The 115,343-nt window shown below is 54.3% G+C and carries 102 protein-coding genes and 1 pseudogene (2 of these 103 only partly in view); 64 read left to right on the forward strand and 39 right to left on the reverse strand.

Annotated features, from left to right (window positions below; translation table 11 throughout):
- Positions 1–91: the start of an RtcB family protein gene (locus ACQE32_RS11935; protein ID WP_427021836.1), read on the reverse strand. The gene continues 1,133 nt to the left of window position 1, outside the view; the window shows 91 of its 1,224 coding nt (coding positions 1–91); its start codon is at positions 89–91; its stop codon lies beyond the left edge, outside the window.
- A 145-nt stretch (positions 92–236) separates the two neighbouring features.
- Here ACQE32_RS11935 and ACQE32_RS11940 point away from each other — a divergent pair.
- Positions 237–407 (forward strand): annotated as a pseudogene (locus tag ACQE32_RS11940) (sigma 54-dependent transcriptional regulator); the annotation flags it as partial.
- A 4-nt stretch (positions 408–411) separates the two neighbouring features.
- The gene (gene rnz, locus ACQE32_RS11945; RefSeq protein WP_427021837.1) at positions 412–1,323 is read left to right on the forward strand and encodes a ribonuclease Z; all 912 of its coding nucleotides are present in this window, start codon (positions 412–414) and stop codon (positions 1,321–1,323) included.
- 97 nt (positions 1,324–1,420) lie between these two features.
- Here the strand turns inward: rnz and ACQE32_RS11950 are convergent, their stop codons facing one another.
- Both ACQE32_RS11950 and ACQE32_RS11955 read right to left on the reverse strand, forming a co-directional pair.
- The gene (locus ACQE32_RS11950; protein WP_250651435.1) at positions 1,421–2,263 is read right to left on the reverse strand and encodes a 23S rRNA (adenine(2030)-N(6))-methyltransferase RlmJ; all 843 of its coding nucleotides are present in this window, start codon (positions 2,261–2,263) and stop codon (positions 1,421–1,423) included.
- A 102-nt stretch (positions 2,264–2,365) separates the two neighbouring features.
- The gene (locus ACQE32_RS11955; RefSeq protein WP_427021838.1) at positions 2,366–3,181 is read right to left on the reverse strand and encodes a CPBP family intramembrane glutamic endopeptidase; all 816 of its coding nucleotides are present in this window, start codon (positions 3,179–3,181) and stop codon (positions 2,366–2,368) included.
- Positions 3,182–3,355: 174 nt separating this feature from the next.
- Between ACQE32_RS11955 and prlC the strand changes: the two genes are divergently transcribed.
- The gene (gene prlC, locus ACQE32_RS11960) at positions 3,356–5,398 is read left to right on the forward strand and encodes an oligopeptidase A (RefSeq protein WP_427021839.1); all 2,043 of its coding nucleotides are present in this window, start codon (positions 3,356–3,358) and stop codon (positions 5,396–5,398) included.
- Positions 5,399–5,406: 8 nt separating this feature from the next.
- Positions 5,407–6,159, forward strand: coding sequence for a 16S rRNA (guanine(1516)-N(2))-methyltransferase RsmJ (rsmJ, locus tag ACQE32_RS11965; RefSeq protein WP_426973959.1), 753 nt, complete (start codon positions 5,407–5,409; stop codon positions 6,157–6,159).
- A 323-nt stretch (positions 6,160–6,482) separates the two neighbouring features.
- Here the strand turns inward: rsmJ and uspA are convergent, their stop codons facing one another.
- Entirely contained in the window at positions 6,483–6,920 is a 438-nt protein-coding gene (gene uspA, locus ACQE32_RS11970; protein WP_426973960.1) for a universal stress protein UspA, read from the reverse strand.
- 316 nt (positions 6,921–7,236) lie between these two features.
- On the opposite strand from uspA, the gene uspB reads away from it, so the two are divergent.
- Complete coding sequence (uspB, locus tag ACQE32_RS11975; RefSeq protein WP_085068755.1) at positions 7,237–7,572, forward strand: universal stress protein UspB; 336 nt, start codon at positions 7,237–7,239, stop codon at positions 7,570–7,572.
- A gap of 47 nt (positions 7,573–7,619) precedes the next feature.
- On the opposite strand, the gene pitA is transcribed toward uspB, so the two are convergent.
- The gene (gene pitA, locus ACQE32_RS11980; RefSeq protein WP_426974077.1) at positions 7,620–9,119 is read right to left on the reverse strand and encodes an inorganic phosphate transporter PitA; all 1,500 of its coding nucleotides are present in this window, start codon (positions 9,117–9,119) and stop codon (positions 7,620–7,622) included.
- A 241-nt stretch (positions 9,120–9,360) separates the two neighbouring features.
- Between pitA and ACQE32_RS11985 the strand changes: the two genes are divergently transcribed.
- On the forward strand, positions 9,361–10,545 hold the full coding sequence (locus ACQE32_RS11985; RefSeq protein ID WP_427021840.1) for an NAD(P)/FAD-dependent oxidoreductase: 1,185 nt from the start codon (positions 9,361–9,363) through the stop codon (positions 10,543–10,545).
- 159 nt (positions 10,546–10,704) lie between these two features.
- Here the strand turns inward: ACQE32_RS11985 and ACQE32_RS11990 are convergent, their stop codons facing one another.
- From ACQE32_RS11990 to ACQE32_RS12000, 3 genes are all read right to left on the reverse strand, one after another.
- Complete coding sequence (locus ACQE32_RS11990; protein WP_426973962.1) at positions 10,705–10,869, reverse strand: YnfU family zinc-binding protein; 165 nt, start codon at positions 10,867–10,869, stop codon at positions 10,705–10,707.
- 419 nt (positions 10,870–11,288) lie between these two features.
- On the reverse strand, positions 11,289–11,753 hold the full coding sequence (locus tag ACQE32_RS11995; RefSeq protein ID WP_427021841.1) for a hypothetical protein: 465 nt from the start codon (positions 11,751–11,753) through the stop codon (positions 11,289–11,291).
- The gene (locus tag ACQE32_RS12000; RefSeq protein ID WP_426973964.1) at positions 11,750–12,496 is read right to left on the reverse strand and encodes a winged helix-turn-helix domain-containing protein; all 747 of its coding nucleotides are present in this window, start codon (positions 12,494–12,496) and stop codon (positions 11,750–11,752) included. The genes ACQE32_RS11995 and ACQE32_RS12000 overlap by 4 nt, the downstream gene beginning before the upstream one ends.
- A gap of 683 nt (positions 12,497–13,179) precedes the next feature.
- On the opposite strand from ACQE32_RS12000, the gene ACQE32_RS12005 reads away from it, so the two are divergent.
- Positions 13,180–13,791: a helix-turn-helix transcriptional regulator gene (locus ACQE32_RS12005; RefSeq protein ID WP_427021842.1), complete on the forward strand. Its 612-nt coding sequence runs from the start codon at positions 13,180–13,182 to the stop codon at positions 13,789–13,791.
- A 382-nt stretch (positions 13,792–14,173) separates the two neighbouring features.
- Positions 14,174–15,367 carry a zinc-dependent alcohol dehydrogenase gene (locus tag ACQE32_RS12010; RefSeq protein WP_250651445.1) on the forward strand — a complete coding sequence of 398 codons (1,194 nt, stop codon included), beginning with the start codon at positions 14,174–14,176 and terminating at the stop codon, positions 15,365–15,367.
- Positions 15,368–15,419: 52 nt separating this feature from the next.
- Here ACQE32_RS12010 and ACQE32_RS12015 read toward each other — a convergent pair whose 3' ends face one another.
- Positions 15,420–15,917 (reverse strand): CinA family protein, encoded by a 498-nt coding sequence (locus ACQE32_RS12015; RefSeq protein ID WP_085068741.1) that lies wholly within the window; start codon positions 15,915–15,917, stop codon positions 15,420–15,422.
- Positions 15,918–16,485: 568 nt separating this feature from the next.
- Between ACQE32_RS12015 and ACQE32_RS12020 the strand changes: the two genes are divergently transcribed.
- The 9 genes from ACQE32_RS12020 to pqqF all read left to right on the forward strand — a co-directional run bounded on the left by ACQE32_RS12020 (position 16,486) and on the right by pqqF (position 27,139).
- Positions 16,486–19,260, forward strand: coding sequence for an autotransporter outer membrane beta-barrel domain-containing protein (locus tag ACQE32_RS12020; RefSeq protein ID WP_426973967.1), 2,775 nt, complete (start codon positions 16,486–16,488; stop codon positions 19,258–19,260).
- Between the two features lie 127 nt (positions 19,261–19,387).
- A complete protein-coding gene (locus tag ACQE32_RS12025) occupies positions 19,388–20,386 on the forward strand; it encodes an alpha/beta fold hydrolase (protein WP_426973968.1) in 999 nt (332 codons plus the stop codon).
- Positions 20,383–21,423, forward strand: a complete 1,041-nt coding sequence (locus ACQE32_RS12030; RefSeq protein WP_426981306.1) for a dipeptidase — start codon at positions 20,383–20,385, stop codon at positions 21,421–21,423. The genes ACQE32_RS12025 and ACQE32_RS12030 overlap by 4 nt, the downstream gene beginning before the upstream one ends.
- Before the next feature lie 130 nt (positions 21,424–21,553).
- Positions 21,554–21,631, forward strand: coding sequence for a pyrroloquinoline quinone precursor peptide PqqA (gene pqqA / locus ACQE32_RS12035; protein ID WP_071883753.1), 78 nt, complete (start codon positions 21,554–21,556; stop codon positions 21,629–21,631).
- A 53-nt stretch (positions 21,632–21,684) separates the two neighbouring features.
- Positions 21,685–22,596 (forward strand): pyrroloquinoline quinone biosynthesis protein PqqB, encoded by a 912-nt coding sequence (gene pqqB, locus ACQE32_RS12040; RefSeq protein ID WP_426981305.1) that lies wholly within the window; start codon positions 21,685–21,687, stop codon positions 22,594–22,596.
- Between the two features lie 2 nt (positions 22,597–22,598).
- Positions 22,599–23,354, forward strand: a complete 756-nt coding sequence (pqqC, locus tag ACQE32_RS12045; RefSeq protein ID WP_426973970.1) for a pyrroloquinoline-quinone synthase PqqC — start codon at positions 22,599–22,601, stop codon at positions 23,352–23,354.
- Positions 23,354–23,632: a pyrroloquinoline quinone biosynthesis peptide chaperone PqqD gene (pqqD, locus tag ACQE32_RS12050; RefSeq protein ID WP_426973971.1), complete on the forward strand. Its 279-nt coding sequence runs from the start codon at positions 23,354–23,356 to the stop codon at positions 23,630–23,632. The genes pqqC and pqqD overlap by 1 nt, the downstream gene beginning before the upstream one ends.
- The gene (gene pqqE, locus ACQE32_RS12055; protein ID WP_426973972.1) at positions 23,601–24,764 is read left to right on the forward strand and encodes a pyrroloquinoline quinone biosynthesis protein PqqE; all 1,164 of its coding nucleotides are present in this window, start codon (positions 23,601–23,603) and stop codon (positions 24,762–24,764) included. Before pqqD ends, pqqE begins: the two co-directional genes overlap by 32 nt.
- Positions 24,764–27,139: a pyrroloquinoline quinone biosynthesis protein PqqF gene (gene pqqF / locus ACQE32_RS12060; RefSeq protein WP_427021843.1), complete on the forward strand. Its 2,376-nt coding sequence runs from the start codon at positions 24,764–24,766 to the stop codon at positions 27,137–27,139. Before pqqE ends, pqqF begins: the two co-directional genes overlap by 1 nt.
- Before the next feature lie 5 nt (positions 27,140–27,144).
- Here pqqF and ACQE32_RS12065 read toward each other — a convergent pair whose 3' ends face one another.
- Both ACQE32_RS12065 and hemB read right to left on the reverse strand, forming a co-directional pair.
- The gene (locus ACQE32_RS12065) at positions 27,145–28,113 is read right to left on the reverse strand and encodes a sensor domain-containing diguanylate cyclase (RefSeq protein WP_426981300.1); all 969 of its coding nucleotides are present in this window, start codon (positions 28,111–28,113) and stop codon (positions 27,145–27,147) included.
- 255 nt (positions 28,114–28,368) lie between these two features.
- Positions 28,369–29,346, reverse strand: coding sequence for a porphobilinogen synthase (gene hemB, locus ACQE32_RS12070; protein ID WP_426981298.1), 978 nt, complete (start codon positions 29,344–29,346; stop codon positions 28,369–28,371).
- 314 nt (positions 29,347–29,660) lie between these two features.
- On the opposite strand from hemB, the gene ACQE32_RS12075 reads away from it, so the two are divergent.
- Positions 29,661–30,134 (forward strand): Hsp20 family protein, encoded by a 474-nt coding sequence (locus ACQE32_RS12075; RefSeq protein WP_426973976.1) that lies wholly within the window; start codon positions 29,661–29,663, stop codon positions 30,132–30,134.
- 32 nt (positions 30,135–30,166) lie between these two features.
- Here the strand turns inward: ACQE32_RS12075 and ACQE32_RS12080 are convergent, their stop codons facing one another.
- The 3 genes from ACQE32_RS12080 to uxuA all read right to left on the reverse strand — a co-directional run bounded on the left by ACQE32_RS12080 (position 30,167) and on the right by uxuA (position 34,270).
- Entirely contained in the window at positions 30,167–30,997 is an 831-nt protein-coding gene (locus ACQE32_RS12080; RefSeq protein ID WP_426981296.1) for an MBL fold metallo-hydrolase, read from the reverse strand.
- A 173-nt stretch (positions 30,998–31,170) separates the two neighbouring features.
- The gene (proP, locus tag ACQE32_RS12085; protein WP_426973978.1) at positions 31,171–32,676 is read right to left on the reverse strand and encodes a glycine betaine/L-proline transporter ProP; all 1,506 of its coding nucleotides are present in this window, start codon (positions 32,674–32,676) and stop codon (positions 31,171–31,173) included.
- Between the two features lie 409 nt (positions 32,677–33,085).
- The gene (gene uxuA / locus ACQE32_RS12090) at positions 33,086–34,270 is read right to left on the reverse strand and encodes a mannonate dehydratase (protein WP_426973979.1); all 1,185 of its coding nucleotides are present in this window, start codon (positions 34,268–34,270) and stop codon (positions 33,086–33,088) included.
- A 229-nt stretch (positions 34,271–34,499) separates the two neighbouring features.
- Here uxuA and ACQE32_RS12095 point away from each other — a divergent pair, with 229 nt between their 5' ends.
- A complete protein-coding gene (locus ACQE32_RS12095; protein WP_426973980.1) occupies positions 34,500–35,183 on the forward strand; it encodes a FadR/GntR family transcriptional regulator in 684 nt (227 codons plus the stop codon).
- On the opposite strand, the gene ACQE32_RS12100 is transcribed toward ACQE32_RS12095, so the two are convergent.
- Positions 35,180–36,229: an AI-2E family transporter gene (locus ACQE32_RS12100; protein WP_426973981.1), complete on the reverse strand. Its 1,050-nt coding sequence runs from the start codon at positions 36,227–36,229 to the stop codon at positions 35,180–35,182. The two genes, ACQE32_RS12095 and ACQE32_RS12100, sit on opposite strands and share 4 nt — an antisense overlap.
- Before the next feature lie 131 nt (positions 36,230–36,360).
- Here ACQE32_RS12100 and ACQE32_RS12105 point away from each other — a divergent pair, with 131 nt between their 5' ends.
- Complete coding sequence (locus tag ACQE32_RS12105; protein WP_426981294.1) at positions 36,361–37,560, forward strand: MFS transporter; 1,200 nt, start codon at positions 36,361–36,363, stop codon at positions 37,558–37,560.
- Positions 37,561–37,655: 95 nt separating this feature from the next.
- Here ACQE32_RS12105 and ACQE32_RS12110 read toward each other — a convergent pair whose 3' ends face one another.
- Positions 37,656–38,471: a TIM barrel protein gene (locus tag ACQE32_RS12110; protein ID WP_426981292.1), complete on the reverse strand. Its 816-nt coding sequence runs from the start codon at positions 38,469–38,471 to the stop codon at positions 37,656–37,658.
- A 421-nt stretch (positions 38,472–38,892) separates the two neighbouring features.
- Between ACQE32_RS12110 and ACQE32_RS12115 the strand changes: the two genes are divergently transcribed.
- Positions 38,893–40,398, forward strand: a complete 1,506-nt coding sequence (locus ACQE32_RS12115; protein ID WP_427021844.1) for a CoA-acylating methylmalonate-semialdehyde dehydrogenase — start codon at positions 38,893–38,895, stop codon at positions 40,396–40,398.
- 21 nt (positions 40,399–40,419) lie between these two features.
- On the forward strand, positions 40,420–41,241 hold the full coding sequence (gene iolB / locus ACQE32_RS12120) for a 5-deoxy-glucuronate isomerase (protein ID WP_427021845.1): 822 nt from the start codon (positions 40,420–40,422) through the stop codon (positions 41,239–41,241).
- Positions 41,242–41,472: 231 nt separating this feature from the next.
- Here iolB and ACQE32_RS12125 read toward each other — a convergent pair whose 3' ends face one another.
- Positions 41,473–42,312, reverse strand: coding sequence for a MurR/RpiR family transcriptional regulator (locus ACQE32_RS12125; protein WP_250651464.1), 840 nt, complete (start codon positions 42,310–42,312; stop codon positions 41,473–41,475).
- Between the two features lie 252 nt (positions 42,313–42,564).
- On the reverse strand, positions 42,565–44,493 hold the full coding sequence (locus ACQE32_RS12130; protein ID WP_427021846.1) for a bifunctional 5-dehydro-2-deoxygluconokinase/5-dehydro-2-deoxyphosphogluconate aldolase: 1,929 nt from the start codon (positions 44,491–44,493) through the stop codon (positions 42,565–42,567).
- 554 nt (positions 44,494–45,047) lie between these two features.
- Between ACQE32_RS12130 and iolD the strand changes: the two genes are divergently transcribed.
- The 4 genes from iolD to iolE all read left to right on the forward strand — a co-directional run bounded on the left by iolD (position 45,048) and on the right by iolE (position 50,026).
- Positions 45,048–46,988 (forward strand): 3D-(3,5/4)-trihydroxycyclohexane-1,2-dione acylhydrolase (decyclizing), encoded by a 1,941-nt coding sequence (gene iolD, locus ACQE32_RS12135; protein ID WP_427021847.1) that lies wholly within the window; start codon positions 45,048–45,050, stop codon positions 46,986–46,988.
- Positions 46,989–47,090: 102 nt separating this feature from the next.
- Complete coding sequence (locus ACQE32_RS12140; RefSeq protein ID WP_426973988.1) at positions 47,091–48,107, forward strand: Gfo/Idh/MocA family protein; 1,017 nt, start codon at positions 47,091–47,093, stop codon at positions 48,105–48,107.
- A 68-nt stretch (positions 48,108–48,175) separates the two neighbouring features.
- Positions 48,176–49,060: a sugar phosphate isomerase/epimerase family protein gene (locus ACQE32_RS12145; RefSeq protein ID WP_250651468.1), complete on the forward strand. Its 885-nt coding sequence runs from the start codon at positions 48,176–48,178 to the stop codon at positions 49,058–49,060.
- A gap of 69 nt (positions 49,061–49,129) precedes the next feature.
- Entirely contained in the window at positions 49,130–50,026 is an 897-nt protein-coding gene (iolE, locus tag ACQE32_RS12150; protein WP_427021848.1) for a myo-inosose-2 dehydratase, read from the forward strand.
- Between the two features lie 89 nt (positions 50,027–50,115).
- Here iolE and ACQE32_RS12155 read toward each other — a convergent pair whose 3' ends face one another.
- Positions 50,116–50,670, reverse strand: a complete 555-nt coding sequence (locus ACQE32_RS12155; protein ID WP_250651470.1) for a DcrB family lipoprotein — start codon at positions 50,668–50,670, stop codon at positions 50,116–50,118.
- Between the two features lie 122 nt (positions 50,671–50,792).
- Positions 50,793–51,458, reverse strand: coding sequence for a 7-cyano-7-deazaguanine/7-aminomethyl-7-deazaguanine transporter (locus tag ACQE32_RS12160; protein WP_426973990.1), 666 nt, complete (start codon positions 51,456–51,458; stop codon positions 50,793–50,795).
- A 296-nt stretch (positions 51,459–51,754) separates the two neighbouring features.
- Here ACQE32_RS12160 and tusA point away from each other — a divergent pair, with 296 nt between their 5' ends.
- Positions 51,755–52,003: a sulfurtransferase TusA gene (gene tusA, locus ACQE32_RS12165; RefSeq protein ID WP_085068686.1), complete on the forward strand. Its 249-nt coding sequence runs from the start codon at positions 51,755–51,757 to the stop codon at positions 52,001–52,003.
- A gap of 3 nt (positions 52,004–52,006) precedes the next feature.
- Here the strand turns inward: tusA and trpC are convergent, their stop codons facing one another.
- The 3 genes from trpC to ACQE32_RS12180 all read right to left on the reverse strand — a co-directional run bounded on the left by trpC (position 52,007) and on the right by ACQE32_RS12180 (position 55,850).
- Positions 52,007–52,792 (reverse strand): indole-3-glycerol phosphate synthase TrpC, encoded by a 786-nt coding sequence (trpC, locus tag ACQE32_RS12170; protein ID WP_427021849.1) that lies wholly within the window; start codon positions 52,790–52,792, stop codon positions 52,007–52,009.
- A gap of 84 nt (positions 52,793–52,876) precedes the next feature.
- The gene (locus tag ACQE32_RS12175) at positions 52,877–55,135 is read right to left on the reverse strand and encodes a zinc/cadmium/mercury/lead-transporting ATPase (protein WP_427021850.1); all 2,259 of its coding nucleotides are present in this window, start codon (positions 55,133–55,135) and stop codon (positions 52,877–52,879) included.
- Positions 55,136–55,220: 85 nt separating this feature from the next.
- A complete protein-coding gene (locus ACQE32_RS12180; RefSeq protein WP_426973993.1) occupies positions 55,221–55,850 on the reverse strand; it encodes a lysoplasmalogenase in 630 nt (209 codons plus the stop codon).
- A 188-nt stretch (positions 55,851–56,038) separates the two neighbouring features.
- On the opposite strand from ACQE32_RS12180, the gene ACQE32_RS12185 reads away from it, so the two are divergent.
- Positions 56,039–56,398, forward strand: a complete 360-nt coding sequence (locus ACQE32_RS12185; RefSeq protein WP_427021851.1) for a DUF2500 domain-containing protein — start codon at positions 56,039–56,041, stop codon at positions 56,396–56,398.
- 4 nt (positions 56,399–56,402) lie between these two features.
- On the opposite strand, the gene ACQE32_RS12190 is transcribed toward ACQE32_RS12185, so the two are convergent.
- Both ACQE32_RS12190 and rsmD read right to left on the reverse strand, forming a co-directional pair.
- Positions 56,403–56,672 (reverse strand): DUF1145 family protein, encoded by a 270-nt coding sequence (locus tag ACQE32_RS12190; RefSeq protein WP_250651475.1) that lies wholly within the window; start codon positions 56,670–56,672, stop codon positions 56,403–56,405.
- On the reverse strand, positions 56,662–57,264 hold the full coding sequence (gene rsmD, locus ACQE32_RS12195; protein ID WP_427021852.1) for a 16S rRNA (guanine(966)-N(2))-methyltransferase: 603 nt from the start codon (positions 57,262–57,264) through the stop codon (positions 56,662–56,664). The genes ACQE32_RS12190 and rsmD overlap by 11 nt, the downstream gene beginning before the upstream one ends.
- A gap of 187 nt (positions 57,265–57,451) precedes the next feature.
- On the opposite strand from rsmD, the gene ftsY reads away from it, so the two are divergent.
- The 4 genes from ftsY to rpoH all read left to right on the forward strand — a co-directional run bounded on the left by ftsY (position 57,452) and on the right by rpoH (position 61,925).
- Complete coding sequence (gene ftsY / locus ACQE32_RS12200; RefSeq protein WP_427021853.1) at positions 57,452–59,158, forward strand: signal recognition particle-docking protein FtsY; 1,707 nt, start codon at positions 57,452–57,454, stop codon at positions 59,156–59,158.
- 5 nt (positions 59,159–59,163) lie between these two features.
- The gene (gene ftsE, locus ACQE32_RS12205) at positions 59,164–59,829 is read left to right on the forward strand and encodes a cell division ATP-binding protein FtsE (RefSeq protein ID WP_249893001.1); all 666 of its coding nucleotides are present in this window, start codon (positions 59,164–59,166) and stop codon (positions 59,827–59,829) included.
- Entirely contained in the window at positions 59,822–60,805 is a 984-nt protein-coding gene (gene ftsX / locus ACQE32_RS12210; RefSeq protein WP_427021854.1) for a permease-like cell division protein FtsX, read from the forward strand. The genes ftsE and ftsX overlap by 8 nt, the downstream gene beginning before the upstream one ends.
- Positions 60,806–61,067: 262 nt before the next feature.
- On the forward strand, positions 61,068–61,925 hold the full coding sequence (gene rpoH, locus ACQE32_RS12215; RefSeq protein ID WP_249893003.1) for an RNA polymerase sigma factor RpoH: 858 nt from the start codon (positions 61,068–61,070) through the stop codon (positions 61,923–61,925).
- Positions 61,926–62,016: 91 nt separating this feature from the next.
- Here rpoH and panM read toward each other — a convergent pair whose 3' ends face one another.
- On the reverse strand, positions 62,017–62,412 hold the full coding sequence (gene panM, locus ACQE32_RS12220; RefSeq protein ID WP_427021855.1) for an aspartate 1-decarboxylase autocleavage activator PanM: 396 nt from the start codon (positions 62,410–62,412) through the stop codon (positions 62,017–62,019).
- A gap of 404 nt (positions 62,413–62,816) precedes the next feature.
- Here panM and ACQE32_RS12225 point away from each other — a divergent pair, with 404 nt between their 5' ends.
- The 10 genes from ACQE32_RS12225 (at position 62,817) to ugpQ (ending at position 73,484) form a co-directional block, all read left to right on the forward strand.
- Positions 62,817–63,932 (forward strand): branched-chain amino acid ABC transporter substrate-binding protein, encoded by a 1,116-nt coding sequence (locus ACQE32_RS12225; RefSeq protein WP_426981269.1) that lies wholly within the window; start codon positions 62,817–62,819, stop codon positions 63,930–63,932.
- A 128-nt stretch (positions 63,933–64,060) separates the two neighbouring features.
- Positions 64,061–64,987: a high-affinity branched-chain amino acid ABC transporter permease LivH gene (livH, locus tag ACQE32_RS12230; RefSeq protein ID WP_427021856.1), complete on the forward strand. Its 927-nt coding sequence runs from the start codon at positions 64,061–64,063 to the stop codon at positions 64,985–64,987.
- Positions 64,984–66,258, forward strand: coding sequence for a high-affinity branched-chain amino acid ABC transporter permease LivM (locus ACQE32_RS12235; RefSeq protein ID WP_427021857.1), 1,275 nt, complete (start codon positions 64,984–64,986; stop codon positions 66,256–66,258). The genes livH and ACQE32_RS12235 overlap by 4 nt, the downstream gene beginning before the upstream one ends.
- Positions 66,255–67,022 (forward strand): high-affinity branched-chain amino acid ABC transporter ATP-binding protein LivG, encoded by a 768-nt coding sequence (gene livG, locus ACQE32_RS12240; protein ID WP_250651481.1) that lies wholly within the window; start codon positions 66,255–66,257, stop codon positions 67,020–67,022. The genes ACQE32_RS12235 and livG overlap by 4 nt, the downstream gene beginning before the upstream one ends.
- 1 nt (position 67,023) lies before the next feature.
- Positions 67,024–67,737, forward strand: coding sequence for a high-affinity branched-chain amino acid ABC transporter ATP-binding protein LivF (livF, locus tag ACQE32_RS12245; protein WP_250651482.1), 714 nt, complete (start codon positions 67,024–67,026; stop codon positions 67,735–67,737).
- Positions 67,738–68,539: 802 nt separating this feature from the next.
- Entirely contained in the window at positions 68,540–69,859 is a 1,320-nt protein-coding gene (gene ugpB, locus ACQE32_RS12250) for a sn-glycerol-3-phosphate ABC transporter substrate-binding protein UgpB (RefSeq protein WP_426974001.1), read from the forward strand.
- An 84-nt stretch (positions 69,860–69,943) separates the two neighbouring features.
- Complete coding sequence (ugpA, locus tag ACQE32_RS12255) at positions 69,944–70,831, forward strand: sn-glycerol-3-phosphate ABC transporter permease UgpA (protein ID WP_250651484.1); 888 nt, start codon at positions 69,944–69,946, stop codon at positions 70,829–70,831.
- The gene (ugpE, locus tag ACQE32_RS12260) at positions 70,828–71,673 is read left to right on the forward strand and encodes a sn-glycerol-3-phosphate ABC transporter permease UgpE (protein WP_250651485.1); all 846 of its coding nucleotides are present in this window, start codon (positions 70,828–70,830) and stop codon (positions 71,671–71,673) included. The genes ugpA and ugpE overlap by 4 nt, the downstream gene beginning before the upstream one ends.
- Positions 71,674–71,676: 3 nt before the next feature.
- Entirely contained in the window at positions 71,677–72,750 is a 1,074-nt protein-coding gene (locus ACQE32_RS12265) for a sn-glycerol-3-phosphate import ATP-binding protein UgpC (protein ID WP_426981267.1), read from the forward strand.
- Complete coding sequence (gene ugpQ, locus ACQE32_RS12270) at positions 72,747–73,484, forward strand: glycerophosphodiester phosphodiesterase (RefSeq protein WP_250651487.1); 738 nt, start codon at positions 72,747–72,749, stop codon at positions 73,482–73,484. The genes ACQE32_RS12265 and ugpQ overlap by 4 nt, the downstream gene beginning before the upstream one ends.
- Before the next feature lie 3 nt (positions 73,485–73,487).
- On the opposite strand, the gene ACQE32_RS12275 is transcribed toward ugpQ, so the two are convergent.
- A complete protein-coding gene (locus ACQE32_RS12275) occupies positions 73,488–73,784 on the reverse strand; it encodes a DUF2756 domain-containing protein (RefSeq protein WP_426974003.1) in 297 nt (98 codons plus the stop codon).
- A 202-nt stretch (positions 73,785–73,986) separates the two neighbouring features.
- Between ACQE32_RS12275 and ggt the strand changes: the two genes are divergently transcribed.
- On the forward strand, positions 73,987–75,735 hold the full coding sequence (ggt, locus tag ACQE32_RS12280) for a gamma-glutamyltransferase (RefSeq protein ID WP_427021858.1): 1,749 nt from the start codon (positions 73,987–73,989) through the stop codon (positions 75,733–75,735).
- A 146-nt stretch (positions 75,736–75,881) separates the two neighbouring features.
- Entirely contained in the window at positions 75,882–76,091 is a 210-nt protein-coding gene (locus ACQE32_RS12285; protein ID WP_426974005.1) for a type II toxin-antitoxin system Phd/YefM family antitoxin, read from the forward strand.
- A 170-nt stretch (positions 76,092–76,261) separates the two neighbouring features.
- Here the strand turns inward: ACQE32_RS12285 and ACQE32_RS12290 are convergent, their stop codons facing one another.
- The gene (locus ACQE32_RS12290; protein ID WP_426974006.1) at positions 76,262–76,759 is read right to left on the reverse strand and encodes a GNAT family N-acetyltransferase; all 498 of its coding nucleotides are present in this window, start codon (positions 76,757–76,759) and stop codon (positions 76,262–76,264) included.
- A gap of 457 nt (positions 76,760–77,216) precedes the next feature.
- Here ACQE32_RS12290 and ACQE32_RS12295 point away from each other — a divergent pair, with 457 nt between their 5' ends.
- From ACQE32_RS12295 to gntU, 6 genes are all read left to right on the forward strand, one after another.
- Complete coding sequence (locus ACQE32_RS12295) at positions 77,217–77,753, forward strand: type IV secretion protein Rhs (RefSeq protein ID WP_426974007.1); 537 nt, start codon at positions 77,217–77,219, stop codon at positions 77,751–77,753.
- Positions 77,754–77,755: 2 nt separating this feature from the next.
- Positions 77,756–78,235 carry a putative T6SS immunity periplasmic lipoprotein gene (locus ACQE32_RS12300; RefSeq protein WP_426974008.1) on the forward strand — a complete coding sequence of 160 codons (480 nt, stop codon included), beginning with the start codon at positions 77,756–77,758 and terminating at the stop codon, positions 78,233–78,235.
- A gap of 275 nt (positions 78,236–78,510) precedes the next feature.
- Positions 78,511–79,206: a pirin family protein gene (locus ACQE32_RS12305; protein ID WP_250651491.1), complete on the forward strand. Its 696-nt coding sequence runs from the start codon at positions 78,511–78,513 to the stop codon at positions 79,204–79,206.
- A gap of 157 nt (positions 79,207–79,363) precedes the next feature.
- Positions 79,364–80,359, forward strand: a complete 996-nt coding sequence (gene gntR, locus ACQE32_RS12310; protein ID WP_427021859.1) for a gluconate operon transcriptional repressor GntR — start codon at positions 79,364–79,366, stop codon at positions 80,357–80,359.
- Between the two features lie 139 nt (positions 80,360–80,498).
- Positions 80,499–81,035: a gluconokinase gene (gntK, locus tag ACQE32_RS12315; protein WP_427021860.1), complete on the forward strand. Its 537-nt coding sequence runs from the start codon at positions 80,499–80,501 to the stop codon at positions 81,033–81,035.
- A gap of 9 nt (positions 81,036–81,044) precedes the next feature.
- The gene (gene gntU / locus ACQE32_RS12320; RefSeq protein WP_250651493.1) at positions 81,045–82,385 is read left to right on the forward strand and encodes a gluconate transporter; all 1,341 of its coding nucleotides are present in this window, start codon (positions 81,045–81,047) and stop codon (positions 82,383–82,385) included.
- A gap of 59 nt (positions 82,386–82,444) precedes the next feature.
- Here the strand turns inward: gntU and ACQE32_RS12325 are convergent, their stop codons facing one another.
- Entirely contained in the window at positions 82,445–83,038 is a 594-nt protein-coding gene (locus ACQE32_RS12325) for a YhgN family NAAT transporter (RefSeq protein ID WP_085068632.1), read from the reverse strand.
- Between the two features lie 241 nt (positions 83,039–83,279).
- On the opposite strand from ACQE32_RS12325, the gene asd reads away from it, so the two are divergent.
- From asd to glgP, 6 genes are all read left to right on the forward strand, one after another.
- Positions 83,280–84,386, forward strand: a complete 1,107-nt coding sequence (asd, locus tag ACQE32_RS12330) for an aspartate-semialdehyde dehydrogenase (protein ID WP_426974011.1) — start codon at positions 83,280–83,282, stop codon at positions 84,384–84,386.
- Positions 84,387–84,765: 379 nt separating this feature from the next.
- Positions 84,766–86,952 carry a 1,4-alpha-glucan branching enzyme gene (glgB, locus tag ACQE32_RS12335; RefSeq protein ID WP_427021861.1) on the forward strand — a complete coding sequence of 729 codons (2,187 nt, stop codon included), beginning with the start codon at positions 84,766–84,768 and terminating at the stop codon, positions 86,950–86,952.
- Positions 86,949–88,934 carry a glycogen debranching protein GlgX gene (gene glgX / locus ACQE32_RS12340; RefSeq protein ID WP_427021862.1) on the forward strand — a complete coding sequence of 662 codons (1,986 nt, stop codon included), beginning with the start codon at positions 86,949–86,951 and terminating at the stop codon, positions 88,932–88,934. Before glgB ends, glgX begins: the two co-directional genes overlap by 4 nt.
- A gap of 10 nt (positions 88,935–88,944) precedes the next feature.
- Positions 88,945–90,237 (forward strand): glucose-1-phosphate adenylyltransferase, encoded by a 1,293-nt coding sequence (gene glgC / locus ACQE32_RS12345; RefSeq protein WP_250651497.1) that lies wholly within the window; start codon positions 88,945–88,947, stop codon positions 90,235–90,237.
- A 67-nt stretch (positions 90,238–90,304) separates the two neighbouring features.
- Positions 90,305–91,738, forward strand: coding sequence for a glycogen synthase GlgA (gene glgA / locus ACQE32_RS12350; protein ID WP_085068625.1), 1,434 nt, complete (start codon positions 90,305–90,307; stop codon positions 91,736–91,738).
- A gap of 20 nt (positions 91,739–91,758) precedes the next feature.
- Positions 91,759–94,206 (forward strand): glycogen phosphorylase, encoded by a 2,448-nt coding sequence (gene glgP / locus ACQE32_RS12355; RefSeq protein ID WP_426974014.1) that lies wholly within the window; start codon positions 91,759–91,761, stop codon positions 94,204–94,206.
- A gap of 78 nt (positions 94,207–94,284) precedes the next feature.
- Here glgP and glpD read toward each other — a convergent pair whose 3' ends face one another.
- Entirely contained in the window at positions 94,285–95,793 is a 1,509-nt protein-coding gene (gene glpD / locus ACQE32_RS12360; protein WP_426974015.1) for a glycerol-3-phosphate dehydrogenase, read from the reverse strand.
- Positions 95,794–96,073: 280 nt separating this feature from the next.
- Here glpD and glpE point away from each other — a divergent pair, with 280 nt between their 5' ends.
- The 3 genes from glpE (at position 96,074) to ACQE32_RS12375 (ending at position 98,110) form a co-directional block, all read left to right on the forward strand.
- Positions 96,074–96,403 (forward strand): thiosulfate sulfurtransferase GlpE, encoded by a 330-nt coding sequence (gene glpE, locus ACQE32_RS12365; protein ID WP_426974016.1) that lies wholly within the window; start codon positions 96,074–96,076, stop codon positions 96,401–96,403.
- Between the two features lie 38 nt (positions 96,404–96,441).
- Positions 96,442–97,266, forward strand: coding sequence for a rhomboid family intramembrane serine protease GlpG (glpG, locus tag ACQE32_RS12370; RefSeq protein ID WP_426974078.1), 825 nt, complete (start codon positions 96,442–96,444; stop codon positions 97,264–97,266).
- An 85-nt stretch (positions 97,267–97,351) separates the two neighbouring features.
- On the forward strand, positions 97,352–98,110 hold the full coding sequence (locus ACQE32_RS12375; RefSeq protein ID WP_085068617.1) for a DeoR/GlpR family transcriptional regulator: 759 nt from the start codon (positions 97,352–97,354) through the stop codon (positions 98,108–98,110).
- A gap of 29 nt (positions 98,111–98,139) precedes the next feature.
- Here the strand turns inward: ACQE32_RS12375 and malT are convergent, their stop codons facing one another.
- Positions 98,140–100,857: an HTH-type transcriptional regulator MalT gene (gene malT / locus ACQE32_RS12380; RefSeq protein WP_426974017.1), complete on the reverse strand. Its 2,718-nt coding sequence runs from the start codon at positions 100,855–100,857 to the stop codon at positions 98,140–98,142.
- A 371-nt stretch (positions 100,858–101,228) separates the two neighbouring features.
- On the opposite strand from malT, the gene malP reads away from it, so the two are divergent.
- Both malP and malQ read left to right on the forward strand, forming a co-directional pair.
- Entirely contained in the window at positions 101,229–103,634 is a 2,406-nt protein-coding gene (gene malP / locus ACQE32_RS12385; protein WP_427021863.1) for a maltodextrin phosphorylase, read from the forward strand.
- A 50-nt stretch (positions 103,635–103,684) separates the two neighbouring features.
- Positions 103,685–105,763 (forward strand): 4-alpha-glucanotransferase, encoded by a 2,079-nt coding sequence (gene malQ / locus ACQE32_RS12390; RefSeq protein WP_427021864.1) that lies wholly within the window; start codon positions 103,685–103,687, stop codon positions 105,761–105,763.
- A 121-nt stretch (positions 105,764–105,884) separates the two neighbouring features.
- On the opposite strand, the gene ACQE32_RS12395 is transcribed toward malQ, so the two are convergent.
- Complete coding sequence (locus ACQE32_RS12395) at positions 105,885–106,352, reverse strand: DUF943 family protein (RefSeq protein ID WP_427021865.1); 468 nt, start codon at positions 106,350–106,352, stop codon at positions 105,885–105,887.
- A complete protein-coding gene (locus ACQE32_RS12400; RefSeq protein WP_427021866.1) occupies positions 106,349–107,197 on the reverse strand; it encodes a DUF3289 family protein in 849 nt (282 codons plus the stop codon). The genes ACQE32_RS12395 and ACQE32_RS12400 overlap by 4 nt, the downstream gene beginning before the upstream one ends.
- Positions 107,198–107,386: 189 nt before the next feature.
- Here ACQE32_RS12400 and ACQE32_RS12405 point away from each other — a divergent pair, with 189 nt between their 5' ends.
- Positions 107,387–107,740 (forward strand): nitrogen fixation protein NifS, encoded by a 354-nt coding sequence (locus ACQE32_RS12405; RefSeq protein WP_427021867.1) that lies wholly within the window; start codon positions 107,387–107,389, stop codon positions 107,738–107,740.
- 150 nt (positions 107,741–107,890) lie between these two features.
- Here the strand turns inward: ACQE32_RS12405 and nfuA are convergent, their stop codons facing one another.
- On the reverse strand, positions 107,891–108,466 hold the full coding sequence (gene nfuA, locus ACQE32_RS12410; RefSeq protein ID WP_085068601.1) for a Fe-S biogenesis protein NfuA: 576 nt from the start codon (positions 108,464–108,466) through the stop codon (positions 107,891–107,893).
- A 58-nt stretch (positions 108,467–108,524) separates the two neighbouring features.
- Positions 108,525–109,208 carry a DNA utilization protein GntX gene (gene gntX, locus ACQE32_RS12415; RefSeq protein WP_250651507.1) on the reverse strand — a complete coding sequence of 228 codons (684 nt, stop codon included), beginning with the start codon at positions 109,206–109,208 and terminating at the stop codon, positions 108,525–108,527.
- Between the two features lie 39 nt (positions 109,209–109,247).
- On the opposite strand from gntX, the gene bioH reads away from it, so the two are divergent.
- Positions 109,248–110,021 carry a pimeloyl-ACP methyl ester esterase BioH gene (bioH, locus tag ACQE32_RS12420; protein WP_427021868.1) on the forward strand — a complete coding sequence of 258 codons (774 nt, stop codon included), beginning with the start codon at positions 109,248–109,250 and terminating at the stop codon, positions 110,019–110,021.
- A 174-nt stretch (positions 110,022–110,195) separates the two neighbouring features.
- On the forward strand, positions 110,196–110,465 hold the full coding sequence (locus ACQE32_RS12425; protein ID WP_085068596.1) for a DUF1471 domain-containing protein: 270 nt from the start codon (positions 110,196–110,198) through the stop codon (positions 110,463–110,465).
- A gap of 30 nt (positions 110,466–110,495) precedes the next feature.
- On the opposite strand, the gene ACQE32_RS12430 is transcribed toward ACQE32_RS12425, so the two are convergent.
- From ACQE32_RS12430 to ACQE32_RS12445, 4 genes are all read right to left on the reverse strand, one after another.
- Positions 110,496–112,184, reverse strand: a complete 1,689-nt coding sequence (locus ACQE32_RS12430; RefSeq protein ID WP_426981240.1) for an alpha-amylase family glycosyl hydrolase — start codon at positions 112,182–112,184, stop codon at positions 110,496–110,498.
- 141 nt (positions 112,185–112,325) lie between these two features.
- Positions 112,326–114,638, reverse strand: a complete 2,313-nt coding sequence (gene feoB, locus ACQE32_RS12435) for a Fe(2+) transporter permease subunit FeoB (protein WP_427021869.1) — start codon at positions 114,636–114,638, stop codon at positions 112,326–112,328.
- On the reverse strand, positions 114,635–114,868 hold the full coding sequence (gene feoA / locus ACQE32_RS12440) for a ferrous iron transporter A (protein ID WP_426974026.1): 234 nt from the start codon (positions 114,866–114,868) through the stop codon (positions 114,635–114,637). Before feoA ends, feoB begins: the two co-directional genes overlap by 4 nt.
- A 133-nt stretch (positions 114,869–115,001) precedes the next feature.
- Positions 115,002–115,343, reverse strand: the 3' portion of a protein-coding gene (locus ACQE32_RS12445; protein ID WP_426974027.1) for a Tex family protein. Its footprint extends 1,983 nt past the window's final position; 342 of the gene's 2,325 nt are visible here — the last part of the coding sequence; the start codon falls outside the window, past its right edge; it ends in the stop codon at positions 115,002–115,004.

Raw genomic sequence — 115,343 nt, forward strand, 5'->3', positions numbered from 1 at the left:
TACGCGCCTCCGGCTCTACCGGTACGCCATTGGTCCACATTTTTACCGGCGCGCTGTTGGGCGCTGATAACACCTGATATTGCGATTTCATTGTGCGTTTCCTTCTGGCTGCTGTTTCAGGCGTACGGAAGCGATGTGCTGGCGGCCTTAAACAGGGTTACATTTCTGGTTAACGGCAGGCTTGCGAATAAAGATTTATAAATAAGCATAAAGGATGCACAGAATAACGATCGGCGGAAACGGTGTTGACGATCTGCCAGCAATCCGCCAGCCTGTGAGAAGCGGGACGTAAGCCGTTTGCTGTTTCGCGCCAGCAAAAGAAGCAGCCGAACGATGCCGATCGGCTACGTAAATACCTGGCCCGCTTCGGGCTGAGCTGGGAAGCCATTCAACATCAACAAGGTTAATCCTATGCAACTGACTTTTCTTGGCACCGGTGCCGGAACGCCAAGCCTGCAGCGTAACGTTACCGCTATTGCCCTGACCTTATCGCGTCGGGGCGACTACTGGCTGTTTGACTGCGGCGAAGCGACGCAGCATCAGTTTATGCGCAGCGCGCTTAAGCCAGGCAAGCTGGATAAAATTTTTATTACCCACCTGCATGGCGACCATATTTTCGGTCTGCCCGGGCTGCTGACCAGCCGCTCCATGGGCGGCATCAGCGAGCCGCTGACGCTGTACGGCCCGGCGGGCCTGAAAACCTTCGTGGAGACCACGCTTAGCCTGAGCGGATCCTTTGTTACCTATCCGCTTGAGATCGTTGAGATCGAGGCGGGAGAGGTATTTGATAATGGCAAATTCAAAGTCACCGCTTATCCGTTAAATCATGTTCTGCCCTGTTTTGGCTATCGTATTGAAGAGCATGATAAACCGGGCTTTCTCGATGCTCAGCGGCTTAAGGCGGACAATGTGCCGCGCGGCCCCTGGTTTCAGCAGCTGAAACAGGGTGAGATCGTCACGCTTGAAGACGGGCGGGTAATTAACGGACGTGATTACCTTGGCCCCGCCACGCCGGGAAGAAAGCTGGCGATATTCGGCGATACCGCGCCGGTGGAAACCGCGCTGGCGCTGGCGGCTGAAGTGGACGTGATGGTGCACGAAGCCACGCTGGAGGCGGCGATGGAGGAAAAAGCCAATGGTCGGGGACACTCCACTACCGTGCAGGCAGCAACCGTGGCCAGAGACGCAGGCGCAAAGCGCTTTATCGCTACTCACTTTAGCTCACGCTATCGTTTTGAGGATATGCCCCGGCTACTGGCGGAGTGCCAGGCAATATTCCCCGCCACCGAGCTGGCGCGCGATTTTGCGGTATTTAATCTGTAGCGAAAGCGCTTTGTCCATCTGACGCGCGCGCCAGATGGACAGGCCGATGGTAAAAGGCGAAACGCGCTATTGATAGCGGCACCACCTGGCCCTGCGCTTATTCCGGGGTGATCCAGTTAACGCTGGTGTGGCCAGTGCCTGCCGGTACCAGCACGCGGTGCAGCCAGGGCAGCAGGTCGCGCATTTGCTGTTCCAGTTTCCACGGCGGGTTAACCACGATCATGCCGGATCCGGTCATGCCGAAGCGATCGCTGTCCGGGCGTACCGCCAGCTCAATCTGCAAAATACGGCGGATGCCGGTCGCTTCCAGATCATGCACCATGCGCTTGATCTGCTGACGCAGCACCACCGGATACCACAGGGCGAAAACGCCGGTACTGAAGCGACGGTAGCCTTCCTGAATCCCTTTCACCACCGCCTGATAATCGCTTTTCATCTCATAAGGCGGGTCAATCAGAATCAAACCACGGCGCGATGGCGGCGGCAGCTTGGCTTTAAGCTGCTGATAGCCATCGGCACGGGCCAGGCGGGCGCGACTGTCTTTCTGAAATTCGCTGCGCAGCAGAGGAAAATCGCTGGAATGCAGCTCCGTCAGCTCCAGCTTGTCATCTTCACGCAGCAGGTGGCGGGCAATCAGCGGCGAGCCAGGGTAATAGCGCAGGCCCGGCCCACGATTAAGCGCTTTTACGCAGCTGATATAAGGAGCCAGCTCTTCCGGCAGATCGTCCTGCTGCCAGACGCGGGCAATTCCTTCCAGATATTCACCGGTACGCTCCGCGTGTTCGCCGCTCAGCAAATAACGGCCAGCGCCAGCGTGCGTATCGAGATAAAGAAACGGTTTTTCTTTCTCTTTCAGCGCGGTGATGATCAGGCTTTGTACGGTGTGCTTCAGCACATCCGCATGGTTGCCAGCGTGAAAACTGTGACGGTAACTAAGCATATAAACAATGTATCCGGTGATGCCTGATGAAATGAGGCCGGAGCATGGACGCTCCGGCGGAAACTGTGGCTAGTATAGCTGGACGCCGATAAAAATACTCGGCTAGCGTTGCAGTACGGGGTAAGTAAACAGCAGCAGATGCGTCAGGTTAAAGGCAAAATGCACCAGTGTCGCGACCCATAGCCGGCCGCTCCATTGCCAGGCCAGACCGTAAACAATGCCAGCCAGCGTGGCGAAGAAAATCAGCAGCGGGCCGCCGGCAATATGCGCCAGGCCAAACAGCAGCGCGGCAATCAGCAAACCCGGCCAGCGGCCAATCCACTGGCTCAGTCGCTGCTGCAGCCAGGCGCGGAACAGCGCTTCCTCCGCCAGCGACACGAAAAACAGGTTTGCCAGCATAAATTCGCCAAGCCATGCGGGCGCGTGCGGTTCAATGCGCAACCCACCTGCCAGCGTAGCCAGTAACAGCAGAGCCGGAATAGCGGCGATCAGCGTAGGCCAGGCGAAACGCCAGCGCGGCGCGGACGCAGGCGCCTGCACCAGGGTAGGCAAACAGGCCAGCAAAATGAAGGGCACCAGCGCTTTATCGAGGTTGTAGTAAAATGTAAAAGGCGCGCTAAGCGGGCCTGCCTGCTGTTTCATGACGATGGGCGGATTATTGAAGCCGGGCACAAGATGAAGCGTTAGCGCCACGGCACCGGCGACCAGAATCGCCTCCAGTACCGGCATCAGACGCGAATGGTGCGCAAAGTTTTTGCGTATCAACGCCGTCAATGCCAGCCCAGCCAGCAGCAGCAGACCCGGCCACAGCAGCGTTTGTTGCCAAAAGGCCAGCGCCAGAGCAACCAGCAGCAAAGGTTTCACAGCGGGGCGGAAAAACAGAAGCGCCAGGAGCGCCGCCGCCAGTACATACCACATGATGTTCTCATCCTTAAGTATCAACAATCAACGGGAGAGAGACTATAACAAACTGACTAATTCAGATCAGTAACGCTAAAGCAGCGGGCGCGCCCATTGATTTTCGGGCGGCTTAACCGCATGTTAGTCATATTGCGCCCGTGCGCGCCCACATCAAACTTAAAGGACTGCGCGATGACCAATCCATTATTGACGCCATTTACTCTTCCCCCTTTCTCTGCCATACAGCCGGAACATGTCGTACCTGCCGTTGAGCAGGCGCTGGCGGCGTGCCGCGAAACGGTAGAAAAAGTGGTGGCTCAGGGAGCGCCCTACAGCTGGGAAAACCTGTGTCAGCCGCTGGCGGAGGTGGACGATCGTCTGGGCCGTATTTTCTCACCGGTAAGTCACCTTAACTCAGTCAAAAACAGCCCGGAGCTGCGTCAGGCTTACGAACAGACGCTGCCGCTGCTCTCTGAATACAGCACCTGGGTCGGTCAGCATGAAGGCCTGTATCAGGCGTATCGCAACCTGAAAGAGGGCGACAACTACGCGCCGCTAAGCCTGGAGCAGAAAAAAGCGGTGGATAATGCGCTGCGTGATTTCGAGCTGTCAGGTATTGGTCTGCCGAAAGAGAAGCAGCAGCGCTACGGTGAAATCGCTGCGCGTCTGTCGGAGCTTGGCTCCACTTACAGCAACAACGTGCTGGATGCGACCATGGGCTGGAGCAAACTGATCACCGACGAAAGCGAGCTGGCCGGAATGCCGGAAAGCGCGCTGGCGGCGGCCAAAGCGCAGGCGGAGGCCAAAGGGCAAGAAGGCTGGCTGCTGACGCTGGATATTCCCAGCTATCTGCCGGTGATGACCTATTGCGATAACCAGGCGCTGCGTGAAGAGATGTATCGCGCCTATGCGACGCGCGCTTCTGACCAGGGGCCGCACGCCGGTAAATGGGATAACGGCCCGATTATGGCGGAAGAGCTGGCGCTGCGTCACGAGCTGGCACAGCTGCTGGGCTTTGACTCTTACGCCCATAAATCGCTGGCGACCAAAATGGCGCAAAACCCATCACAGGTCATTGATTTCCTCAACGATCTGGCGCAGCGCGCGCGTCCGCAGGCGGAAAAAGAGCTGGAGCGCCTGCGCGCTTTTGCTAAACAGCAGCACGGTATTGATGAACTGCAGCCGTGGGATATTACTTATTACGGCGAGAAGCAGAAACAGCATCTGTACGCGATCAGCGATGAGCAACTGCGTCCTTACTTCCCGGAGGAGCGCGCGGTTAACGGCTTGTTTGAAGTGGTGAAACGCATCTACGGCATCAGCGCTAAAGAGCGTAAAGATGTGGATGTCTGGCATCCGGATGTGCGCTTCTTCGACCTGTTTGATGAAAGCGGCGAGCTGCGCGGCAGCTTCTATCTTGATCTCTATGCGCGTGAAAACAAGCGCGGCGGAGCCTGGATGGATGATTGCGTTGGTATGATGCGTAAAGCGGACGGCAGCCTGCAAAAGCCGGTCGCCTATCTGACCTGTAACTTCAATCGTCCGGTCAACGGTAAACCGGCGCTGTTCACGCATGATGAAGTCACCACGCTGTTCCATGAATTCGGTCACGGCCTGCATCATATGTTAACGCGAGTGGATGTCCCGGGCGTTTCCGGCATCAGCGGGGTACCGTGGGATGCTGTTGAGCTGCCGAGTCAGTTTATGGAAAACTGGTGCTGGGAGCCGGAAGCGCTGGCGTTTATCTCTGGTCACTATGAAACCGGCGAGCCGTTGCCGCAGGAACTGTTAGACAAAATGCTGGCGGCGAAAAACTATCAGGCGGCGCTGTTTATTCTGCGTCAGCTGGAGTTCGGCCTGTTCGATTTCCGCCTGCATACTGAGTTCGATCCGGCTAAGGGCGCACAGATTCTGGAAATGCTGGCTGAAGTGAAAAAACAGGTAGCGGTAGTGCCAAGCCCGGCATGGGGCCGTTTCCCGCACGCCTTCAGCCATATCTTTGCTGGCGGCTACGCAGCAGGCTACTACAGCTATCTGTGGGCGGATGTGCTGGCAGCGGATGCGTATTCTCGCTTCGAAGAAGAAGGCATTTTCAACCGCGAAACCGGTCAGTCGTTCCTGGACAATATCCTGACGCGCGGCGGTTCTGAAGAGCCGATGGAGCTGTTTAAACGCTTCCGTGGCCGTGAGCCGCAGCTTGATGCGATGCTGGAACATTACGGTATTCAGGGATAACGCCAGGCGTGAAAATTGCTTTAGTTGATGAATCAGGCACCGGAGACGGTGCCTTATCTGTTTTAGCCGCTCGCTGGGGGCTGGAGCAGGATGAACACGCGGTGATGGCATTGGTGATGACGCCGGATCGCCTGGAACTGCGCAAGCGCGATGAGCCAAAGCTGGGCGGCATCTGGGTCGACTTTGTCGGCGGCGCGATGGCGCATCGACGTCGCTTCGGCGGCGGGCGCGGCGAGGCGGTAGCCAAAGCGGTCGGTATCAAAGGGGATTACCTGCCTGATGTGGTGGACGCCACCGCCGGGTTAGGGCGCGATGCCTTTGTGCTCGCCGCAATCGGCTGTCGGGTACGAATGCTGGAGCGGCATCCGGTGGTAGCAGCGCTGCTGGACGATGGATTGCGTCGCGGCTATCAGGATGCGGAGATCGGCAGCTGGCTACAGCAGCGGCTGACGCTGCTGCATGCCTCAAGCCTGACGGCGCTGGAGGCCATTACGCCTGCGCCGGATGTGGTTTACCTTGATCCCATGTATCCGCATCGCCAGAAAAGCGCGCTGGTGAAGAAAGAGATGCGCGTGTTTCAGTCGCTGGTGGGCGCGGATAATGATGCGGATGGCCTGCTGCTGCCTGCGCGCCAGCTGGCGAAAAAGCGGGTGGTGGTAAAACGCCCGGACTATGCGCCGCCGCTGGCAGGCGTGGCAACCCAGTCGGCGGTCACCACCAAAAGCCATCGCTTTGATATTTACCCGCCGTTAGTGGGCTAAACGGGTCAAAAAGGTAGTAAGGTTTTGTTCCTTTAATCGAACAAATAGACTCTTAACTCAAAGCGTGGGGCGTTCAGGCAGAAGAGTAAAGCGTCCCGCGCCAGGGATGGCGCGGGCCGAGCTGTCAGGGATGACGCGTTTTGCGTCTTTGCGATCGGCCTGAACGCCCCACGCATGCACGATTTTTTGCGGCCAGACAACTTACACGCCTACTGCTTTCGTATACACAATTTTTTGCAGCCAGACAACTTACACGCCTGCTACTCTCGCATGCACAATTTTTTGCGGCCAGGCAACTTATACGCCTACTGCTTTCACCACGCTTACTCTTCATCCTCATCGCGCAGCGGCACAATCAGCATATCAATATGCACAGTATTAATTAGCTGGCGAGCAGAAGACATCAGCTTGCTCCAGAAATCCTGATGATGTCCGCAAACCACTAAATCCACATCATATTTCTTAATCGCCTCAACCAGCACCTGCGCCAGATCGCCGCTGCCGCTCAGGGTTTCGCTAACCGGATAGCCTGCGCCCTGCGACAGTTCAGTCAGGGCATGATGCGTCTCTTCAGAAATACGCTTCTGCATATCACCCAGATTAACGTCAATCAAACCGGTATAAAGATCGGAATAATTCACATCCACATGAATCAGGGAAACTTTGGCATCGTAAGGGCGCGCCAGAGAAACCGCTTTTTCAACCAGCAGCTTACTTTCTGGTGAAAGATCAACGGCAATCAGAATATGTTTATAAGCCATAATGGAACTCCTTCCATGTGTCACATAGCGTCAGTATAGCGCCAGTTGTTAACAAATGTGCTGCCAGCACGCCTGCTTTGCGAGCCGGATCAAGGAGTGTTTTACCTGCTTTTCAGCCCTAATGAAAATCGAAGCTGGAAAAATTTTAAACACATCTCCTACACTAAATCTTAGCGGTCCTGCTTGTGCAGAACACCGTGCTCTTCAGTTCAGAATAATTCAGACCGGTTCAATGGTGGTTGGCGAATCAGGGTGGGGCGTATTCAGCGTATCCCCGCTGCATACGCTTCGGCAGTTGTAAGCCGGGAGGGGAAACATGATTAGCACCGTCGCGCTTTTCTGGGCTTTGTGTGTGGTTTGTTTGGTAAATATGGCGCGCTACTTTTCTTCGTTGCGGGCGTTATTGATTGTGCTGCGCGGGTGCGATCCGTTGCTCTATCAGTATGTGGACGGCGCTGGCTTCTTTACCGCGCACGGTCAACCGAGTAAGCAAGTCAGGCTGGTGCGCTATATCTGGAAACGGTACTACCTCGATCATCATGACGAAGAATTTATTCGCCGCTGTGAGCGGGTACGTGGGCAATTTGTCTTGACCAGCGCGTTATGCGCTCTGGTTTTCATCAGCCTGGTGGGATTAGCGATTTGGCATTAAGCGCCATCAGAAAAGAAGCGGGCCGGATTAACCGGCCCGCAGAGACATCAGATCAGCTGTAGCGCAATCCAGTAGAGACTGCCCGAAAGCAGAATCGAGATGGGCAGGGTAAACACCCACGCCAGAGCGATACTTTTAATCGTACGGCTCTGAACGCCGCCGCCATCAACCACCATGGTGCCTGCCACGGATGATGACAGAATATGGGTGGTGGAGACCGGCATCCCGGTATAGCTGGCAACGCCAATCGACACCGCCGCTGTTACCTGCGCTGACATGCCCTGTGCGTAGGTCATGCCTTTTTTACCAATTTTCTCACCGATGGTGGTGGCGACACGACGCCAACCAAACATGGTACCGAGCGACAACGCCAGCGCCACTGCCACGATAATCCAGATCGGCGCATACTCAACGGTATTCAGCAGATCGCCTTTCAGCTTGCCAAGGAAGCGTTTATCTTCAGCCTTAACATCCGGCATCCTGGCCGCTTTTTCAGCAGTATCCGAAATACAGAGCAGCAGGCGACGCAGATGGCTGCGCTGTTCAACGCTAAGCGCATCGTAGCTGGAAAGGTTGTTCAACAGCAGCTGCGCACGGTTAATCGCAATCAGCGCCCGTGAGCTATCGCAGTGAAACTCTTTCGGCCCGTTCGGCACTTCTTCCGGCGTCGGCAGTGCAGGCGGCGTCAGCTCAACCACGTGCTGCAGCGCATCGCCATGCTGGCTGTAATACTGCTCCAGATGGTTTACCGCGTCGCGGGTGCGCGTAATATCATAGCCAGAGGCGTTCATGTTAATCACGAAGCCTGCAGGGGCAACGCCAATCAGCACCAACATAATCAGGCCGATGCCTTTCTGTCCGTCATTCGCGCCGTGAGAATAGCTGACGCCGATAGCGGAAATAATCAGCGCGATACGCGTCCAGAACGGCGGCTTTTTCTTGCCGTCTTCCTTTTCACGATCGGCGGGCGTCATATGAATACGACGACGCTTTTTGGTATTGCTCCAGTAGCGGCGCAGCAGGAAGATCAACCCGCCCGCTACCACCAGGCCAATAATTGGCGACAGGATCAGCGAAGCAAAAATATTGATCATTTTCGGGATATTGAGCGCATCCACCACGGAAGTGCCGGTGATCAGGGCGTTGGTCAGGCCAATACCGATGATAGCGCCAATAAGCGTATGGGAGCTGGACGCAGGCAAACCAAAATACCAGGTTCCCAGGTTCCAGATAATAGCGGCGAGCAGCATGGAGAAGACCATAGCCAACCCGTGCGCCGAACCGACATTCAACAGCAGGTCGGTAGGAAGCAGATGTACAATGGCATAAGCAACGCTCAAACCACCTAACAGCACACCAAAAAAGTTAAAAACCCCAGCCATCACTACGGCCAGCTGCGCACGCATCGCACGCGTATAGATTACCGTCGCAACTGCGTTAGCCGTATCATGGAATCCATTAATGGCTTCGTAGAACAGGACAAACAGCAGAGCAAGCACTAATAACAGGCCGGTATTAAAGTCGAGGCCAGCAAACAGATGTAGCATAAGCGTTACGCCATTTTCGGGGACATGAACGCGGCGCATTATCAGCGACAAACCGCGCCTGGGGAAAGAAAAATTAGACTTTTTTTGCCATAAAAGTGTAAAACGCGCGTCATCAGGCAGTAAAAAAGCTAACAAATCCGTTAGTTATATTATGTTACTTTCAGTTCGCTTTGGTTACGCTGGCCTGGACGAGAGCAAGCTATTACAATCGCGGTCTTTGCCCGGTCGGCAGGAGTGAGCAGTGGAAAAGTATGACGTTATCATCATTGGCGCAGGGGCTGCCGGGCTGTTTTGTGCGGCTCAGGCGGGGCAGCGCGGCCTGCGTGTGCTGCTGCTGGATAACGGCAAAAAACCGGGCCGCAAAATCCTGATGTCCGGCGGCGGCCGCTGCAACTTTACTAACCTTTATACCGAACCGGCGGCCTATCTCTCGCATAATCCCCATTTTTGTAAATCGGCGCTGGCGCGCTATACGCAGTGGGACTTTATTGCGCTGGTTAACCAGTACGGTATCGCGTACCACGAAAAAACGCTTGGCCAACTCTTTTGTGATGACTCGGCACAACAAATTGTAGATCTGCTGATGGCGGAATGTGAGAAAGGGCACGTAACGTTGCGGCTGCGTAGCGAAGTGCTGGCGGTTAACCGCGATGAGGCGGGTTATGCTGTCCAGCTCAACGGGGCGGAAGTGCGGGCCGATAAACTGGTTATCGCCAGTGGCGGGCTGTCAATGCCGGGACTGGGTGCCTCGCCTTTCGGCTATCGGCTGGCAGAGCAGTTTGGTCTGCGCGTTTATCCCACGCGCGCCGCGCTGGTGCCCTTTACGCTGCATAAGCCGCTACTGGAACAACTACAGACGTTGTCGGGCGTTTCGCTACCCACCACGATTGAAGCAGCCAACGGCAAGCGCTTTAAAGAGGCGATGCTTTTTACCCATCGTGGCCTTTCCGGGCCGTCGGTGCTGCAAATTTCCAGCTACTGGCAGCCAGGCGAGTTTGTCACCATCGATCTTTCACCGGAACAGGATCTCGACGCTTTTATCAATGAGGAGCGGGAGGCGCGCCCGAATCAGAGCCTGAAGAATACGCTGGCGAAGCCGCTGCCAAAGCGGCTGGTGGAGGTATTGCAGATCTTGGGCGTTGTACCGGAGGTGACGCTAAAGCAGCTTAACGCTAAGCAGCAACGCGAGCTTACCGAAAACCTGCATGCCTGGCGTGTGCAACCCAACGGCACCGAAGGCTACCGCACGGCAGAAGTCACGCTGGGCGGCGTGGATACCACGCAGCTATCTTCGAAAACCATGGAAGCGCGTGACGTGCCCGGTCTCTATTTTATCGGTGAAGTGGTGGATGTCACCGGCTGGCTGGGCGGCTATAACTTCCAGTGGGCCTGGAGCTCCGCCTGGGCCTGCGCGCAGGCGCTGTAAAATAGCGCTGCTGAGTCTTTGAAAAACAGCGGTGAAATCATTCTCAGTAAAAGGCAGAGCGGCTAATCCGGTGCGATAAGCAAAAATCAACGTCAATGGAAGACGTTAATTTTATTTCGTTAGGGCCATGCAAAATGACCTGCTTTGTTACTGTATCGCTTAACGCTTACCCGCAAAAAGTGATTTGCAGTGTGGACAGAGCATAGTGTGGCCTACCGATCTTTTTAGCGCGGTCTGGTTGGAGAAACGCTTGCAGACTGGACATTGCACGCCGGATTCCCGCCTTTTGATGAGATTCAAAAGCCATTGAAAGTGCGTCATCATTTATCCTCGAAGGGTTTTATAAACCTTAACACATATCCTGCCGTATCAGGTGATTTACCCAACGCGCAAAAAAGCTAACGCAGCCATTATTAAAATAATTAAATTTCAATATGTTGATTTCGTTAGTGTTTAATTTTTAACCGCCCGATTGCGGCTTCAAAAGGCGCGGTTAAATTTTACTCACCTATAATCGTGGGTAAAACACTCCTCTCATCACTTCCTGATATTTCTGTTCTGCCTTTTCAGACTTCTGTTAATCACAGCCTGAATGCCAGCGAACGCGATCTTTACAAGATAAAGCCTTATTTGATTTATCAGGTCTGACATACTGAAGAAGCTAAAAAGCAGGCCCCGTAATAAGGCGCATTTGCGGGGCCTGAAAAGGAAAAATAGTGTTGGTGCCGCTTAAGAGGATTCCTTCAGGTACCGGTGCAGAGTAGTACAGGAACGTCACCATTCATAAATATATGCCCACCCTTACCATTGCTATAAATATTATATTGCGCTGGCTGCTTGATATCGGTATAAAACCGCTCAAGTAACCAGACTAACGATTTATTATCAACTTCATCAAAAGCTGAGGGGATAATGGCTTTTGAGGTTAATAAATAGTTATTATTATTGACGGTAAAATCAAACAAAACCTTTCTGCTTAATACTTTATGATGGCCTGAAGCATCAATAAATTCGCCGTTCATGATAACGAAACCAGAAGAACCATCAAAAAAGAAACGCATCAGCATATTTGCACGCATGCCATTGTTTTGAACATGATGCTGTACCAGGCAGGAAAAGTGACGGTCACGGTTATTAACGGTGAAGTAAGTGATAGCTACGCCAATAACTAATAAAATCGCCACAATGAACTTAATCTTGCTTTTCATATGGCTTTTCCTAACGACCAGGATGTACAGGACCTCCTGTCTTCGTTAAGTGGATTCTGGCAAGAGAAGAATGAGATATGTTTAATAAACCTATCGTAGGTGATATAAACATGCGGATAAGCTTTGCAGTCGATATATTGACTTAGCGTGTTGTCTATTTTCTCTTTCAGGGGCAAATCATTGCGAGAAACATAGAGCTGGCAGGCACCGTATTCAGCTATCTTATCATAACTTCCCATGAATTTTTTAAAGTCAGCGTTTACCGAATTAACAAAGAAAAGCAGGCTGCAGCAAAGCAAAAAAAAGGAAACCGGGATTAATGTCTTAAACTGCGCAGCGTTGCCTTGCGGCTCTATGCGGAAAGTAGGGGCTGCGATAATGGCAGGTAATATTTCTTCAGTGCTCTGCAATTTGGTGGAAATGCTGTGATCAAACCTAAAGCCTTTGCGAGGTACGGTAATGATCCATCGATCTGCACCAGGCATAATATTTTTTAGCGCCCTGCGGATTAACGAAATGTTTTGGTAAAGCGTATTGGGGGAAACGTTATGACTGTTTTCTCCCCAGGCATAATCATACAGATCATTTTGTGATACCAGCCCATGAGTTTTTATTAATAGTTCAAGGCATTTTGTTGCTGGCTGGGTCAGTGAAGTATCTTCTTTCCCCTGAGAGTGACAGACAAGCCTATGGTTTTTTGGATAAAAATAAATAGATTCGTGAATAAGATAAACTGGACCCATAGCCACATCCTGTTTGCTAGTCATTTACGTGCTACTGTTGATTAAGACATTATCACGCTTTTATAAGAATGTGCATGCCCTTTTAATCCATATTTGGAGTAAATGAACCCTTTATAAAGCCTCAGAAGTTTCGTTATTTCATACAACGGCATAAAATTACATGTTTATTTAATGAAAAGATGACAAAAGTTGCCTTATATATGTGGCGCAGCATTTCAGCATCTTTTTTGTTACCAGTACGCAGTATTATGTGAAATTACATGAGAAAAATAAAATCTTTAAATAACCACTAATAAAAATACTTTTTCACGGCTTTGTTTTTTATCCCGCTTCAAGTTAATCGAACATTGCGAAGCGTAAATCTTTGCTATAAAGTGCAGCTATCACAGTTTTGTTGCATTATTTATGCAGTAATATCATGCGGTTGCCTTTATCTTAAGGGAATGGCTTAACTTCTTAAATATGATGAGAAGCTTATTTAAAGTGTTTGTCATTGCCTCAATTAACGGTAACGGTAATATCATTTGAGTTATCGGAGGGCCAGGATGGCTTTCCTGAAATACGAGAATCATTTGGTTTAAAGCATGATGTTCAGGGAATGACGCAATGCTCGCTTTATTGGTAATGGTGATGGTTCTGATAAATTGGTTGCGTAATTATTCAAAAAGGGATGTTGAAGTATTATGAAAGTCATTGTGTGTTCTGATAACTTTTTTTTCGCCAACGGCATAAGCGCCTTACTGAATCAGGCGGGTCATAAGACCTGGAACTTTTTTTATCATTCCGGAAATCCGTTTTCTGAAAAAGAAGATAATGAACTGGTTATCATTATTGATACTAATGAGCGAAAACCTTTACGACATCTGTTCGCATCACTGGATAAAAGGACGCTAAGAGTTTTCTTTATTACAGACGATCTCTCAGAGCAGCATGAAAGCCATCATTCTTTCCAGGGCGTTATACCGCGTAAAATTACCGCTGCGGCGCTGTTAGACAAGCTTGCTGAATCCACGGCTGGCGTCAGGCCGATGGAGTTTTTACTCACTAACCAGCAGCGCAAAGTACTGCAATATTTGATACGTGGCGTCACCCCTGGCGTGATAGCTCGAATAATGAACATCTCTGTGAAGACCGTATCGGCCCATAAACGCAAGGTGATGATGAACTTTGGCCTGAAAAAAATGAACGCACGCTCACTACACTGCATGGCCGATTTTATCTATAAGTCACTGTTGGTTTCAGAACACATTAACCGGCAAAAGCATCCACAATTTATTAGCCGACCACTGTATTAAACAGCAGAGATTCTTATCGTTGCATGTTGACTGTTAAACCCCATGGTGTAACAGATTAAAATTCCTTAGTGCTATTTAGTAACGGTTTATGTTCACGCAAAAACATTGTTGCTAACAAAGCGATGCTGCGCCCCTTTTCAGGCATCGCTTTTTTATTTCTTATCTTCTTTTGCTGCTGTCAGGCTGCTCTGCCCAACTGACTATCCACAAATCTCGCGTTTTTGCCCGCCGCTGCTTGCGGAATCGCCACAAGATACTAACTTTTAACTAATAGATTCCCTGGTGTTGGCGCAGATGCGCTCCCCGCTTGATGCGGGTTTTTTTTATATTTCCTGTGTCAAGAGATGGTCATCTCATTCACTTTTCAACATGGAGAAAGGCAATGAAAGCACTGACTTATCATGGCCCGCATCGTGTCAAAGTTGATAATGTTCCCGATCCCGGCCTTGAAGCTGCGGATGATATTATTTTGCGTGTAACGGCGACGGCCATCTGTGGTTCCGATCTGCATCTTTACCGCGGCAAGATCCCGGGTACTTCCCATGGCGATATTTTTGGCCATGAATTTATGGGCGAAGTGGTAGAAGCTGGCTCCGCAGTAACGGCGGTGCAGAAAGGAGACCGGGTAGTTATTCCTTTTGTTATTGCCTGCGGCGACTGCTTCTTCTGCCGTCTGCAGGAGTTTGCCGCCTGCGAAACCACCAATCCCGGACGTGGCGCGATCCTGAATAAAAAACAGATTACCTCACCGGCTGCGCTGTTTGGTTTTAGCGCTCTTTATGGCGGCGTGCCGGGCGGACAGGCGGAGTATGTGCGCGTACCGAAAGCAAATACCGGGCCGTTCAAGGTGCCGCCGGTGCTGGCTGACGATCAGGTGCTGTTTTTATCCGATATTTTGCCAACGGCATGGCAGGCAGTGAAAAATGCGCAGGTGACCAAAGGCAGCAGCCTGGCTATTTTCGGTGCCGGTCCCGTTGGTCTGCTTACCGCTGCCTGTGCACGTATGCTCGGCGCGGAAAAAATCTTTATGGTGGATCATCACCCCTATCGGCTGGCGTTTGCCCGGGATCGCTATGATGTGATCCCTATTAACTTCGATGACAATGACGATCCGGCGGCCTACATTATCGAAAACACTACCAACCATCGTGGCGTCGATGCCGTGATTGATGCCGTAGGATTTGAGGCGAAAGGCAGCCTGACCGAAACCGTGATGACTAACCTGAAGCTGGAAGGCAGTAGCGGTAAAGCGTTGCGTCAGTGTATCGCAGCAGTAAGACGCGGCGGGATCGTTAGCGTGCCGGGCGTCTACGCAGGCTTTATCCACGGCTTCCTGTTTGGCGATGCGTTTGATAAGGGGCTGACCTTTAAAATGGGTCAGACACATGTTCAGGCCTATCTGCCGGAGCTGCTGAATTTAATTGAGCAGGGCTTAATCAAGCCGGAAGAAATTATTACGCACCATATGCCGCTGGAGCGGGCGGAAGAAGCCTATAAGATTTTTGAAAAGCGGCAGGAAGAGTGCCGCAAAGTTATTCTGGTGCCGGGCCTGACCGAAACGTTACGTCACGTTTAACCGCTTTCAAAGACTACCCATGGGTTTCAGCCGGAATGCTGAAACCCTTTTTTTATTGATTCGCTTCTTTTAACAGGGTCATTAGTCGGGTAAGAGCGAAAAGCGCCGCCTGGTTAATAACAGATTCGCTGTCGCCGCTGAACTGCTTTCTCTCTGCCTTAATGGTCCCATCCGGTAAGCCCCAGCCAAACCAGATCGTACCGGCTGGCGTGCCGTCCGGGCCATCGTCAGGTCCGGCATAGCCGGTAACCGACAGGCTCACCGCTTCGCCAGATTGTGCCTTTGCGCCCGCTGCCATCTCTCTGGCGGTCGGCTGACTAACGGCGGTAAATTTTTCCAGCGTCCGCTCGTCAACTTTCAACAAACGCATTTTGGCTTCATTGGTATAAGTCACGAAACCGCTGCTGAAATAATCTGCACTGCTGCTGGCGGAACACATCGACATGCTGACCAGACCACCGGTACAGGATTCTGCCGTTGCCAGCTTAACTTTTGCCCCTTTGAGTATCTCTCCCAGTTCCGACGCAGCCTGCCGCAGTTGTTCGTTCATTATCGTTCTCCTTACTCGGTTGAATAAATTAAGTGTAGAAGATGCGCTTTATTTCGTTTGAAATAAATTCCTTACATGAATCAGAAAATTCGTGGGGCAAGCGGGCATTTATTATTGCTGACGCTTAATCAATATTTTAACGCTATTGTTTATTTAAATATTCTTAATCAGCCAGTAAGCAATCATCTAATAAATATGATTTCTTTTGGGTTAATAACCAGATAACTCATATTCATGCTAGGGTTTTAATAACGGTGGTATTTTTGTGTGCGCCTTTTAATTTTTTTCTTCTGTTTTATTGATGCGTCATGGTTATTACCGCAATAACAAGCGGTGATATTTTTTTTGCGAGCGGAAACAGGCGAGGCTTAAGAGGAAAAAGTCAGTGATTACACCTTTATTTAAAATAAAACCCTTAGTGAATTTTATTCGGCACAGCGTAACGCTTAGCGGCACTTTATCTTTGTCATTACTCTCTTTTACCCCTGTGGCATACGATGCGGCCTTGCTTGCGTCGGTTACTGCGGAAAAGGATAGTCTCCTGACGCTAAGTGAAGGAAATGAAATAGTGGTGACGGGTAGTGAAAATGGCCTTTGCGGTATTTGTAACCCCGTTAGCGCAACAAATAGCACCATTAATTTAGGCAATAACGTCAGCGTTAATGTTAATGGGCCGGTAGCAGGCGGCATTCTTTTACAAGGCGATAATTCTACTCTGCAGGCGAATCAACTAAAGGTTAATGTCAATGGCCATTACGGTATTCAGGTTGATGCAAAGGATGCGCAGATTAATTTAGGCCGCGGCAGCCGTATTGAAGTAAATAATAACGCTCTGATGGCCAATGGTGTTTATCTGGGTAATCACGCTTCTTTATTAGCAGATGAGCTAACCGTAATTACGCATGGTGTAGGCAACGGATTATATATTTCCGACGCGGGAACCCGAATAGATATTGGTGAGAACTCGCTTATTCAGACGCACGGTGCAGAGGCAACCGGTATCTATATTTTTGGTCGGGATAATCGCGCATCCGGCGAGCCAGCCAGTTTAAAGGCGAACCGGCTTACCATTACCACCGCAGGCGATCGCGCTTACGGCATGAATATTCAGGCCAACTCAACGGTAGATTTAGGTCGCGGCAGCCGGATTGAAACCCATGGCAAAGACGCAATGGGGATCTGGAACCTGGGTACGCTGACGGCAGATGAACTGCAGATTAAAACCGCAGGCAGTCATCTCGCCAACGCGCTGGAAGTCAGAGAGCAGGGCGTGGCGACGATCGGGGCAGGCAGCTCGCTTTACAGCGAGCGCAGCGGTGCACTGGTTGCGCGTGGCGAGGCGGCAACGGTTAACTTCAACGGTAGCGAGACGCAGCGAAACCACATTTTTTCCAGCGGCTCTTATGCGGTCTCGGCGCAGTTTGAAGGAGCCAGTGTTAATCTCTCCTGGAGCGATATTGATATCCGCAGCGACAATGGGCTGGCAATAGGCATATGGGCGCTGCGCGGGGGAAAGGTACAGGGTGATAACCTGGCGATTACCGGCAATAGCGGAACGATTGGCGCATACGCCGTAAGCGGCAGTGAAATTGATTTAACCGGAAAAACGGTTATTCGTATGGCCTCGCCGCTGGATATGGCGCTGGGCACTGAATATATTCCTGGATCTCGCGCCAGCCGTATCAGCCTGAGTGGGCTAATCGATATTGTCGGCAGCGTAAGTGCCGCTGGCGGTAATATCGATCTGAATATGACGGCAGGCTCGCTGCTGACGGGAGTAACTGCCAGCGACAGGGTTAACGGCGGCTCTTTAAATATTAAAATGGAGCAAAGCCAGTGGAATATGCCGGGCAACGCCAGGGTGGATAATTTAACCCTGGACAACAGCACGGTTAACTTTATGAGCGGCGAGCCGGGATCGCATCTTACGGTAGGCAATCTGGCCGGAAGCGGCACTTTTGCGCTGACGACGGATATCGCTGCGCAGCGCAGCGATCAACTGGTGGTAACCGGCAACAGCGCAGGCAGGCACTATTTGCAGATACTCAATCGTGGCGATATGCGCACCACGGGTCAGGAAGTGCTGACGATGGTAAAAACGCAGGATGGTCAGGCACGCTTTGCGCTTTCGCCCACCACGGAAAAAGTGGAGCTGGGCGGCTATCTGTTTGGGCTGCAAAAAACAGGACCGAACTGGCAGCTGTCCGCCACCGGCACTGCAGAGATCCCTGAGCCCGCACCCGTGCCGCCAGAACCTGCACCAGAGCCCGCGCCAGAACCAGAACCAGAACCTACCCCCGCGCCGCCAGGTCCTGCACCTGCGCCGCCGGAACCCGCGCCCGCACCAGAAGTAACGCCGAAGCCAGCGTTGGATCTGGAGGAAAACCTTGAGCCTGCGCCCGCACCGGTACCGACGCCCGAGCAGCCGGAGCTCACCAGCACGGCCGATGCAGGGGCTAATTTCCTGAATATTACCTATTTGATTAACTATGCCGAGACGCAGACGTTGATGCAGCGCTTTGGCGAGCTGCGGCAAAAGAAAGATATGGGCAACGGCTGGATCCGTGGCATCGGCGGGCGCTTTGATGATTTTGGCAGCGGCAAACTCAGCGGTTTTCGCCTGAGTTACTCCGGCATGCAATTTGGTATTGATAAACAGATTACGCCTGAAACGCCGGTCATTCTTGGTGCCTTTATGGGCGTCACCCACGGCAATGCCCATTACGCTTCCGGCAGAGGCGATCAACGATCGCAACATGCCGGGATCTATCTCACTGCGCTGGCGGATAACGGCCTGTGGCTGGATGGCATGGTGAAATATGGGCGGCTGAAAAACAGCTTTAACGTCAGAGACTCTCAGGGGGCAACGGTCTCTGGTTATGGCGCAACGGATAGTTACAGCGCATCGCTGGAGGGCGGCAAACGCATCGAGCTCTTCTCAGCACCGCAGGGTTTTTACCTTGAACCGCAGCTGCAACTAAGCTGGAGCCGTCAACAAGATGATCGTCTCGTCGCCTCCAACGGTCTGCATATCGACCTCGATGGCTATCACTCTCTGCTGGGCCGCGCCAGCGCACTGCTCGGCTATCGTGTGCAGCAGGATGGCTTACAGCTCAATCTCTACCTGAAAAGCGGCATTGTGCGTGAGTTTAAAGGTGAAACTCATTATCGCCTCAACGGTTCGCCGGAATGGCACAGCTTTAAAGGCAACGCGTGGAATAATGGCCTTGGCGTTAGCGCGCAGATTGCCAGCCAGCACGTGTTCTATCTGGAGGGGGACAGTTCCACCGGAAGCCAGTTTAATCAGCGACAGTTTAACGCCGGTTATCGCTTTAGTTTCTAAAGTGAGCAGTTGCCTTTACCTGCTTTTACTTAAGTCATGCTCCAGACTGGCCTGATTGCGCTTATATTTTTGCCGTACTGGTTGTTTTTTTACCGCTTCGGCGGTCACATTACACAGGAGCAAAATAATGAATAAGCTAACGTCCTTGGCCCTGGGGCTGATGCTGGCGGCGGGCAACGCCGCTGCGGCTTCTTACGGCGAGCAGTTGGAAGGCTTTCCGATGCCTTATCCGCTACAGCACTTCACTTTTTCTTCCCAGCAGCAGTCGCTCAGCATGGGATATATGGATGTTAAGCCGGTCGGCAATGCCAACGGTCACGTTGTGGTGCTGATGCACGGCAAAAACTTTTGCGGTGCCACCTGGGAAAGCACGCTGCGCGCTCTGAGCCAGCAAGGCTATCGGGTTATCGCCCCGGATCAGATCGGTTTTTGTACCTCGACCAAACCAGCTAACTATCAGTACAGCTTCCAGCAACTGGCTAACAATACCCATCAGCTACTACAGCATCTCGGCGTGAAGAAAGCGATCGTTATCGGCCACTCTACCGGCGGCATGCTGGCGACGCGTTACGCGCTGATGTATCCACAGCAGACCGAAAAGCTGGTGATGGTGAATCCTATCGGCCTTGAGGACTGGAAAGCAAAGGGCGCGCCCTGGCGATCGGTGGATGACTGGTATCAGCGCGAGCTGAAGCTGTCGGCGGAAGGCATCAAAAAGTATGAGCAGCAAACCTACTACTCTGGTCAGTGGAAGCCGGAGTATGACAAATGGGTTGATATGCTGGCCGGGTTGAACAGCGGGCCGGGGCATAAAAAAGTCGCCTGGAACTCTGCGCTGATCTACGACATGATCTATACCCAGCCGGTTTATTATGAATTGCCGGATCTGCGTGTTCCCACCACCCTGTTTATCGGTACTGCCGATACCACCGCCATCGGCAGCGATATTGCCACGCCGGAGGTGAAGGCGCAGCTGGGTCACTACGAGGTGCTGGGCAAAGAGGCGGCAAAACGCATTCCTCATGCCCGCCTGGTAGAGTTTGACGGCATGGGACACGCGCCACAAATGGAAGCGCCGGAGAAATTTCACCAGGCGCTGATCGAGGATTTAGCAACGTTAAAATGATCACTGCGGGAAAATTTTTTGATGGCCACAACGATTTGTTGCTGCGCCTGTGGGTAAATCATGCCGATAATCCGGCGCAGGCTTTTTTCGCCGGTCGGGAGCAGGGCCATCTCGATTTTCCACGTATGCGGCAGGGCGGCTTTGCTGGCGGGCTGTTTGCGGTCTTTGTGCCGCCGGTCGCCTGGCTGGCGGGAGAGCGCGGCCAGGAAGTGAGCCTGGTGCAGGCGCAGCACGACGCGCTGGCGATTGCCGAGGCGCAAATCGCCATTCTGCGTCAGCTGGCGGAGGCCTCTGCTGGACGGGCGCGGCTCTGTGTGACGGCCGCCGATATTGAACAGTGCCTGCAGCAGGATGTGCTGGCGCTGGTGATGCATATCGAAGGCGCAGAGATGCTGGATGAGGAGCTGACGCTGCTGGATCGCTTTTACCAACTCGGCCTGCGTAGCATTGGGCCTTTCTGGAATCTGCCTAATCGCTTCGGTGTTGGTGTGAACGGCGGTTTTCCCGGTTCGCCCGATACCGGCGAGGGAATGACGGCGGCGGGCAAGGCGCTGATCCGCGCCTGCAATCAGCGGCGGCTGCTGATCGACCTTTCTCATATGAACGAGAAAACCTTTTGGCAAACCGCCGAGCTGAGCGATGCGCCGCTGGTAGCCACGCATTCCAATGCGCATGCGCTTTGCGCCCAGCCGCGCAACCTGACCAATGCGCAACTGGAAGCTATCGCTGCCAGCGACGGCTTTGTCGGCGTAAACTTTGGCAACGCCTTTTTGCGCGCCGATGGCGCGCGCAACGCTGAGACTTCACTTAACGAAATTGTTAAACATTTGTGTTTTCTGCTTGATAAGTTAGGTGAAGATCGCGTTGGCTTCGGCTCGGATTTTGATGGCATTAGCGTGCCGGAGCCGTTGGGCGATGTGAGCGGTATGCCCCGACTTTTTGAGGCGTTAGCCGCTGCCGGCATTGATGCGCAACTGCAAGAGAAGCTGGCCTGGCGTAACTGGCTACACGTGTTAAAGCGCACGTGGGGTCAATAGAAAAGTTGCGATTCAGGTCACATTAGAGCAACATCTGCGCTGCCAAATTTTCATATTTGACAACTCACGGATTGCCTGCCGCAATTAATGGTGACAATCCGTCATTTTTAACGCTAAGAGGAGAAAAGTTATGTCTGCATGGATCAAACCTGCATTTGAAGATTTACGTCTGGGTCTGGAAGTTACTCTGTACATTTCCAACCGTTAATCCCTGTGCCCGCGCCAGTCGCGGGCCTGTTTCTTTCCTTTCCCGGTTATCACATGCAGATCAAAGTTCTTGGCTCCGCAGCTGGCGGAGGGTTCCCGCAATGGAACTGTAACTGTAAAAACTGCCAGGGCGTGCGTAACGGCACGATGAAAACCTCGCGGCGTACGCAATCCTCTATCGCTATTAGCGATAACGGAAAAGATTGGGTGCTGTGCAATGTCTCTCCCGATATTTGCCATCAGCTGCTGGCTTCGCCCGAATTGAATAATCCCGACGTGCTGCGCGGCACCGGTATTGGCGCCATTATTCTTACCGACAGCCAAATCGATCATAGCGCGGGCTTACTCAATTTGCGTGAAGGCTGTCCGCATCATGTCTGGTGTACGGAGGAGGTCCATCAGGATCTCACTACCGGCTTTCCGGTATTCACCATGCTTTCCCACTGGAACGGCGGCCTGATTCATCACGGCATCGTGCCGGAGCAGACCTTTAGCGTCAGCGTGTGCCAAAGCCTGCGCTTTACCGCCATTCCGCTGTTAAGCAATGCGCCGCCTTACTCGCCCTGGCGCGATCGGCCATTGCCGGGCCACAACGTGGCGCTGTTTATTGAAGACGGCAGCAGCGGTAAAAGCCTGCTGTACGCGCCGGGGCTGGGCGAGCCTGATGATGCGTTGATGCCATGGCTGCAAAAGGCGGATTGCCTGCTGATTGACGGCACGCTGTGGCGTGATAACGAACTGGCGGCCACCGGCGTCGGCAAAAACACCGGTAAAGATATGGGCCATCTGGCGCTCTCAGAAGAGCAGGGGCTGGCTGCGCTGCTGGCGTCACTGCCGGCAGAACGCAAAATTCTGATTCATATTAACAACACCAACCCCATCCTGGATGAAGAGTCCGCCGAGCGCCAAAGCCTGACGCAGCAGGGCATCGAAGTGAGCTGGGATGGCATGTTAATCGAGGTATAACCATGACGCAGGCACAGCCGCTTTCGCCGCAGGCTTTTGAACAGGCGCTGCGCGCCAAAGGCGCTTATTACCATATTCATCATCCCTACCATATCGCGATGCATAACGGCACAGCCACGCGCGAACAGATTCAGGGCTGGGTAGCGAACCGCTACTACTATCAGACCAATATTCCGCTGAAGGATGCCGCCATTATGGCTAACTGTCCGCATCCGGAGGTGCGTCGCAAGTGGGTGCAGCGCATTCTCGATCACGACGGCAACGGCGACAGCGAAGGCGGCATTGAGGCCTGGCTGCGACTGGGCGAGGCGGTAGGCCTGAAACGCGAGGTGGTGCAGTCGGAAGCGCTGGTGTTGCCCGGCGTACGCTTCGCCGTAGATGCCTATGTCAACTTTGCCCGACGCGCTAACTGGCAGGAAGCAGCCTGCAGCTCTTTGACCGAGCTGTTTGCGCCGCAGATCCATCAGGCGCGGCTCGACAGCTGGCCGCAGCACTATCCGTGGATCGAAGCGGAAGGCTACGACTATTTCCGCAGCCGTTTGAGCCAGGCGAACCGCGACGTGGAGCATGGCCTGCAACTGGCGCTGGAGTATTGCGACACGGTAGAGAAACAGCAGCGCATGCTGGAAATCCTGCAGTTCAAGCTGGATATCCTGTGGAGCATGCTGGACGCGATGACGATGGCGTATGAAATAAAACGACCGCCTTACCATACGGTAACGGCGGATCTCGCCTGGCATAAAACGAGACTGGTGTAATGGAAATCAACGCTTTACAGACGCCGCAGTTCCGCCGTGGCTTTCGCCTGCAGTGGGAAGAGACGCAGAACTGTCATGTTATGCTCTATCCGGAAGGAATGGCGCGACTCAACGGCAGCGCTGCTGAAATTTTACTGCTGGTGGACGGCAAGCGGACGCTGGGCGATATCGTCGCCGAGCTGAGCGCGCGCTTCCCCGGCGTGCCCGATCTGGGCAACGACGTTACTGAATTTTTTGGTCAGGCCTATGAACAGAAGTGGATCATCTTCCGTGACTGAACGGAAACCGGCGGTGAATCCGCCGCTGTGGCTGCTGGCGGAGTTAACCTACCGCTGCCCGCTGCAGTGCCCTTACTGCTCCAACCCGCTCGACTTTGCTCAACAAGATAAAGAGCTGACTACTGAGCAGTGGATTGAAGTGTTTCGACAGGCACGGGCGATGGGCAGCGTGCAGATCGGCTTTTCCGGCGGCGAGCCGCTGGTGCGTAAAGATCTGCCGGAGCTGATTGCTGCCGCACGCAATCTCGGTTTTTACACCAACCTGATCACCTCCGGCATCGGGCTGACCGAGAAAAAGATTGATAGCTTTGCTGAGGCCGGGCTGGATCATATTCAAATCAGCTTCCAGGCCAGCGATGAAACCCTGAACGCCGCGCTGGCCGGTTCGGAAAAAGCCTTCCGGCAGAAGCTGGAAATGGCGCGGGCGGTCAAAGCGCACGGTTATCCGATGGTGCTGAACTTCGTGCTGCATCGCCATAATATCGACCAGATCGATCGCATTATCGAGCTGTGCATCGAACTGGAGGCGGATGACGTCGAACTGGCGACCTGTCAGTTTTACGGTTGGGCGCAGCTCAATCGAGAAGGCCTGCTGCCAACGCGCGAACAGATTGAACGTGCCGAGCAGGTGGTGAAGCAGTACCGCGAGCGCATGGCGGAAAGCGGCAGCCTGACCAATTTGCTGTTTGTTACGCCAGATTATTATGAAGAACGTCCCAAAGGCTGTATGGGCGGCTGGGGCGCGATTTTCCTCAGCGTGACGCCGGAAGGCACCGCGCTGCCGTGTCACAGCGCGCGTCAGCTGCCGGTCACGTTTCCGTCAGTGCTGGAGCATGACCTGCAGCATATCTGGTATGACTCTTTCGGCTTTAATCGCTATCGCGGCTTTGACTGGATGCCGGAGCCTTGCCGCTCCTGTGACGAAAAAGAGAAGGATTTCGGCGGCTGCCGCTGTCAGGCCTTTATGCTGACCGGCAATGCCGATAATGCCGATCCGGTCTGCGCGAAATCGCCGCATCACGGCAAAATCATTGCGGCGCGCGAGGCGGCCAACTGCACCCAGATGCAAATCAGCCAGCTGCAGTTCCGCAATCGGGTTAATTCTCAGCTGATCTTTAAGGCGAACGCATAATGTCGCAGGCGGCCTCGTTACGGCTCGATAATGGTCTGACGGTGCGGCTGCTGCACGACGCGCAGGCGTCAGAAGCGGCAGCGCTGCTACAGGTCGCCAGCGGCAGCGACCATGAGCCAGAGCAGTGGCCGGGTCTGGCGCATCTGCTGGAGCATCTGCTGTTTACCGGTAGCGCAAGCTATAGCGGTCAGCAACGCCTCATGAGCTGGGTACCCGCGCAGGGAGGCCGCCTTAATGCCACCACTCGCGCCGATCGCACCGCCTATTTCTTTAGCCTGCCCGCCAGCGGGCTGGAAGCGGGGCTGATGCGGCTGGTGGATATGCTGGCGTGCCCGCAGTTTTCATCAGAGGCGATTGCGCAGGAAACGGCGGTGATTGACGCCGAATATCGTCTGCTGTGTCAGGATGCCCAAACGCTAACCGGCGTGGCGCAGCGGTACTTTTTTCAGGGCCCGCCCGCGATGCAGCGTTTTCACGTCGGCAACCGCGCCAGCTTTGGCGAAGCTCCCAGCCGATTACGTCAGGCGCTGCAAGATTTTCATCAGCAGCGCTATCATGCGGGGGCGATGACGCTTTGGCTTTCCGGCCCGCAGCCGCTGGCTGAGCTGGAAGCCATTGCCCGGTGCTGCGGGGCAAGCCTGCCCGTATCCATTGACGCCCCGGCTGTATCGCCTGCCCATTTACAGGCGCGTGCGGATGGTGCGGTGCGCATCACAGGCGCGTCGCAATTCACGCTAACCTTTGCTCTTAACCATTGGCAGGAGAGCGATGCGGGCTGGTGCGCACTGTTGCAGCAGCTGCTACTGGATGAGGCGGAAGGCGGCCTGCTGGCGCAGCTGCGAGCCGCTGATATTTGTGATGGCGTGAGTTTGCAGGAGGTCTGGCGCGGCGGAGGGGCGGCGCTGATTGCCGTCTGTTTTGTACCGGCCCATGTGCGCCCCACGCTCACTGCAACGCTGGAGGCTGCGCTGCGGCAGTGGCTTGCTCAGCTTGCTGACTTTACCGCCTCCCAGTTAAACCATTATTTGCAGCTGGCGCAGCGCCAGCATGCCGATAAAAGCGCGCTCGATCGCCTACGCGATCGGGCGTTCGGCTTCGCGCCGCCCGCGTCAGTTACGCCAGATAAGTGGCAACATTGGCTGGAGCAGTTACAGAACGCCGAAGTCAGCCGACTGTGGCTGGATGAGACCGTACAGGGCGAGATGACCTCATCGGCCGGATTTGAGTTTATCCACGCGCCTTTGCAGCATACTCCCGCCACTACCGCTTTGCCGCTGCGTTTCTGGCCTTTTCCGCCGCTGCTGGCGCCGCAAACCCTACCTCACAGAGCGGTTCCCTTACTCTATTTACCTGCCTCTGCGCCTGCGGTATTAACGCTGCGTCCGGTGCCGGAGAAACCCATTACCGATGCGTTGGGCTACGCCTTACAGGCGGCGCTGCGTGCGTTATCAGCCAGCCTGGCGCATCAGGGCGGCAGATTAAGCGTTGAACGGCGGCAGGGCATCTGGCAGCTTCAGCTGAGCGGTGAACCGGCATTGATGGTGGCAGCGCTGGCGGCGATCGTTTCGCGGCTGCACACCTTTACCTCGCTGGATGCAGGCGCGCGCGCCTGGCAGCGAGAGCAGCAGCAAGAGCAGGGTGAGATCCCGGTACGTCAGCTGCTTAGCCAACTGCCGCGCTGGCTGCTGGCGCAGCAGTCGCTCTGTGCGAAACTGAATGAAATTGTCTGGCAGGCGGCGCTGGTTGGCGGCGGCCAGGCGCTGACCCAAAGGCTCTCCCGACTATTGAGCCGCATGCCGGGGCGCGTACAACGTGTAACCGACTGGCTGCCATGCGAGCCGCAGCCGGGGCAGCAGCACGCTCTGCGCCTGACGCAGGGCGATACGGCCCTGCTGCTGTTTTGCCCGCTGACGCAGCCTGGTCTTGAGGCACAGCTGGCGTGGCGGATGCTGGCGCTGATTTATCAGCCAGCCTTCTTTCAGCGTCTGCGCGTAGAACAGCAGGTCGGCTACGTGGTGAGCTGCAGTTTTCATCATGCGGCCGATCGTACAGGAATACTGTTTGCGCTGCAGTCGCCGCAGCATAATGCCGCCGCGTTGTTAACGCATATTCAGCGTTTTTTACGGGTAATGGAAAATGAGCTTGCCTGTCTTTCCGCTGATGAGCTGGCGGAAAAGCGTGAACGACTGTGGCAGCGGCTCCAGCCAGAGGGTGATACGCTGGAGCAGGCGCGTCAGGCGCTGGCTTTTCCCGATCTGACTTCTCCGGCGGCGCGCCAGCTGCTTGAGCGTCTGGATGCGCCCGGGCTGATTGCCTGGCATCAAAAGCTGTGCGATCGCGTCTGGTGGTGGCAGTGTGCGGCAGAGACTGAATAAGCAGCTTAGTGGCGCTGGCGACGCGCTTTTTTATGTTGATACATAATATCGTCGCTTTGACTCAGCAATCCCGTAAGCGGTTGCGGCTGGGTGGGATCAAACTCCACCATTCCTACGGAAAAATCCAGGCGGTAGCGGCGATCAAGCGGCTCCATATAACGTTGCAGCTCGGCACGAAAATCTTCCAGCCGCGCGTTCGCCTGCTGTTGATTCGTATCGATAAACAGCACCACAAACTCATCGCCGCCGAGACGGGCAAATAACGCCGACTGACGAAAGCTGGTTTTCAGCGCGTCAGCAAAATCCATCAAGGCCCGGTCGCCTTCCCGATGCCCAAAGGTATCGTTGATTTGTTTAAACTGATCGAGGTCGAAAAACGCCAGGCAGGCAGAGTAGTGGCGCAGCGCGCACTCTTTCAGCAGCATCTGTCCCAGGGTCATAAAGCCGCGTCGGTTGGATATCTGCGTGAGTTCGTCAGAAGTGGCTGCCTGGAAATTCAGCAGCTCTGCTTCAGCCATAGAGGCCAGGTCGCGCAGCGCGCAGACGTCTTCACCATTAAAAGTGCGCGCCTGGTTATCCAGAATGCATAGCGTGCCCACTTTGGCCCCGTTAGGCGCGCGCAGCGGGCATCCCGCATAGAAACGGATATGCGGCTCGCCGATCACCAGCGGATTATCATAGAAACGCGGATCGTTGCAGGCATTCTCCACCACCATCACATCATCCTGCAGAATGGCATGGCCACAAAAAGAGATATCGCGTGCGGTTTGGGTAACGCTGATGCCGTCTCCTGATTTAAACCATTGATGCTCGGCATCCAGCAGGCTGACAACCGATACTGAAACGTTAAACAGCCGTTTCGCCAGGCGCGTCAGACGATCGAAACGCTCCTCGGCGGGCGTGTTTAATATTTTCAGCGCATGAAGCTCGCTCAGACGCTGAGGCTCATTTGCAGGGATTCTTGGTGTTTTCATAAAAGCCTTCAAACTTTATATTTTTTGATTTATGTACTTCTGGTGACAGTATCGGTCAGAAAAGGCACAACTTCAGGGTGAATTCACGCTGATATGATTCAGGGATAAATCAACGTCAGCGCGCCGCCTGGCAAGCAGTAGCAATCTGAGTGAAATATTTACCTTAGCTGGCCTGCGGAAGGAGGTAAACCTGAGAAGGAAAAAACCTATCAATGAGTGTGATACAGGCAGCCGGTCGGCTGCCTGTAAGAGACCTTACAGCAGATTACGTTCTGCCAGATCGAGAGCAAAATAGCTAAAGATGAGATCCGCGCCGGCGCGTTTAATCGCTCCCAGGCTTTCCAGAATCACCGCGTCTTCATTGATCGCGCCTGCCTGAGCGGCAAACTTGATCATCGCATACTCACCGCTTACCTGATAAGCCGCCAGCGGCAATTCAGTGCGTTCACGAATATCGCGCAGAATATCCAGGTAAGCGCCCGCCGGTTTAACCATCAGCGAATCAGCCCCTTCCGCCGCATCAATCAATGACTCACGGATCGCTTCACGACGGTTCATGGGGTTCATCTGATAGGTTTTACGATCGCCTTTCAGCGCCGTGCCTGCGGCTTCACGGAACGGGCCGTAGAAGGATGACGCAAATTTAGTGGAGTAGGACATAATCGCGGTATCGGTAAAGCCAGCTTCATCCAGCGCCCGACGAATCGCTGCAACCTGACCATCCATTGCCGCAGAGGGCGCAATAAAATCAGCGCCCGCCTGCGCGGCGACCACTGCCTGCTTGCCAAGGTTAATCAGCGTTGCATCATTATCAACACCGTGATCGCACAATACGCCGCAGTGGCCGTGTGAGGTGTATTCGCAGAAGCAGGTATCGGACATAACGATCATTTCCGGCACCGTATCTTTGCAGATGCGCGACATACGCGCCACCAGGCCATTTTCCTGCCAGGCATCGCTGCCGGTGGCGTCGGTATGATGGGAAATACCGAAGGTCATTACTGAACGAATACCTGCTTTAGCAATGCGTTCAATTTCATAAGCCAGGCGTTTTTCCGGAATGCGCATAACGCCCGGCATCGCTTCAATCGCTTTGTAATCATCCACGCCTTCTTCAACAAAGATCGGCAGGGCCAGATCGTTGCGGCTCAGCGTGGTTTCCTGGAACATATCGCGCAGCGCGGCGCTTTTACGTAATCTTCTGGGACGATTAATCAGAGAAATATCAGACATAGTTATTTGCTGTACAGGTGAAAAAGTCATCATAGTGTACGCGCTTTTAGATTATCGGGGGAAACTTCCCGTGCGACATTTCAGGCAAAAAATTAACCGTAACCGTGACTTAATAATTATATTTAACAGCCAGGCAACATTCCGCCGTTTAATATTCCTGCCGGATCTGAGCAGTTATTTTTAATATAAAAAATCATTATTTTAAGCGCCGCTTGAAAAAAGGTTGCCAGCACATACATAGTGCTCAGGGAGGCGCTCTCCCTGACATGTTTAAGCTTTTGACGGCTCAATGAGAGATTTTCAGGAGGTTATTCATGGCATTCAAATCACTTTCTCTGTTCCCCGACGTTACCGACACGCTGTTTTCCGATCGTTTTAACCGTATCGATCGGCTGTTTAGTCAGTTAACCGGGGATGCGCCGCTGGCCACTACGCCAGCCTGTGATATTAAACGTCTTGATGAAAGCCACTATTCCATAATGCTCAGCGTTCCTGGCTGGAAAGAGGAAGAGCTGGACATCAGCGCCACAGGCGGCCAGCTGACCGTTAGCGGTAAACGCCTTGAAGAACAACACCAGCAGGATGAAAAAAGCGCCTGGCTGCATCGCGGCATCAGCCGACATAACTTTAGCGTCAGCTTTGCTCTGCCGCAGCATGTCAAAGTGGAGCGTGCGCGTCTGGAGCATGGCCTGCTGGAAATTTCGCTGTATCAGGAGATCCCTGAAAGCGAGAAACCGCGCAAAATTGCGATTGAAAGCCAGCAGCGGGTTATTGAACACAACGCCTGATAGTCGTCCCCGGCCCTGTCGCCGGGGTTTTTTTATCGGCTGCGCGCCTGCATTCTGGCCAGCTCTTTTGCATCGTGGCTGCAAAACAGAGTGATGTTTTCCTCGCGGCTCAGCGACAGCGTCCGTAGCCGCTGCTGATTTTCCCGCCGCGCCGCATTATCAGTCGCCATCATCCACTGATAAAAACGCAACCCCGGCGTGCAATGGCGCTGCTGCTGATACATTTCTCCGCGATAAAACCAGGCATCGCCGCCGTGCAGCAGCCAGCCATCATCCTGCTGAATGGCAACGCCCGCATGCCCTGGCGTATGGCCCGGCAGCGGAATGAACAGAATTTCAGGGGGAAGGCCATTTAACGCTTTCACTGCGGTAAATCCCTGCCAGCTTTCGCCCTGCGGCTGGTAGGTTTGCCACTGGACGTTGCCGGGCCATTGAGCCGGGCGGTAGCGTCGTCGCTGTAGCCAGTTGTTGCGGTGATGACTGGTTTCCAGCTCCTGTTGCAGCAGGTGAACACGCGCATGGGGAAAGTCGGTTAGCCCACCGGCGTGATCGAAATCGAGATGCGTCAGTACAATATGGCGGACATCCTGCGCCTGAAAGCCCAAACGTTGAACCTGCGCCAACGCGCTAAGTTCGGGGCGACGCTGAATATTATTCAACTGCCGAAAGAAAAGGGCGATACGTGAATCGTGACGAAGATCCTGCTCGCCAAAACCGGTATCAACCAGCACCAGCCCGTCGCGCTCGGTCTCAATCAGCAGGCAGTGACAGACCAGGTGGGCATGCAATCCTTTACTGAAGCCATCATACAACGCGCCGCCAAAAGGACACATCGAACCACAGCTCAGGTGGTGTATCCGCATAGTCTTCCTCCTTACACGTAAAGTCTAAGTGTGGGCGCTAATGGGCCAGCAAGCCAGACGGCAACCTGCGCAACGGCGGCAGAAGAGTGAAATGGCGCTACGTGAATGGGATCGTTGCTGCAAAACTAAAGTGGGCGGCCTAAAAAAAAGCCCCTCTGCGAGGGGCCTTTTTGTTACTCGTTAATGCGCGGATGCTGCTGGATCAGATTCTTACGTTTCTCCTCCAGCTTAGCGATCTCTTCGGTAATATCGTCGATTTTATGCTCGATATTATCGTGATGTTCCTGCAGGATTTCACGCGCCTCGTTAATATCCGAGGCCGCCGGGGTTGCGCCCTTCAGCGGTTTGTTGGCGGTCTCTTTCATCATAATACCGGTAATTAAACCGATAACCGCGATCACCATCAGATAGTAAGCCGGCATATAGAGATCGTTAGACGCCTCTACCAACCAGGCCGCCACAGTTGGCGTCAGACCGGCAATTAATACCGAAATATTAAAGGCGCTGGCCAGCGCGCTGTAGCGAATATGTGTCGGGAACATCGCTGGCAGCGATGAGGCCATTACGCCTGTAAAGCAGTTAAGCACAATCGCCAGCATCAGCAGACCGGCAAAAATCAGCCCCAGCACATTACTGTTAATCAGCATAAAGGCGGGAATTGCCAGCAGCAGCAACGCGGTACTGCCGATAATCACAAACGGACGACGGCCAAAACGGTCGCTCAGCAGGCCGATGATCGGCTGGATAAACAGCATGCCTATCATAATAGCGATAATGATCAATACGCCATGGTCTTCCGGGTAGTGCAGGTTATGCGAGAGATAGCTCGGCATATAAGTCAGCAGCATGTAATAAGTCACGTTGGTGGCAATTACCAGGCCAACGCAGGCCAGCAGACTTTTCCAGTGCTTAGTGGCAATTTCGCGGAAAGAAACTTTTGGCCCTTCGCGCAAGCCTTCACGATCGCCCTGTTCCAGTTTTTCCACATGCTGTTGGAACGCAGGCGTTTCTTCCAGCGCATGACGTAGATACAGACCGATGATGCCCAGCGGCAGCGCCAGGAAGAACGGCAGACGCCAGCCCCACGACAGGAAGTTTTCTTCGCCAACAATGGTTGAGATCAAGACCACCAGGCCCGCGCCCAGCACAAAGCCGGCGATGGAGCCGAAATCGAGCCAGCTTCCCATAAAGCCGCGTTTGCGGTCAGGCGAGTATTCCGCCACGAAGATCGACGCGCCGGTATATTCCCCTCCAACGGAGAAACCCTGAGCCATTTTCGCCAGCAGCAGCAGTATTGGTGCCCAAATACCAATCGAGGCGTAAGAGGGGATTAAACCGATACAGAAAGTACTGAGCGACATGATAATAATAGTGATCGACAGGATTTTCTGGCGTCCATACTTATCGCCAAGCCTGCCGAAGAACAGCCCGCCCAACGGACGGATCAGGAAAGGAACGGAAAAGGTCGCCAGTGCGGCGATCATCTGAACGCCGGGATCGGCGCCAGGGAAAAAAACTTTACCCAGGGCATAGGCGACAAAACCATATACCCCAAAATCGAACCACTCCATCGCATTGCCTAACGATGCGGCGGTAATTGCCTTGCGTAAACGTGAGTCATCAATGATGGTAACGTCATCAAGCGCAATAGGTTTTACACGCTTCCTACGTAGTTTCATATCATTCGCCCTGTGTTTGCTGATTAATTTAATTTCCTCAACGATGCAAACCGAAGTGAGAAATGTCAGATCGCGGCGTTGAGGAAATTTTTCCTGCCGGGAGATCCGGCTCAATTTATCATCGCCTGCGATAATAACTTTAAGAAACTATTACCCTGCGATTTCACAGTATATCGCCAGAACGCAAAAAATGTTACATCTGTGCTAAAAGTAGCGTCTAAATGCGTATAGAAAATAACCGTTTACCGTCAGGGCAGCACACTCTGCTGGAGCAGCGGCCTGCTTAAATCCTGGCAGGAAAGGGGCGTTTTTCCGCTGTCAGCAGGATTAAAAAATGGCGTGAGTTAATAAAGCGCCTGACGTCGGCGCTTTGACAGGGAAGTTGAGTCCTGAAGAAACGTAAGCGTGATTAATCGGTAAAAAAGCACTGCTTTAGCGCCAGCTCAACGCCACGCAGCTCAGCCAGCCCTTTGAGGCGACCAATAGCGGAATAGCCGGGGTTGGTTTTTTTATGCAGGTCGTCCAGCATCTGATGACCATGATCGGGGCGCATAGGGATAGCGCGCTCTTTGCCGGCACGACGTCGGCGCTGCTCCTCTTCCAGAATCACCTTGATGACGCCGACCATATCCACATCGCCCGCCAGATGTTCCGCCTCATGAAAACTGTTGGGGTTTTCTTCGCGCTGTGTGGCGCGCAGGTGAATGAAATGGATGCGGTCAGCATAGGTTTTCGCCATCTGTACCAGATTGTTATCGGCGCGCACGCCGTAAGAGCCGGTGCAAAAGGTGAAACCGTTATGCAGGCTGTTCACCGTCTCGGTTAACCATTGCATATCTTCCTGGGTTGAGATAATGCGCGGCAGGCCAAGGATAGGGCGCGGCGGATCGTCCGGGTGTACCGCCAGCATCATTCCTGACTCCTCCGCCACCGGTACGATAGCGCGCAGGAACGTTGCCATATGTTCACGCAGGCGCGCTTTATCGATGCCATCATATTGCGACAGCTGCGCCTGAAACTGTTCCAGCGTATAGCCTTCTTCTGCACCAGGCAGACCAGCGATAATGTTGCGTGTCAGCGTGGCGATCGCTTCCGGCGTCATGGCGGCATAGTAATCGGCTGCCTGACGCTGCTCTTCTTCGCTGTAGGTTTCCTGTGCGCCGGGACGCCGGAGAATATGCAGTTCAAAAGCGGCAAAAGCGATGGCGTCAAAGCGCAGGGCGCGCGCGCCGTTAGGTAACTGCCAGCCCAGATCGGTACGCGTCCAGTCAAGCACCGGCATAAAGTTATAGCAAACGGTATCGATGCCACAGGCGGCCAGATTGCGCAGCGACTGCTGATAGTTGGCAATATAACGTTGCCAGTCGCCGCGCTGGGTTTTAATCGCCTCATGGACCGGAACGCTTTCCACCACTGACCAGTAAAGCCCCTTTTCCGCCAGCTGCGCCTGTCGCGCTTTGATTTCATCAATGGTCCATATTTCACCGTTCGGAATATGATGCAGAGCGGTAACGATGCCGGTAGCGCCCGCCTGGCGCGCATCATCCAGCGTAACGGGGTCGTTAGGGCCATACCAGCGCCAGGTGTGTTCCATAAGCTCTCCTGTATGCGATTTTTCATGGTTCGACGGCCCAAAGCAGCGGGCCTGCCGGTAGAGGTAAGAGGCCATTGGTCAGGCCGCTGGGCCAGAATAGGAGAGTTTTTTGCCTGAAAGAGTGATAGGTGTCCCATTATCAGGCGCAGCGCCCGATAAAATAGTGGGCGCGGCAACAATAACGCCTTATGAGTGCGTTTAAGCTACGTTAACCGGAAGAGGGCATTTTATGACATTACCCGCCATCAAAACCGAGCGGCTTTATCGGCAAATATCCAGCCTGATAAGCACGGCGATCGCACGCGGCGAGTTTGCCCCTGGCACGTTGTTGCCGCCGGAGCGTGAGCTGGCCAGACAGCTTAACGTCAGTCGTTCTTCAGTGCGTGAAGCGCTTATTGCGCTGGAAGTCACCGGCTGGGTAGAGATCCGTAGCGGTAACGGCGTGCTGGTGGTTAATCCGCTGCCGGTAAAACCAGCAGAACCCGAAGATACCTTTAGCCTGCGCGATCTGATTAAAGCGCGTCAGGCGTTCGAGGCGATGACCGCTGAACTGGCGGCGCGTCACGGTACGGCAGAGCAGCGACGGGAGCTGCTTGAGGTTGCGCATCAGCTGGCGCAATACAGAGTTAATGATGATGAATTTTTGCGTGAGGATAAGCGCTTTCACCTGTTGATCAGCGAAATGACCGGGAATGATGTGCTGCGGGAGATGATGGAGCAGCTGTGGAACCGGCGTAAAAGCCAGCGTTTTGTCAGGCTGGAAAATCATTTTGCCGACCGGGATTTCCCTCAGGCGTTAAACCATGACCATCAAATGATCGCGGCCGCCATTGTGCAACAGAATCCACAGCTTGCCCGCGACAGCATGGCGCTGCATTTGCAACGCGTCTATGATCATCTGTTTGAGGGTTAGCGGTTGCGCTTCACCTGCGGACGTCCATTGCCCAATAAAATAGCCAGCTTGCTGCCGCCGGGCGTTGTTTCCATCAAAATTTTACAGACGCTGGTCAGCGGCACCGACAGCAGCATTCCTACCGGACCAAGCAGCCAGCCCCAAAAAATCAATGACAAAAACACCACCAGCGTCGATAAACCCAGGCCACGGCCCATCACGCGCGGCTCCAGCATATTGCCAAAGACCATGTGAATGGCGCTGAACAGCGCCGCCACCAGTAGTGCATCATAGAAATCGTTCAGCACCAGCGCCTGGATGAAAGGCGGAACCCCGGCGATAATCGGCCCGATATTGGGAATAAAGTTCAGCACAAAGGCGACCACGCCCCAGAACAAGGCAAATTTCACATCCAGCAGCAGCAGTGATATCCAGACGGCGATGCCGGTAATCAGGCTGATCAGCGTTTTTAACGCCAGATAGTGGGTTACGCCTTTCAGCGCTTTATGCAGCCCGGCAATGCGAATCTGCGGATTAGCCAGCGCATTGCGCAGCTTATAGGGCAGATGGCGCACTTCAAACAGCATAAAAATAACGGTCATGATCAGCAGGACAAAATTGCTCATCGCCCCGGAAAACTGGCGTAACACCGTTGTCGCCACATTCATAATGGCGTTGGGATCGAGCTGTTCCGCCAGCGCGGTCGACGAAACGGGGATCCTTAGCCGTCCGGCATAATGCTGAAGCACGGTCAGCTTCTGTTCAAGAATGGTGCGTATTTGCGGGTAAACCAGGGAAAACTCATTGACCGAGCTGGCCAGCATGGCGACCAACATCAAAATCACCATTAGCACCACGACCATGACCAGCGTAATCGCCAGGCTACGGCGCAGGCCACGGCGCATGAGCATGTTCACCAGCGGATTCAGGATAATCGCCAGGAAAATTGCCAGTAGAAAAGGAACGATAATATCTGATGCAGCACGGATCCCTGCCAGAATAACCACCAGCGTTGCCATTTTAAGCAACATATTTTGTCCCATTTTTTCCTGCTGCGGTACGAGCATAGTGTTCCCTGTAAATAATTTCACCACGATAATTGTAGCTGCTAACAATTGCTAACGAACTGATTATTGTCACTAACCTGCGTATAGTAAAAATTTAGCCAGTGATGCTTACCCGTAACGAGTTAAATATTATGTCTGGACAGCCTGAGACGGAAGCTTCCCCCAGCGCATTTCGTCTGAATCAGCGCATTCTTTCAATAGTTGTTTTCAACTTTGCCAGCTATCTCACCATCGGACTACCGCTGGCGGTATTACCCGGCTACGTTCATGACGTTATGGGCTATAGCGCTTTTTGGGCGGGACTGGTGATTAGCCTGCAATATCTTTCTACGCTGCTCAGCCGTCCTCACGCTGGCCGTTATGCCGATTTATGGGGTCCGAAAAAAGTAGTGATTTTTGGCCTGTTCGGCTGTCTGCTTAGCGGTATTTGTTATGCGCTGGCAGCCCTGAGCGCTGCCTGGCCATTGATTAGCCTGACGTTACTCTGTATTGGACGGCTGGCGCTGGGGATTGGGCAAAGCTTTGCCGGCACTGGCTCTACCTTATGGGGCGTTAGCGTAGTGGGATCGCTGCATATTGGACGGGTAATATCCTGGAATGGTATCTGCACCTACGGCGCGATGGCGCTGGGGGCGCCGCTGGGAGCGCTGATTTACCATCTGGGCGGTATTTTGCTGCTGGCGGTGGTGATCATGCTGATCGTTATTATCGCCATAGTGCTGGCGTTGCCGCGACCGTCGGTAAACGGCAGTAAAGGCAAGCCGCTGCCGTTTCGCGCGGTGCTGGGGAAAATCTGGCCGTTCGGCCTGCTGCTGGCGATGGCCTCAGCGGGTTTTGGCGTTATCGCCACCTTTATTACGCTGTTTTATCAGGCGAAAGGCTGGCCTGGCGCAGCTTTCTCGTTAACCTTGTTCAGCCTGGCGTTTGTCGGCACTCGCCTGCTGTTTCCCAACAGTATCAACCGCTACGGCGGATTGCGGGTGGCGATTGTCTGTTTTGGTGTGGAGGCGCTGGGACTGTTTATTGTCTGGCTCTCTTTTTCTCCGTGGCTGGCTAATCTTGGCGCCTTGCTGACCGGCGCAGGCTTTTCGCTGGTGTTCCCGGCGCTGGGCGTAGCGGCGGTGAAGGCGGTGCCGCAGCAAAACCAGGGCAGCGCGCTGGCTACCTTCACCGCGTTTATGGATCTGTCGCTGGGTATTACCGGGCCGGTCGCCGGTTTTATCATGAGCTATGCAGGGGTACCGGTTATTTATCTGCTGAGCGCGCTGCTGGTGTGTCTGGCGCTGTTGCTGACGTGGCGCATGCGAAACCGCAATGCTGAAACGATCTGATTCGCCTGCAGAGAAGGGATAAAAAAGGCCCCCAGAGGAGGCAAGAAACAGCAAAGACACAAATAACAGATAACTTCTTCAGAACCGTACCGGCATCAAGCCTGCAACAGTTCAATACTTTGGCGGATTTCACGTTCGATATCCGCCTCGCTCCAGTTCGCCAGGTCTGAGGAGAAAGGTTCAAAGGCGTAAATGCCGCGATAGCCCATCTGCTCAAGGCGTTGCACCTGCGCAACGCTGTTCAGCACGTCGCCGTTGCTGAGCATAATACGTTCTTCATCGGTCAGTTCTGCGGTTGGACGCGCATCTTCTACGCCGGAGAGGTGCACCAGCCCGATGCGATCAATATCAATACCGGAAGCAAACTCTTGTTCAGCCTGCTCATATAAATGGTGGTGGAACGTATCGATCAGCACGTTAAAGGGCACCTGCGCATCGCGGATGAGCGCCTGTGCCTGAACGGCAGATCGCAGTGAGCTTTGCGGGAAGCCCAGAGGCTCTACCAGCCCTTTCACACCATACTGCTCAAATAGCGGCGCGAGCTTTTGCAGCGCGGCGATGGTTTTTTCTGCGGCGATCGGCTGTCCGTCGTTTAACGGGCAGAGCACCAGCGCGCCAGCGCCAATTGCCTGCGCCTCTTTCAATAACCCTTCCGCCTGCGCCAGCAGCGCTTCATCCATACGGTTAAAGGGATAAAGCGCATTGATGGTCACAATTTCCATGCCGTACTGCTGCGCCAGGTTTTTCACCTGCTGATGGCTTAGGTTATCGGTCACTTTGCCGCTGGGCATGTCATTGCGCAATTCCACATTATTCAGGCCAAGCCGCTGAACCAGTTTGAAGAACGATTCAATACTGAGATTGGGTGCGATTTTGCGGTTGATACAGAAACGGGTGGGATCGATGGCCATGATGTGCTCCTGCAAAACGTTAAGTAAAAGCCGACGTGATGACGTGCCGGGCGGTTGGCCTAAAGAGAACATTTATTTCAAATTGATGGAATAGTGAAATGATAATTTTTGGATCTGCTTCGCAAAAATTTCATTTTCCATCAACAGGAACCGGGGGAAAGCGCGTGCGGGGCTGCCCTAAGCTGTGCGGTAAAGCGCCGGAGAATAGCGCTAATGTGGCCCTTAGCGGCTGAAACGGCGTTGTGATGTTACGAAAAAAATGCGATCCATCCCGCTAAAAATGAATTTTCCAATCTGAACTATTTGAAAAATTTATTTCAATATAATAGGGTCAATGCACGGAAACAGGCTAAACCCCGCTTACCGATGGCGAAGCGCAACGGGCCGTTCGGCGGGAACCACCATATCAAGAGGCATGCACATGAATATCGTTGGAAACTTTATTGGCGGCAAAATCACCTATAGCGCCAGCAATGAAACTATTCCGGTTTACGATCCTGCTACCGGTAAAGTGGTGCGCGAACTCACGCAGAGCACGGCGGATGAGGTCGCACAGGCGATAGAAGTGGCGCATAACGCTTTCCCGGAGTGGTCTAATACCTCCCCGCTGCGCCGCGCGCGCGTTATGTTTAATTTTAAAACCTTGCTGGAAAAGCACCGCGACGAACTGGCAGAGCTGATTGTTAGCGAGCACGGCAAAGTATGGTCGGATGCGCTGGGCGAGCTGACGCGCGGCATGGAGGTGGTGGAGTTCGCCTGCGGCATTCCGCACCTGATTAAAGGGGAATATTCACCGAACGTCGGCACCGGCGTTGACAGCTACTCGCTGATGCAGCCGTTGGGCGTGGTGGCGGGCATTACGCCGTTTAACTTCCCGGCGATGGTGCCGATGTGGATGTTCCCGATCGCGCTGGCCTGCGGCAATACTTTTGTATTGAAGCCGCCGGCGCTTGATCCTTCCGCTGCCGTGCGCATGGCTGAGCTGTTGAGCGAAGCTGGTCTGCCGGATGGCGTGTTTAACGTCGTACACTGTTCTAATGAAGATGCCGCACAGCTGTATTCCGATAGCCGCGTTCAGGCGGTCAGCTTTGTCGGCTCGTCGGGCGTAGCGGAACATATTTATAAAACCGCCAGCGCTTATGGCAAGCGCGTACAGGCATTCGGCGCGGCCAAGAATCATGCCATTGTGATGCCGGATGCCGATCTCGACGCCACCGTTAATGCCATCATGGGCGGCGCTTTCGGCTCGGCGGGTGAACGCTGCATGGCGTTGCCGGTCGTGGTGGCAGTGGGCGACGATACCGCCGATAAGCTAATTGCGCGCCTTACGCCGCTGATAAAAGCGCTGCGCGTAGGGCCGGGCATGCATAAAGGCAGCGAAGAAAATGAAATGGGGCCGGTGGTGTCTGCCGTTCATCAGAAGAAGGTACTGGGCTATATCGATAAAGGCGTAGCGGAAGGGGCGGCGCTGGTAGTGGACGGCCGAAATTTTCAGGTGCCGGGCCATGCAGAAGGCTACTATGTTGGCGGCACCCTGTTCGACAACGTCACGACAGATATGGTTATCTGGCGCGAAGAGATTTTCGGACCGGTGCTGGGCATTATGCGCGCGCCTGATTACCAGAGCGCGCTGGCGCTGGTAAACAGCCACGAGTTTGGCAATGGCAGCGCCATCTTTACCAGCAATGGGCATACCGCACGTGATTTTGTGCAAAACGTAGAGGCGGGTATGGTCGGTGTCAACGTTCCGGTGCCGGTGCCGATGGCCTTCCACAGCTTTGGCGGCTGGAAGCGTTCGGTATTTGGTGCGCTGAATGTTCATGGCCCGGACGGCGTACGTTTCTATACGCGGATGAAAACGGCAACGGCACGCTGGCCGAGCGGCCAGCAAACAGTATCTGAATTCAGTATGCCAACGCTGGGCTAACGGGTTTACAAGGAGAAGCGAATGTCGTTACTTGCTAAATGTCAGCAGCCTGATGCCAACGGGCGTATTCAACACATTACGCCAGAAAGCGCTGGCTGGCGCTTTGTTGGCTTTGATGTCTATCTGCTGAAAAAAGGGCAAACCCTGACGCTGGAAAGCGGGGAGAAAGAGCTGTGCCTGGTGCTGGTTGCGGGGCTGGCGTCGGTGAAAACGCAACATGCAGAGTTTCCCGATATTGGCAAACGGCAGTCGCCTTTCGAGCGCACGCCCCCTTACTCTGTTTATGTGCCGCATCACGATCGTGTTGAGGTGATGGCTGATTCCGATCTGGAGCTGGCCGTATGCAGCGCGCCGGGGCAGGGCGATTTACCCGCACGGCTGATTGCGCCACAGGATGTGGGCGTTGAGCATCGTGGTAAAGGGCGCAACAAGCGGCTGGTGCATAATATCCTGCCAGATGATAAGCCTGCCGATAGTCTGCTGGTGGTAGAGGTGTATACCGATGAGGGCGATACCAGCTCTTATCCCAGCCACAAGCATGATCGGGAGGACTCACCGGATGAAACCTATCTGGAAGAGACCTACTATCATCATTTCCAACCAGAGCAGGGCTTCGCCATGCAGCGCGTTTATACCGACGATCGCTCGCTGGACGAATGTATGGCGCCCTATAACCGCGATGTGGTTACGGTGCCGCGCGGCTACCACCCAGTCGCCACGCTTGCCGGTTACGATAACTATTATCTGAACGTCATGGCCGGGCCGGTACGGAAGTGGAAATTTACCTGGGAGAAGGATCACGCCTGGGTTAACAGCGACGATTATCCTGCTAAAGAGAAATAAACCTGCACGGTAAAGCGTATCAGGGCAGCCGGAAAGGCTGCCTTTTTTTCTGGCAAAGTAAGGTGCCTGCGCGGCTGTACTCTGCTGTCTGAACGCCTCGTGACTTAAGCCAGGAACTCATCAGGGCACCACTCCGTAGTCAGAAACTGCAGCCTGGTCACCGGTAGCCGCAATCGTCAGAAGCAGCCCCGCACGGGCTGCTTGATAACTGTCAGAAGGGGTAAGCCAGAACTACTCTTTGGCATTGTGCAGCGCCAGCGATACCGCCAGCGTCTGTGCCAGACATAAAGAGGCGACCTGAGAACGGAAACCATCCACCTGCGCTTCGCGCACCACAAAACAGACATCGCTGAAGGCAGCCAGCGGGCTTACCTGGCTATCGGTAATGGCAATTTGCTGCGCGCCACGTCGGGCGCCCATCTCCACCAGTTCCACCCCTTCACGGGCGTAAGGCGAATAGCTGATGGCAATAACCACATCTTTGGGATTCACCAGGCTGAGCTGCTCAGTGAACATGCCGCCTAAACCATCGATAAGGAAAGCGCGACGCTCCAGATGGCGCAGGGCGTAAGTCAGATAAGACGCCACGCTAAAAGAGCGGCGCAGGCCAATGACATAGATATTTTCAGCATTATTAAGCATCTCCACCGCTTTATTAAGCTGCTCAGGGTTGGTCTGCATCGCTAACTGCTGTAAAGCCTGAGAGTTCACCATGGTGAACACATTCAGGATCTCCGCCGGATTTTCAGGCGAGGCAGCAGCCTCGTCGGTAGCCGTTTGCCGAAACAGACGCGCACGCTCGGTATAGTTAACCGTTTCCTCCATTAAATGCTGGCGAAAAACCTGCTTCATTTCGTTAAAGCCGCTGAAGCCAAAAGCATTCGAAAAGCGAATCAGCGTAGAAGGCGGAACGTCAGCCTGCTGAGCAATAGAGGCGACAGTGTCAAAAGCAATACTATTGCTGTTATCAAGGATATAACGTGCAACCTGTTTCAGGCGCTTGCTGAGCGTATCGTAACGACGACGAATGTCGTCCTGTAACAGGGAAAGCTGGGTAGGATTAGTTGTCATTACTTCGGCCTGCTAAAAATGATGGGCATTTTGCTGAGCAATATTCTACCAGACGAATGGAAAATTTCATTTGAATCACGGATTAGCAGACTTTATTTCATCGCAACATGAATCACCTCACAAAAAAGTGGTGCTAAATCGCGTGCCGTAGAGCGATAAGAAAGCAGAAAAGCAGGCATTTCAGCGCGATTGTGGTTAAAAAAAATCACGCCGCCGACAGGTTTGATATCAGCGGCGTGATGGCTCTGGATATTAACTGGCCTGGCGTACCGGCCGTGCCTCACGCCAGTAGCCGATGAGCGTCAGATAGTTGTTTTTTACCTGTTCAATCAGCTGTTCGTCGTTCAGTTCGCCCTGCAGCCACTGGCGCGACGGCTGACCGAAAATGGTTCGCCCTACGGCAAAGCCTTTCACCCATGGAGCCTGCGCCGCGTCGCGGAATCCCGCTTTAAGTTTATCTTCCGGCGCATCCAGCCCTAACAGCAGAATGCCCCGACACCAGGGATCGTGCTGCTCAATGATGGAGCCAAGTGCCTGCCAGCTTTGCAGCGACAGCGGCGGCAGCTTCCACCAGTCAGGCTGTACGCCAAGCCGGTAAAAATGTTGAACAATATCAAGATAGTAAGATTCCTGACGATCCGGGTTATCCTCCGGCAGGATCACTTCCAGCAGCAGTTCGTGGCCCGATTTATTGCAGCTGCGCCAGACGTCGCGAATCAGTGCATCCTGCTGTTCACGCAGCTCGGCCTTATCGTGCGGATGGTAAAAGACCAGGCACTTCACCACATGCTCCTGCGGCCAGTCGATCAGTTGTGAGCCGATGTTGCCATGCTCAAGACGCAGCGGACGCGATCCGGGCATTTCAATAGGGCGCCCGATCCACCAGCCTTTGCCGGTGATGGCATTTAACGCCTGCTGACCATATGTGGTATCGGCCAGAATACCGCTGTGATTTTCTAAACCGGCCTCGCTGGCCGCCGCTTCAGCTGCCTGCAACAACAGCATTTTTAGCTGCGGAATACGTGCTGGTTCGGCACCCGCCTCCTGGGCCATATCAAACAGCTGTTTGCGATGGTCGAACGCAAACACGCAAAGCTCCTGCCAGTTCTGCTTGCGGGTGGTCACCCGATGAAAATGGTTAAGCCGCACGTCGCGATCGGGGCGTTTTACTTCGCTATCGCGGCTGAGATAATCATCCAGCTCCGCTTTGGTTGGCATTGCCGGCGCGCAGCCGTGACGCGATACCACCAGCGCACCGCAGGCGTTGGCATAGCGACAGGCCTGCTGCCAGCCTTCGTCATTGAGCCAGCCGCGCAGCAGACCCGACATAAAGGCGTCGCCCGCGCCCAGTACGTTTAACACTTCCACGCGCACGCCGCTCTGTAGCGTGGTGTGATCCCAGCTGTCCGGAATATCGCCTTCAAAAACAACGCAGCCTAACGGGCCGCGCTTGCATACCAGCGTCGCTTTACTGGCCTGACGTACCGCTTTCAATGCCGTCAGCGTATCGGTGCTGCCGCCGGCGATATGAAACTCTTCTTCTGTTCCAACGATCAAATCGAAATAGTGCAGCACTTCCTGTAGCTGCTGAGTCACGCGCCCTGATTCGATAAAACGGGTTTCGCCATCGCCCAGCGATGTCAGTCCCCACAGCACCGGACGATAGTCAATATCCAGCGCCGTACGTAATCCGTGCCGCCGCGCAATCTCCAGCGCTTTTAATACTGCCGCGCGTGTGTCGGGATGAGAAAGGTGGGTGCCGGTTACGGCAACCGCCCGGGCGGAAGCAATATAGTCTTCATCAATATCCTGCGGCGTCAGGCCCATATCCGCACAGTTATCGCGGTAGAAAATTAACGGGAAGGTATCCTGATCTTTAATTCCCAATATCACCAGGCCGGTTAAACGACTTTTATCGGTAATCAAAAATTCGGTATCGACGCCTACGCGCTGCAACTCTTCACGCAGGAAACGGCCATTGTGCTCATCGCCGACGCGCGCCAGCATCGCTGATTTCAGGCCCTGAATGGCGGTGCCGTAAGCGACATTGCCAGAGGAGCCGCCGAGATATTTGGCAAAGGTGCTGGTATCTTCCAGACGCGCACCGATTTGCTGACCGTAGAGGTCAACGGCAATACGGCCAATGCAAATCACATCAAGCCGCTTCTGTTGTGTACTCATACCTTGTGATTTCCTTTTGTGATAAGCAGTCACTGTCGAGCGTCTCCAGAGATCTTACGGGAAATCCCGATAATCCGATCGCACCGGATCAACTGTGTTGGCAGTATGGGAAATAAATATTTCAAAAACAATATAAAATGAAATTATCAACCCAAAACTGTGAGGCGGGTAAAAATCTTCTGGCGTTTCTGCTGCCCTGAAAGCTGCGATTAGTTACGATGAAAAGCCGATGTTCTCTTGCTTTAGCACAGATATTGAAGCAGTTAACAACACACAGTAAATGAAATGGAATATTTATTTTTTACGCACTGTTCTGCTGTTGTTTCACTTCTCGCTGTACCGAAGCCGCTTTGCGGGCTGGCTGAACCCATAATTTGATCTCACTCGCAAAATGAAATGTTTCTTCTGTAATCGTATTTTATGAAAAAAATATTTGTTTATAATCGCCTCACGTTTCACTAATCAGCCGTCGGGCGATTAGCGTTTTGGTCGCCAGCACAGGCGAATTACGGCGCACCCTGTTAACGGTTACTCCACGGGTAAAGGATAAGCAAATGGGCAAGATCAGATTAACCACGGCACAGGCGCTGGTGAAATTTCTTGATAATCAGTACCTGAGCGTTGACGGGGTTGAAACTAAATTCGTTAAGGGCATCTTCGCCATTTTCGGCCACGGTAACGTGCTGGGTCTTGGCCAGGCGTTAGAACAGGATAGTGGCGATCTGATAGTGCATCAGGGCCGCAACGAGCAGGGGATGGCGCATGCCGCTACTGGCTACGCCAAACAGAAACTGCGTCGTGAAATCATCGCCTGCACCTCCTCCGTGGGTCCCGGTGCAGCCAATATGATTACCGCCGCCGCAACCGCCACGGCTAACCGCATTCCCTTGCTGCTGCTGCCTGGCGATGTGTTCGCTACGCGCCAGCCCGATCCGGTGCTACAGCAAATTGAACAGAGCCACGACCTGAGCCTGAGCACCAACGATGCGTTTCGTGCCGTCAGTAAATATTGGGATCGCGTGAGCCGTCCTGAACAACTGATGACCGCCTGCATCAATGCCATGCGCGTATTAACCGATCCGGCGGAAACCGGCGCGGTGACGCTTTCGCTGCCGCAGGATGTGCAGGGCGAAGCCTGGGACTACCCTGATTATTTCTTTCAAAAGCGTGTGCATCGGTTAGATCGCCGTCCCGCTACTGAAGCGCAGTTACAGGACGCATTAGCGCTGCTGGCACGCAAGCGTAAGCCACTGATTGTCTGCGGCGGCGGCGTGAAATACTCCGGCGCTGGCGAGGCGCTACGTCAGTTTGCTGAACAGCATCACATTCCTTTCGCGGAAACGCAGGCGGGCAAAGGCACGTTAGTTTCCGATCATCCGCTGAACGTAGGCGGCGTTGGCGAAACCGGCTGCCTGGCCGCTAACCTGCTGGCGAAAGAGGCCGATCTGGTGATTGGCGTCGGGACGCGTTACACCGATTTCACTACCGCATCAAAATGGATATTCCAGCACCCCGATGTCAGCTTCCTCAATATCAACATCAGCAATTTCGACGCTTACAAACTGGATGGCGTGCAGGTGGTTGCCGATGCGCGTGAAGCTTTGGCCGCACTGAATGAACGTTTGAGCGCGCAAGGTTTTAGCAGCGAATGGGGCGCTAAAATCGAACAGGCGCAAAGCAAGCTGCTCAAGGAAACGCAGCGCGTTTATCAGGTGGCTTACAGCGAAGAGAATTTTGTGCCGGAAATTGATGACAGCATCGATCGCGAAGCGCTGTTCGCCGAGTTTAATCGCCTGACCGGCTCCTTTCTGACTCAGAGCAGCGTGCTGGGTACCCTGAACGAGCAGCTGCCGGAGGATGCAGTTATCGTCGCGGCGGCTGGCAGCCTGCCGGGCGATCTGCAACGCGTCTGGCGCACCAAAGCGCCGAACGGCTATCACGTTGAGTATGGCTACTCCTGCATGGGTTATGAGATCAACGCCGCGCTCGGCGTCAAGCTGGCTGAACCCCAACGCGAAGTCTATGCGCTGGTGGGTGACGGCTCTTTTATGATGCTGCATTCCGAGCTGGTGACCTCGATTCAGGAGAAAGCCAAAATCAATGTCGTGCTGTTCGACAATATGACCAACGGCTGTATCAACAACCTTCAGCTGGAACACGGCATGGACAGCTTTACCACCGAGTTTCGCTTTCGTGATAACAAAAGCGGCAAGCTGGACGGCGGCTTTATCCCGGTTGATTTCGCCGCCATCGCTGCCGGTTACGGCTGTAAAACATGGCGTGTGACCACGCTGGAAGAGCTAAGCCATGCGCTGGAAGCGGCGCGTAAAGAAACCGTATCAACCCTGATTGACGTGAAAGTTTTGCCCAAAACCATGGCGCATAAGTATTTCAGCTGGTGGCATGTCGGCGGCGCGCAGGTTTCCACCTCCGAGCGCATTGATGCCGTGGCTAAGATGCTGAACGAGCATGTCGAGCAGGCACGTAAATACTGACTATTAAAAAATTTAGCCCTTAACTATCTGACATCTACCCTGACAGCGAATCTTGCCAGCCTGCCTGGCGGGTTCGCGCCTACCCTGAATTCTGGAGACATCATGACTCTGAAACTTGGCGTTATCGGCACCGGCGCAATCGGCCAGGAACATATTCGTCGCTGCAGCAAAGTGTTGCAGGGCGCCACCGTAGTGGCGGTCTCTGATATTAATCTTGAAAGCGCGAAGGCGGCACTGACGCGACTTGGCCTGCAGGCGGAAGTGTACGCCAATGGTCATGACGTGGTGAACTCGCCTGATGTGGACGCGGTGCTGGTGACGTCCTGGGATCCTACGCATGAGGAATTTACCCTGGCTGCTATTGCCGCCGGTAAGCCGGTTTTCTGTGAAAAACCGCTGGCGATGACCGCCGAAGGCTGCCGTCGCATCGTTGATGCCGAAATGAAATTCGGCAAACGTCTGGTACAGGTTGGTTTTATGCGTCCTTACGATGTGGGCTATCGGGCGCTGAAAAAAGTGATTACTGACGGTGAGATCGGCGAGCCGCTGATGCTGCATTGCGCGCACCGTAATCCAACGGTGCCGGAAAGTTATACCACCGATATGGCAATCACCAGCACGCTGATTCACGAACTGGATGTGCTGCGCTGGCTGACCAATGATGACTATAAAACCGTGCAGGTGGTTTTCCCGCGCGTGACGTCAAAAACACATGCTCGTCTGAAAGATCCGCAGATCGTGCTGTTTGAAACGCAGAAGGGCATCCGCATCGACGTAGAAATCTTTGTTAACTGCGCCTACGGCTATGATATCCAGTGCGAAGTGGTCGGCGAAGAGGGCATAGCCAAACTGCCGGAACCCTCTGCCGTACAGATGCGTAAAAGCGCCCAACTTTCCACCTCCATTCTTACCGACTGGAAAGATCGCTTTATCGATGCCTATGACGTAGAGCTGCAGGCATTTATTAATGATGTCAGTAGCGGCTCCCTGACCGGACCATCCGCCTGGGATGGTTATGCCGCTTCCGTGGCTGCCGATGCCTGTCTGAAGGCACAGAACAGCGGCGCTATCGAGCCCGTTGAGCTGCCGCCACGCCCGGCATTTTACGATAAGGCTTAATTTCCCGCGCGCTTCCTGCCCTGGCGGGAAGCGCGTGCATCATGCACTGAGCAATCAGGGAGAAGGTTATGAAGATCGCTTTCGATGTGGATGTCATTAGAGATTTAGGCATCACAAAGATGGTTCATCAGGTGGCTGACTGGGGCTACAAGTATATTGAGCAGTCGCCGCATCCGCAGATTAACCCTTTTTATAAGCACCCGAAGGCCAGCCGGGAAATTATGACGGAGTACAAAAACGCGCTGAAAGCCACCGGCGTGGAGATCTCCTCGTTTATCGTGGTTTATCGCTGGTCAGGCCCTGATGAGCTGCGTCGCCAGGCGGCAGTTAAAAACTGGAAACGCATGATTGAAATTGCGGTTGAGATGGGCGTACAGGTTATCAATACCGAGCTGTCCGGTAATCCGAACGAGCCGGAGATTTGCGAAGAGATGTTCTATCGCTCAATGGAAGAGCTGCTGCCGATCGTAGAGCGCGAAGGGATCCGCCTTGAAATTCAGTCACATCCGTGGGATTTCTGCGAGCGCAACAATGAAACCGCCGACATCGTTAAGTCATTCCGCAGCGAGAACGTTAAGTATGTCTACAGCGTGCCGCACACCTTTTTCTATGACAACGGCAAAGGCGATGTAAAAAGCATGCTGGAGTACGTGGGCGACGATCTCTCACACGTACTGATTGCCGATACCATGAATCACACCAAACACTGCCGTTATATCGTCAACCCGCCGGGCGTTGATGCCGCAGTGCATCAGCACGTTGGCGTGGGTGAAGGCGAGGTGGATTTCACCGCGCTGTTTAAAACGCTGCGTGAAATGGACTTTGCCAGCCGCAGCTGGAAAGTGGGCGGCGAGTCGATTATTACCCCGGCGCTGTTTGGTTACCCGGAAAAGATGAAGTATCAGGCGGTGGAAACGCGCGAACTGATAGAGCGCGAACTGCTGGGCAAATAGGGTGGTTAGCTCCGTTGGAGCCTGACCGCATGACGGCTAAAGGCCGCCGTACCGAATCGGGAATGCATCATGAACAAAGATAACGTAAAGCTGGCGATTGCGCCGATTGGCTGGACCAATGACGATATGCCAGAGCTGGGGAAAGAGAATACTTTTCAGCAGACCGTAAGTGAAATGGCGCTGGCTGGCTTTAGCGGCAGTGAAGTCGGCAGCAAATATCCACGCGATCCGGCAGTATTAAAACCCATGCTGGAGATCCGTGGCATTGAGATCTGTAACGCCTGGTTCAGCACTTTTTTCGCCAATGGCGAAAAGGCGAAAACCATCGATGAGTTCATCAACCATATGAATTTTCTGCATGCGATGGGCGCGAAAGTTATCGGCTGCTCTGAGCAAAGTAAAAGCATTCAGGGTACTTCGCTGGCGGTGTTCGAGCATAAGCCGGTGTTTACTGATGAAGAGTGGTGCTTAACCGCAGAAGGGTATAACGAGCTGGCAAAAATCGCCGCTGAGAAGGGAATGCAGGTTTGCCTGCATCATCATATGGGCACCGGCATTCAAACGCCGGCTGAAATCGACCGCTTCCTGGCGTTAACGAATGATGATGTCTATCTGCTGTACGATACTGGTCATCTTTACTATTCAGAAAATAGTGAGCAGGCGATGCTGGCGGTGCTGGAAAAACATCTGTCACGCATCAATCATGTACACCTGAAGGATGTGCGTGATGAGGTGGTGGCAGAAGTGCGTAAGCAACAGCTCTCTTTTCTGGATGGCGTTAAGCGCGGCACCTTTACGGTACCCGGCGACGGCGTGATTGATTTTAAACCGGTATTTAAGCTGCTGGATGACGCGGGCTACTGCGGCTGGATGGTGGTGGAGGCGGAGCAAGATCCTGCGTTGGCCAATCCTTTTGAATATGCGGTAAAAGCCCGCAAATATATTCGTGAGACAGCAGGAATTTAACTTAGCGAGCAGGCCTCACGCCTGGTTTGCGTGATAAAAAAACGCCGCCATTATCTGGCAGCGTTTTTTATCTCAACTTTTGGCGCGGCTTATTTCAACGTAATAGTGTTGATAATGTTTTCAGCCTGGGTCTGCGCCTGCTGCTGATTGCCAGCCGGTAGGGTAATTTGCAGCGTCAGGAGTTTGCCTTCGGTCTTCGCTAATACCACCGAGGACCATGCGGTTTGATTATTGGCGGAAATCACCGTGTCCAGCTGCTGTGCCGCTTCACCTTTCAGGTTAATCGCCTTGTTGGTTACCACCTGAAGCTGTGGATCGCGGTTGCGCTGCTGCTGTTCCAGACGCTGAGCCAGAACGTCCAGCCCTTCATTTGTTGCGTCGCCTTCAATCACGATAATGGCACGCTGACCGCTTTCATCAGCATAAACGTGCATATTATTAGCCTGAGTGCCCAGCTTGCCGCTTTTATCCGACATTCCCGCAGGCAGATTAAAGCTCAGCTTGCCATCCATTAACGATACCGTCTGTGCTGCGGTGCTGGCGCTGGCACCATTATCGTCTGCCGTGGCCTTATCCTGCTGGTCGCAAGCGGCAAGGCCCACTACCAGTAAACCTATTCCAAGATATTTCGTAAGTTGACGCATCAGGTTCCCTTTTATTTATTTGCCTGGCAATACAAAGCTTAATACAAACCGAATCAGCGCGTAAAAGCAACCAATCGTATGTCACGATCTTAGACGCGCTGACGCCAGCTGGCTATTGCCGCTTAGCCGAAATTGTATTGTGCGCGTTGTGAGCGTTCCGCCATGCGCTTAAGCGCCGCGTTAAGCAGTACGCCATAGGCTGGCAAAAAGAAAACCATGCAGATTAGAACTTTAAAGCTGTAATCCACCAGCGCGATTTCCACCCAGTGCTTAGCCATAAAAGCATCGGTACTTTTGTAAAAAGCGATAAAGAAAAAGGCGATGGTATCGCTGATATTGCCTAAAAACATGGCACAGGCGGGTGCAATCCACCACTGGGGAAGCTGACGCAGTCGGTTAAAAACATGAACGTCCAGAACCTGTCCCAGCGCATAGGCCATAAAGCTGGCGCAGGCGATACGCGCAACAAACAGGTTTACCTCATGCAGCGCGCTTACTCCCTGCCAGCTCCCGTTATAAAACAGTGCAGAGATGGCATAGGAGATAAACAGCGCCGGAACCATGACCGATAAAATAATGCGGCGTGCCAGCGGTGCGCCAAAAATACGCACGGTCAGATCGGTAGCCAGAAAGATAAATGGGAAGCTGAAAGCGCCCCAGGTTGTATGGAAGCCAAAAACAGAAATAGGCAGCTGTACCAGATAATTACTGGAGGAGATAACCAGAATATGAAACAGGGAAAGCCAGACAAGCGCATGCTTCCGCTGGCGCGGTGTAAAGGAGATCATAATTTACCTTTTTACGTTGGGGTGAGGGAACCCATTGTTAAATCAGCGTAATCGCATTTTTGCTGCTGACGCAGCGGAACGCGTTACTTTATGTACAGGCTTCCAAAAGTCCTGGTTACCTGTACGCTGACGATGTTGCCTGCCTGTCGATACAGGAGAGCGGCGGCATCTTACCGCGTTGTTTCCGCATTGCAATGGTTAATTTTAACGCAAACGTTCACCTTTAGCCGATCGCTTGCGCAACAGAATGCCGGGGGTAGAATAGGGCACAACAGACTTCCGCTATTGAGACAATTATGAGCGATCGCTTCGATAACCCAGATCAAACCCTGGATGCGCTTGGGCTACGCTGCCCGGAACCGGTAATGATGGTGCGCAAAACCGTGCGTCATATGCAGGATGGAGAAACGCTGCTGATTATTGCTGACGATCCGGCGACAACCCGTGACATTCCTGGCTTCTGTCGCTTTATGGAGCATACGCTGGTGGCGCAGGAAACGGATGAAAAGCCCTATCGCTATCTGCTGCGTAAGGGCCTTTCCTGACGGTCAGAAAAACAGCTTCGCCAGCTCCGCGCCCGGTTCAGCGGCGCGCATAAAGGCTTCGCCAACCAGGAAGTTATTGACGCCCGCCTGACGTAGCCGCTGAACATCCTGGACCGTGCCAATGCCCGACTCAGTGACAACCAGACGATCCGCTGGCAGCTGCGACAGCAGGCCAAGCGTGGTATCAATGGAGGTTTCAAAACTGCGCAGATTGCGGTTGTTAATGCCAATCAACGGCGTGGTCAGGTTTAGCGCCCGCTCCAGCTCATGACCATCATGTACTTCAACCAGCACCGCCATGCCCAACTGATGCGCGTGCGCTTCCAGCTCCTGCATCTGGCTATCTTCCAGTGCAGCGGCGATTAACAAAATGCAGTCAGCGCCCATGGCTCGCGCTTCTTCAACTTGCCAGCTATCAATCATAAAATCTTTACGCAGCACCGGCAGCGAGCACGCCGCGCGCGCCTGCTGTAAATAGTCTTCGCTGCCCTGAAAAAACTGCACGTCGGTTAACACGGAGAGACAGGCCGCGCCGCCCTGCTGATAGCTTTCAGCAATCCCGGCGGGATTAAAATCCGCACGGATTAGCCCTTTCGACGGACTGGCTTTTTTTACCTCGGCGATGATGCCCGGCTTGCCCTGCTGGTTATGCTGACGCAGCGCAGCGATAAAATCACGCTGAGTCTGCGCACGGGCGCGATCGCGCAGCGTGCTAAGCGAGGAAACACGCTTTGCCGCGTCGATCTCCTCACGCTTCACCGCCAGGATTTTATTTAAAATGTCAGACATGAGGCGCTTCCTTAACTGATGTGATGGCCTGGTTCATGCAGGCCGCTACGATGTTTTAATGCTTTCCCATGCCAGGCGCAAGCTTCAGCGCTTGCGCAACAGGCGCAGCGCATTGGCGGTGACCAGTGCGGTCGCGCCGCTGTCCGCCAGCACTGCCAACCACAGGCCGGTCAGGCCAAGCAGTGTGGTCACCAGCAGCAGCGCTTTCAGCCCAAGCGCGATAGCGATATTTTGCCGAATATTGGCCTGAGTGGCGCGCGCCAGGCGAATCATCGCCGGCAGCCCGGTTAAGCGATTATGCGTTAAGGCGGCATCGGCTGTTTCCAGTGCCACATCGCTGCCGCTGCCCATTGCAATGCCCAGCGTGGCCGCTTTCATCGCCGGCGCATCGTTAATACCGTCACCAACCATCGCCACCGCCTGAGCCTCACTGAGCTGCCGGATCGCCGCAACTTTATCTGCGGGTAACAGCCCTGCCCGATACTCCAGTCCGATCTCTGTGGCGATTGCGGCGGCGGCGCGAGGGTTATCACCGGTCAGCATCACTGCTTTTACGCCAAGCTGTTGCAGCTCAGCCAGCGCTGGTCGCACATCTTCCCGTAGCGTATCGCGTAGCGCCAGCAGGCCAAGCGGCTGCTGTTCTTTATAAATCACCACTACCGTTTTGCCAGAGCGCTCCAGCGCGTCAATCCGCGCCGCCAGCGCATCCGGCAGGCCCGGCAAGGGCGCTGTTAATAACCAGCGTTGTCCGTTGATATGCGCTTCGATACCGCGCCCTGCCAGAACCCGCTGATCTTGCGCCTGCGGCAGCGGCTGATTCAGCTGACGTGCCTGCGCGACAATCGCCAGCGCCAGCGGATGGGTCGCGCCCTGTTCGACCGCTGCGGCATGCAGCAAAAGCGGCGCATGCTCCATCTCAGCCAGCGGAATAATATCGGTGAGTTCTGGTTTGCCCTGGGTCAGGGTGCCGGTTTTATCAAAGGCCAGCAGACGGATGCCGCCCAGTTTTTCCAGCGCCGCGCCGCCTTTAATCAGCGCGCCGCGTCGGGCTGCGGCGGCCAGACCAGAAGTAATCGCTGCGGGCGTAGAGATAACCAACGCGCACGGGCAGCCAATCAATAACAGCGTCAGCCCTTTATAGATCCAGGTTTGCCAGTCGGCAGCCAGCAGCAAAGGCGGCAGCAGAGCCACCAGCAACGCCAGCAGCATAACCAGCGGCGTATAGATGCGACTGAAGCGATCGAGGAAGCGTTCAAGCGGCGCTCGATGCGCCTCAGCCTCTTCGATCAACTGTAAAATGCGGTCAATGGCGCTTTCCCCTGGCAGGGAGACCACTGAAAGCCTGACCTGATGATCTATGCTGATACAGCCTGCCGCAATCACGTCACCCTGCTGATGTTCCGTGGGAATGGATTCACCGGTTAACGCGCTTTCATCAAAGCTGGCAAACGAGGAAAGCAGGCGGGCATCGGCAGGCAGACGTTCTCCTGCCGCAACGTCGATAACATCACCGGGACGCAGCATGCTGGCGGCAATCTCTTCCCGCTGGTCGTTACGTACGCGAATCGCTTTATCCGGCTTGAGCGCCATCAGTGCGGTAACGCCGCGCCGCGCACGGTTGGCGGCGATGCCTTCCAGCCGCTCGCCCAGCAGAAAGAGCAGCAGCACCATTGCCGCTTCGGCGCTGGCGCCGATAAACAGCGCGCCGACTGCCGCAACCGTCATTAAGGTCTCAATAGCGAAAGGGTTGCCGTTGCGCGCCTGTTGCCAGGCTTTTCGGCTAATCGGCCAGAGCCCGACCAGCGTGGTAGAGATAAACGCTGTCTGACTCCATGTTGGCCAGATAGCGTACAGTAGCCAACTCGCCAGCATCAGCAGGCTTATTACCAGTAGCAGGCGATTTTCCTGCCAGAACCCTGCTGATGTCTCTGCAGGCGCAGAGGCATCCTGCAAATAAAAACCGGCCTGCTTTACCGTGTTTTCCACCTCGGCTTTGACGTCTCTTTCTGCATGAATCAATAACGTCTGCGTGGCGAACAGCACCTGCACATCATGTACGCCAGCCAACACGCTGACCGCGTTTTCCACTTTGCGTGCACAGTTAGGGCAGTCCATTCCATTAATGATCCAACGATAGCGCGAACCGGCTGCCGGACCTGGCGCTGGCGCGCAAACCGAACTGTCGGCACAGCATTTCTGTTGACAGGATGGTGCGGTGTCTGAAGTGGACGAAGCCGGGGATAGGGTAAACTGGCCCGTCTGCAGCGGGGCTTTACCTTGTCTGTGGTTAAGGCGGAGGGCGGCCCTGGATGGCCCGGGACCGCAGGTAGAAGGTTTGCTCATTGCGCCTCCTTAATGATGCAGCAAATAAACTTAGCTGCATCCTACACTCTGGAGCTACCTCCAGAGTCAAGAGGCAATATCATGGTCAGTACAGCCAAAGCGAGCGGGCAACCATAAAGTGACCGGCGAAATAGCAGGCGGCGATAATGGCGTTATCCGCCGTAAAACGCTTGCGATAGTGGCTGATAAACCAAACCAGATTAGCCAGCGTCAGCAGTGTCGCCCCTGCCATCAATGAAAAGCTGTAATCGGTAGGCCGGAAATAATAAAGCTCTGCTGCCAGCCAGTTCATGACCAGCGTCATGCCGATAAAGGTACATACCGGCCAGCGCAGCTCTTCCAGTCGCGACCAGATCACGCCGATCCAGACAATGCCCACAATCAGCAGCGTCAGCGGGATAGGCCAGAAAAAGCTCATGGTCATATGGCTGGCGAAATTGATGGTATACAGCAGGTGCGCAAGAAAGAATGCTCCCAGCGCATACATCATGCGCTGGCGCGGCAATAGCGTTAACGCATCACCTACCATGGTTGCCAGCAGACCCAGCAGGATCAGGTAGTCGGTGGGATTCCGTGTGGGTGCCTGCCAGGCCCAGGCCAGCAGCAGCAGCAGGGTAACCGGTTTAAACAGCCAGCGCTGCCATTGCGGCCCGCGATAGGACGCATCGACATAGAGCCAGCCGGAAAAAAGTACTGCAAGAAACGACCAAATCATTACGTTGTCCTTTTTGAAAGGGGCGGCTTCCGCATCAGCCTGCAAGCGCAGCGCTCTGCCTGTCCGCCGTTGTGTTAACAACATCCTGCAATCAGTTTAGGTTAGCGGGGCGTAATGTGACAATGGAAGGGCGCTGGTTGTATCCTTGCCTGCAACAAAAAACGCAATTACCGGAGTCAGAGGCTGAGATGAGTAAGCCCCCATTAATTTTTATCATTGTGCTGGCGATCATTGCGGTGCTGGCTTCGCGTCAGTTCATTAAGCAACGACGCGAAAACGCGGTTAATGACGCTGCGCCGGTACGCCAGCTGTCGGTAGAAATTAAAAGTAAACGTGAGTTTCCGGCACCGAACCGACGTTCACGTCAGCGTGAAGTGATTGCCGGAGAGGAGATGCGCTATGAGGCCTGGTTTCAGCCATTAAACGGCGATAGCGATATTAAGCTGACGCTAAAAGAGCGTGATTACCATCAGCTGGATAAAGGCGTAAAAGGCGAACTTGAAGTGCAGGGCACCCGCTTTATCTCTTTTACGCCTGACCATCCTTAAGGCGTTATTGCCCAGGATAGTGTTTTTTCTGCCAGGCGAGCAGCTCAAACACGCCGAAAAAGAAGATCTTAATCTGGGTAATGCGGCTTAGCTTAACGCCATCTTTTGGCTGTGTGGCTTTCAGCAATACCAGCTGCAGGCCATGCATCAACACCATAAAAATCAGCGCAACGTTAACAAAATATGTCAGCGGTTTGGGAAAAGGGTGCACGATATTCAGCAACAGAAACGCCCAAACGAACACCATTAACAATCGACCCAGATTAAGCCACATCTTCCTGCTCCTGTGAGACGCCTGCGCGGCGATATAAGCGGTAGGCAACCTGCCCGGCGATTTTTTCCCGATGCAGCTGCCAGTTAACCGGCACCGGCGGCGCGCCGTTTTCTACTTCGCTTTCCACGTAAATCAACGCCTCATCAGCCAGCCAGTGATTGTTCTCCAGCAGCTGAAGCGTCTGCTCCAGCAGACCTTTGCGGAAAGGCGGATCGATAAACACGATGTGGTAGGGTTCGCCCTGCTGCGCCAGCCAGCTGAGCGCGTTGGTCTGGATCACCTGGGCATTGCTGGCTTTCAGCGTTTGCAAGTTTTGCGTCAGCTGCTGGGCTACCGGCTTTTCCAGCTCCAGCAGCGTCGCTGAACCGGCATAGCGTGACAGCGCCTCCAGCCCGAGCGCGCCGCTACCCGCGAAACAGTCCAGGCAACGCGCCTGCTGAATATCGGGTGCCAGCCAGTTGAACAACGTTTCGCGTACCCGATCGGTGGTAGGTCGCAATCCGGCGCTGTCCGGAACCGGCAGTTTTCGACCGCGCCACTGTCCGCCAATTATGCGGATTTGTCCGGCACCGCCCTGGGTTTTTTTATTCATGATGCTCACAACTCGTCATAATTTGTTGCGTAGTTTAACGGGCGAAAGCGGTGGAGGAAACGTTAAAAAGGGTGCTGGTGTTGCGCTCGCTGGAAAGTGTTAGACTAATGAATTCTTTATCAGGTTATTTTTTCAGCCCGGCGCAACAGACGACCGGATGAAAGCCATCGAGGAGTGTAGTCACACAATGGCAAAAGAGAAAAAGCGTGGCTTTTTTTCCTGGCTGGGTTTTGGTCGTGAAGAAACGCCTGCGCAGTCAGAAGAACAAAAAGAGACGTTAACGGATCAAGCGGAAAACGCGGCCGAAAACCCAGAGCCTGCGGCCGAAAAACCGGACGCCGGGAAGCTGGCTGCCGGGATCGTGGCGACAACTGAAGCCGTAGCGCGCGAAGCGCAGCCGCAAGAAGCGAAAACAGAGGCTGTTGCGTCAGCAGAAGAAGAGATCCTGCTGAAAGAGACGCAGCCGGTTGATGCCGTTGCGCCGGTGGAAGAAGAGCTCCTGCCGGAAGAGACGCAGCCGGTTGATGCCGTTGCGCCGGTGGAAGAAGAGCTCCTGCCGGAACAGACGCAGCCGGTTGATGCCGTTGCGCCGGTGGAAGAAGAGCTCCTGCCGGAAGAGGCGCAGCCGGTTGATACCGCTGTGCCGGTGGAAGAAGAGATCCTGCCGGAAGAGGCTCGGATTGAGCAGGTAGACGAAGTGCTGGCGCAAGAAACCGCGCCTGCCGAAGAGAAAGATGCCGTGGTTGCTGCGGAAGTTGCAGCAGCGGTAGCGCTGACCCCAACCGAAGAAGAACGGGATGAGGCGCCGCTTTCCGATGAGGAATTAGCCGCGCTGGCGCTGGCCGCAGCCCCGGAAGAAGAGACGGATGAAGCGCCGCTTTCTGATGAAGAACTGGCCGCGCTGGCGCTGGCTGCAGCCCCGGAAGAAGAGGCGGAGAGCGTTGCCGCGCCCGTTGAGCAGGAGCGTCCGACCAAAGAGGGCTTCTTTGCCCGCTTAAAGCGCAGCCTGGTAAAAACGCGGCAGAACCTCGGTTCCGGCTTTATCAGTCTGTTCCGTGGCAAAAAAATCGATGACGAACTGTTTGAAGAGCTGGAAGAACAGCTGCTCATTGCGGATGTTGGCGTCGATACCACGCAGCGCATTATCAGCAGTCTTACGCAGCAGGCAAACCGCAAACAGCTGCGTGACGCCGAGGCGCTCTATGGCCTGTTAAAAACGGAAATGGCCGAGATTCTGCATAAGGTTGAAGCGCCGCTGGATATGGCGGGCAAAACGCCGTTTGTTATTTTGATGGTTGGCGTGAACGGCGTGGGTAAAACCACCACTATCGGTAAGCTGGCGCGTCAGTACCAGGCCGAAGGCAAGTCGGTGATGCTGGCGGCGGGCGATACTTTCCGCGCGGCGGCGGTCGAGCAGCTACAGGTATGGGGCGAACGCAACCATATTCCGGTGGTGGCGCAGCATACCGGTGCGGATTCCGCCTCGGTGATTTTCGATGCGATCCAGGCGGCTAAAGCACGCGGCGTGGATGTATTGATCGCCGATACCGCAGGTCGTTTGCAGAATAAAGCGCATCTGATGGAAGAGCTGAAAAAAATCACGCGCGTAATGAAAAAGCTGGATGAAAACGCGCCGCATGAGGTGATGCTGACGATTGACGCCAGCACCGGTCAAAATGCGGTGAGTCAGACTAAGCTGTTCCATGAAGCAGTAGGTCTGACCGGGATTACGCTGACTAAACTGGATGGTACGGCAAAAGGTGGCGTCATCTTCTCCGTCGCAGACCAGTTTGGCATCCCGATTCGTTTTATCGGTGTTGGAGAAGGCATCGATGATTTACGGCCATTTAAGGCCGAAGATTTTATTGAGGCACTGTTTGCCCGAGAGGATTAACCAGGATGATTCGCTTTGAAGAGGTCAGTAAGGCTTATCTCGGCGGTCGGCAAGCGCTGCAAGGAGTAGATTTTCATCTGCATCCGGGCGAGATGGCGTTTCTGACCGGCCATTCCGGCGCAGGGAAAAGTACCCTGTTGAAGCTGATTTGTGGCATTGAACGTCCCAGCGCGGGCCATATCTGGTTTAGCGGCCACGATATTAGCCGCCTGAAAAATAGCGAGGTGCCTTTTCTGCGCCGTCAGATCGGCATGATCTTTCAGGATCACCATTTGCTGATGGACCGCACGGTCTATGACAATGTGGCGATCCCGCTGATTATTGCCGGGGCGAGCGGGGAAGATATTCGCCGTCGCGTTTCGGCGGCGCTGGATAAGGTTGGCCTTCTCGACAAAGCGAAAAACTTTCCGATTCAGCTTTCGGGCGGCGAGCAGCAGCGCGTTGGGATAGCACGCGCCGTGGTTAACAAGCCTGCGGTGCTGCTGGCGGATGAGCCGACCGGTAACCTGGATGATGCGCTGTCGAATGATATTTTGCGGCTGTTTGAAGAGTTCAACCGCGTGGGCGTAACGGTGCTGATGGCTACGCACGATATGGGCTTAATTGGCCGCCGCAACTATCGGGTAATGACGCTCAGCAATGGAAGACTGCACGGAGGCGATCGTGGCTAATAAACGCAACAAGCGCGTACCGACGCCAAAAACCAAACAGCCGTCGAAAAGCAAAGCGCTGAAGGGCGGCTGGCAGGAGCAGTGGCGTTACGCCTGGCGCGGCACGCTCTCCGATATGTGGCGTCAGCCGTTGGCCACGCTGTTAACGGTGATGGTAATTGCCATCTCGCTGACGCTGCCCAGCGTCTGCTATATGGTATGGAAAAACGTCAGCCAGGCGGCGGAGCAATGGTATCCGGCACCGCAGCTGACGCTTTACCTGTCAAAAACGCTGGATGACAGCGCGGCGGAAAACGTTGTAGCGACGCTGAAGAAAGAGCCGGGCGTAGCGAAAGTTAACTATCTGTCACGCGAAGAGGCGTTGGGCGAGTTTCGTAACTGGTCAGGCTTTGGCGGCGCGCTTGATATGCTGGAGCAGAATCCATTGCCGGCGGTGGTGATCATTACCCCGGAAATGAATTTCCAGAACGAGAAAACGCTGCAAACGCTGCGCGATCGCGTGCAGCATGTTGAAGGTGTGGATGAGGTGCGCATGGACGATAGCTGGTTTGCGCGTCTGGCTGCGCTGACGGGCCTGGTCGGGCAGGTTGCGACCATGATCGGCATCCTGATGCTGGTGGCGGTATTTCTGGTGATCGGCAACAGCGTGCGCCTTAGCATCTTTGCCCGACGCGATACGATTAACGTGCAAAAGCTAATCGGCGCGACCGACGGCTTTATCCTGCGTCCTTTTCTGTATGGCGGTGCGCTGCTGGGGTTCGGCGGGGCATTGCTGTCACTGATTTTGTCTGAAATTTTGGTTTTCCGCCTTGAGTCGGTGGTTGCTCAGGTGGCAGCAGTGTTTGGCACGACTTTCCGCCTGAGCGGGCTGTCGTGGGATGAGAGCCTGCTGCTGCTGTTGCTGTCGGCGATGATTGGCTGGATAGCGGCCTGGCTGGCGACGGTACAACATTTACGTCGTTTTACGCCACAGTAGCGATTTTTTGGTATAATCTTCCTCTGCTGCATGACGTTTGTGCTGCAGAGGAAATCCGCTCGGATTTCTCCCTGTCTGTCACAATCATATCGTCCGTATCTTGTGTGTAAAATATTCACGTTGTAAATTGAACTTGTGGATAACTTCATTTTCTAATGAGGCAGCACAGATTGCTTTGGGGTTTCCTTGCTGATTCCTGTAACCTGGTGAATCGCGCAAAAGGGAATCGTGCGGCAATTTTAATAATTATGTGAGGGTTTGAATGACCAAAGAAATGCACACTTTAGCTATTGCTCCTCTTGGTAACCTGGAATCTTATATTCGGGCTGCCAACACCTGGCCGATGCTAACGGCAGAAGAGGAAAAAGCGCTGGCTGAACGGCTGCATTACCAGGGCGATCTGGATGCGGCTAAAACGCTGATCCTGTCTCACCTCCGCTTTGTTGTTCATATCGCTCGTAACTACGCGGGCTACGGCCTGCCGCAGGCGGATCTGATTCAGGAAGGCAATATCGGCCTGATGAAAGCGGTACGTCGCTTTAATCCTGAAGTTGGGGTTCGCCTGGTCTCGTTTGCTGTTCACTGGATCAAAGCGGAAATTCACGAATATGTGCTGCGTAACTGGCGCATCGTGAAGGTCGCGACCACCAAGGCACAGCGCAAACTGTTCTTTAACCTGCGTAAAACCAAGCAGCGTCTGGGCTGGTTTAATCAGGATGAAGTGGAAATGGTGGCGCGTGAGCTGGGCGTGAGCAGTAAAGATGTGCGCGAGATGGAATCGCGCATGGCCGCTCAGGATATGACTTTCGATCTGACCTCTGAAGATGAGTCAGGCGAAGGCAAAAGCATGGCCCCGGTGCTTTATCTCCAGGATAAAACCTCTGACTTTGCCGACGGCATTGAGGAAGATAACTGGGAAAACCATGCGGCTGATAAACTGAGCGACGCGCTACAGGGACTGGACGAGCGCAGCCAGCATATTATTCGTGCACGTTGGCTGGATGATGACAATAAAACCACGCTGCAGGAGCTGGCCGATAAATATGGCGTTTCGGCGGAGCGCGTGCGTCAGCTTGAGAAAAACGCGATGAAGAAATTGCGGATGGCAATAGAAGCGTAATGCTCTGTTGCGATCAGGGCGGCTTAACAGGCCGCCCTTTTTTATGGGTACCTTTCGGCGGCAGTAACTGCCTTCAGCAAAAAGCACGGCTTTACTCGACGTTATAGACCCAGCCGTCGGCCTGAGTACGAAAGCCGCAGGCCTGCATAAAGGCAGCAATAACCTGCTGATCGGCCTTGCCGTCATCAGCAATCCACCAGTGCGTCAGCGACGGATGCTGCGCTATCACTTCCTCGATCAAATAGTGGCCAACGCCACGTCGACGGGTCACCTCCCTGACTTCCAGCTTTGACAGCTCGCCCAGCGTACCGCGAATTTCTAATTCCACCGCTGCCAGCAACCGCTCATTAAAACGCGCGGCGTAAAGCCGATGATTTTCGTTTAGCTTTTTTTCCAGCGCATCACAGTCAACGCCAGGCCAAATCTTACCGAGATCAGTACGATCCTGCGCGCCCAGATGTTGCAGGCGAATAATTGTCAATTTCATGAAATAACCGGCCCCCTGGTTAAAAGACATATTGTAGCGAAAATGTTCAAAAAATGACGTGTAACTTTTTTTGTACGAAAACAAAGCAATCTGTTTGTTGCCACCCGCATATTCCGGGTAAACACTTAATACCAGCCACAGTGCCAGCATAATGCGCTGGGCGAACGGCTAAAATGCCACCATAACTGCCAGATGATTGTCCTGTAGCAAAGGCGATATTTTGATTATCTCAGTTGATTTACAGAATAAAATTCCTGTTTAATAGACTGAAAAATAAAGCCTTATTGATAAAAATGGCGTGAGTATATTCCTAACTCGTTAACATTAAACAAGTTTTGTTCTATAACCCGCCCAAAATAACCACAACGCACATCACAACAGTCACAACAGATGGGGAAGTCAGGATGAAGATAAGTAAAGGTCGCATAATGCTGGCAGGATGTATGGCGCTGGCTATGAGTCAGGCTGCGCTGGCGGAAGATGTTAAAGTCGCCATCGTTGGTGCGATGTCCGGTCCGGTCGCGCAGTACGGCGATATGCAATTTACCGGTGCTACCCAGGCGATTGCCGACATCAACGCCAAAGGCGGCATAAATGGCAATAAGCTGGTGGCGGTGAAATATGATGACGCCTGCGATCCCAAGCAGGCGGTCGCGGTTGCTAACAAAGTGATCAACGAAGGCATCCGTTATGTTATTGGTCATCTTTGCTCTTCTTCCACGCAGCCCGCTTCCGATATCTATGAAGACGAAGGCGTCCTGATGATTACGCCTGCCGCCACCGCAGCCGATCTGACTTCCCGTGGCTATCAGCTGATTATGCGCACCACCGGTCTGGATTCCGATCAGGGGCCGACTGCCGCCAAATATATTCTCGACACGCTTAAACCCCAGCGCATTGCCATCGTGCATGACAAGCAGCAGTACGGTGAAGGGCTGGCGCGCTCGGTACAGGAGAGCCTGAAAAAAGCCAATGCGCCAGTTGCGATGTTTGAAGGGATCACCGCAGGTGATAAAGATTTCTCTACGCTGATTGCGCGCCTGAAAAAAGAAAATATCGATTTCGTTTACTTTGGCGGTTACTACCCGGAAATGGGCCAGATTCTGCGTCAGGCACGCGCAGCTGGTCTGAAAACGCAGTTCATGGGACCGGAAGGAGTCGGCAACGCTTCTCTCTCTAATATCGCTGGCGCAGCGTCCGAAGGGATGCTGGTGACTCTGCCGAAACGCTATGACCAGGTAGAGGAAAACCAGCCGATTGTTAACGCGATCAAGGCTAAAAAGCTGGACGCTACCGGTCCGTTCGTCTGGACGACCTACGCGGCGCTGCAGTCGCTGGTTGCCGGTATAGAACGTAGCAAAAGCGAAGAGCCTGCGGATATCGCTAAAAACCTGAAAGAGGGCCAGCCGGTGCCGACCGTGATGGGCAACCTGAGCTGGGATCAAAAAGGTGACCTGAAAGGGTTTGAATTTGGCGTATTCAAATGGCACGCCGACGGCACCTCAACTGCCGTGAAATAAAGCGTACTCTGTAAGAGCCGGCAGTCCGGGGTCAGGCGTGCCTGACCCCTGTTCTATCCTGCACGTTGTGAAGACGGACGTTTTTTCGCTGCGGGAGTGATCTGCGCAGTTTTGTTGGGGTTTATCTTATGTCCGAGCAGTTTCTCTATTTTCTTCAGCAGTTGCTTAATGGCGTGACCTTAGGCAGCACCTACGCGCTGATCGCCATTGGCTATACCATGGTGTACGGCATTATCGGCATGATCAACTTCGCGCATGGCGAAGTGTATATGATCGGCAGCTATGTCTCGTTTATTGTGATTGCCGCCCTGATGATGGCTGGCATTGATGTCGGTTGGGTATTGATTGGTGCCGGTTTCCTGGCGGCAATCATGATCGCCAGCGCTTATGGCTGGAGCATTGAGCGTGTCGCCTACAGGCCGGTGCGCTCCTCGAAACGCCTGATTGCACTGATCTCTGCCATCGGTATGTCTATCTTCCTGCAAAACTATGTCAGCCTGACGCAGGGCTCGCGCGATCTCGCCTTGCCGGGCCTGGTCAGCGGGCAAATAACGCTGGGCGAGAGCAATGGGTTTGCCGCTACCATCAGCACCATGCAGGTGATTATCTGGCTGGTAACCTTCCTCGCCATGCTGGCGTTGACGCTGTTTATCCGCTATTCACGCATGGGCCGCGCCTGCCGCGCCTGCGCGGAAGATTTAAAAATGGCCAGTTTGCTGGGGATCAACACCGACCGGGTGATTTCCCTGACCTTTGTGATCGGCGCGGCGATGGCGGCGGTTGCAGGCGTGCTGCTGGGGCAGTTTTATGGCGTCATTAACCCCTATATCGGCTTTATGGCGGGCATGAAGGCCTTTACCGCTGCGGTACTGGGCGGCATCGGCAGTATTCCCGGCGCGATGCTGGGCGGCCTGGTGTTAGGCATCGCCGAAGCGCTGACCTCCGCCTATTTCAGCACCGAATATAAAGATGTGGTCTCTTTTGCGCTGCTGATCGTGGTGCTGCTGGTGATGCCGACGGGGATCCTGGGTCGTCCGGAGGTAGAAAAAGTATGAAGCCCGCTCACTTTTTTAATGCCGTTATTTCGGCGCTGATGCTGTTGATACTTGCCGCATTCTTTATGGGCATGCGTCTTAATCTCGACGGTACGCGGCTGGTGGTCAACAATGCGGGCAGCGTGCGCTGGAGCTGGATCGCCATCGGCTGCGGCGTGGTGTTTGTTTTCCAGCTGCTGCGTCCACTGGTGGGACGCCGCCTGAAACGTAGCGGCCATAGCGGTTTTGTGCTGCCGAGCTTTGACGGCAGTACGCCAAAGCAGAAGCTACTGGCGCTGCTGCTTATCGCGGCGGCGGTTATCTGGCCGTTTATCGTCTCACGCGGCACGGTGGACATTGCCACGCTGACGCTGATTTACGTCATGCTTGGGCTGGGACTGAACGTAGTGGTAGGGCTTTCCGGCCTGCTGGTACTGGGCTATGGCGGATTTTACGCCATCGGTGCTTATACCTTTGCCTTGCTTAACCACTATTACGGGCTGGGCTTCTGGCAATGCTTGCCGCTGGCGGGGCTGGTTTCCGCACTGTTTGGCCTGCTGCTGGGCTTTCCGGTACTGCGCCTGCGCGGCGATTATCTGGCGATCGTTACGCTCGGGTTCGGCGAGATTGTCCGTATTCTGCTGTTAAACAACACCGCTATTACCGGTGGCCCGAACGGTATCAGCCAGATCCCCAAGCCCACCTTTTTCGGCCTGGAGTTTAATCGCAGCCCGCGTGACGGCGGCTGGGATACGTTTCACCACTTCTTCAACCTGAAATATGACCCCAGCGACCGCATTATCTTCCTTTATCTGGTAGCGCTGTTGCTGGTGGTGCTGACGCTGTTTGTCATCAACCGTCTGCTGCGCATGCCGCTGGGCCGCGCCTGGGAAGCGCTGCGTGAAGATGAAATCGCCTGTCGCTCTTTGGGCCTCAGCCCAACGCGCATCAAGCTCACCGCTTTCACCATCAGCGCCGCATTTGCTGGTTTTGCCGGCAGCCTGTTTGCCGCTCGTCAGGGCTTTATCAGCCCGGAATCCTTTACCTTTGCCGAATCGGCCTTTGTACTGGCGATTGTGGTGTTGGGCGGCATGGGCTCGCAGTTTGCGGTGATTCTGGCGGCGATCCTGCTGGTGGTTTCGCGTGAGCTGATGCGTGACCTGAATGAATACAGCATGTTAGTGCTGGGCGCGCTGATGGTGCTGATGATGATTTGGCGTCCGCAGGGATTATTGCCGATGCAGCGTCCGCATCTGAAGCTGAAGCGCGATCAACAAGGAGAGCAGGCATGAGTCAGCCTTTATTAACGGTGGAAGGCCTGATGATGCGCTTTGGCGGCCTGCTGGCGGTCAATAACGTGGCGCTGGAGCTGCATCCGCAAGAGATCGTGTCGCTGATTGGTCCTAACGGGGCGGGCAAAACCACGGTGTTTAACTGCCTGACTGGTTTTTATAAGCCGACCGGCGGATCGATTCGCTTAGGCGATCGCCAGCTGGCCGGGTTGCCGGGCCAACAGATTGCACGCATGGGCATCGTGCGTACCTTCCAGCACGTCCGCCTGTTTCGCGAAATGACGGTGATCGAAAACCTGCTGGTGGCACAGCATCAGCATCTGAAAAGCGGCCTGTTTGCCGGCCTGTTGAAAACGCCTGCTTTCCGGCGTAGCGAAAACGAAGCGCTGGATCAGGCCGCCAACTGGCTACAGCGTGTTGGGCTGCTGGAGATGGCTAACCGGCAGGCGGGCAATCTGGCCTACGGTCAGCAGCGTCGGCTGGAAATTGCCCGTTGTATGGTAACGCGTCCGGAAATTCTGATGCTGGATGAGCCTGCGGCGGGCCTTAACCCGAAAGAGACCCATGAGCTGGATGAGCTGATTGCGGAGCTGCGCGGCGAGCATAAGGTCACGGTGCTGCTTATTGAGCATGATATGAAGCTGGTAATGGGTATTTCCGATCGCATCTATGTGGTTAACCAGGGAACGCCGCTGGCAAACGGCACGCCGGAAGAGATCCGTAACAATCCGGACGTGATCCGCGCATATTTAGGTGAGGCATAAAATGGCGAATCCGATGTTAACGCTTAGCAAGGTCAGCGCGCATTACGGCAAAATCCAGGCGCTGCACCAGGTTAGCCTGGAGATTAACCAGGGCGAAATCGTCACGCTGATTGGCGCGAACGGAGCGGGAAAAACCACTCTGTTGGGCACCCTGTGTGGCGAGCCGCGCGCCTCTGAAGGCACCATTACCTTTGATGGCAAAGCGATCACCGACTGGCAAACGGCACGCATTATGCGTGAGGCGATTGCCATCGTGCCGGAAGGACGCCGGGTGTTCTCGCGGATGACGGTGGAGGAGAATCTGGCGATGGGCGGCTTCTTCGCCAGTCGCCAGCAATACCAGCAGCGAATTGCGCAGGTTTACGAGCTGTTTCCACGTCTGCATGAGCGGCGCATTCAGCGTGCGGGCACCATGTCGGGCGGCGAACAGCAAATGCTGGCGATTGGTCGTGCGCTGATGAGCCAGCCGCGACTGCTGCTGCTGGATGAGCCTTCGCTGGGGCTGGCACCGATTATCATTCAACAGATCTTCGATACCATTGAGCAGCTGCGTCAGGAGGGCATGACTATCTTCCTGGTGGAGCAAAACGCCAATCAGGCGTTAAAGCTGGCCGATCGCGGCTACGTACTGGAGAACGGTCACGTGGTGCTGGAAGACAGCGGTGACGCGCTGCTGGCTAACGAGGCAGTCCGCAGCGCTTACCTGGGTGCCTGATATCGCACCGCAGGCAACGCCGAAGCCCGGGAAAGCTGTAAGCAGGCGTTACTCAAGTTTGAGGATGTCTTAAGCAGATGACACTGAAGCCCGAGAAAGCCGTAAGCAGGCGATACTCAAGGCCTGGGATGTCTTAAGCAGATGACGCTGAAGCCCGAGAAAGCCGTAAGCAGGCGATACTCAAGGCCTGGGATGTCTTAAGCAGACGACGCTGAAGCCCGAGAAAGCCGTAAGCAGGCGATACTCAAGTCTGAGAATGTCTTAAGCAGATGACGCTGAAGCCCGAGAAAGCCGTAAGCAGGCGATACTCAAGGCCTGGGATGTCTTAAACAGACGACGCTGAAGCCCGAGAAAGCCGTAAGCAGGCGATACTCAAGTCTGAGAATGTCTTAAGCAGATGACGCTGAAGCCCGAGAAAGCCGTAAGCAGGCGATACTCAAGACCTGGGATGTCTTAAACAGACGACGCTGAAGCCCAGGGCAAGCGGGGTTCCGGCCAGGAGTAAAGCGTCCCGCGCCATGGAAGGCGCGGGTCGAGCCGGTCATGGATGACGGTAGTTGCGTCTTTACGTAAGGCCGGAACCCCGATTGCTTCCCCCGCTCGTCCAGCGGCCTCGCTTGCGTCTCCGCCTGTCCCGCGAAATCCTTGTCGTTCAGCGCCCGTCTCCGTCCACCCAGTGCAACCTCGCCGTCATTTTTCCGTCATCTGCTGGTTATCTCACCGTCATTTTTCCGTGTCATGTTACGTTGCGAACTAAAAAAGCGTGTTGTTACGCACACCTACAATGTCACAGGAAAACGCTATGTCCTCCTTTACGTTTCGTCATACCGCCCTCAGCATGGTGCTGGGGCTGGCACTGAGCGGCAACACCCTGGCCGCGACGGAAATTCCGTTCTGGCACTCTATGGAAGGCGAATTAGGCAAAGAAGTCGACTCACTGGCACAACGTTTTAACCAGGCGCACCCCGATTATAAAATCGTACCGGTTTATAAAGGCAACTATGAACAGAGCCTGGCGGCCGGTATCGCTGCGGTACGTACCGGCAAAGCGCCGGCGATTCTGCAGGTTTACGAGGTCGGCACTGCCACCATGATGGCTTCTAAAGCGATCAAGCCGGTCTATGAAGTGTTTAATGATGCAGGCATCAAATTCGATGAATCGCAGTTTGTGCCGACGGTCGCGGGTTACTACACCGATGCGAAAAGCGGACACCTGCTGTCGCAGCCGTTTAACAGCTCCACGCCGGTGCTTTATTACAACAAAGACGCCTTTAAGAAAGCGGGCTTAGATCCCGAACAGCCGCCTAAAACCTGGCAGCAGCTGGCAAAAGATACGGCGGCGCTGCGAAAAGCGGGCATGAAGTGCGGCTACGCCAGCGGCTGGCAGGGCTGGATCCAAATTGAAAACTTCAGCGCCTGGCATGGTTTGCCGGTGGCCACCGAGGACAATGGTTTTGGTGGCACCAGCGCCGAGCTGATTTTCAATAAGCCGGAACAGGTGCGCCATATCGCCATGCTGCAAGAGATGAACAAAAAAGGGGACTTCACCTACTTTGGCCGTAAGGATGAGTCTACCGAAAAGTTCTATAACGGCGACTGTGCGATTACCACCGCCTCATCCGGCTCGCTGGCAGATATTCGTCAGCATGCCAAATTCAATTATGGCGTTGGCATGATGCCGTATGACGAAAGCGTGCCTTCCGCGCCGCAGAACGCCATTATCGGTGGGGCCAGCCTGTGGGTAATGCAGGGCAAAGACAGCGCCACCTACAAAGGCGTGGCGGAGTTTTTACAGTATCTCGCCCTGCCGGAAAACGCTGCCGAATGGCATCAGAAAACCGGCTATCTGCCCATTACCCGCGCCGCTTACGATCTGACGCGCCAGCAGGGCTTCTATGAGAAGAACCCAGGCGCGGATATCGCCACGCGTCAGATGCTGAATAAGCCACCGTTGCCTTTCACCAAAGGCTTACGCCTCGGCAATATGCCGCAGATCCGCACCATTGTTGATGAAGAGCTGGAAGGCGTCTGGAGCGGCAGCAAAACGCCGCAGGCCGCACTGGATTCTGCCGTCCAGCGCGGCAACCTGCTGCTGCGTCGTTTCGAACAACAGGTGAAGTAAGCAGATGCCGGGCCGCTGCGGCGGTCCGGCTATCACCTCATCCTGTCACGCACCGCTTGTGCCGATCTGTTATGGAATTACTGCATGTCGAGTTCTCGTCCCGTTTTCCAGTCACGCTGGCTTCCCTGGGTACTGGTTTTCCCTCAGCTGCTTATAACCCTGATCTTTTTTATCTGGCCAGCCGGCGAAGCGCTCTGGTACTCAGTACAAAGCGTGGATCCCTTTGGCTTTTCCAGTACCTTTGTCGGGCTGGAGAACTTTAGCCGATTGCTGGATGACAACTATTATCTTGAATCCTTCTGGACCACGTTGATCTTTAGCGCGCTGGTGACCGGCTTTGGGCTGGTGATTTCGCTGCTGTTCGCCGCGCTGACGGATCATGTGCTGCGCCTGAAACGCTTTTATCAGACGCTGCTGCTGCTGCCCTATGCGGTTGCGCCAGCTATCGCCGCCGTGCTGTGGATGTTTTTATTTAACCCCGGCATCGGGTTGATCACCCACTTTCTGCAGAGCATCGGTTACAACTGGAACCACGCACAGAACAGCGGCCAGGCGATGTTTCTGGTGGTGCTGGCCTCGGTATGGCAGCAGATCAGCTACAACTTCCTGTTTTTCTTCGCTGCGCTGCAATCGATCCCGCGTTCGCTGGTTGAAGCGGCCGCGATTGATGGCGCGGGGCCGGTACGTCGCTTCTTTCATCTGTCGCTGCCGCTGATCGCGCCGGTCAGCTTCTTTCTGCTGGTGGTAAACCTGGTTTACGCCTTCTTTGATACCTTCCCGGTGATTGACGCCGCCACGCAGGGCGGACCGGTACAGGCCACTACCACGCTGATTTATAAGATTTATCGGGAAGGTTTTGCCGGTCTCGATCTCTCTTCATCGGCGGCGCAGTCGGTGGTGCTGATGTTCCTGGTGATTGTCTTAACCATTATTCAGTTCCGCTATGTCGAACGTAAGGTGCGTTATCAATGATTGAGAATCGTCGCGGGCTGGATATTTTCAGCCACGTTATGCTGGCGTTAGGCATTCTGACCATTCTGTTCCCGCTCTGGGTCGCCTTTGTGGCCGCCACGCTGGATAACCAACAGATTTTTCAGGTGCCAATGAGCCTGGTGCCGGGCACTCAGTTATGGCACAACCTGCGTGAGATTTGGCTGCACGGCGTCAGCAGCAATAGCGCGCCAATGAGCGTGCTGTTGTTTAACAGTACGCTGATGGCGCTGGGTATTACCTTCGGCAAAATCACCGTGTCGATGCTTTCCGCTTTTGCGCTGGTCTGGTTTCGCTTTCCGCTACGCAACCTGGTGTTCTGGATGATTTTTATCACGCTGATGCTGCCGGTTGAGGTGCGTATTTTCCCTACGGTGGAGGTGGTAGCTAACCTTCAGCTACTCGATAGCTACAGCGGCCTGACGCTTCCGCTGATGGCCTCAGCGACCGCCACTTTTCTGTTCCGTCAGTTCTTTATGTCACTGCCGGATGAGCTCATGGAGGCGGCGCGCATCGATGGGGCAGGCCCGATGCGCTTCTTCCGTGACATTGTGCTGCCGCTGTCACGTACCAACCTGGCGGCGCTTTTTGTTATCACCTTTATCTACGGCTGGAACCAGTATTTGTGGCCGATTCTGATTACCAGCGAAACAAAAATGGGCACGGCGGTCGCAGGCATTCGCAGCATGATCTCTTCAGGCGAAGGCACGACCCAATGGAATCTGGTGATGGCGGCAATGCTGTTAACGCTGATCCCGCCGGTAGTGGTGGTAATGGTGATGCAGCGGGCGTTTGTGCGTGGTTTGGTCGAGAGTGAGAAATAAACTATGGCAGCAGTAACCCTTCAGGCCGTTACCAAGTCTTATGACGGCAAGCAGCAAATTATTCAGCCGCTGGACGTGGTGATAGGCGACGGCGAATTTATGGTGATGGTCGGGCCTTCCGGCTGTGGTAAATCGACGCTGCTGCGTATGGTCGCCGGGCTGGAGCGCGTTACCAGCGGTGACATCTATATCAATACGCAGCGGGTCACGGAGCTGGAACCAAAAGATCGCGGCATTGCGATGGTCTTCCAGAACTATGCGCTCTATCCGCATATGACGGTTGAAGAGAACATGGCCTACGGCCTGAAAATTCGCGGCATGGGACGCGAGCTGATCCGCCAGCGGGTGCTGGAAGCGGCACGCAGTCTGGAGCTGGATGCGCTGCTGAAAAGGCGGCCGCGCGAGCTTTCTGGTGGTCAGCGTCAGCGCGTGGCGATGGGGCGTGCAATTGTGCGCGAACCGGCGGTATTTCTGTTTGATGAGCCGCTCTCTAACCTGGATGCGCGGCTGCGCGTTCAGATGCGCCTGGAACTGCAGCTGTTGCATCGTCGGCTGCGTACCACCAGCCTGTATGTCACCCACGACCAGGTGGAGGCGATGACGCTGGCGGAACGCGTGATGGTGATGAATAAAGGCGTTGTCGAACAGGTCGGCACGCCGGTTGAGGTTTATGAGCGTCCGGCAACGCGCTTCGTCGCCAGCTTTATCGGCTCGCCAGCGATGAATCTGCTGGAAGGCAGCTTTAGCCGCGACGGCAACGCGTTTGTTCTGGGCGATAATCTGGCGCTGCCGCTGGCCGTGGCGAAAACCCAGTGGGCGAATCAGGCGGTGACGCTGGGCATTCGCCCGGAACATATCAAGCTCAGCAGTCGCGAGGCGGGCGGCATTCCGCTGGTTGTCGAAACGCTGGAGATCCTTGGCGCAGATAATCTGGCGCACGGAAAGTGGGGCGACCAGCGCCTTGTGGTACGCTTGCCGCATCTTGAGCGTCCCGCACCAGGCAGCACCCTATGGCTGCATCTGCCTGTGGAGGCGCTGCATTTTTTTTCAGCTAAACAGGGAGCGCGTCTGGAATGAACAAAGAGTGGCCTTATCCTCATATTGTTGCCCATCGCGGCGGCGGCAAGCTGGCACCGGAAAACACGCTGGCGGCAATTGATACCGGTGCGCGTTACGGTCATACCATGATTGAGTTTGATGCCAAACTGTCGCGCGATGAGCATATTTTCCTGCTGCACGACGATACGCTCGATCGCACCAGCAACGGCTGGGGCATTGCGGGTGAGATGCCGTGGCATCAGCTGGCTCAGTTGGATGCCGGCGGCTGGTTTAGCTCAGCGTTTAGCAACGAGCGCCTGCCGCTGCTGGAGGCCGTTGCGGCGCGTTGCCGCCAGCATCATCTGATGGCGAATATTGAAATCAAGCCTACCACCGGTTATGAGGCGCAGACCGGAAAAGCGATCGCGCTGGCGGCGCGTGAGCTGTGGCAGGGGGAAACCGCGCCGCTGCTTTCGTCATTTTCTGTGGTGGCGCTGGAGGCGGCGATGCAGGCCGCGCCGGAACTGCCGCGCGGCCTGCTGCTGGACGAATGGCATGAAGAGTGGCAGGCAATGACCCAGGCGCTGGATTGTGTCTCTGTTCACCTGAATCATCGCTTGCTGGATGCGGAGCGTACTGCCGCAATTAAACAGGCTGGGCTGAGAATTTTGGTTTACACCGTGAATCAGCCCGAACGTGCGCGGACGCTGCTGGAGTGGGGCGTGGATGCGATCTGTACCGATCGCATCGATATTATTGGCCCCGATTTTTAAAGATTACTGCGTGTTGTTCTGATAAACCGGCGGCGGCGTATTGCTGCCGGGCTGCGACTGTAAAACGCGCTGCTGCGTGTTGTTCCGCTGTTCTTGCATGCGACGCTGCATTTGCTGCGTCTGCTGCTGCTGATCCATACGTAACTTGTTTTGCTGCTGCGTTTGACGCGTTTGCATCTGGGTTTGCAGACGCTGCTGGCTTGGGTTGTAACCCGGCTGGTTAGGGTTGTTGTTGTTCAGCGTATTCGCCATGCCGCTTAGCGGCAGCAGAGCGATAAAAATCATCAGTAGTTTTTTCACTTGCTGTTCTCCTTCATTGGCAACGCGGCGGAGACGACGCCAGAGCGGCATCGCTGTGTGTTGCCCAATCTAAGTTTAACTCACCTTCCGCGATCGGCCTGTCACTGGATGCTAATTTGCGTTAAGGCTCGCTTTTTATGCTTATTTTGTGCAAGTTTAAGAAAAGTAAACACAATGTAAACACAACAACAAAGGTGATGGTATGCAGAAAAAAGTAAAGGGATGGCGGCTTACAGCTGCGTTGCTGACGCTGCTTTGGGGCGGATCGGCGCTGGCGCTGGTACAAAATGCCCCACCGGTTTCCTATGGTATCGAAGCGGATACCTTCCATCCGGTTCGGGCGAAGCAGGGGATGGTAGCATCAGTGGATGAGACCGCCACGCAAATTGGCGTGGATATTTTGCGTCAGGGCGGCAATGCGGTGGATGCCGCCGTGGCGGTGGGTTTTGCGCTGGCGGTAACCCATCCGCAGGCGGGCAACCTGGGCGGCGGGGGCTTTATGCTGCTGCGCACCGCTTCTGGCCGTACCACGGCTATCGATTTTCGTGAAGTGGCACCCGCTCGCGCCAGCCGGGATATGTTTCTGGATAAACAGGGTAATGCGGACAGCAAACTTTCCCTGACCTCGCCGCTGGCTTCCGGTACGCCCGGCACGGTGGCGGGCTTTGCGCTGGCCGCCCAAAAATACGGTACGCTGCCGCTAAGTCAGCTGGTACAGCCTGCCGTTGAGCTGGCGCGCAAGGGTATCATTGTGAACGATGCGCTGGCTGACGATCTGAATAGCTATGGCAAAGAGGTGTTGCTGTCGCATGAAAACAGCAAAGCTATTTTCTTTAAGCCGGACGGCACGCCTTACCAGAAAGGCGAACGTCTGGTGCAGGCGAATCTGGCACACAGCCTGTCGCTGATTGCACAACAGGGAGCGGACGCCTTCTACAAAGGGGAGATTGCCGATCAGATCGCCGCAGAGATGGCGCAGCACGGCGGGCTGATTAGCAAAGCGGATTTAGCCAGCTACCGCGCCGTAGAGCGCCAGCCGATTAGCGGCAGCTATCGTGGCTATCAGGTCTTCTCCATGCCGCCGCCCTCATCCGGCGGTATTCATATTGTGCAGATCCTGAATATCCTGGAAAACTTCGATCTGGCAAAAATGGGCTTCGGCAGCGCTGACGCGATGCAGGTAATGGCTGAAGCAGAAAAATATGCCTACGCCGATCGCTCGGAATATCTGGGCGATCCCGATTTTGTTAAGGTGCCGTGGCAGGCGCTCACCAGCAAAGCCTATGCGAAATCGCTGGCGCAGCAGATTGATATTGCCAAAGCGCGGCCTTCAACAGAGATCAAGCCGGGCCAACTGGAGCCGTATGAGAGCAACCAGACCACGCACTTTTCGGTGGTGGATAAGCAGGGCAATGCGGTCGCGGTGACCTATACGCTGAATACTAATTTCGGCAGCGGTATCGTGGCGGGCAAAAGCGGTATTCTGCTGAACAATGAGATGGATGACTTTTCCGCTCGTCCGGGCACGCCAAACGTTTATGGCCTGGTCGGCGGAGAAGCCAACGCCGTTCAGCCAGGCAAGCGTCCGTTGTCATCCATGTCGCCAACTATTGTGGCGAAAGATGGCAAAACCTGGCTGGTTACCGGCAGTCCGGGCGGCAGCCGCATTATCACCACCGTGCTGCAAATGGTGGTTAACAGCATCGATTTTGGCATGAATGTGGCTGAAGCCACCAATGCGCCACGATTCCATCATCAGTGGCTGCCGGATCAGCTACGCGTTGAGAAAGGTTTCAGCCCGGATACGCTTAAATTGCTGAGTGCGAAAGCACAGAACGTCGAAGTATTGCCAGCGATGGGCAGTACGCAAAGCATTATGATCGGGCCTGACGGCATGCTGTACGGCGCGTCCGATCCACGCACGGTAGATGACCTAACGGCAGGGTATTAATGGTACACCGTGTCGGAAAACTGCGCTCCGGCACGGCGTAAAAGATAAACATAAAAAGAAGTTATCGAAAATCCGTCTAATAAATGGAATCTTCTTGATGTGATGCATATGATTTGTAGCATCGTTATTATCAGTGAGGTGAAGGTATGACTATTACAACAATCATCAGCCACACCTTTAATCAGGAAGCTTCAAAGGCGAAAAAGTTCTCTCAGAATGGCCCAGTTTATATTACCGATCGCGGTAAAATTGCATATGTATTATTGAACCGGGAAGAGTTTAAAAAGCTCAGCGGTTCACGCAGAAGTATTCTTGATGACTTGCAGATGCCGGAAGCGGCTGTTATAGATTTTTAACCTGAGCGTGGGGATATTATTAACCGGGACCTTGATTTCTGATGCGTTATTTACTGGGTGCGAATGTTTTTTCAGAATTAAGAAAAACAGGGGCGCCAAAAATTAAAAATTTTATCGATATAGGGCCTGGCTTACTTGACCCCTGGGAAATCAAATAAGATCGCTTTCCTTTAACGCTTACGCAATCGCGCCATATAGTGTACGTCTACCCGTTCGCCCGCCCGTAATGCATAGTCACGCGCCGTGCCTTCAGTCACAAAACCGAATTTCTGATAAAGCGCCAGCGCCGCGTCATTATCGGTATACACCGTCAACTCAATACGTTCTACGGCCAGCCAGTTATCGCATAAATCAATCATGGCACGCATAAGCGCCTGCGCCACGCCTTTACCACGCTCATTGGCATCAACCCCGAGGCCAAAAGAGGCGCTGTGGCGGCGGCGTGGAGACTGATTAACCTCTAACGTTAAATTACCCACAACACGCTCCTCCATGCAGGCAACCAACGCATAGTGACCAGGCTGTTGGTGGGCGATGCGCTCTTGCCACATAGCCAGTGAGGGATAGGGAATCTGCAAAGTGTCCCGGAAGCTGCTTTCCTGTGCATAAAGCTGTTGCAGGGCGTGCGCATCCTGCGGTTCTACGTGACGTACAACAATCTTGCTCATATTATCCCTCCGTTATCTGGCCGTTTTATCAGTTACATTCGCGTGGTTGCGTTAAAAAATCAATAAAATTAAGCGTATGTTTTAATGGAATCTTTCATTATAAAAAAGTGAGACGAATGTCCAATGATATAAAATGAATGTTGATTTGCTGCGGTAATAGCGTTATTGATCTTTCTGGATGCATCAGATGAATTTTAAAAGGCAACCACAGGTTGATTAAGATAACGCGTAACACCCCCCGCTAATTAAACGCTATCTGGCCTTTCATGCATTATAAGTTGTTGAGATTACGGAGTGACGTAAACTTCGGTTGGGTATTATTTTGTGCTAATTAACTGGCCCGCTAAAGGGTGCTATTAATGCATTAAGGGTAGAGAGTTACCCTAATGTTTAATTATTTTAATTGTCATTATTTATGTTATTAATTTTATTAACCGCAAGGTATGGACAACCTGTCATGAAAAATGCAAAACAAGGAAGCTTACGCCTGATGACGCCGGGCGAAATCAACATGGCTAAAACAATATTTGGTAATGCGATTGTTTACTCTCGGGTTTGGATCCACTACGGCAGCTATTTTCCTTTTGGCCTGCAGAGCCAAAATGTAGCGATGGCGCCCAACGGGGAGATATACATGCGTGACTATTTCTATGCGCATGACTTCTCAGCGATTTCCGACATTGGTAAACAACATACGTTTATCCATGAGCTGACCCATGTCTGGCAATATCAGAAAGGGATGTGGGTCAGAACCCGCGGGCTTTTTAGTTGGGCGGCCAATTATGATTATGATTTTACTGAAAATAAATATTTACATGATTACACTATGGAACAGCAGGCGCAGATAGTGGCTGATTATTTTTTGCTTTATCGATATGGCTATGGCCTGTGGCTTAAGTCACTTCCATCTATTGGGACTTTTACAGGGGAAGCTCACCCAAACATCAAAACGGATTATGAGCGTGTGTTAACCCATTTTCTCAGGCAGAGATAATCATGCGAAAATTACTCTTTATAGCAGCCGCCTTGCTGCTAAGCGGCTGCCCTGGTCCAGGCGACTATTTCCATCCTGACTATCCTGCTCAAGTGACGATTAAAGATAATAAACCATGTGTAACCGTACAACCGGAGGGAGACGAGGAGGTTTACGCCATACACATCTATGAAATGGCAGGTATGGCCCGTGAAAAGCTTTTTATACCTAAGTCTTACACTGTTCGTGCCGATGAGTGTCTGGATATCGCTGCTTACCCGTTTCGGCTTGATACCGCTTATGTATTTTCCGTTGTTCTGAGTTCAGAAAAGAAATTCAAAAAGAAGCATTTTCCCTGGGGCAGAGGCTTTGTTACCCGCTTCCGTCTTTCTGAGGGTGCACATGGATTGCAGGTCGAGGAAGTTGAGCCGGAGCCGCCAAACTGGAATCTGCCTGCGAGATCGTCAGATGAGTTCGAGCTTATCTCACCAGAGCAGCAGTAAAAAAGCTTTACAGATACGAATGATAATGATTATTATTGCCATGCACTCCAGCGAGACCCGTATCGGACTCCCTGCGAAAGCACGACATTGCTCACATTGCTTCCAGTATTTTTTTAGCCAGCCACAAGCTGGCTTTTTTTTGCCCTGCATTTGCCAAAGTGCTTAAACCTCTTCGCACACCTCTTCATTTTTTTTGAACAGAGGCGTGAAGTTTTTCAGCTATCATTCCATCCGCTCCGGCCCCAGACTAGAAAAAACGTTGAGGAGCATTGAACATGATTTACTTACGTAAAGCTGAAGAGCGCGGACATGCTAACCACGGCTGGCTGGACAGCTGGCACACTTTTTCATTCGCCAATTACTACGATGCCAATTTCATGGGCTTCTCGGCGCTGCGGGTAATTAACGAAGATGTTATTGCTGGCGGTCAGGGATTTGGTACGCATCCCCATAAAGATATGGAAATCCTGACTTACGTGCTTTCCGGCACCGTAGAGCATCAGGACAGCATGGGCAATAAAGAGCAGATCCCGGCGGGCGAGTTCCAGATTATGAGCGCCGGTACCGGCGTACGTCATTCTGAATATAACGCCAGTAGCAGTGAGCCGCTGCATCTGTATCAGATCTGGATTATCCCGGAAAGCACCGGCATTGAACCGCGTTACGACCAGCGACGCTTTGCCGATGTTACAGGTCGTCAACTGATCCTTTCGCCGGATGCCCGTGAGGGTTCGCTGAAGGTCTATCAGGATATGACGCTGTCGCGCTGGGTACTGAAAGCGGGTGAAAGCGACACCATTGCGCTGGATCCGTCACGTCGCATCTGGATCCAGGTGGTAAAAGGCGAAGTGCAGGTAAATGACCAGCCGCTCGCCACCAGCGACGCGCTGGCAATCTGGGAAGAGAGCACGCTGATGCTACAGGCGAGCAGCGACGCAGAGATCCTGCTGTTCGATCTGCCTCCGGTTTAAGCCAAACCCAGGCCGCTGTCGCAACCCGACGGCGGCTTTTTTTGCCTGCGATTTATCAATGCGCGTCTGGTCTCAGACAAGGCGCGTTTTCCCTGCTCGTTACTGCTGCGGTTTTTTTGTAAACTCATCCTCACCTCCCTCTGGCCTGCGAATGATAATGAAGAAAAAAAGACCCGTGCTTCAGGATGTTGCCGATCGCGTTGGCGTGACGAAAATGACCGTCAGCCGCTACCTCCGTAATCCGCAACAGGTCTCCGCTGCGCTGGGCGCGCAAATTGCCGTCGTGCTGGATGAGCTGGGCTACATTCCCAACCGCGCTCCCGATATGCTATCTAACGCCACCAGCCGTGCAATTGGCGTGCTGCTGCCTTCATTAACTAACCAGGTATTCGCCGATGTGCTGCGCGGCATTGAAAGCGTAACCGATGCGGCAGGTTATCAGACGCTGGTCGGTCACTTTGGTTATAACCCGGAGAAAGAAGAGCTTCAGCTGCGTTCGCTGCTGGGCTGGAACATTGACGGGCTGATCCTTACCGAACGAACCCATACGCCAGCCAGCCTGCGCATGATTGAAACCGCCGGGATTCCGGTAATTGAAATGATGGACAGCGTCTCACCCTGCCTGGATATGGCAGTGGGCTTTGATAACGTTGAGGCGGCGCGACAAATGACCCGGGCGATTCTGGCGAAAGGGCATCGACATACCGTCTATCTGGGCGCACGGCTGGATGAGCGCACATTACAAAAACAACGGGGCTATGAACTGGCAATGCGTGAGGCGGGGCTGGAACCGCGCAGCGTCATGATGGAAGAAGCCTCTTCTTTTAGCGCGGGCGCGATGCTGCTGTGCGAGGCGCGGCGGCGTTACCCGCAAACCGACAGCCTGTTCTGCACCAATGACGATTTGGCGATAGGTGCTATGTTTGAATGTCAGCGTCAGGGATTGCGCGTGCCGCAGCAAATGGCGATTGCCGGCTTTCACGGGCATGACATTGCGCACGTGGTCACGCCGCGTCTGGCAACCGTGCTGACACCGCGCGATCGTATGGGGCGTGAAGCCGCCGCGCTGCTGTTAGCGCGTATTGGCGGTGTAAGCCGCGAACATCAGCCTGTCGATGTGGGTTTTGAGATCCAGGAAGGGGAGAGCATCTGAATCTGCGCTTTTTTTGAACTCGCTCACAATTCCAGGCTTTTCCTGTGAGACAGGTTGCGCCGATGAACGCACGTACTGAGAATGGGTATGGCGATGTTATCGGTAACATTGCCATCTTCATCTGCCGGAGCTAACAATAATGCAAAACCAGTTGCCGTCTCATCATGTATTCATTTTGATGGGCGTATCAGGCAGCGGCAAATCTGCCGTTGCTTATGAAGTCTCGCACCAGCTGAAAACCGCGTTTCTCGACGGCGATTTTCTGCATCCCCGCGCGAATATTGAAAAAATGGCGGAAGGCCATCCACTGAACGATGACGATCGTCGTCCCTGGTTAAAGGCGGTTAACGATGCGGCATTTGCCATGCAGCGTACTCAGGCCGTTTCGATCATCGTCTGCTCCGCCCTGAAAAAAAGCTATCGCGATATCCTGCGTCAGGGGAATAACAACCTCTCCTTTATCTATCTGAAAGGTGAGTTTGCCACCATTGAAAGCCGCCTGAAGGCGCGCAAAGGCCATTTCTTTAAGCCGCAAATGCTGGTCTCCCAGTTCGATACGCTGGAAGAGCCGGACGCCGATGAAAGCGATGTGCTGGTGGTGGATATCAATCACCCCCTGCCGGATGTCGTTGCCGCCACCATCGCGACCATTGAGGGTGCGATCAAAAAGGATTAGTTGTTTCTGATGAGTACCGCAACCCTGGTTTTAACCGCAGCAGGTTCGGTTGTTCTGCTGCTGTTTCTGGTGATGAAGGCGCGTATGCACGCTTTTGTCGCCCTGATATTAGTCTCTTTTGGCGCTGGCCTGTTCTCCGGGATGCCGCTGGATAAAATTGCCGAAACCATGGAAAAAGGCATGGGCGGTACGCTCGGCTTTCTCGCCGTGGTGGTAGCGCTGGGCGCTATGTTTGGCAAAATCCTGCATGAAACCGGCGCGGTCGATCAAATCGCTATTCGCATGTTGAAATCATTCGGCGAAAGCCGGGCGCATTATGCGATGGGAATAGCGGGCTTGATTTGCGCGCTGCCGCTGTTTTTTGAAGTGGCGGTGGTGCTGTTGATCAGCATCGCTTTCGCCGTGGCCAGACGCACCGGCGATAACCTCGTCAGGCTGGTGATCCCGCTGTTTGCCGGCGTGGCGGCGGCGGCGGCGTTTCTGCTGCCGGGTCCGGCACCGATGCTGCTGGCGTCGCAGATGCATGTTGATTTCGGCTGGATGATTCTGCTGGGGCTGTGCGCGGCGCTGCCCGGTATGCTGATCGCCGGTCCGCTGTTTGGCAACTTTATCAGCCGCCACGTCAGCTTTAACGTACCGGAGGAAGTGGCGCAGCCGGAAGTGGAAGCGCATAAGCTGCCTTCCTTTGGCTTTAGCCTGTCGCTGATTCTTTTCCCGCTGGTGTTGGTGGGGCTAAAAACCATCGGCGCGCGTTTTACCTCTGAAGGCTCACGCCTGTATGAGTGGCTGGAGTTTATTGGTCATCCGTTTACTGCGATTCTGCTGGCGCTGCTGCTGGCGATTTATGGCCTGGCCTGGCGCCAGGGGATGGATAAAGAGAAGGTGATGCAGGTTTGCGGTAGTGCGCTGCAGCCAGCGGGCATTATTCTGCTGGTCATCGGCGCGGGCGGCGTGTTTAAGCAGGTGCTGGTAGATTCCGGCGTTGGCCCGGCGCTGGGCAACGCCTTAACCGGCGCGGGCCTGCCGATTGCGCTGGCCTGTTTTATCCTTGCGGCAGCGGTGCGCATTATTCAGGGCTCGGCGACGGTGGCCTGTTTAACGGCCGTAGGGCTGGTGATGCCGGTGATTGAGCCGCTGCACTACAACGGCGCGCAGATGGCGGCGCTGTCGCTGTGCATCGCTGGCGGTTCGATTGTGGTCAGCCATGTCAACGACGCGGGCTTCTGGCTGTTTGGCCGCTTTACCGGCGCAACCGAGGCGCAAACGCTAAAAACCTGGACGCTGATGGAAACCATTCTGGGCACCACCGGTGCCATTGTCGGCATGATCGCTTTTCAACTGCTCTCCTGATCGTTACGGGCGGATACCCGATATCCGCCCGCTTCTGACGCCCTTTATCGCCTGCCAGACTAAATCTTCAGATAGGCGCGAATGCCATCAAGGAACATCTGCGTCGCCAGCATAATCAAAATCAGCCCCATCAGACGCTCCAGCGCATTGACGCCTTTGTCGCCCAGCAGCCGCAGAAACAGGCCGGAAAGCAATAGAATCACCACCGTAATGCCCCACGCGCACAGCAACGCGCCGACCAGATAACCCATCTGATGCGGATACTGGTGCGAAAGCAGCATCAGCGTCGCCAGCAGCGAAGGTCCGGCCACCAGCGGGATCGCCAGCGGTACCAGAAAAGGTTCTTCACCGACCGGCAGACCGGTACTGCTGCTTTCCGGCGATGGGAAGATCATTTTAATGGCGATCAGAAACAGAATAATGCCGCCGGAGATCGAGACCGTTTCAGTACGCAGGTTAAGAAACGCCAAAATTCTTTCGCCAGCAAACAAAAAAAGCAGCATCAGCGCCAGCGCAATCAGCATTTCGCGGATCAAAACGATACGCCGCCGTTTCGGCTCCAGATGCTTTAAAACCGACATAAATATCGGCAAATTGCCGAGCGGATCCATAATCAACAACAATAATATGGTCGCGGAGATCATTTCAGTCATTTATTTTGCTCTTTGCTTTTAATTCAGCAGCGCCGTTATTAGCAATGCTGTTGAAAAGATTAACGCAATCGAATTAATTCACTTGCCAGCAGAGCTGCATTTTGTAGAGTTGAGGGTCACAGGTAAACCCATTTTCTCTGGCAGGCTTCGCTTTCTGGCGAGCCGGTATTTTTACTCTTCAGACAGTCAGGCGCTATCCTGGTGACGCAGTCATCAACCGGAAGCCTGTAGCAGGTGTTTAATGAAAAATGTAGGTCTTATTGGTTGGCGCGGTATGGTCGGCTCAGTGCTGATGCAGCGCATGAGCGAAGAGCGTGATTTTGACGTGATTCGTCCGATTTTTTTCTCAACCTCACAGCACGGGCAGGCTGCACCGACGGTAGGCGCTCACAGCGGTACGCTACAGGATGCGTATGATATTGAGGCGTTGCGCGCGCTGGATATTATCATCACCTGCCAGGGCGGCGATTATACCGGTGAGATCTACCCGAAGCTGCGCGCCAGCGGCTGGCAGGGGTACTGGATTGACGCGGCCTCCACGCTGCGCATGAAGGACGACGCCATCATTATCCTCGACCCGGTTAACCAGCAGGTCATCCGTGAAGGGCTGGATAAAGGCATCAAAACCTTTGTTGGCGGCAACTGCACCGTGAGCCTGATGCTGATGTCTCTGGGTGGTCTGTTTGCGCACAATCTGATTGAGTGGGCTTCCGTCGCTACCTATCAGGCGGCCTCCGGCGGCGGCGCGCGTCATATGCGTGAGCTGCTGACGCAGATGGGGATGTTGCACGATCACGTTGCGCCAGAGCTGCAAAATCCGGCGTCGGCGATTCTGGACATCGAGCGTAAAGTCACCGAATTTACCCGTTCCGGCACGCTGCCGGTGGATAATTTCGGCGTGCCGCTGGCGGGCAGCCTGATTCCGTGGATTGATAAGCAGCTGGAAAACGGCCAGAGCCGCGAAGAGTGGAAAGGCCAGGCGGAGACCAACAAAATCCTTGGTACGCAGCAAACTATCCCGGTTGATGGTCTGTGCGTGCGCGTTGGCGCGCTGCGCTGCCACAGCCAGGCTTTCACGCTGAAGCTGAAACAGGATGTGCCGCTGGCGGAAATCGAACAGCTGCTGGCATCGCATAACCAGTGGGTGAAAGTGGTGCCCAACGACCGTGAGCTGACAATGCGTGAACTGACGCCTGCGGCGGTAACCGGCACGCTGACCACGCCGGTAGGGCGTTTGCGTAAGCTGAACATGGGGCCGGAATATCTTTCTGCCTTTACCGTTGGCGATCAGCTGCTGTGGGGTGCTGCCGAACCGCTGCGTCGCATGCTGCGTTTGCTGGTAGATTAATCGGCTCTTGCCCCATTCAACGACTGAATGGGGCAAGTGGCTAACGTCCCGTCCTTAATCCGAAATTTCACACTCTCTTCCTTTCCCAGTGTTTTCATCATGCTGGCGCAAAAATTAACCGCTGGGTGATCCGTATCCTCTTTTTTAGCATTGTGCTAATTATTTTATACAAAGTTCGCAGGCTTATTGTTGGCCTTGTCTATGCTTAGCAGGACTGTTTTGTTTTTCTGCTTTGAAGATTAAAAGTTGATGCGCGCGGCAACGCTTTTTCCAGGGAAAGGTGCGGCTCTGCCAGCGTGCGCATGGCTCATTGAAGAGTAGTCAGGCTAACGTCCTCAAACGTAACGTTTCGGCTACCATACATCACAGGAAGAAAGTCATGTCAGAGCTCCCGGATCGCCAGGCGATCAATGCGATTATTGAAGGTCACTACGCTGACCCGTTTTCACTGTTGGGAATGCATCAGACCAGTAACGGACTTGAGGTGCGGGCGTTGTTGCCTGATGCCTCAGAAGTGTGGGTGATTGAAACCAGCACCGGGCGTAAATGCGCTCAGTTGAAATGTCTCGACTCACGCGGCTTTTTTAACGGTGTTATCCCCCGTCGTAAAAACCCGTTTCGCTATCAGCTTGCCGTCACCTGGCATGGCGAGCAGAACCTGATTGACGATGCCTATCGCTTCGGCCCGCTGCTGCAAGAGCTGGACAGCTGGCTGCTGGCGGAAGGCACCCATTTACGCCCCTACGAAACGCTGGGCGCGCATGCCGACGTGATTGATGGCATTAGCGGTACCCGCTTCTCGGTTTGGGCGCCTAACGCTCGCCGCGTCTCGGTGGTGGGTGATTTTAACTATTGGGATGGCCGCCGCCATCCGATGCGCTTCCGCCGGGAAATCGGTATTTGGGAGCTGTTTGTGCCGGCAGCACGCACCGGACAACTTTATAAGTTTGAAATTATTGATAATAAAGGGCATCTGCGTCTGAAATCGGACCCGTTTGCTTTTGAATCGCAAATGCGCCCTGACAGCGCCTCGGTAATCTGTGGACTGCCGGAAAAAGTGGTCATGCGCGAGGACCGCAAAGCGGCCAACGCCTTTGACGCGCCGATTTCCATCTATGAAGTGCATCTCGGCTCCTGGCGTCGTCACACCGATAACAATTTCTGGCTGAGCTACAAAGAGCTGGAAGAGCAGCTGATCCCCTACGTTAAAGAGATGGGCTTTACCCATATTGAGCTGATGCCGATTAACGAGCATCCGTTTGACGGTAGCTGGGGCTATCAGCCGGTGGGGATGTATGCGCCGACCCGACGTTTCGGCACGCGCGATGAGTTCCGCCATTTTGTCGCTGCAGCGCACGCTGCCGGCCTGAATGTGATCCTTGACTGGGTGCCCGGCCACTTCCCTTCCGATGACTTCGGCCTGGCGCAGTTTGACGGCACCGCGCTGTATGAGCATGAAGACCCGCGCGAAGGGTTTCATCAGGACTGGAACACGCTGATTTATAACTACGGACGACGTGAAGTCAGTAACTATCTTGCCGGTAACGCGCTCTACTGGGTAGAACGCTTTGGCATCGATAGCCTGCGCGTGGATGCGGTGGCGTCAATGATCTACCGCGACTATAGCCGTCCGCAGGGCGAGTGGGTGCCGAACCACTTTGGCGGGCGTGAGAATCTCGAAGCAATCGATTTTATCCGCTACACCAACCGGATGCTGGGCAACACCGCACCGGGCGCGGTCACCATCGCTGAGGAATCCACCGATTTTCACGGCGTATCGCGTCCGCCGGAAACCGGCGGTCTGGGCTTCTGGTACAAATGGAACCTGGGCTGGATGCACGACACGCTGGATTACATGAAGCAGGACCCGATTTACCGCAGTCATCACCATCACCTGATGACATTCGGCATGTTGTACAACTACACCGAAAACTTCGTGCTGCCGCTTTCGCACGATGAAGTGGTACACGGCAAACGTTCGATCCTCGATCGCATGCCGGGCGATACCTGGCAGAAATTTGCCAACCTGCGCGCCTATTACGGCTGGATGTGGGCTTTCCCGGGCAAAAAGCTGCTGTTTATGGGAGGCGAGTTCGCGCAGGGACGTGAGTGGAATCATGATGCCAGCCTTGACTGGCACCTGCTGGAAGGCGAGGACAACTGGCACCACGGCGTACAGCGCCTGGTACGCGATCTTAACTTTACCTATCGGCATCATGCGCCCATGCACCAGTGCGATTTCGAAGGCAACGGCTTTGAGTGGCTGGTGGTGGATGATTACGAAAACTCGGTATTTATTTTTGCGCGCCGCGATCGTGACGGTAACGAAATCATCGTTGCCAGTAACTTTACGCCGGTGCCGCGTTACAACTACCGGTTCGGTATTAACCAGCCCGGTGCCTGGCGCGAAATCATGAATACTGACTCTGTTCATTATCACGGCAGCAATACCGGCAACGGCGGCGTGGTGTGGAGCGATCCGCTACCCAGCCACAACCGTGAGCATTCGCTGATGCTGTCATTACCGCCGCTGGCGACGATTTGGCTGGTGCGGGAGGCGGAATGAGTCATTTGCGTACGGGTAATCCTGCTCTCCCTGGCGCAACCTGGGATGGTAACGGGGTTAACTTCACGCTGTTCTCTCAACACGCTCAACGCGTGGAGCTTTGCCTGTTCGATGAAAAGGGGCAGGAGGTACGCTATGACTTGCCGTCACGCACCAATAACATCTGGTATGGCTACGTACCCGATCTCCAGCCGGGCCAGCGCTACGGCTACCGGGTACATGGTCCCTGGGCGCCGGAGCAGGGGCATCGCTTCAATCCGGCTAAGCTGTTAGTTGATCCTTGCGCCCGCGCCGTTGAGGGCAAGGTGGTGGACAGCCCGCTGTTTAACGGTGGCGAATGGCAGCGCGATGAGCAGGATAACGCAGCGATTGCGCCGAAAAGCGTGGTGGTTGCGGAAGCCTTTAACTGGGGCGATGACGCCGCGCCGCGTGTGCCCTGGGGCAATACGGTGATCTATGAAGCGCATGTGCGTGGATTAACCCAGCGGCATCCGGAAATTCCGGAAACGCAGCGCGGTACTTACGCTGCGCTGGGGCATCCTGCTATTGTCAATTACCTCAAACAGCTCGGTATCACCACGCTGGAGCTCCAGCCGGTGGCGCAGTTTGCCGATGAGCCGCGCCTGCAGCAGCTGGGATTACGTAACTACTGGGGCTACAACCCTTATGCGCTCTGGTCGGTGGAGCCGCGTTACGCCTCCGGCGTTGGCGGCCTGAGCCCGCTACAGGAGTTTCAGCAGGCAGTGAAAACGCTGCATGCGGCGGGCATTGAGGTGGTGCTGGATATCGTGCTGAATCATACCGCCGAGTTGGAAGAGATCGGTCCGACGCTTTCAATGCGCGGGATCGACAACGCCAGCTACTACTGGTTAACCGATGACGGCCATTATCACAACTGGACCGGCTGCGGTAACACGCTCAATTTCAGTCATCCGCAGGTAGTGAACTGGGCGCTCGACTGCTTGCGTTACTGGGTTACGGTGTGCCATGTCGATGGCTTCCGCTTCGATCTGGCTCCGGTGCTGGGAAGAACGCCCGATTTTCGTGCCGATGCGCCTTTCTTCACGGCGCTAAAAGCCTGTCCGATTCTTTCTCAAGTGAAGCTAATCGCCGAGCCGTGGGATATCGGGCCGAACGGCTATCAGGTGGGCAGTTTTCCGTCGCCCTTTGCTGACTGGAACGATCGCTTCCGTGACGATATGCGCCGTTACTGGCTGCTTGGCGGAGTGACCAACGCCGACTTTGCGCGCCGTTTCGCCGCCTCCAGCGACGCCTTCCAGCATAGTGACCGCCTGCCGTCCGCCACGGTGAACCTGATCGCCGCCCATGACGGCTTTACTCTGCGCGATCTGCTGAGCTTCACGCGTAAACGCAATGAGGCCAACGGCGAAGATAACCGCGACGGACACAACGGCAACTTTAGCCATAATCACGGCAGCGAAGGACTAACGGTCTCGCTTAACGTGCTGGAGCGCCGCCGTCGCAGCGCGCACGCCTTGCTGACTTCACTGCTGCTGGCGCAGGGCACGCCGATGCTGCTGGCCGGTGATGAACATGGGCATACCCAGCACGGCAACAATAACGCCTACTGTCAGGATAACGAACTCACCTGGCTCGACTGGGAAAACCAGGATGAAGGGCTGTACGCCTTTACCGCCGCGCTGATTCATTTGCGTCAGCAGATCCCTGCGCTGACGCAGGATCGCTGGTGGAGGGAAGGTGATGGCAATGTTCAGTGGCTAAACAGTCAGGGAGAGCCGCTGGATGAGCAACAGTGGGAGCAGGATGAGCATAAACTGCAAATCCTGCTGTCCGGACGCTGGTTGATCACGATTAATGCCACGCAAGACGTGAGCGAATTATCTCTACCAGATGGAGAGTGGCGCGCGGTTCCTCCTTTTGCCGGGGAAGATAATCCTGTTCCGTCCACTGTCTGGCATGGGCCTGCGCACGGCGCGTGTGTGTTCCAGAAGCAAGTATAAGGAGTCAGACATGGTCAAGTTAGAACGTACCGATCACCTGATGCTGGCGAGACAGCTGCCAACGCAAACTGTGGCCCTCATTCTTGCAGGCGGACGCGGCACGCGCCTGAGAGATTTGACCGCGACGCGCGCAAAACCTGCGGTGCATTTTGGCGGCAAATTTCGCATTATCGATTTTGCCCTGTCGAACTGCATCAACTCCGGCATCCGGCGCATTGGGGTGATTACGCAGTATCAGTCCCACTCGCTGGTGCAGCATATTCAACGCGGCTGGTCTTTCTTCAATGAAGAGATGAACGAGTTTGTTGACCTGCTGCCGGCTCAGCAGCGTTTTAGCACTGAGCACTGGTATCGCGGCACCGCCGATGCGGTAACCCAAAACCTGGATATTATTCGCCGCTACGATGCGCAATATATCGTGATCCTGGCGGGCGACCATATCTACAAAATGGATTACTCGCGCATGCTGCTTGACCATGTCGATAACAATGCGCGTTGCACTATCGCCTGCCTGCCGGTGCCGCTGCATGAGGCCACCGCGTTCGGCGTTATGGCGGTAAACGAGCAAAATCGCGTAGTGGATTTCGTGGAAAAACCGGCGCAGCCGCCCTCTATGCCTGGCGATGACAGCAAAGCGCTGGCCAGCATGGGTATCTACGTTTTTAACGCCGACTACCTTTACCAGCTACTGGAAGAAGACCTGGAGATCCCAGGCTCCAGCCACGATTTCGGTAAAGACCTGCTGCCGAAAATTGTCGCCAGCGGCGAAGCGCTGGCGCACTCCTTTACTCTCTCTTGCGTGCAAAACGATGATGAGGCGGTGCCCTACTGGCGTGATGTGGGAACGCTGGAAGCCTACTGGCGCGCCAATCTCGATCTTGCTTCCGTAACGCCGGAGCTGGATATGTATGACCATGAATGGCCAATTCATACTTATATGGAACCTCTGCCACCGGCTAAGTTTGTTCAGGATCGCTCCGGCAGTCATGGCATGACCATGAACTCGCTGGTCTCTGGCGGCTGCATTATCTCTGGTTCGGTAGTGGTTCATTCCGTGCTGTTCTCACGCGTACGCGTGAACTCATTTTGCAATATTGATTCTGCAGTGCTGCTGCCTGACGTGGTGATTGGACGCTCATGTCGTCTGCGCCGCTGCGTCATCGATCGCGCCTGCGTTATTCCAGAAGGCATGGTAATCGGCGAAAACCCTGATGAAGACAGCCGCCGTTTTTACCGTTCCGAAGAGGGCATCGTGCTGGTAACGCGCGAAATGCTGGCCAGGCTGGCCGACACTTCCGCCTGACCGGCAAAACAGTAACACACGCAATCTGCGCGAGGATCGCGCCAGATTTCCGTTAAAGGAGCCGAGAATGCAGGTTTTACATGTCTGTTCAGAACTTTTCCCGCTGCTGAAAACCGGCGGGTTAGCTGATGTGGTGGGGGCATTACCGGCAGCACAGATTGCAGATGGAACGGACACGCGCGTTTTACTCCCGGCGTTTCCGGATCTGCGTAAGGGAATTACCGACACGGAAGTCGTCGCTGAGCTGCAAACTTTCGCAGGCCCGGTCAGGCTGCACTTTGGACATTTTAATGGGGTTGGCATTTATCTGATTGAAGCTGAGGGCCTGTACGATCGGCCTGGCAGCCCTTATCACGATGAAAACCAGTTCGATTATCCGGACAACTATCTGCGCTTTGCATTGCTCGGCTGGATGGGGTGTGAAATGGCCTGCGGGCTGGATACTAACTGGCGTCCGGATATTGTGCACGCCCATGACTGGCACGCCGGTTTAACCTGTGCCTATCTGGCGGCGCGCGGACGTCCGGCGAAGTCGGTATTTACCGTGCATAACCTGGCGTATCAGGGGCTGTTCTACGCGCATCATATGGATGAAATCCAGCTGCCGTGGTCGTTTTTCGATATGCATGGGCTGGAATTTTTCGGCCAGATCTCTTACCTCAAGGCCGGGCTCTTCTTTGCCGATCATATTACGGCGGTCAGTCCGACCTATGCGCGCGAGATCACCCTGCCGGAATATGGCAACGGCATGGAGGCGCTGCTGGCACAGCGGATGCGGGAGGGGCGGCTGAGCGGCATTCTGAACGGGGTCGATCCGCTAATCTGGGACCCCGCGCATGACCTGCTGCTTAACGCGCGTTACAACCGCGATACGCTGGATGCCAAGGCGGAGAACAAGCGTCAGCTACAGATTGCAATGGGGCTGAAAGTTGACGACAGCGTGCCGGTATTTGCGGTGGTAAGTCGTCTGACCAAGCAGAAAGGGCTGGATCTGGTGCTGGAGGCGTTGCCAAGTCTGCTGGAGCAGGGCGGACAGCTGGTGCTGCTGGGGGCAGGCGATGCGGTATTGCAGCAGGGCTTCCTGGCGGCGGCGGCGGAAAACCCCGGCAGCGTTGGAGTACAGATTGGCTACCACGAAGCGTTCTCCCACCGCATTATGGGCGGAGCGGATGTGATTATGGTGCCGAGTCGCTTTGAACCTTGCGGACTGACGCAGCTTTATGGCCTGAAGTACGGCACGCTGCCGCTGGTAAGACGCACCGGCGGGCTGGCGGACACGGTTAATGACAGTTCTCTGGAAAACCTGGCGGACGGCATCGCCAGCGGTTTTACCTTTGAGGACAGCAATGCCTGGTCGCTACTGCGTGCTATCCGGCGTTCGTTTGTGCTGTGGTCTCGTCCTTCTCTTTGGCGCTACGTGCAGCGTCAGGCAATGGCGATGGATTTTAGCTGGCAGGTGGCTGCACAGGCCTACCGGGATCTTTATCAACGGTTGTTGTAACCTGATTTAGGATATTTGCTATGAACGCACCTTTTACCTATGCATCACCTACGCTAACGGTCGAAGCGTTAAAGCACTCTATTGCCTATAAGCTCATGTTTACGCTGGGTAAAGATCCCTCTTCCGCCAACAAGCATGAATGGCTGAACGCCTCGCTGCTGGCGGTGCGCGATCGCATGGTAGAGCGCTGGCTGCGCTCCAGCCGTGCTCAGCTGTCGCAGGATGTGCGTCAGGTTTATTACCTGTCGATGGAATTCCTGATGGGCCGCACCCTCTCTAATGCACTGCTGGCGATGGGGATCTATGACGATCTCAACAGCGCGCTGGAAGAGATGGGGCTGGATCTGGCGGAGCTGATTGAGGAAGAGAACGATCCGGGGCTGGGTAATGGCGGTTTAGGGCGTCTGGCAGCCTGTTTCCTTGATTCGCTGGCCACCTTAGGCTTGCCCGGACACGGCTATGGCATCCGTTACGATTACGGCATGTTTAAACAGAACATTGTGGATGGACGCCAGGCGGAGTCGCCGGACTACTGGCTGGAATATGGCAACCCGTGGGAGTTTCAGCGCTATAACACCCGTTATAAAGTGCGTTTCGGCGGACGGTTACAGCATGAGGGCGCGAAGGTGCGCTGGCTGGAGACCGAAGAAGTGCTGGCGATGGCCTATGACCAGATTATTCCCGGCTTTGATACCGATGCGACCAACACGCTACGGCTGTGGAGCGCGCAGGCCAGTAATGAAATCAACCTGGGGAAATTTAACCAGGGCGATTACTTTGCTGCGGTAGAAGATAAAAACCATTCGGAAAACGTATCGCGCGTGCTCTATCCGGATGACTCAACCTACTCTGGCCGCGAGCTGCGACTGCGTCAGGAGTATTTCCTCGTTTCGGCAACGGTACAGGATATTCTGAACCGTCACTGGGAAATGCATCAGACCTTCGATAATCTCTCCGATAAAATTGCCATTCACCTGAACGATACCCACCCGGTGCTGGCGATCCCGGAGCTGATGCGCTTGCTGATCGATGAGCATAAGTTCAGCTGGGACGATGCGTTTGAAGTGGTGTGCCAGGTCTTCTCCTATACCAACCATACATTGATGAGTGAGGCGCTGGAAACCTGGTCGGTGGATATGATCGGCAAGATCCTGCCGCGCCATCTGCAAATCATTTTTGAAATCAACGACTACTTCCTGCGAACCATTCAGGATCACTATCCGAACGAGTGGGAGCTGCTGTCACGTATTTCGATTATTGATGAAAACAACGGACGCCAGGTACGTATGGCCTGGCTGGCGGTGGTGGTCAGCCACAAAGTGAATGGCGTATCGGAGCTGCACTCGAATCTGATGGTACAGTCGCTGTTTGCCGATTTTGCCCGCCTGTTCCCGGGGCGTTTCTGTAATAAGACCAACGGTATTACCCCGCGTCGCTGGCTGGCGCTGGCTAACCCGGCGCTCTCTGAAGTGCTGGATGAAAGCATTGGACGTCACTGGCGCACCGATCTTAGCCAGCTGGCGGAGATCAAACCGCAAATCGATTTCCCTGCTTTTATAGAAAAAATTGCCGATGCCAAGCTGGAGAATAAAAAGCGTCTGGCGGCCTGGGTGGCGAAAAACATGGATATCGTGCTGGATCCTAATGCGCTATTTGATGTGCAGATCAAGCGTATCCACGAATACAAGCGCCAGTTGATGAACGTGCTGCACGTGATCACCCGCTATAACCGCATCAAGGCCGATCCCAATGCCAACTGGGTGCCGCGCGTTAATATTTTCGCCGGTAAGGCGGCCTCTGCCTACTATATGGCGAAGCATATTATTCATCTGATTAACGACGTAGCGCAGGTGATCAATAACGATCCGCAGGTGAAAAACAAGCTGAAGGTGGTGTTTATTCCCAATTACAGCGTGAGCCTGGCGCAGATCATTATTCCGGCCGCCGATCTCTCTGAACAGATCTCGCTGGCTGGCACCGAAGCATCCGGTACCAGTAACATGAAGTTTGCCGTCAACGGCGCGTTAACCATCGGTACGCTGGATGGCGCGAATGTTGAAATGCGTGAGCACGTGGGCAAAGAGAACATCTTTATCTTTGGTAATACCGCCGATCAGGTGGAAAAGCTGCGGCGGGAAGGGTACAACTCGCGTCAGTATTATGAAAAGGATGAAGAGCTGCGTCAGGCGTTGACACAGATTGCTACCGGCGTGTTCAGCCCGCAAGAGCCAGGACGCTATCACAATATCTACGATTCGTTGATTGGTCTGGGCGATCACTATCAGCTGCTGGCTGACTATCGTAGCTACGTGGATACGCAGGACAAAGTAGATGAACTGTATCGCCAGCCGGAAGAGTGGCAGCGACGTGCGGCGCTGAATATCGCTAATATGGGCTACTTTTCTTCAGATCGTACCATTCAGGAATACGCTGACGAGATTTGGCATATTTCACCTATCAGGCTTTGATTTCCGCATCGGCAATAAAAATCCCCTGCCAGCACTATGCTGGCAGGGGATTATTTTTATGCTCTTTAAAGCGCGGGTTTATGACGCCAGCGAGAGTGTCGGCTTTTTGCCATGCGCGTCCAGCCACTGCGCCACGCGCGCCTGCTGCGCCTCATTCAGCCACATGCCAAGTTTGGTGCGACGCCAGATCGCGTCATCCAGTTCGCGCACCCACTCGTTTTCCATCAGGTAACGCAGCTCAGCCTCATAGAAACCGTGGCCGAAATCTTCACCCAGATCGCTCAGGGAAGTGGCGTTCTGTAGGATCCGCTCGCTGTTGCTGCCGTAGGTGCGGGCATAATGGCGCGCCATGCCTTCGCTAATAAAGGAATAACGACGACGCAGGCTGGCGGCGTAATCCTCACGCGTACCGGCAATATCACCGCCTGGCAGCACTGCCGTTTTGGTCCAGGCCGGGCCAATATTGGCGTAATACTTCGCCAGCTTCTCCATGGCATGTTCAGCCAGCTTGCGGTAAGTGGTCAGCTTGCCGCCGAACACCGACAGCAGCGGCGCTTTACCCGCATCGTCACGCACATCCAGCGTGTAGTCACGGGTAATTGCCTGCGGTGAGTCAGATTCGTCATCACACAGCGGACGCACGCCGGAATAGGTCCAGACAATATCGCTACGATCCAGCTGCTTTTTAAAGTGCGCGTTATACACTTTCAGCAGATAGGCAATTTCGTTATCGTCAATTTTTACCTGTTTCGGATCGCCTTTGTATTCCACATCGGTGGTGCCAATGATGGAAAACTCATCCATCCACGGAATCACGAAAACGATACGATGGTCTTCGTTCTGCAGAATATAAGCCTGTTTTTCCGTGTGAACGCGCGGCACTACAATATGGCTGCCTTTAATCAGGCGAATGCCGTAAGGGGATTTCAGCTTCAGGCCGTCGTCAAACAGCTGTTTAACCCACGGACCGGCGGCATTGACCAGGCCTTTGGCGCGCCAGGTAAAGGTTTTACCGCTATCGACATCTTCCGCTTCTACCATCCACATATCGTTTTCGCGCCATGCGCGGGTAACGCGTGTGCGAGTACGAACTTCGCCGCCGCGTTTTACCACTTCCTGAGCGTTCAGCACTACCAGACGCGCATCGTCGACCCAGCAGTCAGAATATTCGAAACCGCGCGTGATTTCCGGCTTCATGACGGAGTCTGCGCCGAAACGCAGCCCTTTACTGCCTGGAAGGCTGGTGCGTTTGCCTAAGTGGTCATACATAAACAGGCCGGTGCGGATCATCCATGCCGGACGTAAATGCGGGCGGTGCGGCAGGCGGAAACGCATGGGAAAGGCAATGTGCGGAGCCATCTTCAGCAGTACTTCACGCTCGGCCAGCGCTTCACTGACCAGACGGAATTCATAATGTTCCAGGTAGCGCAGGCCGCCATGAATCAGTTTTGAGCTGGCGGAGGAGGTCGCGCATGCCAGATCCTGCGCCTCCAGCATCAGCACTGACAGTCCGCGTCCTGCGGCGTCGGCCGCAATACCGGCACCGTTGATGCCGCCGCCGATAACGATCAGATCTTTGGTTTCCACGTCATCTCCCCCGATGTTCGGAATAGTTCGTCTATGTTCGTTTTCGAGCATAATAATAATCGCAAACCAACATTGATGCCAGCTTTAACCCAATAAAAACATCTTAGCGTGATTCAGTTAACATAATTTGCCGCGCCAGGCGGCGTTAACCTTTCTGTTAGTTGGGTTATAGTTAATCCGCTTCGCGTTACAATAGAGATCTTCATGGCTGAAAGGCGGCACACGTATCATGTGCGGCCCCGCAATCGGCTTACCGCACTTTGTTGATTTGGAACCCGGTATGGAACAATTTGAATGCATCAGCGTCGATACGGCGCAACAACGTCTGGCTGAAGGCGACGCGCTGCTGGTCGATATTCGCGATCCGCAAAGTTTTGCGGCGGGTCATGCCAAAGGGGCTTTCCACCTGACAAACGGCACGCTGAATACCTTTATGCAGCAGGCCGATTTCGATAAGCCGGTGCTGGTCATGTGTTATCACGGCAACAGCAGCAAGGGCGCGGCGCAATATTTAATCCAGCAGGGATTCGAACAGGTTTACAGCATTGACGGCGGCTTTGACGCCTGGCGTGCGGCCTTCCCGCAGCTGGTTGAGACGCAAATGGAATAAGCGTTGTCTTACGATCACACCTCAGGAAATGGGCAATGATACAACTGACTCAGTTCAATAATCCGCGTATGGCGCAGGCGTTTGTTGACTATATGGCCACGCGCGGCGTTACGCTGCATATCAAAAAGGAAGATCAGCTTATCCTGCTGCTGGAGGATGAGACGAAACAGCAAATGGTCGAAAACGAACTTGAACAGTTTGTTCGCGATCCTTTTCATCCGCGCTATCAGGCAGCCAGTTGGCAGAGCGGCACCACGGATAGCGGATTACACTATCAGCGCGACAGCCTGCTGACTAATCTGCGCCAGCGTGCCGGGCCGCTCACTATGCTGCTGGCCATCGCCTGTATCGCCGTGTATATCCTGATGCAAATTGTCGGCGATGGCATCATGCTGGCCTGGCTGGCCTGGCGGCTGGATGTCTCACCCTTTTTTCAGCCCTGGCGTTGGTTTAGCCATATCCTGCTGCACTTCTCGCTGCTGCACCTGGTATTTAATCTGCTCTGGTGGTGGTATATCGGCGGCGCGGTAGAAAAGCGGCTGGGCAGCGGCAAACTGTTTGTGATTACCCTGATTTCCGCTCTGTTAAGCGGCTGGATGCAGGCCAAATTTAGCGGCCCCTGGTTTGGCGGGCTATCCGGCGTGGTCTATGCGCTGATGGGTTATGCATGGCTGCGAGGCGAGCGCGATCCCGAAAGTGGGATTTTCCTGGAGCGCGGTTTGATGGCTTTCGCTATTCTGTGGCTGGTCATTGGTTATTTTGGCGCATTTGGCCTGCCGATTGCTAACGCCGCACACGCCGCTGGCCTGGCGGTAGGGCTGGCGATGGCATTTGTTGATACGCGCCGGGTGAAGAAGGGCTGATGGCAGAAGCATCAGGCTGGCACGGGTCGCCGACAAAAAATAATGTAGCTGTGGCCTGATGCCGCGCGATTAACAGGAGATTTATGTGAAGCAGACGCAACGTCATGACGCTATTATCGATATGGTTCGGCGTCAGGGATATGTGAGTACTGAAGAGCTGGTTGAGCATTTTGACGTCAGTCCGCAAACTATTCGCCGCGATCTAAATGATCTGGCCGATCAAAACAAAATCCAGCGCCATCACGGCGGCGCGGCGCTGCCTTCCAGTTCGGAAAATACCGCCTGGCAAGATCGTAAAATGATGTGGTCGGTGGAAAAAGCGCGCATCGCTCAGCGTGTGGCCAGTCAAATCCCCGACGGCGCGACGCTGTTTATTGATATCGGCACCACGCCAGAAGCGGTAGCGCATGCATTGATGAACCATAACGATCTGCGCATCGTGACCAATAATCTGAATGTCGCCACGCTGTTGATGACGAAGCCCGATTTTCGCTTGATTATCGCCGGTGGCGAGGTGCGTACGCGTGACGGCGGCATTATGGGCGAAGCAACGCTCGATTTTATCTCACAGTTCCGGCTGGATTACGGCATTCTTGGCATTAGCGGCATCGATATGGATGGCTCGCTGCTGGAGTTCGACTATCACGAAGTTCGCACCAAACGGGCGATTATCGAAAACTCACGCTGTGCGATGCTGGTTGCCGACCACTCTAAATTTGGCCGCAACGCCATGGTGAACTTAGGCAATATGAGCCTGGTGGACTATCTGTTTACCAATGAAATGCCGCCCGCCAGCGTGATGAAAGTGATTGAACAGCACGAAGTCCATCTGGAGCTGTGCTGAGTAACTTTTCTCACCGCGCCTGTTAACCGCTACGCCACGCTCATGCCCATCAGGTGCAGTAAATGCTGTGCCTGCTGCACGGCTTCCTGCCGATGCATAACGCCCAGCTTCTGATAGAGATTGCGGATATGGGTTTTGATAGTGGTTTGCGCCACTTCCAGTTCCCCAGCAATTTGATCGTTGCTGTAACCGGAGTAAATCAGACCCAACACCTGCCATTCCCGCTGCGTAAGCGGGCTGGTACGGATCAGTTCCGGCACCTGCGGGTGTGTTAACAGGCGGCTGACAAAGCCCTCGTCGAAATGGGCGAATTTGTGGCGATGATGCTGATTGATGTCGCGCAAAATGCGCTGCGCACGGTGTTGTTCCAGCTCTGGTAGCGTATGCAATTGCAACAGTTGACGCAGTTGCTGCGCCATGGTTTCGCCTTCAATCACAAAGTGGCTGATAAAGCCGGTGCGGTTTGCCAGCGTCAGCGCTTCAATCAGCGTCTGCTGGGCTTCGCTTTTACGTCCGGTTTGCCAGTAAAGCGCATTAAGCAGCAGCAGATTACGATTCAGATCGCTGGTCAGGCGTAGCCGCCGCGCGCTTTCATTCAGTTCATCCAGCACCACTTCGGCTTCTTCATAATGGCCCAGCAGAATTTGCACGCGTGCGATATTCCGCCACTGGCCCTGCAAAAAGTGGTTATCGGCAGTAGGTGGTTTTGGCGTCAGCCGCAGCCAGTTAGCCGCGGCGACCTTATCGTTAGTGAGTTGCCAGTAAATCACGCGCGGTTTGTCGGCGTTGGTTACCCAGTCGCTGTGATACTGACCGTTGCCAAGCAGATTCTCACAGCGAATCAAGTGACGACGTGCATTGTCCAGATCGCCACGCGCCAGCGCGCATTTCGCCAGCATCGCCAGACACTGTAACTGCTGCTGCGGCTGGAAGTTTGCCAGCACTTCCAGCCCTTTACGGGCGGTGGCTTCTGCCTCATCAAGGCGCGCCCAGGACCAGAGCAACTGCGAGCGAATACGCAGCAGGAACTCATGCATCGGCAACTGTTCCAGCCCTTCTTCGTTAATCAGCGCAAAGGCCTTTTCCTGAATATCGTAAGCGGTCTGTAAAAAGCCCTGCGCCAACAAGATCTCGCTCTGTTGCAGCAGCGCCCAGAGCGCGTAATGACAGCTGTTATAGTGGCGCGCCATCTCATCAGTCTGCTGCATGGTGGCCAGCGCGGCCTCCAGCTGCCCCTGACAGTGCAGAACCTCTCCTTTTACCGAGGTGGCGACAATACGGCTGTAGTAGTTTGCCAGCGGCAGGTTCGCCAGCGCCTGATTAGCCAGCCGCTCCGCTTCTTCGGGCTTCCCGGCGTTAATCGCCACCTGCGCGCGTAGCGCATCAAATTCAGCGCTCAGAACTGCATCGATAGCGATCTGTTGCCGCGTCATCTCTTCTTCAGCACGTGCCAGCAAAAGATTTACTTCGCCGTAGCGATGCTGGCTTTGCGCCAGCCAGGCCTGCAACAGAATCAAGCGGGGATTATCAACCAGCAGCTGCCACGGCAGCGCTTTAAGCCCTTCTTCCAGCAGTGCCAGTTCGCTATGGTTAAACAGGGACCAGGCATGATGCAGCAAAATGTCGCGCAGCAGATGAGTATCTTCCGCCGCCAGCGCATGATGAATTGCTTCTCCGGCGTAGCCGAGCGCCATCCAGCCCTCTGCCGCCGCCCGATGCAGCTTATGCAGTTCGCTGCTCAGCTCCCACTGACAGCGCTGGCGTAAAAAGGTGGCAAACAGCGGGTGAAAATTAAACCATTTTCCACTGTCGTCCATGCGCTGAAGAAATAAGCCCTGACGCTCTGTCTCTTCCAGCCGCAGCTGTGCATTTTCTTCGCCGGTCAGGTGAGCAATCAGCATATCGTTCATAGAACGCAGCACGGAACTGCGTAACAAAAAGTTACGCGTCGCCGCGTCTACGCAGTCCAGCACCTCATCCACCAGATAGTCGGAAAGATGGCTGGCGTTAATGCCTGACAGACGCTGCGCGGAGTGATGAGTTGGGGTATTGGATTGACGCTCCGTCAGGGCAATCAACTGTAGCGCGGTTGCCCAGCCGGCAACTTCATCGCACAACCGCTGCGAATCATCTGCGCCGATAGGGCGCTGCAGGCGGCAATCAAAAAACTGTTTCGCCTCCTGTGGCGTAAAGGCCAGCGACTGACTGTTAATTTCCAGCAGTTGCTCGCGTACGCGCAGGTTAGCGATGCCCAGCGAGGGCAAATTACGCGAAAGGATAATCAGCGTCAGGTTTTCCGGCTGATGACGAATAAAAAAGCGCATCGCCTGATGAATGGCATCGTTGGTCAGCAGATGGTAGTCGTCAATCACCAGGTAAAGCGGCCGATGCCATTCGGAAAGCTCCACGAACAGCTGGGAAAAGAGCGCGCTAAGGCTGGCATACTGACGTTTTTGCGCCAGCGCTTCGCTACGCACGCAGTGCCCGTCAGTGGCCTGCTGTACTGCCGCCATAAAATAGTTAGCAAAACGCTCAGGGTAGTTATCGCTCTCATCCAGCGAATACCATCCCAGATCGCTTTTATCCGCCGCCCACTGCGCCACCAGCGTGGTTTTGCCATAGCCGGCAGGGCTACTAATCAGGGCTAAACGGTAGTGCGCAATGTTCGCAAGCCTGGCTATCAAACGCTCCCGAACAATGGTGTTCTGAAGCCGCAGAGGACGGCTGAGTTTCGATGGTATCAGCATGGCGACACTTCACTGTGGTGAAATAGAAGGAAACAAAGGGAATTATTTTACGCTGCGTAATTAAGTACTTTCTGTGCTGCCGCGCGTTAATGCAAGAATGGCCTCCGACCAGAGTTCATTAAGTTGCACCTCATCACATTTCCTTATTGTTTTTTGACGCTTTCTTGTAAAAAAAGCCACAAAACGCCGCTGAAAAGGCGCTTTTTTTCGCTATGACATCTTAAGTTAACCTGCCATCGGTCACACTTTTTCCTACGCCCTGCGGCTCCTCCCTGATGAATCTGGCTACAGGAGGATGCCGCCGCAGGGGGTTAACGTCAGCATGTGTATCAATTATTTGCGAAACCATTCACTTAGCGGAAGAGACACGTATGTCGCAGCAAAAATTCAGTCACACACGTTTTGAGGCGGCGTTAACACGCCAGTGGCAATATCTCGGGCTGAGCAGCGCCAGTGAGATGACCCGACATCAGTGGTGGCAAGCGGTCAGCGCAGCGCTGGCAGAACTTCTGGCGGAACAGCCGTTAGCGAAACCAGACGAACAACAGCGCCACGTTAACTATCTGTCGATGGAGTTTCTGATCGGGCGTCTGACCGGCAATAACCTGATTAACCTTGGCTGGTATGACGATGTAAAGGCACTGCTTGCGCAGCAGGGCATTGCGCTTAGCGATCTGCTGGAGGAGGAAGTGGATCCGGCGCTGGGCAACGGTGGTCTGGGCCGGCTGGCGGCCTGCTATCTTGATTCAATGGCGACGGTGGGCCAGGCAGCTCACGGTTACGGGCTTAACTATCAGTACGGCCTGTTCCGTCAGTGCTTCGATCATGGCCAACAGCGCGAAGCGCCAGATGACTGGCAGCGTGGCAGCTATCCCTGGTTTCGCCATAACGCCGCGCTGGATGTGGACGTTGGCATCGGCGGTAAAGTGGTAAAAAACAGTGACGGCTCCCTGTGCTGGGAACCGGCATTTATGCTGCGCGGCGAAGCCTGGGATCTGCCGGTTATCGGCTATCGCAACGGTTTAGCACAGCCGCTGCGTCTGTGGCAGGCATCTCATGCAGAGCCCTTTGATTTAACACTGTTTAATAACGGTAAATTTCTGCAGGCGGAGCAGCATGGGATCGATGCGGCGAAGCTGACTAAAGTGCTCTATCCCAACGACAACCATCAGGAAGGCAAGCGCCTGCGCCTGATGCAGCAATATTTTCAGTGCGCCTGCTCGGTGGCGGATATTCTGCGCCGCCATCATCAGGCGGGACGCCAGCTGGCGGAACTGCCCGATTATGAGGTCATCCAGCTTAACGATACCCACCCGACTATCGCTATTCCGGAAATGCTGCGTGTTCTGCTGGATGAGCATCAGCTGAGCTGGGATGAGGCCTGGCAGATCACCAGTAACGTCTTCGCCTATACCAACCATACGCTGATGCCGGAAGCGCTGGAACGCTGGGATGAACGTCTGGTGCGCTCGCTGCTGCCGCGTCATTTCATGATTATCAAAGAGATCAATCAGCGCTTTAAAAAGTTGGTGAACAAGCAGTGGCCTGGCGATGAGAAAATCTGGGAAAAAGTGGCGGTGCTGTACGATAAACAGGTGCGCATGGCGAACCTTTGCGTGGTCAGCGGTTTTGCGGTGAATGGTGTCGCGGCGCTGCACTCCGATCTGGTCGTAAAGGATCTCTTCCCGGAATATCACCAGCTGTGGCCGCATAAATTCCATAATGTCACCAACGGCATTACGCCGCGCCGCTGGCTGAAACAGTGCAACCCGGCGCTGGCTACGCTGATTGACGAGACGCTGGGCAACAGCGACTGGGTCACGCAGCTGGATGCGCTAAAAGGGCTGGAGCCGTATGCAGAGGATAAAGCGTTCCGCCAGCGCTATCGCCAGATTAAACAAGATAATAAACAGCGCCTGACCGATTACATCCGCCAGGTGACCGGCATTGAGGTCAATCCCGGGGCGCTGTTTGATGTGCAAATCAAACGTCTGCATGAATACAAGCGTCAGCACCTTGGGCTACTGCATATCCTGCACTGCTATCGTCAGCTGCGCGACAACCCACAACGGGATAAAGCGCCACGCGTTTTCCTGTTTGGTGCCAAAGCCGCGCCCGGCTACTACCTGGCAAAAAATATTATCTATGCCATTAATAAAGTAGCGGAGGTGATCAATAACGATCCGCTGATCGGCGATCGGTTGAAGGTGGTATTTATTCCGGACTATCGCATAACCGTCGCGGAGCTGATGATCCCGGCGGCGGATCTCTCGGAACAGATATCGACGGCGGGTTATGAGGCATCCGGCACCGGCAATATGAAGCTGGCGCTGAATGGCGCGCTGACCGTCGGCACCCTTGACGGCGCGAACGTGGAAATTGCCGAGCAGGTGGGCGAAGAGAATATTTTTATCTTCGGTAATACCGTTGATGAAGTGAAGGCGTTAAAAGCCAAAGGCTACGATCCGAAAAAGCTGCGTAAGAAAGACAAGCATCTCGACGAGTTACTGAAAGAGATGGAAAAAGGTCATTTCAGCCAGGGCGATAAACATGCTTTTGATCTGCTGCTGGAGAGCCTGACCAAAAATGGCGATCCCTGGATGGTACTGGCGGACTTTGCCGACTATATCGTGGCGCAGGAGCGCGTCGAAGCGCTGTGGCGCGATCAAGATGCCTGGACACGTAGCGCGATTCTTAATACTGCGCGTACCGGTATGTTCAGCTCCGACCGCTCCATCCGCGATTATCAACAGCGTATCTGGCAGAGCAAACGTTAAGGGCGAGCGGCGCAGGCCGTTCAGAACAGAACACGGATTCAGGAAGCGTTATGGATTTAACTCAGCTTGAGAAGGACGCCAGCGCGGCCGGGATTGCTGCCAGCTATATCAATGCCAAAGGGGAGCCGGAAGCGATCGGCGCAGAAACCCGCCAGCTGTTGCTAAAGGCGATGGGATTTCCGCGTGCGGCCAGTCAGGCGCCGCTGCCGCCGGTAAAGGTGTTCAGTGGACGGCAAAAGCGCGTAATTGCGCCTGACGGCAGCGGTCAGTTCCACTGGCAGCTGCAGACCGAGCAGGGCAAAACGTATCAGGGCGAGGCGCAGGGCAGTGAAGCCTTTGCGCTGCCGCCGCGTCTGCCGCAGGGCTATCACCAGTTGACGCTGAGGCAGGGCAAAAAACAGTGGGCCTGCCGGGTGATTATTGCGCCTCAGCGCTGCTATGAACCGCAGCCGCTGCTGGAGGGTAAAAAACTTTGGGGGGCCTGCGTGCAGCTGTATACGTTGCGCTCCGCCCGCAACTGGGGCATCGGTGATTTTGGCGATTTAAGCGCAATGCTGATGCAAATAGCCGATCGCGGCGGCGATTTTATCGGCCTCAATCCCATTCACTCGCTTTATCCTGCCAGCCCGGAAAGCGCCAGTCCTTACAGTCCTTCATCGCGTCGCTGGATGAATATCATCTATATCGACGTAGAGCGTGTGCCCGATTTCCAGCAGAGCGCAGCGGCGCAACGCTGGTGGAAAAAGAAAGAGACGCAGCGTCGGGTAGAGGCGGCGCGCCAGTCAGACTGGGTGGACTATAGCGCGGTTAATCAGTTAAAAATTGAAGGTCTGCGGCTGGCATGGGCGCAGTACTCTGAGCGTGACGAGCAGGATGAAACGCGACGTCATTTTGCCGATTTTGTCAGCGCTGGCGGTGAGAGTCTTTACAGCCAGGCGGCATACGATGCGCTTCATGCAGCGATGCTGCAGCAAGACGGGCAAAGCTGGGGCTGGCCTGCCTGGCCGGAAGCGTATCGCCGGGCCAACAGCGAGGCGGTACAGCAGTTTTGCCGTGAAAATCAGGATGAGGTTCATTTCTGGCTGTGGCTGCAGTGGCTGGCTAATCGCCAGTTTGATGAGTGCTGGCAGGTTTGTCAGCAGCGCGGCATGTCGGTTGGCCTGTATCGCGATTTAGCCGTTGGCGTGGCGGAGGGCGGGGCGGAAACCTGGTGCGATCCTGAGCTTTACTGCCTGCAAGCCTCGGTTGGCGCGCCACCGGATATTCTGGGGCCGCTGGGACAGAACTGGGGGCTACCGCCAATGGATCCGCATGTTATGGCGGCGCGGGCCTATCAGCCATTTATTGAGATGCTGCGCGCCAATATGGCCAGCTGCGGCGCGTTGCGTATCGATCATGTGATGTCGCTGCTGCGCCTGTGGTGGATCCCCTATGGGATGACGGCGAATCACGGTGCCTATATCTCCTATCCGGTTGACGATCTGCTGGCGATCCTGGCGCTGGAAAGCCAGCGGAATCGCTGTATGGTGATCGGGGAGGATCTGGGTACGGTGCCGCAGGAAATTATTGGCAAGCTGCGCCGCAGCGGGATCTACTCCTGGAAGGTGCTCTATTTTGAGCAGGAGAGCGCCGATCGCTATCGCGCGCCGCAGCAGTGGCCGCGCCAGTCGATGGCCAGCGGCGCCACGCACGATTTGCCGACGCTGCGGGGGTTCTGGAGCGCAGGCGATCTGACACTGGGCGAGGAGCTGGGGCTTTATCCGGATAAGGTAGTGCTGAAAGGACTGTATGAAAACCGTGAGCGGCAAAAGCAGGCCCTGCTGGATGCGCTGCATGAGCAGGGCTGCGTACCGAAGAAGCTGGGCAAGCGTGCTGAGAAGCTGGTGATGTCGCCGGAGCTGAACCGCGGTATGCTGCGCTATATTGCTGATAGCGGCAGCGCGCTGCTGGGCCTGCAGCCGGAAGACTGGCTGGATATGGAACAGCCGGTGAACGTGCCGGGCACGGTGGATCAATATCCCAACTGGCGGCGCAAGCTGAGCCACACGCTGGATGAGATGTTTAGCGATGAACATATCAATCAGCTGATTAAGGATCTGGATCGGCGACGCAAAGCGAAAGGCAGTTAATCATCAAGCCCGGCCGGTCAGATAAAGACGGGTCGGGTATCTTTTTCGGGTGAAGCCGGGTTGCTGCATAATTATCATACCGCTAAAACGTCATGGGTCCGGAATAAGAACCCCGTAGCCGTCAGTGGTATGTTTCTTTTTTTAATTCAATAATACGGCCATCGGCATAGCGAATATAGGCAGCGTTGCCAAAGGCGAATCGGATATTACCCTCACGGTTGCGGCCAACCGTTAACAGTATCTCTTTGACGATGCAGTTTTCAGGGGGAGGCACATCATCAAAACAGAGCATATCGTTCTCATCCTCTTTCTGGTAGCCGTCGCCAAAAGCAAAAACGGTAAAGTTGGATGGCCCGCCCGCCTCTTCAGAGGGAATATGATATTTTTCCCGGATAGCGTTCTGGTTTTCCAGCCACCAGTTAATCGCCGATGAGGCGGTAACAGGTAAATGATCGACTAATACTTCGGCACTGTAACGGTCATGATGCGCGCTAATAATGTTAACGCGGCGGTTATCCAGGTAGAGATAAAAACCCACAGCCGCCATCACGATGCAAATGAGAAAGTGAAATGATTTTCTTCTGCTCATGGGCGCTTTTCCTCAAGAGTTATAGTCGCTTCCATATTGGTTAAGAAGGGGCGAAACCCGAATTTCTCAAAACGCTGTAGAATAAACCATATCCTGAAAAACTGGAATTGATTAAATTTAACCTGTCGGATGTCGTTAACGTCCAGGCCAAAATGATCCTGCCCGCTATACTTTATTTGCGCGCACCAGCCTTTTTTACTGATTTCCAGACTTAATAAATCTATGCGTGTAGCGTAAACATCATGAATAGTGATACCTAATCCGTTGATTTTGTCCAATATCATGGAGTCAAACTTTGGTAAAACCCTGTCTTTAATTTGCTTGGTTATAAAGGGGATGCTATTTAATGATAAACTACCCTTTACGTAATCAATACGCTTGTTTAATTCCTCCCGAATGGCGGCCAGAGAACTGTTTTTGCTATTATCATTAATAATTTGCGCCTGATAGGCCGCATTCAACTCCATATCGTTAAAGGGCATACCGTTAGCACTCTGGAAATGCTGAAGCATCCGATTGATAAGATACTTCCAGGGGCCTACGCATGCAAAAGGCAATGAGGTCAGCTGCATCTCTTCAAATAATAACCTGGCGCACTGTTGCACACTGAGCCCGGTGCTGCGTCGGTTATCACCATACGCGCCGAAAAATCGCGATTGGGGATTATCGAAAGCCGTTAGTTGGGTCATTGTCCAGGGATCGACCACATTAGAGATATTGGTAAGCCTGAACTCTTTTTTAAGACGTGTTGCGGTGATGTCGCCATACCGCATGTCATCTGTCCCATAGTCGTTAAATTCATGCTTTGTGGTATAAAGATTTTGCGGGAAGGTGAGTTTAATCATGTCACTAACTCCTTGTAGACACCCATCCTTGACTCTTCCATTTGAGTCTTTATTTAACAACGGCGATGGTAGTGGTAATAACCATAAAGTAAATGCAGGAAATTTAAAAGTGCATTTTTTCGCTTGTTGAGTCGCTTAGGTATTTCAGTGTAACGCTTTTCGTTAATTAATAATCGTAAGGACGGATTTATGCAAAGGAAAATAATTTTTGTTAATAACTCAAGCCCAATGTTAGGGAGAGCGCCGCCAGTAACAAGTGCCATATTCCCATGGTTTCGTGAAAAAAGTTACATTCAAACGTTAGCTGATTACCTTAAAAGAGAAGGTTATCCCTGGGTCGTTGAGCAAGATACTTCTGAGGCTAATATTGATGAAATAAAACAATATGCAGAAATCATTATTTGTGCACCTGGCTTGCAGTGGCAATTCTTGATTAATGATTTTGATAAAATCAGCATTATTTATTTATCTACTATGGAGTATGCAACAAATAATGTTGATAGAGTATGCAAGCTAATTAATTCAATAGAAGGCGCTAGTTAGCGATAGGGTGTTAATAAAATTAAGGAAATGGAAATTTAAAGCAAAAGAGATTCTGGATGACTGAATTAAATATAAAGGCGGCCTCAAAGCCGCCTTTTATCACGTTCTGTTCTCTGCCTCAGGCAGACCAGCGCAGCCATCGGCCCACGCTTAGTAGTAAGAGTGTTCGCCGCGCTGGTGTTCGGTAAGATCGCGCACGCCTTTCAGTTCAGGGAACGCAGCCAGCAGCTCTTTCTCAATCCCTTCTTTCAGCGTCACGTCGACCATGGAACAGCCGTTGCAGCCGCCGCCGAACTGCAGAATGGCGTAGCCTTCGTCGGTGATTTCCATCAGCGTTACGCGGCCGCCGTGTCCGGCCAGCTGCGGGTTAATCTGTGCCTGCAGCAGATATTCAACGCGCTCCAGCAGCGGTGCGTCATCAGACACTTTACGCATTTTGGCGTTTGGCGCTTTCAGCGTCAGCTGAGAGCCAAGGTTATCGGTAACGAAATCGATCTCAGCATCTTCCAGGTAGGGCGCGCTCAGCTCATCCACATAGGCGGAAAGCTTTTCAAACTTCAGTTCGGTATCGCTCGGCTCTACCGCATCCGGTGGGCAATATGACACGCCACATTCGGCCGTTGGGGTGCCCGGATTAATCACGAACACGCGGATTTGAGTGCCTTCTTCCTGATTTGAAAGCAGTTTTGCAAAATGGTCCTGGGCGGCATCGGTAATTCGGATCATGGCAGTTGCTCAATAGTTGACTAATTTAGTTGGTTATAATACGCCCATCGCCGACGCTCTACAAGGTACGGCAAAGGCACCAAATCTGGACGCTGGCGGCTCCGGCGCGCATCAGCAGACGGCTCACTTCCGCGACCGTGTTACCGGTGGTCACCACATCATCAATCAGGGCGATATGGCGATCCTGAACGGTGATTTCAAGTTGAAAAGCGCCGCGCAGGTTGCGCTTACGCGCTTGCGCCCCAAGTCGATGCTGAATAAGAGCAGCGCGGCGGCGCGTTAAAGCCTGAGGGTCATAAGTACAGCTTAACCAGCGAGCCAGCGAACGGGCCAGCAGGTCAGCCTGATTAAAACCGCGTCGCCAGGCGCGCTGATGATGCAGCGGCACAGCCAGTATTAAATCGGGACGAGGCAGGCCGCGCTGACGTCTGGCCGCTAACCAGCTTAGCAAAATCAGCCGCGCCAGCATCACAGAGAGTGCGGTGCGGCCAGAGAATTTATAGCGGGCAATCAGCAAGCTTAAAGGCGAACAGTAATCGCTTACGGCGATCAGCTGCTGCCAGGGTGGCGGGCGCTGCAGGCAGCGACCGCAGGGGACAAGCGCATCGCCTGCAGGTAAGCCGCAGCGCGGGCAACAAAGCGGTAACGGTGGCAGCGCGCGTAAACAGTAGCTGCATAATCCCTGCACCGGCAGCGCCAGCGGTATCTGGCATAGCCAACAGCCTCCCTGCATTGGTAGCATAGCGACCTCCTTAATTAAGCAACAGTGAGACAATAACCGATGGCGCAGTTTTACTGGCATACAACCGGCACCGGCAATCGCGATCTTGTGTTGTTACACGGATGGGGACTGAACGCGGAAGTATGGCGTTGCATTGCGGAGCCGCTCAGCGCACATTTTCGGCTGCATGTGGTGGACCTGCCGGGTTTTGGCCGCAGTCAGGGATTTGGCGCGTTAACGTTGAATGGGATGATCGACGCTCTGTTGCCCCATCTGCCGGAAAAGGCACTCTATCTGGGTTGGTCGTTAGGCGGTCTGGTTGCCAGCCGGCTGGCGCTGCGTTATCCGCAACAGGTTACTGGCCTGATTACCGTCGCCTCATCGCCTCGTTTTACCGCCGATGAAGAGAGCTGGCCGGGGATTAAGCCAGAGACGCTGACCGGCTTTCAGCAACAGCTTAGCGAGGATTATCAGCGCACCGTTGAACGCTTTCTGGCGCTGCAAACGCTGGGCACGCAAAGCGCCAGGCAAGATGCCCGGGCGTTAAAAGAGGTGGTGCTGTCGCAGCCGATCCCCACGGTGGAGGTGTTGGCGGGTGGGCTGGAGATTTTACGGAGTACGGACTTACGCGATGAAATGGACAGGCTTCAGGTTCCGCTGCTACGTATTTATGGCTATCTGGATGGGCTGGTACCACGTAAAGTCGCCACGCTGCTGGATCAGCGCTGGCCTGCCAGCGCCTCTCTGATTATAGAAAAAGCCGCCCATGCGCCCTTTATCTCGCATACGCAGGAATTTTGTACGGCGGTCAAAGCGTTCAGCGATTCAGTTTAATAAACTTTATCCCTTTAGCTGGCAAAATATCACCTGGCGTTAATAATTGTAACTGAGCAAGGCCGCTGATCATGACTGTATGAGTCTGCCAGGGAGCAGGGCACTGTATACCCCTATCTCATTGTATTCTTCGGCGGTCTGAGTTTTTCAGTTAACTTATGACGAAGGTGTACTATGAATATCATTAAAACTATTGCTGTAACTTGTCTGCTGGGTGGTCTCTCATTCTCTGCGCTGGCGGCACAGGAAGTGACGAAAGAAGATGTGCAGAAAATGAATCTGGAGAAAATCGGCACGGTGAATACCACGGCGGAAACCACCTCGCCAATGGATGCCAAACGTGAACTGTCAAAGCTGGCGGATGAGAAGGGCGGCAAATACTTTCTGGTGATCGCCGGACGCGAACACGGGCGTTTCAGCGCTACGGCGGACGTCTATAAGTAATCTTTAAGCAGGCATACCGGTTATGCCTGCTTAACCTTTCAGCCACAGATAGTGCCACGGCGGCAGCGTTACTGGCTGCGAACCATCAATCAGCGCCTGCTCAACAATATCGCGATATTTCTTCGCTTCCGGCAGCGTCGCCTCCACGCTTTTGCCGCTCAGATTAAACACGCACAGCAGACTGTTATCGCCCGTTGATGAATAGCGCCGCATCATTAACAGCGTATTTTCACTGTTGAGGATCTCCATTGGATTATCAGGATGAAACGCAGGCTGACGCGTACGCAGCTGTATCAGCGCACTGAGGCGGTTAAAAACCTGCTGTTGGAGATAATTGCCGCCGGACAACGCTTTTTCGATCGCTGAGAGCGCATATTTTTCCCGATTGATGGCGCGGTTATGACCGGCGACTTTGACGCCTTCCTGATCGTTGCGCGAGCCAAGAATGCTCTGGATATAGATGGCGGGAACGCCGGGGAAAGCCAGCAGAATCGCATGTGCCAGCATAAAACGCCGGATGCGCGTATCATCGTCATCGTTCTGCTTGTTCAAGGCATCCATGTAGGTGACATTGATCTCATACGGGCTGGTGGTGCCGTCCGGATTATTTTTATAAGAGATCAGTGCGCCTTCCAGCGCCAGGTCACGCACCAGCGAAACGATCTCAACTTCCGGCAGAATGCCACGCGCCGGGTTGAGGCCGATGCCATCATGTGAGGCGAGAAAGTTAAAAAAGGTCGTGCCGCCGCCGCCCAAATCGAGGCCTGCCGCCCACTGGCGCAGCGCGCGCGCCGAGCCGTTATGAATAGCATGTAGTACCAGCGGCGGCAGCGAGAATTGATAAACCATCTGCGCTTCATCCTGACCGTTGCCAAAGTAGCTGATATTGTCCTGATGCGGCACATTGGTTTCGGTAATGATCACGGTGCCAGGTGCGACCACGTCGGCAATGGCGCGGAACAGCTTCACCAGCAGATGGGTATTTTCCAGGTGAATACAGCGTGTGCCAGGCGTTTTCCACATATAGCCCACCGCATCCAGCCTGACGTAATCGGCCCCTTTTTTCAGGTATTCCAGCAGCACGTCAACCATACGAATCAGCACTTCCGGGCTGGCGAAGTTCAGGTCTATCTGATCGGCGCTAAAGGTGGTCCAGATATAGTGGGTATGACCATCGCTACGCTCAAAAGGGGTCAGCAGCGGTGAAGTACGCGGGCGGGTCACGCTGCTTAAATCGGTGCCGGGCGGCATACTGATAAAAAAATCGTCCCAGCCGGGATCGCAGGCCAGATAATGTTTAAACCAGGCGCTGCGTGCAGAGATATGGTTGCAAACAAAATCGAACATCAAACGCGTATGCGTATGCAGTTCAGCCACGTTGCGCCATTCGCCGCATATGGGATTGACCTGATGATAATCAATCACGGAAAAACCGTCGTCGGATGACCAGGGGAAGAAAGGCAGCAGGTGAACCAGGTTAAAAGTCGACTGCAAATGCTGCTGGTAAAAGCGTGAAAACGTGGCAAGCGTCGGCGCTTCCGGCTCGCGGAACTGATCGGCATAGGTTATCAGCACCACATCTTTTTCATCCCAGTGCGGCTTACGCGGTTTTTTTATCGCATCACGGGCGGCGCGAATGTGTGACAGCAGGCGCTCCCGCGCGGCCATTGGAAAAGTGTCCTGGTAGATCTTATCGATTAAGTTATTGATAATATCCATGTTTATCCGGCAGGCTGCAGCGTTAGGTTCGCAAGGGCGTTAGTTTTTACTGTAGACCGCCAGGCTAAAATCGCAACCGCTACAGCGACTCCCTTTCTCAGGATGGGAGCCGCCTGGCTAAAATTGCCGTCGCCTGGTTGGCTAATGGCATTCTCCGCTTCTTAACGGCTTTTCATAGCTTTCCACCGGCAACACCCGAATCGGAATGCGCTGCGGTGGCAGTTTAATCCGCCGTAACAGCAGCAGCAGGGCGCTGTTAAACAGCAGCACCAGTAAAATAATCAGGCTGCTGGTAAGCGGTTGCTCATTGATACGCGAAAACTGCCAGAACAGCGTGGCAAGGGAGTAAGCAACGTTTAACCCCCACAGAATTGAAAAGCCCATCCAGCGGCGGCTGCTTTCACGCGCAATCGCGCCCATCACCGAGACGCAGGGAATGTAAAGCAGCACAAACAGCAGGTAGCTGAAAGCGGCGGCATCGCTGCCAAACTGGCGGCTCATTTTCCCCATCGCGCCGCCCGCCATTTCGCCATCGCCTTTACTGGCCTCAATAGGGTTAGCCAGTACGCTGAAAGTCAGCGTCTCTTTCAGGCCCTGCCAGGTTTCCGTTACCGCATCGGCAAGTTCCGCCTTCAGGCTCCAGTCGTAGACATTGAACGGCTCTTCATGCAGCGCTTCGGCGGTATAGAGCGTATTCAGCGTACCGACCACCACCTCTTTAGCCATTGCGCCTGTCAGCAGGCCGACCGAGGCTTGCCAGTTATCGGGCTGGATGCCGATAGGGGCCAGCAGCGGAGTGATCACCCGGCTAACGCTGGCCAGCGCCGAATCATTGATGCTGTTAACCGGCTGACCATTAAACGAGAAGCTATTCAGCCCGCCAATAAAAATGCTGGCGATCACAATCACTTTCCCGGCGCGCAGCACAAAGCCGTGCAGCCGCTGCCAGGCTTGCAAGAGCAGGCTTTTCAGATGCGGAACGTGCCAGCTTGGCAGCTCCATCACGAACGGCGAGGCTTCGCCGCGCAGTAGCGTGTGCTTTAGCAACAGACCGGTTAACACCGCCATCACGATGCCGGTGAGATACAGGCTAAACACCACCAGCGCGCCGTGCGCGCCAAAGAAGGCGGCAGAGAACACGGCAAAAATCGCCAGCCTGGCCCCGCAGGAGATGAAAGGCGCCATCATCACCGTAATCAACCGTTCGCGTGGGGCATCCAGCGTGCGCGCGCCCATTACCGCAGGGACGTTACAGCCAAAGCCGACAATCAGCGGCACAAAAGATTTGCCCGGCAGGCCAAGCGATTGCATCAGCCGATCGACCACGAAGGCAGCGCGCGCCATATAGCCGGAATCCTCCATAAAGGAGAGAAACAGATACATTAAACCAATCTGTGGCACCAGCGGCAGCACCGTATTGATCCCGCCGCCGATGCCCTGAGCAAGAAACAGCGTCAGCCAGACGGGGAAATGCAGCGTAGCGCCAAGCCACTGCATACCATGAATAAACAGTGCCGTTGAGCCGATGTCGAACAGCGGCTGGATTGCGCCGCCGATATTGATCGCCAGCACGAACATCAGATACATCATCAGCAAAAAGATCGGCAAGCCCAGCCAGCGGTTCAACACCAGATTATCCAGACGCTGCGACAGCCGATGCGGCGCCATCAAATGTTGATTGCTGACTTCAGCGCAAATCGACGCCAGCTTTTCATAGCGTGCGGCGACGATATTTATCGCAATATCTGATGAGAGTTGGGTCTCCAGCTCGGTTAAATGCTGTTGCGTCACATCGCTTATCTGCTGGCGGCTATAGACATCGCCTTCCAGCAGCTGTAGCGCCAGCCAGCGCCGCTGCTGACGGCTTTCGTTGACCGACATCGTAGCCGCCAGCCGATCGACAGCGCTGTTCAGTTCAGCCGGATAGCAGACCTCCAGCGGCGCGCAGACGGGAGCGCCTTGGTCAATCAGCTGTTTCAGGCGATCCAGCCCGCTGCCGCGCGTTGAAACCACGGGCACTACCGGACAGCCAAGGCGCTGCGCTAACGCGGGTATATCGATGGTAATGCGTTGGCTTTCCGCCATATCCAGCATATTGAGCGCGACGATGCAGGGCACACCCAGCTCACGCAACTGCAGCGTAAGATAGAGGTTGCGCTCAAGATTACAGGCGTCCACAACATTAATCAGCAGGTCTGCCTGCTGGCTTAAAACAAAGTGGCAGGCGATCTGCTCGTCGAGCGACGCCTGCTGAGAAAGGGTGGTGAGCGAATAGGTGCCGGGAAGATCGATTAAAGTTACCCGCGTCTCGCCAGCGGTGAAGAAGCCCTCTTTACGCTCTACGGTAACGCCGGCCCAGTTGCCCACGCGCTGACGTGCGCCGGTAAGCTGATTAAACAGGGTGGTTTTTCCGGCGTTGGGATTACCCAGCAGACCAATAGTGCAGCTTTTCATGCCACCTCCGCCATCGGCTGTAGCTGCAGCAGCGCCAGATCCTTTTTGCGCAGCATCAGGCTAACGCGTCCTGTCTGGATCTGGAGCGGATCGCCCAGCGGCGCAATACGCATCACCTGGAAACAGGCACCGGGCAACAGCCCAAGAGAAAGGAGTTTTTGCCGGTAAGCCGGGCTAACGGCGGAAGAAAAACCAAGAATTTGATAGTGTTGGCGGGCAAATAGTGGCATAGGGTGCACCTCATTGACTGTCGCTTAAGGCGGCAAGAACAAAACGGCACCATATTAATGAGAACGATTATCGTTAATGTTGATTTAGAACAAACATAATACAAAGGGCGGCACCTGGCCGCCCTTAAAGTTGTTAGCGTTTTTTACCCAGCGCCGCGGCCAGCGCATCGCTCATCGCACTGTTGCCAGAGAGAGTGCTGTTGCCACGCGCGCGTGGTTTCGCCGTCGGGCGGTTATTGGCGCGCTCCTGGCTACGTGGCGCAGCGCGCGAAGCGGTTTCACCCGGCTGCTCATCCAGACGCATGGTCAGCGCAATACGCTTACGCTGCAAATCCACCTCCAGCACCTTGACCTTAACGATATCGCCCGCTTTCACTACGGTATGTGGATCTTCGACAAATTTGTCGGAGAGCGAGGAGATATGCACCAGTCCATCCTGATGCACGCCGATATCCACGAACGCACCGAAGTTAGT

This window comes from Pantoea sp. FN0302, from assembly GCF_050113775.1.
GTDB classification, from domain to species: domain Bacteria; phylum Pseudomonadota; class Gammaproteobacteria; order Enterobacterales; family Enterobacteriaceae; genus Mixta; species Mixta alhagi.

Coding starts and splice junctions, on each gene's coding strand:
- rnz (WP_427021837.1), top strand. CDS start 412: ATGCAACTGACTTTTCTTGGCACCGGTGCCGGAACGCCAAGCCTGCAG.
- ACQE32_RS11950 (WP_250651435.1), bottom strand. CDS start 2,263: ATGCTTAGTTACCGTCACAGTTTTCACGCTGGCAACCATGCGGATGTG.
- ACQE32_RS11955 (WP_427021838.1), bottom strand. CDS start 3,181: ATGTGGTATGTACTGGCGGCGGCGCTCCTGGCGCTTCTGTTTTTCCGC.
- prlC (WP_427021839.1), top strand. CDS start 3,356: ATGACCAATCCATTATTGACGCCATTTACTCTTCCCCCTTTCTCTGCC.
- uspA (WP_426973960.1), bottom strand. CDS start 6,920: ATGGCTTATAAACATATTCTGATTGCCGTTGATCTTTCACCAGAAAGT.
- uspB (WP_085068755.1), top strand. CDS start 7,237: ATGATTAGCACCGTCGCGCTTTTCTGGGCTTTGTGTGTGGTTTGTTTG.
- pitA (WP_426974077.1), bottom strand. CDS start 9,119: ATGCTACATCTGTTTGCTGGCCTCGACTTTAATACCGGCCTGTTATTA.
- ACQE32_RS11990 (WP_426973962.1), bottom strand. CDS start 10,869: ATGATGACGCACTTTCAATGGCTTTTGAATCTCATCAAAAGGCGGGAA.
- ACQE32_RS11995 (WP_427021841.1), bottom strand. CDS start 11,753: ATGAAAAGCAAGATTAAGTTCATTGTGGCGATTTTATTAGTTATTGGC.
- ACQE32_RS12000 (WP_426973964.1), bottom strand. CDS start 12,496: ATGGGTCCAGTTTATCTTATTCACGAATCTATTTATTTTTATCCAAAA.
- ACQE32_RS12005 (WP_427021842.1), top strand. CDS start 13,180: ATGAAAGTCATTGTGTGTTCTGATAACTTTTTTTTCGCCAACGGCATA.
- ACQE32_RS12010 (WP_250651445.1), top strand. CDS start 14,174: ATGAAAGCACTGACTTATCATGGCCCGCATCGTGTCAAAGTTGATAAT.
- ACQE32_RS12015 (WP_085068741.1), bottom strand. CDS start 15,917: ATGAACGAACAACTGCGGCAGGCTGCGTCGGAACTGGGAGAGATACTC.
- ACQE32_RS12025 (WP_426973968.1), top strand. CDS start 19,388: ATGAATAAGCTAACGTCCTTGGCCCTGGGGCTGATGCTGGCGGCGGGC.
- ACQE32_RS12030 (WP_426981306.1), top strand. CDS start 20,383: ATGATCACTGCGGGAAAATTTTTTGATGGCCACAACGATTTGTTGCTG.
- pqqA (WP_071883753.1), top strand. CDS start 21,554: ATGTCTGCATGGATCAAACCTGCATTTGAAGATTTACGTCTGGGTCTG.
- pqqB (WP_426981305.1), top strand. CDS start 21,685: ATGCAGATCAAAGTTCTTGGCTCCGCAGCTGGCGGAGGGTTCCCGCAA.
- pqqC (WP_426973970.1), top strand. CDS start 22,599: ATGACGCAGGCACAGCCGCTTTCGCCGCAGGCTTTTGAACAGGCGCTG.
- pqqD (WP_426973971.1), top strand. CDS start 23,354: ATGGAAATCAACGCTTTACAGACGCCGCAGTTCCGCCGTGGCTTTCGC.
- pqqE (WP_426973972.1), top strand. CDS start 23,601: ATGAACAGAAGTGGATCATCTTCCGTGACTGAACGGAAACCGGCGGTG.
- pqqF (WP_427021843.1), top strand. CDS start 24,764: ATGTCGCAGGCGGCCTCGTTACGGCTCGATAATGGTCTGACGGTGCGG.
- ACQE32_RS12065 (WP_426981300.1), bottom strand. CDS start 28,113: ATGAAAACACCAAGAATCCCTGCAAATGAGCCTCAGCGTCTGAGCGAG.
- hemB (WP_426981298.1), bottom strand. CDS start 29,346: ATGTCTGATATTTCTCTGATTAATCGTCCCAGAAGATTACGTAAAAGC.
- ACQE32_RS12075 (WP_426973976.1), top strand. CDS start 29,661: ATGGCATTCAAATCACTTTCTCTGTTCCCCGACGTTACCGACACGCTG.
- ACQE32_RS12080 (WP_426981296.1), bottom strand. CDS start 30,997: ATGCGGATACACCACCTGAGCTGTGGTTCGATGTGTCCTTTTGGCGGC.
- proP (WP_426973978.1), bottom strand. CDS start 32,676: ATGAAACTACGTAGGAAGCGTGTAAAACCTATTGCGCTTGATGACGTT.
- uxuA (WP_426973979.1), bottom strand. CDS start 34,270: ATGGAACACACCTGGCGCTGGTATGGCCCTAACGACCCCGTTACGCTG.
- ACQE32_RS12095 (WP_426973980.1), top strand. CDS start 34,500: ATGACATTACCCGCCATCAAAACCGAGCGGCTTTATCGGCAAATATCC.
- ACQE32_RS12100 (WP_426973981.1), bottom strand. CDS start 36,229: ATGCTCGTACCGCAGCAGGAAAAAATGGGACAAAATATGTTGCTTAAA.
- ACQE32_RS12105 (WP_426981294.1), top strand. CDS start 36,361: ATGTCTGGACAGCCTGAGACGGAAGCTTCCCCCAGCGCATTTCGTCTG.
- ACQE32_RS12110 (WP_426981292.1), bottom strand. CDS start 38,471: ATGGCCATCGATCCCACCCGTTTCTGTATCAACCGCAAAATCGCACCC.
- ACQE32_RS12115 (WP_427021844.1), top strand. CDS start 38,893: ATGAATATCGTTGGAAACTTTATTGGCGGCAAAATCACCTATAGCGCC.
- iolB (WP_427021845.1), top strand. CDS start 40,420: ATGTCGTTACTTGCTAAATGTCAGCAGCCTGATGCCAACGGGCGTATT.
- ACQE32_RS12125 (WP_250651464.1), bottom strand. CDS start 42,312: ATGACAACTAATCCTACCCAGCTTTCCCTGTTACAGGACGACATTCGT.
- ACQE32_RS12130 (WP_427021846.1), bottom strand. CDS start 44,493: ATGAGTACACAACAGAAGCGGCTTGATGTGATTTGCATTGGCCGTATT.
- iolD (WP_427021847.1), top strand. CDS start 45,048: ATGGGCAAGATCAGATTAACCACGGCACAGGCGCTGGTGAAATTTCTT.
- ACQE32_RS12140 (WP_426973988.1), top strand. CDS start 47,091: ATGACTCTGAAACTTGGCGTTATCGGCACCGGCGCAATCGGCCAGGAA.
- ACQE32_RS12145 (WP_250651468.1), top strand. CDS start 48,176: ATGAAGATCGCTTTCGATGTGGATGTCATTAGAGATTTAGGCATCACA.
- iolE (WP_427021848.1), top strand. CDS start 49,130: ATGAACAAAGATAACGTAAAGCTGGCGATTGCGCCGATTGGCTGGACC.
- ACQE32_RS12155 (WP_250651470.1), bottom strand. CDS start 50,670: ATGCGTCAACTTACGAAATATCTTGGAATAGGTTTACTGGTAGTGGGC.
- ACQE32_RS12160 (WP_426973990.1), bottom strand. CDS start 51,458: ATGATCTCCTTTACACCGCGCCAGCGGAAGCATGCGCTTGTCTGGCTT.
- tusA (WP_085068686.1), top strand. CDS start 51,755: ATGAGCGATCGCTTCGATAACCCAGATCAAACCCTGGATGCGCTTGGG.
- trpC (WP_427021849.1), bottom strand. CDS start 52,792: ATGTCTGACATTTTAAATAAAATCCTGGCGGTGAAGCGTGAGGAGATC.
- ACQE32_RS12175 (WP_427021850.1), bottom strand. CDS start 55,135: ATGAGCAAACCTTCTACCTGCGGTCCCGGGCCATCCAGGGCCGCCCTC.
- ACQE32_RS12180 (WP_426973993.1), bottom strand. CDS start 55,850: ATGATTTGGTCGTTTCTTGCAGTACTTTTTTCCGGCTGGCTCTATGTC.
- ACQE32_RS12185 (WP_427021851.1), top strand. CDS start 56,039: ATGAGTAAGCCCCCATTAATTTTTATCATTGTGCTGGCGATCATTGCG.
- ACQE32_RS12190 (WP_250651475.1), bottom strand. CDS start 56,672: ATGTGGCTTAATCTGGGTCGATTGTTAATGGTGTTCGTTTGGGCGTTT.
- rsmD (WP_427021852.1), bottom strand. CDS start 57,264: ATGAATAAAAAAACCCAGGGCGGTGCCGGACAAATCCGCATAATTGGC.
- ftsY (WP_427021853.1), top strand. CDS start 57,452: ATGGCAAAAGAGAAAAAGCGTGGCTTTTTTTCCTGGCTGGGTTTTGGT.
- ftsE (WP_249893001.1), top strand. CDS start 59,164: ATGATTCGCTTTGAAGAGGTCAGTAAGGCTTATCTCGGCGGTCGGCAA.
- rpoH (WP_249893003.1), top strand. CDS start 61,068: ATGACCAAAGAAATGCACACTTTAGCTATTGCTCCTCTTGGTAACCTG.
- panM (WP_427021855.1), bottom strand. CDS start 62,412: ATGAAATTGACAATTATTCGCCTGCAACATCTGGGCGCGCAGGATCGT.
- ACQE32_RS12225 (WP_426981269.1), top strand. CDS start 62,817: ATGAAGATAAGTAAAGGTCGCATAATGCTGGCAGGATGTATGGCGCTG.
- livH (WP_427021856.1), top strand. CDS start 64,061: ATGTCCGAGCAGTTTCTCTATTTTCTTCAGCAGTTGCTTAATGGCGTG.
- ACQE32_RS12235 (WP_427021857.1), top strand. CDS start 64,984: ATGAAGCCCGCTCACTTTTTTAATGCCGTTATTTCGGCGCTGATGCTG.
- livG (WP_250651481.1), top strand. CDS start 66,255: ATGAGTCAGCCTTTATTAACGGTGGAAGGCCTGATGATGCGCTTTGGC.
- livF (WP_250651482.1), top strand. CDS start 67,024: ATGGCGAATCCGATGTTAACGCTTAGCAAGGTCAGCGCGCATTACGGC.
- ugpB (WP_426974001.1), top strand. CDS start 68,540: ATGTCCTCCTTTACGTTTCGTCATACCGCCCTCAGCATGGTGCTGGGG.
- ugpA (WP_250651484.1), top strand. CDS start 69,944: ATGTCGAGTTCTCGTCCCGTTTTCCAGTCACGCTGGCTTCCCTGGGTA.
- ugpE (WP_250651485.1), top strand. CDS start 70,828: ATGATTGAGAATCGTCGCGGGCTGGATATTTTCAGCCACGTTATGCTG.
- ACQE32_RS12265 (WP_426981267.1), top strand. CDS start 71,677: ATGGCAGCAGTAACCCTTCAGGCCGTTACCAAGTCTTATGACGGCAAG.
- ugpQ (WP_250651487.1), top strand. CDS start 72,747: ATGAACAAAGAGTGGCCTTATCCTCATATTGTTGCCCATCGCGGCGGC.
- ggt (WP_427021858.1), top strand. CDS start 73,987: ATGCAGAAAAAAGTAAAGGGATGGCGGCTTACAGCTGCGTTGCTGACG.
- ACQE32_RS12285 (WP_426974005.1), top strand. CDS start 75,882: ATGACTATTACAACAATCATCAGCCACACCTTTAATCAGGAAGCTTCA.
- ACQE32_RS12290 (WP_426974006.1), bottom strand. CDS start 76,759: ATGAGCAAGATTGTTGTACGTCACGTAGAACCGCAGGATGCGCACGCC.
- ACQE32_RS12295 (WP_426974007.1), top strand. CDS start 77,217: ATGAAAAATGCAAAACAAGGAAGCTTACGCCTGATGACGCCGGGCGAA.
- ACQE32_RS12300 (WP_426974008.1), top strand. CDS start 77,756: ATGCGAAAATTACTCTTTATAGCAGCCGCCTTGCTGCTAAGCGGCTGC.
- ACQE32_RS12305 (WP_250651491.1), top strand. CDS start 78,511: ATGATTTACTTACGTAAAGCTGAAGAGCGCGGACATGCTAACCACGGC.
- gntR (WP_427021859.1), top strand. CDS start 79,364: ATGAAGAAAAAAAGACCCGTGCTTCAGGATGTTGCCGATCGCGTTGGC.
- gntK (WP_427021860.1), top strand. CDS start 80,499: ATGCAAAACCAGTTGCCGTCTCATCATGTATTCATTTTGATGGGCGTA.
- gntU (WP_250651493.1), top strand. CDS start 81,045: ATGAGTACCGCAACCCTGGTTTTAACCGCAGCAGGTTCGGTTGTTCTG.
- ACQE32_RS12325 (WP_085068632.1), bottom strand. CDS start 83,038: ATGACTGAAATGATCTCCGCGACCATATTATTGTTGTTGATTATGGAT.
- asd (WP_426974011.1), top strand. CDS start 83,280: ATGAAAAATGTAGGTCTTATTGGTTGGCGCGGTATGGTCGGCTCAGTG.
- glgB (WP_427021861.1), top strand. CDS start 84,766: ATGTCAGAGCTCCCGGATCGCCAGGCGATCAATGCGATTATTGAAGGT.
- glgX (WP_427021862.1), top strand. CDS start 86,949: ATGAGTCATTTGCGTACGGGTAATCCTGCTCTCCCTGGCGCAACCTGG.
- glgC (WP_250651497.1), top strand. CDS start 88,945: ATGGTCAAGTTAGAACGTACCGATCACCTGATGCTGGCGAGACAGCTG.
- glgA (WP_085068625.1), top strand. CDS start 90,305: ATGCAGGTTTTACATGTCTGTTCAGAACTTTTCCCGCTGCTGAAAACC.
- glgP (WP_426974014.1), top strand. CDS start 91,759: ATGAACGCACCTTTTACCTATGCATCACCTACGCTAACGGTCGAAGCG.
- glpE (WP_426974016.1), top strand. CDS start 96,074: ATGGAACAATTTGAATGCATCAGCGTCGATACGGCGCAACAACGTCTG.
- malT (WP_426974017.1), bottom strand. CDS start 100,857: ATGCTGATACCATCGAAACTCAGCCGTCCTCTGCGGCTTCAGAACACC.
- malP (WP_427021863.1), top strand. CDS start 101,229: ATGTCGCAGCAAAAATTCAGTCACACACGTTTTGAGGCGGCGTTAACA.
- malQ (WP_427021864.1), top strand. CDS start 103,685: ATGGATTTAACTCAGCTTGAGAAGGACGCCAGCGCGGCCGGGATTGCT.
- ACQE32_RS12395 (WP_427021865.1), bottom strand. CDS start 106,352: ATGAGCAGAAGAAAATCATTTCACTTTCTCATTTGCATCGTGATGGCG.
- ACQE32_RS12400 (WP_427021866.1), bottom strand. CDS start 107,197: ATGATTAAACTCACCTTCCCGCAAAATCTTTATACCACAAAGCATGAA.
- ACQE32_RS12405 (WP_427021867.1), top strand. CDS start 107,387: ATGCAAAGGAAAATAATTTTTGTTAATAACTCAAGCCCAATGTTAGGG.
- nfuA (WP_085068601.1), bottom strand. CDS start 108,466: ATGATCCGAATTACCGATGCCGCCCAGGACCATTTTGCAAAACTGCTT.
- gntX (WP_250651507.1), bottom strand. CDS start 109,208: ATGCTACCAATGCAGGGAGGCTGTTGGCTATGCCAGATACCGCTGGCG.
- bioH (WP_427021868.1), top strand. CDS start 109,248: ATGGCGCAGTTTTACTGGCATACAACCGGCACCGGCAATCGCGATCTT.
- ACQE32_RS12425 (WP_085068596.1), top strand. CDS start 110,196: ATGAATATCATTAAAACTATTGCTGTAACTTGTCTGCTGGGTGGTCTC.
- ACQE32_RS12430 (WP_426981240.1), bottom strand. CDS start 112,184: ATGGATATTATCAATAACTTAATCGATAAGATCTACCAGGACACTTTT.
- feoB (WP_427021869.1), bottom strand. CDS start 114,638: ATGAAAAGCTGCACTATTGGTCTGCTGGGTAATCCCAACGCCGGAAAA.
- feoA (WP_426974026.1), bottom strand. CDS start 114,868: ATGCCACTATTTGCCCGCCAACACTATCAAATTCTTGGTTTTTCTTCC.